This is a genomic window from Simiaoa sp. (assembly GCF_051972595.1).
Taxonomy (GTDB): Bacteria; Bacillota; Clostridia; order Lachnospirales; family Lachnospiraceae; genus Acetatifactor; species Acetatifactor hominis.
Genome location: NZ_JBOKRY010000005.1, coordinates 1 through 115,343, shown reverse-complemented (window position 1 = coordinate 115,343; position 115,343 = coordinate 1). Strand labels below are relative to the sequence as shown.

At 48.3% G+C, this 115,343-nt stretch carries 106 protein-coding genes, 3 tRNA genes, 1 other RNA gene and 2 pseudogenes (1 of these 112 running past the window's edge); 94 read left to right on the top strand and 18 right to left on the bottom strand.

The genetic code is table 11. The annotated features are described in order from the left end of the window. The 18 genes from ACTRDR_RS03355 to ACTRDR_RS03270 all read left to right on the top strand — a co-directional run. Nucleotides 1-1,280: the 3' portion of a cobyric acid synthase gene (locus tag ACTRDR_RS03355; protein WP_440526156.1), read on the top strand. Its footprint begins 244 nt before the window's first position; 1,280 of the gene's 1,524 nt are visible here — the last part of the coding sequence; the start codon falls outside the window, past its left edge; its stop codon occupies nt 1,278-1,280. Continuing rightward, nucleotides 1,249-2,337 carry a nicotinate-nucleotide--dimethylbenzimidazole phosphoribosyltransferase gene (gene cobT / locus ACTRDR_RS03350; RefSeq protein ID WP_440526155.1) on the top strand — a complete coding sequence of 363 codons (1,089 nt, stop codon included), beginning with the start codon at nt 1,249-1,251 and terminating at the stop codon, nt 2,335-2,337. Before ACTRDR_RS03355 ends, cobT begins: the two co-directional genes overlap by 32 nt. 97 nt (nt 2,338-2,434) lie before the next feature. Further along, nucleotides 2,435-3,004, top strand: coding sequence for a bifunctional adenosylcobinamide kinase/adenosylcobinamide-phosphate guanylyltransferase (locus ACTRDR_RS03345; RefSeq protein ID WP_176862155.1), 570 nt, complete (start codon nt 2,435-2,437; stop codon nt 3,002-3,004). Nucleotides 3,005-3,061: 57 nt separating this feature from the next. Further along, complete coding sequence (locus ACTRDR_RS03340; protein WP_440526154.1) at nt 3,062-3,835, top strand: adenosylcobinamide-GDP ribazoletransferase; 774 nt, start codon at nt 3,062-3,064, stop codon at nt 3,833-3,835. A 53-nt stretch (nt 3,836-3,888) separates the two neighbouring features. After that, entirely contained in the window at nt 3,889-4,284 is a 396-nt protein-coding gene (locus tag ACTRDR_RS03335; RefSeq protein ID WP_176862159.1) for a bifunctional adenosylcobinamide kinase/adenosylcobinamide-phosphate guanylyltransferase, read from the top strand. Then, on the top strand, nt 4,257-4,973 hold the full coding sequence (locus tag ACTRDR_RS03330; protein WP_440526153.1) for a histidine phosphatase family protein: 717 nt from the start codon (nt 4,257-4,259) through the stop codon (nt 4,971-4,973). Before ACTRDR_RS03335 ends, ACTRDR_RS03330 begins: the two co-directional genes overlap by 28 nt. Further along, nucleotides 4,970-5,953: an adenosylcobinamide-phosphate synthase CbiB gene (gene cbiB, locus ACTRDR_RS03325; protein ID WP_440526152.1), complete on the top strand. Its 984-nt coding sequence runs from the start codon at nt 4,970-4,972 to the stop codon at nt 5,951-5,953. Before ACTRDR_RS03330 ends, cbiB begins: the two co-directional genes overlap by 4 nt. A 159-nt stretch (nt 5,954-6,112) precedes the next feature. Continuing rightward, entirely contained in the window at nt 6,113-7,180 is a 1,068-nt protein-coding gene (locus ACTRDR_RS03320) for a pyridoxal phosphate-dependent aminotransferase (RefSeq protein ID WP_440526151.1), read from the top strand. Between the two features lie 63 nt (nt 7,181-7,243). Further along, nucleotides 7,244-7,909, top strand: coding sequence for a precorrin-8X methylmutase (locus ACTRDR_RS03315; RefSeq protein ID WP_440526150.1), 666 nt, complete (start codon nt 7,244-7,246; stop codon nt 7,907-7,909). 66 nt (nt 7,910-7,975) lie between these two features. Beyond that, nucleotides 7,976-9,160 (top strand): cobalt-precorrin-5B (C(1))-methyltransferase CbiD, encoded by a 1,185-nt coding sequence (gene cbiD / locus ACTRDR_RS03310; protein ID WP_440526149.1) that lies wholly within the window; start codon nt 7,976-7,978, stop codon nt 9,158-9,160. After that, entirely contained in the window at nt 9,118-9,921 is an 804-nt protein-coding gene (gene cobM / locus ACTRDR_RS03305; RefSeq protein WP_440526148.1) for a precorrin-4 C(11)-methyltransferase, read from the top strand. The genes cbiD and cobM overlap by 43 nt, the downstream gene beginning before the upstream one ends. Beyond that, on the top strand, nt 9,911-11,074 hold the full coding sequence (locus ACTRDR_RS03300; RefSeq protein ID WP_440526147.1) for a cobalt-precorrin 5A hydrolase: 1,164 nt from the start codon (nt 9,911-9,913) through the stop codon (nt 11,072-11,074). The genes cobM and ACTRDR_RS03300 overlap by 11 nt, the downstream gene beginning before the upstream one ends. A 48-nt stretch (nt 11,075-11,122) precedes the next feature. After that, on the top strand, nt 11,123-11,869 hold the full coding sequence (cobJ, locus tag ACTRDR_RS03295; RefSeq protein ID WP_440526146.1) for a precorrin-3B C(17)-methyltransferase: 747 nt from the start codon (nt 11,123-11,125) through the stop codon (nt 11,867-11,869). Nucleotides 11,870-11,909: 40 nt separating this feature from the next. Then, nucleotides 11,910-14,108 carry a precorrin-6A reductase gene (gene cobK / locus ACTRDR_RS03290; protein ID WP_440526145.1) on the top strand — a complete coding sequence of 733 codons (2,199 nt, stop codon included), beginning with the start codon at nt 11,910-11,912 and terminating at the stop codon, nt 14,106-14,108. Then, nucleotides 14,105-15,538: a cobyrinate a,c-diamide synthase gene (locus tag ACTRDR_RS03285; RefSeq protein WP_440526144.1), complete on the top strand. Its 1,434-nt coding sequence runs from the start codon at nt 14,105-14,107 to the stop codon at nt 15,536-15,538. The genes cobK and ACTRDR_RS03285 overlap by 4 nt, the downstream gene beginning before the upstream one ends. Before the next feature lie 33 nt (nt 15,539-15,571). Next, nucleotides 15,572-16,702, top strand: coding sequence for a DUF362 domain-containing protein (locus ACTRDR_RS03280; protein ID WP_440526143.1), 1,131 nt, complete (start codon nt 15,572-15,574; stop codon nt 16,700-16,702). A 53-nt stretch (nt 16,703-16,755) separates the two neighbouring features. Beyond that, nucleotides 16,756-18,156: a glycosyltransferase gene (locus ACTRDR_RS03275; protein WP_440526142.1), complete on the top strand. Its 1,401-nt coding sequence runs from the start codon at nt 16,756-16,758 to the stop codon at nt 18,154-18,156. Nucleotides 18,157-18,425: 269 nt separating this feature from the next. Beyond that, nucleotides 18,426-19,772 (top strand): citrate synthase, encoded by a 1,347-nt coding sequence (locus ACTRDR_RS03270; RefSeq protein WP_176862519.1) that lies wholly within the window; start codon nt 18,426-18,428, stop codon nt 19,770-19,772. Nucleotides 19,773-19,825: 53 nt separating this feature from the next. On the opposite strand, the gene ACTRDR_RS03265 is transcribed toward ACTRDR_RS03270, so the two are convergent. Continuing rightward, nucleotides 19,826-20,347 carry a TetR/AcrR family transcriptional regulator gene (locus ACTRDR_RS03265; protein WP_440526141.1) on the bottom strand — a complete coding sequence of 174 codons (522 nt, stop codon included), beginning with the start codon at nt 20,345-20,347 and terminating at the stop codon, nt 19,826-19,828. A 97-nt stretch (nt 20,348-20,444) separates the two neighbouring features. Between ACTRDR_RS03265 and ACTRDR_RS03260 the strand changes: the two are divergent. Then, a pseudogene (locus ACTRDR_RS03260) lies at nt 20,445-21,350 on the top strand (DUF2974 domain-containing protein); the annotation flags it as partial. A gap of 214 nt (nt 21,351-21,564) precedes the next feature. On the opposite strand, the gene ACTRDR_RS03255 reads toward ACTRDR_RS03260, so the two are convergent. Beyond that, nucleotides 21,565-22,188 carry a gamma-glutamyl-gamma-aminobutyrate hydrolase family protein gene (locus tag ACTRDR_RS03255; RefSeq protein ID WP_440526140.1) on the bottom strand — a complete coding sequence of 208 codons (624 nt, stop codon included), beginning with the start codon at nt 22,186-22,188 and terminating at the stop codon, nt 21,565-21,567. Between the two features lie 175 nt (nt 22,189-22,363). On the opposite strand from ACTRDR_RS03255, the gene ACTRDR_RS03250 reads away from it, so the two are divergent. The 10 genes from ACTRDR_RS03250 to ACTRDR_RS03205 all read left to right on the top strand — a co-directional run bounded on the left by ACTRDR_RS03250 (nt 22,364) and on the right by ACTRDR_RS03205 (nt 34,385). Further along, nucleotides 22,364-23,074 carry a F0F1 ATP synthase subunit A gene (locus ACTRDR_RS03250; RefSeq protein ID WP_440526139.1) on the top strand — a complete coding sequence of 237 codons (711 nt, stop codon included), beginning with the start codon at nt 22,364-22,366 and terminating at the stop codon, nt 23,072-23,074. Between the two features lie 46 nt (nt 23,075-23,120). Further along, a complete protein-coding gene (gene atpE, locus ACTRDR_RS03245) occupies nt 23,121-23,336 on the top strand; it encodes an ATP synthase F0 subunit C (protein WP_022154739.1) in 216 nt (71 codons plus the stop codon). Between the two features lie 206 nt (nt 23,337-23,542). Then, on the top strand, nt 23,543-24,031 hold the full coding sequence (locus ACTRDR_RS03240; RefSeq protein ID WP_440526138.1) for an ATP synthase F0 subunit B: 489 nt from the start codon (nt 23,543-23,545) through the stop codon (nt 24,029-24,031). Further along, on the top strand, nt 24,024-26,039 hold the full coding sequence (gene atpA, locus ACTRDR_RS03235; protein ID WP_440526137.1) for a F0F1 ATP synthase subunit alpha: 2,016 nt from the start codon (nt 24,024-24,026) through the stop codon (nt 26,037-26,039). The genes ACTRDR_RS03240 and atpA overlap by 8 nt, the downstream gene beginning before the upstream one ends. Nucleotides 26,040-26,075: 36 nt before the next feature. After that, nucleotides 26,076-27,005, top strand: a complete 930-nt coding sequence (atpG, locus tag ACTRDR_RS03230) for an ATP synthase F1 subunit gamma (protein WP_022154736.1) — start codon at nt 26,076-26,078, stop codon at nt 27,003-27,005. Next, on the top strand, nt 27,002-28,414 hold the full coding sequence (gene atpD, locus ACTRDR_RS03225; protein ID WP_440526136.1) for a F0F1 ATP synthase subunit beta: 1,413 nt from the start codon (nt 27,002-27,004) through the stop codon (nt 28,412-28,414). Before atpG ends, atpD begins: the two co-directional genes overlap by 4 nt. A 17-nt stretch (nt 28,415-28,431) precedes the next feature. Then, nucleotides 28,432-28,848 carry an ATP synthase F1 subunit epsilon gene (gene atpC, locus ACTRDR_RS03220; protein WP_022154734.1) on the top strand — a complete coding sequence of 139 codons (417 nt, stop codon included), beginning with the start codon at nt 28,432-28,434 and terminating at the stop codon, nt 28,846-28,848. A gap of 130 nt (nt 28,849-28,978) precedes the next feature. Beyond that, on the top strand, nt 28,979-30,841 hold the full coding sequence (locus ACTRDR_RS03215) for an LTA synthase family protein (RefSeq protein WP_440526135.1): 1,863 nt from the start codon (nt 28,979-28,981) through the stop codon (nt 30,839-30,841). Nucleotides 30,842-30,881: 40 nt separating this feature from the next. Next, complete coding sequence (locus ACTRDR_RS03210) at nt 30,882-33,509, top strand: YfhO family protein (RefSeq protein WP_440526134.1); 2,628 nt, start codon at nt 30,882-30,884, stop codon at nt 33,507-33,509. Between the two features lie 12 nt (nt 33,510-33,521). After that, on the top strand, nt 33,522-34,385 hold the full coding sequence (locus ACTRDR_RS03205; protein ID WP_440526133.1) for a YitT family protein: 864 nt from the start codon (nt 33,522-33,524) through the stop codon (nt 34,383-34,385). A gap of 32 nt (nt 34,386-34,417) precedes the next feature. Here the strand turns inward: ACTRDR_RS03205 and ACTRDR_RS03200 are convergent, their stop codons facing one another. Further along, nucleotides 34,418-35,311, bottom strand: coding sequence for an AraC family transcriptional regulator (locus ACTRDR_RS03200; protein WP_440526132.1), 894 nt, complete (start codon nt 35,309-35,311; stop codon nt 34,418-34,420). Between the two features lie 70 nt (nt 35,312-35,381). Next, the gene (locus tag ACTRDR_RS03195; protein WP_440526131.1) at nt 35,382-35,978 is read right to left on the bottom strand and encodes a hypothetical protein; all 597 of its coding nucleotides are present in this window, start codon (nt 35,976-35,978) and stop codon (nt 35,382-35,384) included. 106 nt (nt 35,979-36,084) lie between these two features. Here ACTRDR_RS03195 and ACTRDR_RS03190 point away from each other — a divergent pair, with 106 nt between their 5' ends. The 8 genes from ACTRDR_RS03190 to ACTRDR_RS03155 all read left to right on the top strand — a co-directional run bounded on the left by ACTRDR_RS03190 (nt 36,085) and on the right by ACTRDR_RS03155 (nt 43,708). Next, complete coding sequence (locus ACTRDR_RS03190; protein WP_440526130.1) at nt 36,085-37,362, top strand: hypothetical protein; 1,278 nt, start codon at nt 36,085-36,087, stop codon at nt 37,360-37,362. A gap of 235 nt (nt 37,363-37,597) precedes the next feature. Then, nucleotides 37,598-38,458, top strand: coding sequence for a 5-dehydro-4-deoxy-D-glucuronate isomerase (gene kduI, locus ACTRDR_RS03185; RefSeq protein ID WP_117465822.1), 861 nt, complete (start codon nt 37,598-37,600; stop codon nt 38,456-38,458). Nucleotides 38,459-38,514: 56 nt separating this feature from the next. Beyond that, on the top strand, nt 38,515-39,318 hold the full coding sequence (locus ACTRDR_RS03180; protein ID WP_022154728.1) for a gluconate 5-dehydrogenase: 804 nt from the start codon (nt 38,515-38,517) through the stop codon (nt 39,316-39,318). Nucleotides 39,319-39,418: 100 nt separating this feature from the next. Further along, entirely contained in the window at nt 39,419-40,057 is a 639-nt protein-coding gene (locus ACTRDR_RS03175; protein WP_176862545.1) for an RpiB/LacA/LacB family sugar-phosphate isomerase, read from the top strand. 96 nt (nt 40,058-40,153) lie between these two features. Then, the gene (locus ACTRDR_RS03170) at nt 40,154-41,119 is read left to right on the top strand and encodes a bifunctional 4-hydroxy-2-oxoglutarate aldolase/2-dehydro-3-deoxy-phosphogluconate aldolase (protein ID WP_440526129.1); all 966 of its coding nucleotides are present in this window, start codon (nt 40,154-40,156) and stop codon (nt 41,117-41,119) included. 240 nt (nt 41,120-41,359) lie between these two features. After that, on the top strand, nt 41,360-42,391 hold the full coding sequence (locus ACTRDR_RS03165; protein ID WP_022154725.1) for a sugar kinase: 1,032 nt from the start codon (nt 41,360-41,362) through the stop codon (nt 42,389-42,391). Between the two features lie 222 nt (nt 42,392-42,613). Then, nucleotides 42,614-42,751 (top strand): hypothetical protein, encoded by a 138-nt coding sequence (locus ACTRDR_RS03160; protein WP_440526128.1) that lies wholly within the window; start codon nt 42,614-42,616, stop codon nt 42,749-42,751. 156 nt (nt 42,752-42,907) lie between these two features. Then, a complete protein-coding gene (locus ACTRDR_RS03155; protein WP_440526127.1) occupies nt 42,908-43,708 on the top strand; it encodes a helix-turn-helix domain-containing protein in 801 nt (266 codons plus the stop codon). Nucleotides 43,709-43,765: 57 nt separating this feature from the next. On the opposite strand, the gene ACTRDR_RS03150 is transcribed toward ACTRDR_RS03155, so the two are convergent. The 3 genes from ACTRDR_RS03150 to ACTRDR_RS03140 form a co-directional block, all read right to left on the bottom strand. Further along, nucleotides 43,766-44,194, bottom strand: a complete 429-nt coding sequence (locus tag ACTRDR_RS03150) for an aspartate carbamoyltransferase regulatory subunit (protein ID WP_117465826.1) — start codon at nt 44,192-44,194, stop codon at nt 43,766-43,768. A gap of 91 nt (nt 44,195-44,285) precedes the next feature. Then, on the bottom strand, nt 44,286-45,197 hold the full coding sequence (pyrB, locus tag ACTRDR_RS03145; protein ID WP_440526126.1) for an aspartate carbamoyltransferase: 912 nt from the start codon (nt 45,195-45,197) through the stop codon (nt 44,286-44,288). A gap of 203 nt (nt 45,198-45,400) precedes the next feature. Then, nucleotides 45,401-45,940, bottom strand: coding sequence for a nitroreductase family protein (locus ACTRDR_RS03140; protein ID WP_022154718.1), 540 nt, complete (start codon nt 45,938-45,940; stop codon nt 45,401-45,403). A gap of 249 nt (nt 45,941-46,189) precedes the next feature. Here ACTRDR_RS03140 and ACTRDR_RS03135 point away from each other — a divergent pair, with 249 nt between their 5' ends. Next, on the top strand, nt 46,190-46,570 hold the full coding sequence (locus ACTRDR_RS03135; protein ID WP_440526125.1) for a PH domain-containing protein: 381 nt from the start codon (nt 46,190-46,192) through the stop codon (nt 46,568-46,570). A gap of 74 nt (nt 46,571-46,644) precedes the next feature. Then, nucleotides 46,645-48,018 carry an MATE family efflux transporter gene (locus ACTRDR_RS03130; protein WP_440526124.1) on the top strand — a complete coding sequence of 458 codons (1,374 nt, stop codon included), beginning with the start codon at nt 46,645-46,647 and terminating at the stop codon, nt 48,016-48,018. A 14-nt stretch (nt 48,019-48,032) separates the two neighbouring features. Here the strand turns inward: ACTRDR_RS03130 and ACTRDR_RS03125 are convergent, their stop codons facing one another. Further along, nucleotides 48,033-48,455 (bottom strand): putative ABC transporter permease, encoded by a 423-nt coding sequence (locus tag ACTRDR_RS03125; RefSeq protein WP_440526123.1) that lies wholly within the window; start codon nt 48,453-48,455, stop codon nt 48,033-48,035. Between the two features lie 47 nt (nt 48,456-48,502). Here ACTRDR_RS03125 and ACTRDR_RS03120 point away from each other — a divergent pair, with 47 nt between their 5' ends. The 5 genes from ACTRDR_RS03120 to folK are packed head-to-tail and all read left to right on the top strand — an operon-like array spanning nt 48,503 to nt 52,682. Beyond that, the gene (locus tag ACTRDR_RS03120) at nt 48,503-49,819 is read left to right on the top strand and encodes a bifunctional folylpolyglutamate synthase/dihydrofolate synthase (protein WP_440526122.1); all 1,317 of its coding nucleotides are present in this window, start codon (nt 48,503-48,505) and stop codon (nt 49,817-49,819) included. Nucleotides 49,820-49,821: 2 nt separating this feature from the next. Continuing rightward, nucleotides 49,822-50,379, top strand: coding sequence for a GTP cyclohydrolase I FolE (gene folE / locus ACTRDR_RS03115; RefSeq protein WP_440526121.1), 558 nt, complete (start codon nt 49,822-49,824; stop codon nt 50,377-50,379). Nucleotides 50,380-50,437: 58 nt separating this feature from the next. Beyond that, on the top strand, nt 50,438-50,920 hold the full coding sequence (locus ACTRDR_RS03110; protein ID WP_440526120.1) for an HD domain-containing protein: 483 nt from the start codon (nt 50,438-50,440) through the stop codon (nt 50,918-50,920). 52 nt (nt 50,921-50,972) lie between these two features. Continuing rightward, nucleotides 50,973-51,785: a dihydropteroate synthase gene (gene folP / locus ACTRDR_RS03105; RefSeq protein ID WP_440526119.1), complete on the top strand. Its 813-nt coding sequence runs from the start codon at nt 50,973-50,975 to the stop codon at nt 51,783-51,785. A gap of 39 nt (nt 51,786-51,824) precedes the next feature. After that, the gene (gene folK, locus ACTRDR_RS03100; RefSeq protein ID WP_440526118.1) at nt 51,825-52,682 is read left to right on the top strand and encodes a 2-amino-4-hydroxy-6-hydroxymethyldihydropteridine diphosphokinase; all 858 of its coding nucleotides are present in this window, start codon (nt 51,825-51,827) and stop codon (nt 52,680-52,682) included. Here folK and ACTRDR_RS03095 read toward each other — a convergent pair. Both ACTRDR_RS03095 and ACTRDR_RS03090 read right to left on the bottom strand, forming a co-directional pair. Further along, the gene (locus ACTRDR_RS03095; protein ID WP_440526117.1) at nt 52,660-53,157 is read right to left on the bottom strand and encodes a Gx transporter family protein; all 498 of its coding nucleotides are present in this window, start codon (nt 53,155-53,157) and stop codon (nt 52,660-52,662) included. The genes folK and ACTRDR_RS03095 overlap by 23 nt on opposite strands. A 278-nt stretch (nt 53,158-53,435) precedes the next feature. Further along, nucleotides 53,436-53,852 (bottom strand): NusG domain II-containing protein, encoded by a 417-nt coding sequence (locus ACTRDR_RS03090; protein ID WP_440526116.1) that lies wholly within the window; start codon nt 53,850-53,852, stop codon nt 53,436-53,438. A gap of 65 nt (nt 53,853-53,917) precedes the next feature. Between ACTRDR_RS03090 and ACTRDR_RS03085 the strand changes: the two genes are divergently transcribed. Beyond that, complete coding sequence (locus ACTRDR_RS03085) at nt 53,918-55,009, top strand: FAD:protein FMN transferase (RefSeq protein ID WP_440526115.1); 1,092 nt, start codon at nt 53,918-53,920, stop codon at nt 55,007-55,009. Between the two features lie 81 nt (nt 55,010-55,090). Continuing rightward, a complete protein-coding gene (locus ACTRDR_RS03080; protein WP_022154707.1) occupies nt 55,091-55,441 on the top strand; it encodes an ArsR/SmtB family transcription factor in 351 nt (116 codons plus the stop codon). Nucleotides 55,442-55,510: 69 nt separating this feature from the next. On the opposite strand, the gene ACTRDR_RS03075 is transcribed toward ACTRDR_RS03080, so the two are convergent. Then, nucleotides 55,511-56,536 (bottom strand): DUF5050 domain-containing protein, encoded by a 1,026-nt coding sequence (locus ACTRDR_RS03075; RefSeq protein WP_440526114.1) that lies wholly within the window; start codon nt 56,534-56,536, stop codon nt 55,511-55,513. 216 nt (nt 56,537-56,752) lie between these two features. Here ACTRDR_RS03075 and pheA point away from each other — a divergent pair, with 216 nt between their 5' ends. The 13 genes from pheA to ftsZ all read left to right on the top strand — a co-directional run bounded on the left by pheA (nt 56,753) and on the right by ftsZ (nt 72,461). After that, entirely contained in the window at nt 56,753-57,877 is a 1,125-nt protein-coding gene (gene pheA / locus ACTRDR_RS03070; protein ID WP_440526113.1) for a prephenate dehydratase, read from the top strand. 87 nt (nt 57,878-57,964) lie between these two features. Next, nucleotides 57,965-59,251: an ATP-binding protein gene (locus tag ACTRDR_RS03065; protein ID WP_440526112.1), complete on the top strand. Its 1,287-nt coding sequence runs from the start codon at nt 57,965-57,967 to the stop codon at nt 59,249-59,251. Nucleotides 59,252-59,259: 8 nt separating this feature from the next. Next, nucleotides 59,260-60,810 (top strand): Ppx/GppA phosphatase family protein, encoded by a 1,551-nt coding sequence (locus ACTRDR_RS03060; protein WP_440526111.1) that lies wholly within the window; start codon nt 59,260-59,262, stop codon nt 60,808-60,810. Between the two features lie 18 nt (nt 60,811-60,828). Further along, nucleotides 60,829-62,955, top strand: coding sequence for an RNA degradosome polyphosphate kinase (locus ACTRDR_RS03055; protein WP_440526110.1), 2,127 nt, complete (start codon nt 60,829-60,831; stop codon nt 62,953-62,955). Then, a complete protein-coding gene (locus ACTRDR_RS03050; RefSeq protein ID WP_440526109.1) occupies nt 62,948-63,652 on the top strand; it encodes a Maf family protein in 705 nt (234 codons plus the stop codon). Before ACTRDR_RS03055 ends, ACTRDR_RS03050 begins: the two co-directional genes overlap by 8 nt. A 107-nt stretch (nt 63,653-63,759) precedes the next feature. Continuing rightward, the gene (locus ACTRDR_RS03045; protein ID WP_440526108.1) at nt 63,760-64,413 is read left to right on the top strand and encodes an HAD family hydrolase; all 654 of its coding nucleotides are present in this window, start codon (nt 63,760-63,762) and stop codon (nt 64,411-64,413) included. Nucleotides 64,414-65,129: 716 nt separating this feature from the next. Continuing rightward, the gene (locus ACTRDR_RS03040; protein ID WP_022154582.1) at nt 65,130-65,393 is read left to right on the top strand and encodes a hypothetical protein; all 264 of its coding nucleotides are present in this window, start codon (nt 65,130-65,132) and stop codon (nt 65,391-65,393) included. Between the two features lie 120 nt (nt 65,394-65,513). Next, nucleotides 65,514-66,377 carry a WG repeat-containing protein gene (locus ACTRDR_RS03035; protein WP_118550555.1) on the top strand — a complete coding sequence of 288 codons (864 nt, stop codon included), beginning with the start codon at nt 65,514-65,516 and terminating at the stop codon, nt 66,375-66,377. Nucleotides 66,378-66,499: 122 nt separating this feature from the next. Then, complete coding sequence (gene murD / locus ACTRDR_RS03030; RefSeq protein WP_440526107.1) at nt 66,500-67,867, top strand: UDP-N-acetylmuramoyl-L-alanine--D-glutamate ligase; 1,368 nt, start codon at nt 66,500-66,502, stop codon at nt 67,865-67,867. Nucleotides 67,868-67,915: 48 nt separating this feature from the next. Next, a complete protein-coding gene (locus tag ACTRDR_RS03025) occupies nt 67,916-69,082 on the top strand; it encodes an FtsW/RodA/SpoVE family cell cycle protein (RefSeq protein WP_440526106.1) in 1,167 nt (388 codons plus the stop codon). Between the two features lie 82 nt (nt 69,083-69,164). After that, nucleotides 69,165-70,442 carry a UDP-N-acetylglucosamine 1-carboxyvinyltransferase gene (gene murA, locus ACTRDR_RS03020; protein ID WP_440526105.1) on the top strand — a complete coding sequence of 426 codons (1,278 nt, stop codon included), beginning with the start codon at nt 69,165-69,167 and terminating at the stop codon, nt 70,440-70,442. Then, nucleotides 70,435-71,169 carry a cell division protein FtsQ/DivIB gene (locus ACTRDR_RS03015; protein WP_440526104.1) on the top strand — a complete coding sequence of 245 codons (735 nt, stop codon included), beginning with the start codon at nt 70,435-70,437 and terminating at the stop codon, nt 71,167-71,169. Before murA ends, ACTRDR_RS03015 begins: the two co-directional genes overlap by 8 nt. Before the next feature lie 101 nt (nt 71,170-71,270). Further along, nucleotides 71,271-72,461 carry a cell division protein FtsZ gene (ftsZ, locus tag ACTRDR_RS03010; RefSeq protein ID WP_440526103.1) on the top strand — a complete coding sequence of 397 codons (1,191 nt, stop codon included), beginning with the start codon at nt 71,271-71,273 and terminating at the stop codon, nt 72,459-72,461. Nucleotides 72,462-72,560: 99 nt separating this feature from the next. Here the strand turns inward: ftsZ and ACTRDR_RS03005 are convergent, their stop codons facing one another. Next, nucleotides 72,561-73,598: a lysylphosphatidylglycerol synthase transmembrane domain-containing protein gene (locus tag ACTRDR_RS03005; protein ID WP_440526102.1), complete on the bottom strand. Its 1,038-nt coding sequence runs from the start codon at nt 73,596-73,598 to the stop codon at nt 72,561-72,563. Nucleotides 73,599-73,835: 237 nt separating this feature from the next. On the opposite strand from ACTRDR_RS03005, the gene ftsH reads away from it, so the two are divergent. From ftsH to ACTRDR_RS02970, 7 genes and pseudogenes are all read left to right on the top strand, one after another. Then, complete coding sequence (gene ftsH / locus ACTRDR_RS03000) at nt 73,836-75,659, top strand: ATP-dependent zinc metalloprotease FtsH (protein WP_440526101.1); 1,824 nt, start codon at nt 73,836-73,838, stop codon at nt 75,657-75,659. Between the two features lie 193 nt (nt 75,660-75,852). After that, complete coding sequence (locus tag ACTRDR_RS02995; RefSeq protein ID WP_440526100.1) at nt 75,853-78,126, top strand: extracellular solute-binding protein; 2,274 nt, start codon at nt 75,853-75,855, stop codon at nt 78,124-78,126. Between the two features lie 107 nt (nt 78,127-78,233). Then, nucleotides 78,234-78,704, top strand: coding sequence for a YaiI/YqxD family protein (locus ACTRDR_RS02990; protein ID WP_440526099.1), 471 nt, complete (start codon nt 78,234-78,236; stop codon nt 78,702-78,704). A gap of 68 nt (nt 78,705-78,772) precedes the next feature. Further along, on the top strand, nt 78,773-78,991 hold the full coding sequence (locus tag ACTRDR_RS02985) for an aspartate dehydrogenase (RefSeq protein WP_118550565.1): 219 nt from the start codon (nt 78,773-78,775) through the stop codon (nt 78,989-78,991). A 631-nt stretch (nt 78,992-79,622) separates the two neighbouring features. Beyond that, nucleotides 79,623-80,126, top strand: coding sequence for a hypothetical protein (locus tag ACTRDR_RS02980; RefSeq protein WP_118550566.1), 504 nt, complete (start codon nt 79,623-79,625; stop codon nt 80,124-80,126). A gap of 89 nt (nt 80,127-80,215) precedes the next feature. Beyond that, entirely contained in the window at nt 80,216-80,527 is a 312-nt protein-coding gene (locus ACTRDR_RS02975) for a TnpV protein (RefSeq protein WP_118550567.1), read from the top strand. Beyond that, a pseudogene (locus ACTRDR_RS02970) lies at nt 80,470-80,625 on the top strand (DUF4368 domain-containing protein); the annotation flags it as partial. The gene ACTRDR_RS02975 and the pseudogene ACTRDR_RS02970, both read left to right, overlap by 58 nt. 144 nt (nt 80,626-80,769) lie before the next feature. Here ACTRDR_RS02970 and ACTRDR_RS02965 read toward each other — a convergent pair. Genes ACTRDR_RS02965 through ACTRDR_RS02950 form a run of 4 tightly spaced genes read right to left on the bottom strand, consistent with a single transcriptional unit; the run spans nt 80,770 to nt 84,142 of the window. After that, a complete protein-coding gene (locus ACTRDR_RS02965; protein WP_118550569.1) occupies nt 80,770-81,993 on the bottom strand; it encodes an ABC transporter permease in 1,224 nt (407 codons plus the stop codon). Further along, nucleotides 81,990-82,868: an ABC transporter ATP-binding protein gene (locus tag ACTRDR_RS02960; protein ID WP_058351264.1), complete on the bottom strand. Its 879-nt coding sequence runs from the start codon at nt 82,866-82,868 to the stop codon at nt 81,990-81,992. Before ACTRDR_RS02960 ends, ACTRDR_RS02965 begins: the two co-directional genes overlap by 4 nt. Continuing rightward, a complete protein-coding gene (locus tag ACTRDR_RS02955; RefSeq protein WP_440526098.1) occupies nt 82,849-83,613 on the bottom strand; it encodes a hypothetical protein in 765 nt (254 codons plus the stop codon). The genes ACTRDR_RS02960 and ACTRDR_RS02955 overlap by 20 nt, the downstream gene beginning before the upstream one ends. A 4-nt stretch (nt 83,614-83,617) precedes the next feature. Then, nucleotides 83,618-84,142, bottom strand: a complete 525-nt coding sequence (locus ACTRDR_RS02950) for an RNA polymerase sigma factor (protein ID WP_058351262.1) — start codon at nt 84,140-84,142, stop codon at nt 83,618-83,620. Between the two features lie 590 nt (nt 84,143-84,732). Between ACTRDR_RS02950 and ACTRDR_RS02945 the strand changes: the two genes are divergently transcribed. Next, nucleotides 84,733-85,407 carry a hypothetical protein gene (locus ACTRDR_RS02945; protein WP_440526097.1) on the top strand — a complete coding sequence of 225 codons (675 nt, stop codon included), beginning with the start codon at nt 84,733-84,735 and terminating at the stop codon, nt 85,405-85,407. Nucleotides 85,408-85,626: 219 nt separating this feature from the next. On the opposite strand, the gene ACTRDR_RS02940 is transcribed toward ACTRDR_RS02945, so the two are convergent. Beyond that, nucleotides 85,627-85,710 (bottom strand) — tRNA-Leu (locus ACTRDR_RS02940). A 232-nt stretch (nt 85,711-85,942) separates the two neighbouring features. Here ACTRDR_RS02940 and ACTRDR_RS02935 point away from each other — a divergent pair. Then, nucleotides 85,943-86,332: a C-GCAxxG-C-C family protein gene (locus ACTRDR_RS02935; protein WP_440526096.1), complete on the top strand. Its 390-nt coding sequence runs from the start codon at nt 85,943-85,945 to the stop codon at nt 86,330-86,332. A 15-nt stretch (nt 86,333-86,347) separates the two neighbouring features. On the opposite strand, the gene ACTRDR_RS02930 is transcribed toward ACTRDR_RS02935, so the two are convergent. Continuing rightward, nucleotides 86,348-86,566 carry a LacI family DNA-binding transcriptional regulator gene (locus ACTRDR_RS02930; RefSeq protein WP_440526095.1) on the bottom strand — a complete coding sequence of 73 codons (219 nt, stop codon included), beginning with the start codon at nt 86,564-86,566 and terminating at the stop codon, nt 86,348-86,350. A gap of 84 nt (nt 86,567-86,650) precedes the next feature. Here ACTRDR_RS02930 and pgmB point away from each other — a divergent pair, with 84 nt between their 5' ends. The 26 genes from pgmB to ACTRDR_RS02800 all read left to right on the top strand — a co-directional run bounded on the left by pgmB (nt 86,651) and on the right by ACTRDR_RS02800 (nt 115,224). Further along, nucleotides 86,651-87,298, top strand: a complete 648-nt coding sequence (pgmB, locus tag ACTRDR_RS02925; protein WP_440526094.1) for a beta-phosphoglucomutase — start codon at nt 86,651-86,653, stop codon at nt 87,296-87,298. Nucleotides 87,299-87,389: 91 nt separating this feature from the next. Then, nucleotides 87,390-87,962, top strand: a complete 573-nt coding sequence (locus ACTRDR_RS02920) for a TetR/AcrR family transcriptional regulator C-terminal domain-containing protein (protein ID WP_022153223.1) — start codon at nt 87,390-87,392, stop codon at nt 87,960-87,962. Nucleotides 87,963-88,133: 171 nt separating this feature from the next. Then, nucleotides 88,134-89,279 (top strand): lactaldehyde reductase, encoded by a 1,146-nt coding sequence (fucO, locus tag ACTRDR_RS02915; RefSeq protein WP_440526093.1) that lies wholly within the window; start codon nt 88,134-88,136, stop codon nt 89,277-89,279. A 157-nt stretch (nt 89,280-89,436) separates the two neighbouring features. After that, complete coding sequence (locus ACTRDR_RS02910; RefSeq protein WP_440526092.1) at nt 89,437-91,248, top strand: bifunctional homocysteine S-methyltransferase/methylenetetrahydrofolate reductase; 1,812 nt, start codon at nt 89,437-89,439, stop codon at nt 91,246-91,248. A 140-nt stretch (nt 91,249-91,388) separates the two neighbouring features. After that, on the top strand, nt 91,389-92,159 hold the full coding sequence (fliD, locus tag ACTRDR_RS02905; RefSeq protein ID WP_440526091.1) for a flagellar filament capping protein FliD: 771 nt from the start codon (nt 91,389-91,391) through the stop codon (nt 92,157-92,159). Between the two features lie 85 nt (nt 92,160-92,244). Further along, nucleotides 92,245-92,328, top strand: a tRNA-Leu gene (locus tag ACTRDR_RS02900). 138 nt (nt 92,329-92,466) lie between these two features. Beyond that, nucleotides 92,467-92,550: transfer RNA gene (locus ACTRDR_RS02895), tRNA-Leu, on the top strand. A 290-nt stretch (nt 92,551-92,840) separates the two neighbouring features. Continuing rightward, on the top strand, nt 92,841-94,157 hold the full coding sequence (locus ACTRDR_RS02890) for an alcohol acetyltransferase (RefSeq protein WP_440526090.1): 1,317 nt from the start codon (nt 92,841-92,843) through the stop codon (nt 94,155-94,157). Between the two features lie 26 nt (nt 94,158-94,183). Then, nucleotides 94,184-94,888 (top strand): DUF6320 domain-containing protein, encoded by a 705-nt coding sequence (locus ACTRDR_RS02885; protein WP_440526089.1) that lies wholly within the window; start codon nt 94,184-94,186, stop codon nt 94,886-94,888. 79 nt (nt 94,889-94,967) lie between these two features. Continuing rightward, nucleotides 94,968-95,876, top strand: coding sequence for an alpha/beta hydrolase (locus ACTRDR_RS02880; protein ID WP_440526088.1), 909 nt, complete (start codon nt 94,968-94,970; stop codon nt 95,874-95,876). A gap of 69 nt (nt 95,877-95,945) precedes the next feature. Continuing rightward, nucleotides 95,946-96,950 (top strand): deoxyguanosinetriphosphate triphosphohydrolase, encoded by a 1,005-nt coding sequence (locus tag ACTRDR_RS02875; RefSeq protein ID WP_440526087.1) that lies wholly within the window; start codon nt 95,946-95,948, stop codon nt 96,948-96,950. A 27-nt stretch (nt 96,951-96,977) separates the two neighbouring features. Next, nucleotides 96,978-98,750, top strand: a complete 1,773-nt coding sequence (gene dnaG / locus ACTRDR_RS02870) for a DNA primase (protein ID WP_440526086.1) — start codon at nt 96,978-96,980, stop codon at nt 98,748-98,750. An 81-nt stretch (nt 98,751-98,831) separates the two neighbouring features. Continuing rightward, the gene (gene rpoD, locus ACTRDR_RS02865; RefSeq protein WP_178004070.1) at nt 98,832-99,944 is read left to right on the top strand and encodes an RNA polymerase sigma factor RpoD; all 1,113 of its coding nucleotides are present in this window, start codon (nt 98,832-98,834) and stop codon (nt 99,942-99,944) included. Next, nucleotides 99,944-100,729 carry a class I SAM-dependent methyltransferase gene (locus tag ACTRDR_RS02860; RefSeq protein ID WP_440526085.1) on the top strand — a complete coding sequence of 262 codons (786 nt, stop codon included), beginning with the start codon at nt 99,944-99,946 and terminating at the stop codon, nt 100,727-100,729. Before rpoD ends, ACTRDR_RS02860 begins: the two co-directional genes overlap by 1 nt. A 47-nt stretch (nt 100,730-100,776) precedes the next feature. Continuing rightward, nucleotides 100,777-102,432: a nucleoside kinase gene (locus tag ACTRDR_RS02855; protein WP_440526084.1), complete on the top strand. Its 1,656-nt coding sequence runs from the start codon at nt 100,777-100,779 to the stop codon at nt 102,430-102,432. Nucleotides 102,433-102,607: 175 nt separating this feature from the next. Then, nucleotides 102,608-104,215 carry a hypothetical protein gene (locus ACTRDR_RS02850; RefSeq protein ID WP_440526083.1) on the top strand — a complete coding sequence of 536 codons (1,608 nt, stop codon included), beginning with the start codon at nt 102,608-102,610 and terminating at the stop codon, nt 104,213-104,215. 44 nt (nt 104,216-104,259) lie between these two features. Further along, nucleotides 104,260-104,598, top strand: an RNA gene (rnpB, locus tag ACTRDR_RS02845) — RNase P RNA component class A. Nucleotides 104,599-104,708: 110 nt separating this feature from the next. Further along, nucleotides 104,709-105,449 (top strand): S1 family peptidase, encoded by a 741-nt coding sequence (locus tag ACTRDR_RS02840; RefSeq protein ID WP_440526082.1) that lies wholly within the window; start codon nt 104,709-104,711, stop codon nt 105,447-105,449. Between the two features lie 56 nt (nt 105,450-105,505). Next, nucleotides 105,506-106,747: a GTP-binding protein gene (locus ACTRDR_RS02835; protein ID WP_440526081.1), complete on the top strand. Its 1,242-nt coding sequence runs from the start codon at nt 105,506-105,508 to the stop codon at nt 106,745-106,747. 62 nt (nt 106,748-106,809) lie between these two features. After that, nucleotides 106,810-107,742 carry a TIGR03943 family putative permease subunit gene (locus ACTRDR_RS02830; RefSeq protein WP_176864347.1) on the top strand — a complete coding sequence of 311 codons (933 nt, stop codon included), beginning with the start codon at nt 106,810-106,812 and terminating at the stop codon, nt 107,740-107,742. Between the two features lie 14 nt (nt 107,743-107,756). Then, nucleotides 107,757-109,031, top strand: coding sequence for a hypothetical protein (locus tag ACTRDR_RS02825; RefSeq protein WP_440526080.1), 1,275 nt, complete (start codon nt 107,757-107,759; stop codon nt 109,029-109,031). Nucleotides 109,032-109,139: 108 nt separating this feature from the next. Next, nucleotides 109,140-109,916 carry a ZIP family metal transporter gene (locus ACTRDR_RS02820; protein WP_440526165.1) on the top strand — a complete coding sequence of 259 codons (777 nt, stop codon included), beginning with the start codon at nt 109,140-109,142 and terminating at the stop codon, nt 109,914-109,916. 58 nt (nt 109,917-109,974) lie between these two features. Continuing rightward, nucleotides 109,975-110,745, top strand: a complete 771-nt coding sequence (locus ACTRDR_RS02815) for a YlmH/Sll1252 family protein (protein WP_440526079.1) — start codon at nt 109,975-109,977, stop codon at nt 110,743-110,745. Between the two features lie 85 nt (nt 110,746-110,830). Then, nucleotides 110,831-111,784, top strand: a complete 954-nt coding sequence (locus ACTRDR_RS02810) for a putative ABC transporter permease (protein ID WP_440526078.1) — start codon at nt 110,831-110,833, stop codon at nt 111,782-111,784. Between the two features lie 272 nt (nt 111,785-112,056). Further along, a complete protein-coding gene (locus ACTRDR_RS02805) occupies nt 112,057-112,749 on the top strand; it encodes a response regulator transcription factor (RefSeq protein ID WP_440526077.1) in 693 nt (230 codons plus the stop codon). Nucleotides 112,750-112,797: 48 nt separating this feature from the next. Next, nucleotides 112,798-115,224 (top strand): sensor histidine kinase, encoded by a 2,427-nt coding sequence (locus ACTRDR_RS02800; protein WP_440526076.1) that lies wholly within the window; start codon nt 112,798-112,800, stop codon nt 115,222-115,224. The last annotated feature ends 119 nt before the right edge of the window (nt 115,225-115,343 follow it).

The window sequence follows — 115,343 nt, the reverse complement described above, 5'->3', positions numbered from 1 at the left end:
CCAGCCATACCGGATCCCAGGTCATCGTGAACGGGGAGGTACGGGGAAATCTGTCTGCCAGAGACTATTTTGCCCACAAGACGGAACTGATCCCGGATATCAAGGCAGCCTTCCGCAAACTGGAAACATATGCGGATATTATTGTCATCGAGGGCGCCGGAAGCCCGGCGGAGATCAATCTGAAGCAGAATGACATCGTAAATATGGGAATGGCGGCAATGGTGGATGCGCCGGTACTTTTAGTGGGAGACATTGACAGAGGCGGCGTGTTCGCACAGCTTTTGGGAACCCTGATGCTGCTGACCGAAGAGGAACGGGAGAGGATAAAGGGACTGATCATCAACAAATTCCGTGGAGACAGTACAATTTTAGAACCCGGCATTCAGATGCTAACAGAACGGGGGCAGGTGCCGGTGCTGGGAACCGTACCTTATATGGAACTCACGCTGGAAGATGAGGACAGTCTGACGGACCGTTTCGATGCAAAACATGTGGGGAAGATTGATCTGGCGGTGATCCACTATCCCAGAATTTCAAATTTTACGGATTTTGATGTGTTTGAGCAGATGCCGGAGGTCAGTGTCCGGTATGTGACGAATGTAAGAGAGCTGGGGACGCCGGATCTGATATTTCTCCCCGGCAGTAAAAATACCATGGGAGATCTGAAATGGATGCGGCAGAACGGACTGGAGGCAGCGGTAAAACGGGCTGCGGGAAAAGTTCCCATTTTCGGGATCTGCGGAGGCTATCAGATGTTAGGCTGTGAGATCGCGGATCCGGACAGTGTAGAGGAAGGCGGACAGATCCGCGGCATGGAACTGCTTCCGGTACGGACAGTGCTGCAGAAGGAGAAACATCGCTGCCAGACAGATGGAACTCTGGATGCTGTGGAGGGTATTTTCTCCGGACTTACGGGATGTAAGTTTGCCGGGTATGAGATCCATATGGGACAGACGGTGTATTGTGACGGGGATGGCAGCGATGCGAAGGGTACCGTGGACAAGGCAGCCAGACCGGCAAACAGTGCAGAAAATGTAGTCAGTGACTCCACCGGCAGAATCTACGGCTCCTATATCCACGGTCTGTTCGACATGGGAGAGATCGCCGGGCGTATGATACAGACCCTGGCCCGGGAAAAAGGCATCTCTCTGGAGGACGGCGTCTGGGAGGATTACCGCACCATTAAGGAAAGACAATACGATAAACTGGCAGATACCCTGCGGGAATATCTGCGTATGGAGGACATCTATGGAATGCTCAGAGAAGCCCGTATTTCATAACTACACCGGACAGGAATTGGCGCAGATCCGGATCACGCCGCCGGACGAAGCGGTGAGAAAGCTTGTGAAAAAGCACTGGGACACTCTGGCAAAGCCGCTGGATGGCATGGGCAGCTTTGAAATCATCACGGCACAGATCGGAGCCATCTTAGGGACGGAAGTGATCGATATCCGTAAAAAGGGTGTGCTGATCTTCTGTGCCGATAACGGCATTGTAGAGGAGGGTGTGACCCAGTCCGGGCAGGAGGTTACGCTGGCGGTGGCAAAGTCCATGGCCAGGAAGGGTTCCTCTGTCTGCAGGATGGCACAGAGCATTGGTGCCGAGACGATCCCTGTGGACATCGGGATAAATAGTGAGGAATCCATTCCCGGAGTATGGAATCGCAAAGTGTGCCCCGGGACAAGAAATTTCTTAAAAGAACCGGCTATGACGGAAGAAGAGACCGTCCGTGCCATTGTCACAGGAATCAGACTGGTACGGGAGTGTAAGGAAAAAGGATACGGCATCCTTGCCACCGGGGAAATGGGAATCGGCAACACCACCACCAGCAGTGCAGTGACGGCCGCCCTATTACAGTGTGGGGCAGAGGAAGTCACCGGCAGAGGCGCGGGACTGACAGATCAGGGACTGGCTCGGAAGCAACAGGTGGTGCGCACCGCCCTGGAAACCCATGATCTGTGGCATGCGGATGCCTTCACGGTATTGCAGACAGTCGGAGGGCTGGATATTGCCGGGCTGACCGGTATGTGCATCGGCGGAGCTTTGTGGCATGTGCCCATCGTACTGGATGGCGTGATCAGCATGGCAGCGGCCCTTGTGGCGGAGCGGCTGTTTCCCGGCGTGCGGGAATATCTGATTCCTTCCCATCAGGGGAAAGAACCGGCGGCAGTGAAGCTTGCAGATGCTTTGCAGCTGTCTCCGGTGATCCACGCGGGAATGGCACTGGGAGAAGGAACCGGAGCCGTTATGATGTTCACACTGCTGGATATGGCGATGAGCATTTATGGACAGAGCGCTACCTTCTCAGAAATCAAAGTAGAACAATATAAACGTTAACAGTTCAGCCATGAACATATCCGGGCGCAAAAATCATGCTTGCATGATTTTTTGAGGGCATGGCGCGGCTGAACATTCAGACGAACGGAGAAGCAACATGATGACACTGATCCTGGGCGGCAGTGGCAGCGGGAAATCCGCTTATGCGGAAGATTATCTGCTGCGGGCTGCCGGTGATAAGAAAAAATATTATATCGCCACCATGCAGATCCGGGATGCGGAGATGCAGGCAAAGGTGGACAGGCATCACAGGTTGCGACAGGGGAAAGGCTTCACTACCATCGAACAGCCTACGGAGTTGGAACAGGCGGTCTTACAAATGGAACCGGCAGGAGCAGTACTGTTGGAATGCATGTCAAATCTCACTGCCAACGAAATGTTTTCCGGGGAACAGCCTGTGGATCGTCAGACGGTGATCAAAAAGATTCTGCAAGGCATGGAAGACTTAAGAAAACAGGCGGATCCGTTAGTCATCGTAACCAACAATGTATTTGAGGATGGGATTATCTATGATGATCCTACGATGGAATACATCGAGGCACTGGGGCGGATCAACGAAAGACTTGCCGCGAAGGCGGACGAGGTCGTGGAAGTCACCGCGGGAATCTCGCAGCGGCTCAAGCCGTACTCTGCAGAAGAAAAAACGAGGAGACGGCAGGATGGGTAGGATAGTCAGTATAGATCAGCCAAGATAAACATAGATCAGCATAGAAAGGAAACAGACATGCGAATTATCAAGTCATTTTTCATAGCGTTTTCCATGTATTCCAAGATCCCCATGCCACAGTTTCAGTGGAAGGACGAGGACATGCGGTACGCCCTCTGCTTTTTTCCATGGGTGGGTGCAGTGATCGGTGCTTTGTGGTATCTGTGGAAATGGTTCTGTGACCGGTTCGCGGTGGGAACCCTGTGCTATGCTGTGGTGGGGACGGCAATACCGCTTTTGGTCACCGGGGGATTTCATGTGGACGGTTTTTTAGATACCTGTGATGCACTGCATTCCTACCAGTCAAGAGACCGGAAGCTGGAGATATTGAAGGACTCTCATATCGGGGCATTTGCAGTGATCATGCTTGCACTGTACGGACTGATTTTCCTGGGAGGATTCTCGGAGATCACGACACTGCGCATGCTTACTGTGACGGGAGCCGGATGCTTCCTGTCCAGAGTATTAAGCGGTATCGCAGTGGTGAGTTTCCCTTCGGCAAAGCAGGAGGGGACACTGTATCTGTTTGCGGATAAAGCCCACAAAAGGGTGGTAAAACTTGCTTTGTACGGACAGGGAATCCTTTGCATCCTATTTATGCTGTGGATATCTGTCGTGGCGGGAGGGCTCGCCGTGGCAGCAGCTCTGCTTAGCTTTGCGTATTATTACCGGCGTAGCAAAAAAGAGTTCGGCGGCATCACGGGGGACACCGCTGGATATTTTGTAACACTCTGTGAAGGGTGCGTGGTGGCTGCCGTGGCAATCGCCCAACATCTGGTGCCGGTAGTGTAAGATGTAGTGTCGGAGATTTTTACCCAGGAGTGTATTGGAAAAGGGAGACAGAAATGATATTGATCATTGGCGGATTCGCCCAGGGAAAATTGCATTATGTGAAGCAGCGTTATGTACACTGTGAGGATGGACGGGAAGTGACTGTTTTGGACGGAACACTGGCACTGCCCGCAGAGACAGGTGGTTTGCAGGTGATCGTCAATCATCTGCACCGCTCTATCCGGGAGCAGCTGCGACAGGGAACAGACCCGGAGGCAATGATAGAGAATTTTTGCAAGAAACATCCGGACTGCATTCTGATCTGTGACGAGATCGGTAACGGCATCGTCCCAATGGAAGCGGAGGAGAGAACTTACAGAGAGCGCACCGGAAGAGTATTGCAACAGCTGGCAACGCAGGCAGATGAGGTGGTGAGAGTGGTATGTGGAATCGGACAGAAGATCAAATAGAGATTCATTTGACCCTCATTCGGCACGGGGCGACGCTTTCCAATAAAGAGGGGCGATATCTTGGAAAAACGGACGAGGCTTTAAGCCAGGAGGGCATCGGCGCACTGGAAAAATCCGTGGCAGACAGGAACTACCCAACTGCCGACGTCCTGTTTTCCGGTCCCATGAAGCGGTGCCTTGAGACCGCACAGATCCTGTATCCGGGGCAGACTCCTATCATTATCCCGGAGTGGACAGAGATGGATTTCGGTGCGTTTGAGGGGCATAATTATCAGGAACTTTCAAAAGATCCGAACTATCAGAGATGGATCGACAGCGGAGGTACCCTGCCGTTTCCGGAGGGAGAGAGTAGGGAAGAGTTTATCCGCCGAAGTGTTGCCGGATACGAAAAAATGGTATACCACATGAAAATGATCAGGGAGAGAAGTGCTGCATCGGGGCAGGGGGATCGCAAGATACAAAGTGTATCCGCGGTGGTTCACGGCGGAACTATCATGGCGCTGCTTAGTCATTTCCTCGGTGGAGAATATTTTGACTATCAGGCAAAATGCGGACAGGGTTACAGTGGCAGGCTGGCATTTAAGGCAGGCGGAGGAGCCCCACAGTGGAAGAAATTCCGCCCGCTGTCGGAAGTTACAGTATCGGAAGTTACAGTATCTGAACTTACAAAAGGAGAAACAAACGGATGAAATATCATATCCTGGCATTTGGAGCGGGATTTTTAATGGATCAGATCTTTGGCGATCCCTATTTCCTGCCACATCCCATCCGGGGAATCGGCTGGCTGATTGCGAAGACAGAAAAGGTACTGCGCAGCGGCAACCCACAGGAAAATTCCCCGGAGAGAGAGGCGGCGGAGCGCAGACAGGGGAAACTTTTGGTGGTAATTGTTTTGCTGCTTACGGGAATGTTTACGGCATTGATCCTGGTGGGAGCATATGCACTTTATCCGAAGATCGGAATGGTGGTGGAAGCGGTCATGACCTATCAGATCCTGGCGGCGAGGTGCCTGCAGGTGGAGAGCGGAAAAGTATGGAAACAATTAAAGGCGGGGAATGTGGAGGCTGCCAGAGAGGCGGTATCCATGATCGTGGGAAGAGATACCCAGAATCTCACTAAAGAAGGAGTGGCGAAGGCTGCCATCGAGACTGTGGCTGAGAATACTTCCGACGGTGTGATCGCGCCGATGCTGTATACAGCACTGGGAGGGCCGGTGCTTGGTTTTTTATATAAGGCAGTCAATACCATGGACTCTATGGTCGGTTATAAAAATGACAGATATCTGCACTTTGGAAGGGCGGCGGCGAAGCTGGATGATGTGGTGAATTTTCTTCCGGCAAGGATCAGCGCACTTTTGATGATCGGGGCGGCATTTCTTGGCGGAAAAAGCTATAACGGCAGGCAGGCATGGCGTATCTGGCACAGAGACAGCAGAAAGCACGCCAGTCCCAATTCCGCCCAGACGGAATCTGTATGTGCCGGCGCATTAGGAATACAGTTGGCAGGAGATGCCAGTTATTTTGGCAAAGTCGTGAAGAAACCCTATATCGGGGATCCAAAACGGCAGGTGGAATATGAGGATATCCGGAGAGCCAATCGTCTGATGAACCGGACGGCATGGATCTGCGAGCTGCTGTGCCTGGGGATCCTGATGGTTGTGGCAGTATAAGGAGGGGCTTCTATCCGCGTACTTGTGACTGCGCATTGTGCGAAAGCACCGTACGGGAAAATATGGATGGTAAAGCACAAGTTATGAAATGCTAAATGATCTGCAGATGAAAGAGAACATGAAAAACGCTATGGTAATAGGAACCGGAAAGGGAGGAAAATGCAGCAGAACATACATGGTGGTGACATATACAGCAGACAGATACGGCTGGATTTTTCGGTAAACGGTAATCCCTTGGGAATGCCGGCGGAGGCAAGGCTTTCACTTTTAGCAGCTATCAATCATGTGGGGGAATATCCCGATGCCGCAGCAGGAGAACTGACAGAGACAGTAAGTCATATGCTGTCGGTGCAAAGCGGCAGAGAGATCCCGGGGGAGTATCTGGTATTCGGCAACGGTGCGTCAGAACTTTTTCTGGCTATTGTACATGCACTTAAGCCTGAAAATATTGTGATCCCGGTGCCGTCCTTTTACGGATATGAGTATGTGGCGAAGGCGGCAGACAGCCATATAAAATATGTATATCTGTCGGAGGAGGCCGCATTTTGCCCGGGGAAGGAATTGTTACAGGCGCTGACGGCAGACACAGACCTGCTGTTTCTTGCAAATCCCAACAACCCCACAGGGCAGCTGATGAGCAGGGAATATCTGCGAGAGCTTATGGAGCATTGCAGGCAGCAGGGAATCATTGTAGTACTGGATGAATGTTTTATAGAGTTCTGTGAGACGGATAGAGAGCAGCCCGTATCCCTGCTTGGGAAGATAGATCAGTATGCGAATCTTTTGCTGGTGCGGGCTTTTACAAAAAGTTTTGCCATGCCGGGTGTGCGGCTGGGGTATCTGGTGTGCAGTAACGAGGGGCTTCGGGAGGAAATCCGCAGACAGCTGCCGGAATGGAATCTGTCGGTGTTCGCCCACAGAGCGGGCATCGTCTGCGCGGGGCAGGCGGAGCAATATCTGCAGGAAACCGTGGAATATGTGAAAACCGAGCGGGCGTATCTTAGGGAAGACCTGGAGGCACTGGGTATCCGGGTAGTGTCCGGAAAAGCGGATTTTCTGTTACTCTACACCACACAGCCCATCTATGACAGATTGCTTGCAAAAGGCATCCTGATCCGCAACTGTGAAAATTTCCGGGGACTGGGAGAGGGCTATTACCGGATCGCGGTGAAGAAGCATGAAGAGAATGGAATGCTCTTAGACGAGCTTGAACAGTGCCTGTCGTAAAACACTGCAGGATGGTGGCCAGGCGAAAAAAGATTGTGAAATAGATTACGGGAGAATAAACCTATGGGAAAGTGGGAGCACAAGAACATCGAATATGTATTGCCGGAAGAGATCGAGAAGCGAAGCTTTGCAATCATTGCGGCGGAACTGGCAGAGCGGGGAATTGTCCTGCCCGCAGAGCAGGATATGATCACCAGACGGGTGATCCATACCAGTGCGGATTTTGATTATGCGCAGACGATGACCTATTCGGAAAATGCAGTGGAGATCGCCAAAAACCTGATAAAAAACGGTGCGGACATCGTGACGGACACGAATATGGCACTGGCGGGGATCAATAAAAAGGTGCTGGCTTCTTTTGGCGGGGAGGTACATTGCTACATGGCAGACGCTGAGGTGGCAGCAATGGCAAAAGAGAGGAAAATGACCCGGGCAGCGGTCAGTATGGAGCTGGCATCCAAACGGGAAAAGCCGGTGATCTTCGCAGTGGGAAATGCACCTACGGCACTGATACAGATTTACGAGATGATGCAGGAGAGCGACTGGCGTCCGGCATTCGTCATCGGGGTTCCTGTGGGCTTCGTGAATGTGGAAGCTGCTAAGGAACTGATCCTTCAGACGGAGGTGCCCTATATCATCAACCGCGGAAGAAAGGGCGGCAGCAACGTGGCAGCAGCCATATGCAATGCATTGTTGTATGAGCTGAGGGATCATAGCTGCAATAAGTAGAAGTAACGTAGGCAGCCGAAAGGTGTAAGGAACAGTAACAGGAAAAGTAACAGTGAGGTAACAGGCATGCGGTATGGATTTACCACAGGAAGCTGCGCGGCAGCAGCGGCGAAGGCAGCCGCTTATATGCTGTTGACCGGCAGGGAGAAAACCAAGATCACCATAGAAACACCCAAAGGCATCCCCTATACGGCACAGATCCTTAGGATCTGTCGTAAGGAGCGGGAGGTCAGCTGCGCCGTGGAAAAGGACGGCGGGGATGATCCCGACATTACCACCGGGGCACTGATCTGCGCGAAGGTCTCGTTTCCGCAGGAAGAAGGCAGGGAAGCAGGAGAAGCCGGAAAAGACCTAGGCGCTAAGGCAGGAACCGGGCGGGCGCCTGAGCAGGCACAGATCGTAATAGACGGCGGCTTCGGTGTCGGACGGGTCACGAAACCGGGACTGGATCAACCCGTGGGAAATGCCGCCATCAATCACGTTCCCAGAGAGATGATCGAACGGGAAGTATTACAGGTGTGTCAGGTGCTGGATTATTGTGGAAGCCTGTCAGTGGAGATTTCTGTGCCGGAGGGCGAACATCTGGCAGAGCGGACATTTAATCCGAGACTTGGCATCGTGGGCGGCATTTCAATCCTTGGTACCAGCGGTGTCGTGGAACCCATGAGTACCCAGGCTATTTTGGATACGATCCGCGTGGAACTGCGGCAGCAACGGGCACTGGGAAGAGAAGACGTGGTAATCTCTCCGGGTAATTACGGACTGGATTTTTTGAAAAATACCTATCACTATGATCTGGATAAAAGTGTAAAATGCAGTAACTTTATCGGCCTAACGATCGATATGGCGGTGGAAGAGGGCTTCAAACGTCTGCTTCTTGCGGGACATATCGGGAAGCTCATCAAAGTGGCGGGCGGTATTATGAATACCCATTCTAGAGAGGGCGACTGCCGGATGGAACTGTTGACCGCATTTGCCGTAAAATGCGGCGTGGCGGCAGTGGATGCTGCAAAGCTCCTGTCCTGTGTCACCACAGAGGAAGCTGTGAGGATCCTGGACGAGTGCGGCAGGAGACAGGAAGTCATGGATTATGCCATGGAGCGTATTTTATTTTATCTGGAGAAGCGGGCGCAGGGAAAGCTTGCGATCGAAAGTATCATGTATGCCAATGATTTCGGAGCATTGGCGAAAAGTAAGGAGGCAGAGGAATGGTTTACTTTGTTGGCGCAGGAAGCGGAGCAGCAGATCTGATCACGGTGCGGGGCATGCACATGCTGCAACAGGCGGATGTCATCATCTATGCGGGATCGCTGGTGAATCCGGAGTTGTTAGAATATGCCAGAGCTGGTTGTGAGATTCATAACAGCGCGCGCCTGACCTTAGAAGAAGTGATTAAGCTCATGCAGGAGGCACAGACGCAGGGAAAAATGCTGGTGCGTCTGCACACCGGAGAACCCAGCATCTATGGTGCGGTGCGGGAGCAGATGGATGCACTGGACGAGCTGGGAATCCCTTATGAGAGCTGTCCGGGAGTCAGTGCCTGCTTCGGTGCGGCGGCATCGTTAAATCTGGAATATACCCTGCCCGGTGTCTCCCAGACTCTGATCATCACCCGTATGGAAGGACGGACCGGAGTACCGCAGAAGGAGAGTATCGAAAGTCTGGCAGCCCATCAGGCTTCCATGGCGATCTATTTAAGCACGGGAATGCTGCGGGAGCTGAGCCGCAGACTGATCGTGGGCGGTTATGCGCCGGACACCCCCGCAGCCCTTGTCTACAAGGCAACCTGGCCGGAGGAAGAGGCTTATATCTGTACGGTGGAGACACTGGCACGGGTAGCGGAAGAACACGGCATCAAAAAGACAGCGCTGGTACTGGTGGGGGATGTTATCACTCATGGAAATTATCAGAAGTCGAGACTGTATGCGGCGGATTTCTCCACAGAGTTCCGTCAGGCAAAATGCGGTGCCGCACAGGCTAAGAAAACGCAGGAGGAACGGCGTGAAGATTAGTGTGATCAGCTTTACGAAAACAGGAAAACAGCTGGCGGAGCGGATCCGTGAGAGCATGAACGGGGAAAATGAGACGGTTATCCTATATACCAAATGCTCCCGAAAAAAGACAGTGCAGACAGCGAAAAACAGTGGGGACGTTACAACGCAGACATTCGGGGGAATTCCGAACAAAGACAGTAACGTACCGACAGATAATACCGGGGATACAATAGCGGTACAGGAGAGCGTGTCAGCCTGGACCGGTGAGCAGATGGCGGCTCACCATGCACTGGTCTTTATCGGTGCCAGTGGGATCGCGGTCCGTGCCATTGCCCCCTGGATCACGGATAAACTGCACGACAGTCCGGTACTGGTGGCAGACGAAATGGGAAAGTACGTGATCCCCTTGTTGTCCGGACATGTGGGTGGAGCCAACGAACTGGCGGTCCGCCTGGCGGGAGCATTGGGTGCCATCCCGGTGATCACCACAGCCACAGACTTACATGACAGTTTCGCAGTAGATATCTTTGCCAAAAGGAATGATCTGCGGATCTGCAACCGGGAGGGGATCGCCAGAGTGTCGGCAAAAGTACTGGCAGGCGAGGAAATTACCATGTCCGTACCAACAGGGTATCTGGCAGTGGATGAGACCATTCCGCCGGGGATCCGGCTGTGCGCGTATCCTCCTACGGAAAAAGTGGATGTCCTGATTGCGGGCGGCATGGAAGAAATATTTCGAAAAGAGTCAGCAGAACTGTTGCTGCAGCCGAAAAAATATATTCTGGGCGTGGGCTGCAAGAGGGATACGGACAGCACAAAGCTGGATTTATTTTTACAAAAAATACTGGAAGAACAGGGCATTGTCATAGAGCAGATCGCAGCATTAGCTTCTATTGACGTGAAAAAAGAGGAACGATGCCTGCTGGAATTCAGTGAAAAATACAGGATACCGTTTAGAACTTATACAGCACAGGAATTACAGGCGGTGCCGGGAGAATTTCACAGTTCCGAGTTCGTAAAGGCACAGGTGGGCGTGGACAATGTATGCGAGCGCGCCGCCCTGAAAGCAGCCGGGACAGGCGGATGGATACTCTTAGGCAAGCAGGCGCAGGACGGTATGACCGTGGCAATTGCAAAGAGAGCCATGCAAAACCTACAATGGATGGAATAATGAGAGGATCTGGGTGTGACTTGCCTATGATGGAGAGAGGAAAATCAGATGAGTAATAGAATCTATATCGTGGGAATAGGTCCCGGCAGGGAAGAAATGATGACAGGAGAAGCCGTTGCTGCGTTGGAACAGGCGGATGTGATCGTCGGCTATACGGTATATATCAAATTACTGGGAGAACGGTTCGCCGGGAAAAAACTGCTGACCACCCCCATGCGGCAGGAGACTGAGCGCTGCGAACTGTGTTTTAGGGAGGCGGAAGCCGGGAAGCGGGTGGCACTTATCTGCAGCGGCGATGCCGGTATCTACGGTCTGGCATCGCTGATGTATGAACTGGGAGAAGAATATCCCCAGACGGAACTGATCGTGATCCCCGGCATTACAGCGGCAAGCAGTGGGGCGGCGGTACTGGGAGCACCCTTAAACCATGATTTTTGTGTGATCAGTTTAAGTGACCTGCTGACTCCCTGGGAGAAGATCGAAAAGAGACTGCGGGCGGCAGCAACGGGAGATTTTGCCATGGCAATTTACAATCCTTCCAGTCACAGGCGAAAGGATTATCTGCAAAGGGCCTGTGATATTTTACTGGAAACCATAGAAGGGGAGCGCCCCTGTGGCTATGTGGAAAACATCGGCAGAGAAGGCACCCGGGCGGTGACCTGTACGCTGCGGGAATTAAGAGATCGGAAAGTCAATATGTTCACCACGGTATTTATTGGCAATTCGGAGACGGAGATCCTTAGGGACAAGCTGATCACAAAGCGCGGATATCATGTGGAGAATAACATACATTAAGTTCTCTTTGAGAGGAATCGGCTGCGGAATGGAGAGCAGGATGAAAAAAATAGTAATTTTTGCAGGAACCACAGAAGGACGGCGGCTGTCGGAAATCCTGGCAGATGCCGGAATCGCGCATACCGTATGCGTGGCAACGGAATATGGTGAGATCGTGATGCGGGAACAGACAAAAGGCATAGAGGCGGCAGAGACAAAGGGGCAACCCCTTGTATCTCTTCACCGTGGCAGAATGGACCGGCAGCAGATGGAAGAATTTCTGCGTAACGAGGGCTATGAGATCGTAGTGGATGCCACCCACCCTTATGCCAGGGTCGTTACAGAGAACATACGGGACGCTGTGAAAACACAGTCTCCCATTTACCTGCGTCTGGAACGGGAAATTTCGGAGACTCCGGAAGCAGAGGATCCTGCCGTAAGTATCCGGTATTTTGAAAGTAATGCTGACTGTGCCAAAGCGCTGGAGAATACAGAGGGTAATATTCTGCTGACCACAGGGAGCAAGGAACTGGCGACGTATTGTGCCTCCGGCAGACTGCATGACCGCCTGTATGTGCGGATCCTTCCGGGCAGAGAGAGCCTGGAACTGTGCATGGAGCAGGGAATCAAAGGCAGACAGATCCTGGCATTGCAGGGACCTTTTTCCACAGAGATGAACGTCGCTATCCTGAAGCAATACGATATCCGCCACCTGGTCACGAAAAACAGCGGACGCACCGGAGGGTACCAGGAAAAACTGGAAGCTGCGAAAATACTGGGAATTCCGGTGTATGTGATACAGCCTGCCAGGAAGGCTGTGGATACGTATTCTTTTGCGGGAATCTGTGAAAAACTGGAACAGCTCTGTGACTGTAAGCTCTCCGGACAGGGCAGCATGGAGATCTGCCTCGCCGGAATCGGCATGGGCAGCAAAGACGGTCAGACGCAAGAAGTGCAGCATGCGATCGAAACTGCAGATATTCTGCTGGGTGCGGAGCGCATGATCGAAAGATATTCTGCCAAAATAGAAAAAAGACCCTACTACATGACGGAGCAGATTCTGCCGTATCTGGAGCAATTACAGGAAAACGGGATCACAGCACAGAAGGATCCACTTCGGGTAACGGTTCTGTTTTCCGGAGATACCGGATTTTACAGCGGATGCAGGAAGTTGTATATGGCCTTGCAGGAAGCCGTTGCCACAGGAACGTTGAACGCAGGAGTGCGGATCCTGCCGGGAATTTCTTCCGTGGTCTCTCTGGCAGCCCGGGTGGGAGAAAGTTATGAAGATGCCGTCATTTTGAGCATGCACGGCAAGAAGCTGAACCGGCTTTCGGCAACGGTGGAGAGCCATGAGAAGGTATTTTTACTGACCTCAGGAAGTGAGGACATCCGTAAGATCGGACGTCTGCTTGCAGAAGCGGGGATGACAGACTGTGAGGTGATCGTGGGATATCAGATGTCCTATCCGGAGGAAAGCATCCGGATCCTGACACCCGGGCAGTGTGAGGAGATTACAGAGGAAGGGCTGTATACCTGCCTGATCCGCAATCCTCACTGGCAACCGGAACGCCTGACCCATGGAAGAGCCGACATCTGTTTCCTGCGGGATGCTTCGGAAAACGAGGGAAAACTCCGCAGAACGCCAATGACAAAAGAAGAAGTCCGGGAAGTCAGTATCTGCAAGCTGCATCTGACACAAAACGCCGTGGTCTATGACATCGGCAGCGGTACCGGATCCGTCGCCATAGAGATCGCCGGGGTGCCCGGACGGGTGCAGGTCTATGCCATTGAGAGAAAGCCGGAGGCGGTGGAACTGCTTCGGAAGAACAGAGCGTATTTTCATATGGATAATATACAGATCATCGAAGCCCCGGCACCGGAGGGACTGGAGGAATTACCTGTGCCGACTCATGCCTTTATCGGCGGCAGCGGCGGCAGATTGATGGATATTTTACGGGTCTTGTACCGGAAGAATCCCCATATGCGTATTGTGATCAATGCCATCAGCATGGAGACCATTGCAGAACTTAAGGAAGTGCTGGATACTTTTCCGGTGGAGGAAGAGGAGATCCTGCAGATGCAGGTAAGCCGGGTGAAGAAGCTTTTAAGCTATCATCTGCCCCAGGCGGAAAATCCGGTGTGGATCTGCTCGTTTACGTTCCGGGAGACAGGAAAGGATCCTATGGATAATTCGAAGAAAACAAAACCGGGCGCAGAGGAGACCGGCAACGGTAAGAATGGAGAAGTACAGAGATGACCGGAGCACAGAAAAAGAAGATACGCCGCATCATGATCGCCGCACCGAAGAGCGGCAGCGGCAAGACCACAATTACCTGTGGATTATTGCAGATTTTTAAAGAAGACGGAGAGGATATCTCTTCCTGCAAATGCGGCCCGGATTATATCGATCCCATGTTCCACAGACAGGTGCTTGGGATTCCTGCCAGGAATCTGGATACCTTTTTTACCGGAGAAGAGGGCACCCGTAAGCTGTTTTTGAAGGATCGCAGAGAAGGCGAGCTTGTGGTCATGGAAGGCGTCATGGGATTGTATGACGGGCTGGGCGGCATCCGTGAGGAAGGCTCCTCCTATCATCTGGCAAAGGTGACGCAGACCCCCATCATACTGGTGGTGGATGCAAAAGGCATGGGGAGATCGGTGATCCCTCTGATCGCCGGTTTTCTGGCTTACGATAAGGCACAGCTGATCCGGGGCGTGATCTTCAACCGGATGTCTGCGGCCTATTACGAGATACTGAAGCCCCTGGCAGAAGAGGAACTGGGCATTGCGGTACTGGGGTATTTCCCGGAAAATAAGGACCTGCAGATCGCCGGCAGACATTTAGGATTGTGCATGCCGGGAGAACTGGAAGGCTTGCAGGAACAGATCCGTATGGCGGCAGAGAGATTACGGGAGACCGCAGACATTTCAAAACTGTTGCAGATCGCAGAGGAAGCGGAGTTAGTGGAGAATTCCGGATCGGAAAGAAAATTAAGTGACGACACAGCAGAAAAACCGGACACCACGGAAAACGGCGAAGCAATACACCCACGGATCGCCGTAGCCCGGGATGAAGCCTTTTGTTTTTATTACGAAGAGAACCTGCGACTGCTGGAACAGGCGGGCGCGGAACCGGTGTACTTTTCCCCGCTGCATGACAACGCATTGCCGGAAAATATCCATGGATTGTTACTGGGGGGCGGATATCCGGAACTGTATGCCGGGCAGTTAAGTGAGAACGATGCCATGCGCACAGCGATCCGGGAGGCAGTTGCAGACGGTCTGCCCACAGTGGCAGAGTGCGGTGGTTTTCTATACCTGCATACGACCCTGACGGACCGGGAAGGACATTCCTATCCCATGGCGGGAGTCCTGCCCGGAAAATGTTTCGATACCGGACATCTGGTGCGTTTCGGATACATCGAACTGGAAGAGAACAGCGGACATTTTATGCCTCGTGGCAGCCGCATCCGTGCCCACGAATTCCACTATTATGACAGTGAGGACAACGGCGCAGACTGCATCGCTACCAAACCCGCCACCGGACGAAATTATCCCTGCATTCATGTGGGAGAGAATCACTGGTATGGCTTCCCCCACCTCTACTATCCCTCCTGCCCGGAATTCGCAAAGCGGTTTGTGGAGAATGCAAAAAAATTCTCAAAAAGCGGAAAAGATATGTTATAATCGTAGTATCTTTTTTGCACGGAGGATAAATCAATGGAAAAATCAAAGGTATATTTTACAGATTTCAGGACCCGTCTGGGAGAGGGTCTTCCCAGTAAGTTAAAGCGTCTGATGAAGGCGGCGGGGATTCAGAATATTGATATGGATCACAAATTTGTTGCAATCAAGCTGCACTTCGGAGAGCTGGGCAACCTGGGCTTCTTACGCCCGAATTATGCGAAAGCAGTAGCGGATGTGGTAAAGGAGCTGGGCGGTGTGCCTTTTTTGACCGATTGCAACACCCTGTATCCCGGCAGCCGTAAGAATGCCATCGAGCATATGTATTGTGCCTGGGAGAATGGCTTCACACCCCTGACAGTAGGGTGTCCTGTGATCATCGGCGATGGACTGAAGGGAACAGATGACATTGAGGTACCGGTAGAAGGCGGAGAATATGTGAAGAATGCGAAGATCGGTCGTGCCATCATGGATGCGGATGTGTTTATTTCCCTGAATCATTTCAAAGGACATGAGACGGCGGGCTTTGGCGGTGCTATTAAAAATATTGGTATGGGCTGCGGTTCCAGAGCGGGCAAAATGGAGCAGCATGCGCAGGGCAAGCCGGAGATCAACGAGAGTCTGTGCCGGGGCTGTAAGCGCTGCATGAAGGAATGTGCCAATGATGGACTGGTATATGATGAGACCACACATAAGATGCACATTGATCATGAAAAATGTCTGGGCTGCGGACGCTGCATCGGCGCCTGCAATTTTGATGCGATCCACAGCGGCTATGATGCGGCAACGAAGGATTTCAACTGCCGCATGGCAGAATATGCGAAGGCTGTCGTGGACGGCAGACCGAATTTCCATATTTCTCTGGTAGTGGATGTGTCTCCAAACTGTGACTGCCACTGCGAGAACGATGCTCCTATTCTGCCTAATATCGGTATGTTTGCATCCTTTGATCCACTGGCGCTGGATCAGGTCTGCGTGGATGCCTGCCTTGAGCAGACACCGCTGCCGAACAGCCAGCTGGCGGATGCTATGGCAAAAGAGGACTTTTGCGATCACCATGATCATTTTGAAAATACCACTCCCAATGCGGAGTACAAGACCTGCCTGGAGCATGCGGAGAAGATCGGCATCGGCAGCAGAGATTATGAACTGATCAAGATTTCGTAAGCTTGAAAAGCGAAGAAATTGTTTATGAAGTAATTTTTGGAGAGGATGAACTTATGCGGCCAATGGTAAGCATCATTGTTCCGATATACAATGCGGAGAACTATTTACGACGCTGTGTCGACAGCATTTTGAACCAGGAATACACGGATTTTGAACTGCTGCTGGTCAATGATGGCAGTACGGATGCTTCCGGCGACATATGTGAAGAATACGGAGACCAAGATCCCAGAGTCATTGTGATCCAAAAGGAGAACACCGGAGTCTCCGACAGCAGGAACCGGGCGCTTGGCCGTGCCCAGGGAAAATATTTACAGTTCCTCGACAGTGACGACTGGATCACACCGGATGCCACCAGACTATTCGTGCGGGCAGCGGAGGAGTACAGCTGTGATATGGTCATTTCCGACTTTTACCGCGTGGTAGGAGAGCGTCTGTCCACCAAGGGAGACATCGAAGAGGAGGGTGTGCTCACCAGAGAAGAGTTCGCAGCACATATGATGGAGAACCCGGCGGATTTTTACTACGGTGTGTTGTGGAACAAGCTGTACCGCAGGGATATTGTGGAAGAGCATAATTTGCGCATGGATACGGATATCAACTGGTGCGAGGATTTTATGTTCAATCTGGAATATATCCGCTATGCGAAAGTATTCTATGCCCTGCATGCACCCATCTATTATTATGTGAAGCGGAAAGGCTCTCTTGCCAGTCAGGGCATTAATATCTCGAAGACTGTGAAGATGAAGTTGAATGTATTTGAGTACTACAATAACTTCTACAAGCATGTTCTGGAAGAGGAAGATTATGAGAAGAATCGTCTGCAGGTGTACCGTTTCTTTATCGATGCTGCGGGGGATGGAACCGTTCCGCCTTCGATCCTGCCAGGTTCCAAGAAGCTGGGAGACGAGAGAGTCTTTGTCAATACGGAGATCTTACAGGCGGAAGGACCGGCAGGAGAGGATTACCGTAAGAGAAAATTATTGGAACATTATCTGGAGCCGGTGGCATTAAAAGGAGATCTGAAGGTCATGGATGTGCGTCTGCTTTTGTGCCTGTGTGAAAAGCATGAATGGGACAGCAGACGGGAACTGGCGGATTTCGCAGGAATCTCCCGGACGAATCTGACCAGCGGATTACAGCGTCTGACCATGAAGGGCTTCCTGAAAGTAGAAGAGGTGAAGGAACCCAAGCCATCTAAAAAAGATAAGACGACCGGAAAAAATAAAATGAAGACAGCGGAGATGACAGAAACGAAGCGGAAGGAACGGGGAGGCAGGATCGCCGCGACGATTCTTCCGGCAGCGGATGCCATTATGAAAGAACTAAAGATGGCACAGAGAGATTATGATGCTGCCAGATTCGCCGGCTTCACAGAGGAAGAGCTCATTAAATACGCTGACCTGTCCGAGAAGATCAAAGAGAATACAAAGAATATTTTATACTTTCTTAATTGACATGGTAGTTTCTGAAAAGTTATGATAGATAAGTATATATGATGTCGGGGTCAAAAGCCCCCGACTTTGATGCCTACGGATTGTTCCGTGCTACGCACTCTCACAATCCTACCCAATATTCGCATATCGTGGGATTATCATCCCACTTTTATGCTCATATCGGGGCGGGTTCTAAGGTCTTTCACCCACCTGTGAGCAAGCTCATGTGGGCTTAGACCTTTTGACCCTGGTATCATATATATAAATGTGAGGGAAAGGAAGGTATTTGGATGAAGAAGAACGAAGAGTATATGTTGGAACATGCCGGTCTGTGCAGAGCGGCAGATAGATTGGAACCGCAGATGTTCGACGAATACGGTGTGCAGAGGGGATTGCGTGATAAGAACGGTAACGGCGTAGTCGCAGGTCTTACCAATATTTCACGGATCGAATCCTTCAAAATGGAGGATGGCAAAAAGATACCCTGTGAGGGTAAGCTGTGGTATCGCGGTTATGACTGTATCGAACTGGTCAACGGATTCCGCGGGGATCATTTCGGATTTGAAGAGGTGGCTTATTTACTTTTGTTCGGTAAGCTGCCGAATCGCGACGAACTGAAGCATTTTAACGATATTCTGGCATCCAGCAGAACTTTGCCTACCAACTTCACCAGAGATGTCATCATGAAAGCTCCCAGCAGTGACATCATGAATTCCCTGACCAGGAGTGTTCTGACCCTGGCTTCCTATGATAAAAATTGCAGCGATACTTCCATTGAAAATGTATTAAGACAGTGTCTGGGACTGATCGCTGTGTTCCCTATGCTGGCAGTCTACGGCTACCATGCATATAATCACTATTCCAATGATGAGAGTATGTACATACATCGTCCGCAGAAGAAGCTTTCCACAGCAGAGAATCTGCTGATGATGCTTCGTCCCGACAAACAATATACCGAGCTGGAGGCCAAAGTACTGGATACCGCACTGGTGCTGCATATGGAGCACGGCGGCGGTAATAACTCCACCTTCACTACCAGAGTCGTAACCTCTTCCGGATCCGATACATATTCCGTAGTGGCAGCAGCGCTTTCTTCTCTGAAGGGACCCAAGCATGGTGGTGCCAATATCAAGGTCGTAGAGATGATGCGGGATATCGAAGCCCATGTGTCCGACTGGACCGATGAAGATGCGGTAAGAGCTTATCTGAACAAGATTCTGAACAAGGAAGCTTTTGACGGCAAGGGACTGATCTATGGTATGGGGCATGCTGTCTATTCCCTGTCTGATCCCAGAGCCCAGGTATTTAAGAGCTTCGTAGAAAAGCTGGCGGTAGCCAAGGGCAGGGATAAAGATTTCGCGTTGTATTCCATGATCGAACGGATGGCACCGGAAGTCATTTCCCAGAAGTCCAGGATCTATAAGGGCGTCAGCGCCAATGTGGATTTTTACAGCGGATTCGTATACAGCATGCTGGAGATCCCACTGGAATTATATACACCGATTTTTGCCATCGCAAGAATCGTGGGATGGAGCGCGCATCGTATTGAAGAATTGATCAATATGGATAAGATCATCCGTCCCGCTTATAAGAGCGTGATGCAGGAATTGGAATATGTTCCGTTGGATCAGAGATAAAATAAAAAGGGACTGCGTATTTTTGCGCAGTCCTTTGCTGACTGTTATCATGATCAGGAATAGATCTTACAGATAATGGATATGATCTCTTCAGCGGATTCCATGGAATTTTCCATGATCCAGGTGACGTAGATATTGTAGAGGGAACCGGAGAACGCACGAAGTGTGTAATAGAAATCCCGGCCTTTATCTTCCGTATAATAGGTATCGAGGATATAACTGTCCAGGGCCTGCAGCAGCAGATGCCCCAGTCCTGTGTTCACCAGGCAGGCAATGAATTCTCTGTAATGATCAAAGTATTCATAGCAGTGCAGCATATTGCGGTAGTCGTTGTAATTGCCTTTATCCGGCCAGCCAGAGACATCCTCACGGTAGGCATCTATCAGATCCTTCAGATAACTGCTGAAGATCTCGTCCATGGAGTTGTAATTGCGGTAATAAGTCATACGGGAGACTCCGGCCCGCTCGGTCAGCTCTGAGATGGTAATATTGGACAGAGATTTTGTCTGAAGCAGCTGTATCAAAGCCTGCACCATGCAATCTCTGGAAAATTGTTTGGAATGGTTCGTGGACATGGCAGATCACCTTCTTAATGTTTTCTACTGACAGTATAAAACGTAACACAATCCGGAAAAATACGCAAGGAAAGTTCCTCGCGGAAAGGAGCGGTATATGGCGGGAACGGTAATAGAATATTTAAAAAAATACGGAGATATTCCATTTCGAGAAAAGCCTCTGAATGATGTGGACAGTCTGGCCTTATGCCAGCTCTCTTATCTGAAGTTCGACGGAATGGTCAGTGACGTGCGTCACAACGGTCCCTCCGTGACGCTTGTGGAGATCGCCAAACGGCCGGATGTGGAGCAGCTGTTCGGAGATGTGCGTTTTGAAAAGGAGAACCGGGCACTGTTTGAAGGGCTGCTTAGCGGCAGACGCTTCCGGAATATGAAGCTGAATTGTTATATCAATCTGGTGGAAAAGGAGTGGGAGACCCAGTTCTCTGCGATTACCTTTATCCTGGATGATGGAACGCTGTTTTTGGCATTCCGCGGCACGGATGAGACTATTGTGGGATGGAAGGAAGACTTCAATATGGCATTCCTGAATCCGGTACCGGGGCAGGAATACAGTGTCAAATATGTAAATATGGTCACCGGATGGCTGCATCAGCCCTTTTATATCGGAGGACATTCCAAGGGTGGCAACCTGGCGGTGTACAGTGCCATGAAATGTGCGCCCTTTGTACAGAAGCGTATTCAGAAGATTTACAGTCTGGACGGACCGGGATTCCGGCCGGAGGTGCTGAAGGAATGTCATTATAATGCGATAGAAGACAAGGTGGTAAAGCTGCTTCCGCATTCTTCTATGATCGGGATGATCTTCGAGAGGGATATTCATTACCGCGTAGTGGAAAGTAAAAGCCACGGTCTGCTGCAGCATGATCCGTTCTCCTGGCTGGTGAAGGATGATCATTTCGTGGATGTGGGCGATATCTATGAGAGCCAGAGGATCATGAATGAGGCTTTAAATGAATGGATCCTGTCCCTGAATGAGGAGCAGGTCCGTACCTTTGTAGACACACTTTATCAGGTGATCTCCGCATCACAGGCGGACGATCTGATCACATTTACCGCAGATTGGAAAAAGAGTATGAATGCGGTAGTTACCGCATTGAAGGAAGTGGACGATCAGACAGCCGAGATGCTGCGTGGGATTATTCGTTCGCTGTTTGAGATAGCCAGGTGCAAGGTGAAGGAAGAACTGACAGCCACCAAAAAAACACGACACAGATTTAAAAATACGAAGCGAGCAGGGAAAGCAGAGGAAGTCCGGCCGGATCCGGCAGCCTCTCCGGATGCCATTGTAACCCAAGGATCGGCAGCTCGTCATGCTCCAAAGCTTCGGGGCAGCCATCGTCAGGGCAGACCTGGATGATCTTAAGGTGCTGACCTAAGCGGTCGATTCGTTGGTGGTGGGCACTGTTGACGCGCATTTTGACAGGAAAATACTTGAAAAGACGGGAATCTTCCGTCATAATGGAGGAATGGAAGGCATCACCGGAAGACATACTGTGTAGGTGATCTACGGGCATATCCTGCAGAATCGTGCCCCCGAAGGCAACATTGATGACCTGCATGCCCTTGCAGATCCCGATGACAGGGATTCCGGCGGCGATCGCTATGTCGAGAGCCTGGAATTGCAGGATGTCCAGTTCGGTGTCAACAGTGCGGGAACCTTTGTTTTTTTCACCGAAAAAAGCAGGAGTGATATCTCCGCCGCCCGGCAGGATCAGAGCGTCGCAGGAGATGACTTCCCCGGGGACTAAAGTCGTCACGGTTCTGGCGGGAAGCTTCCGAAAAAAGGTCTCGTAATTGCCCGTCTGATTCTTACGTCCCAAAATGACTAATTTTGTCATATGATTTTCTGATACCTCATTTTTTATAGTTAATATATGCCATAACTTTTGATTTTTGCATAGGACAAATTAGCAAAAATGTATCTTACGCATTTTTATAAATAGGAGTAAAATAGCAACGACCATGAGGGAGTGGAAACTCCTTCAGGGATGTTTACGGAAAGGAAGTGGTATTATGGAGGAATTGGCATCAGAACTGCTCAAAGAACTGAACTGTGATACGGCGTTTTCGATCAAGTTTCCGGCAGGTCTTCCCCTGATCGGCGGAGTACAGCTGGATATTGCGGAATCAGTAGTAATCACATGGGTAGTCATGGCAGTCATTCTGATCTTGTCGATTATCCTTACAAGCAACCTCAAAGTACACAATGTCAGCAGGCGACAGCTGGTGGCAGAGACAATCGTGACGAAGCTGGAAGGCATTGTTACGGGAATGATCGGAGAGGAAGGGAAGCGGTATGTACCGTATCTGGTAAGTGTACTGTTATACCTGGGCATATCCAATATCATCGGATTGTTCGGCATGAAGCCCCCTACCAAGGATCTGAACGTAACGGCGGCACTGGCACTGATGAGTATCATCCTGGTGGAAGCTGCAGGCATCCGCAAAAAAGGCGTGGGCGGATGGATCAAGAGCTTCACTGAGCCTATCGCGATCGTAACACCCATCAATATCCTGGAGGTGTTCATCAAGCCCCTGTCTTTGTGTATGCGATTGTTTGGTAACGTTTTGGGAGCATTCGTTATCATGGAGCTGTTGAAGCTTCTGGTTCCGGTAGCATTGCCGGTACCCTTCAGCTTTTACTTTGATATTTTTGATGGACTGATCCAGGCATATGTATTCGTATTCCTGACATCTATGTACATCAAGGAAGCCATTGAATAAGTAACTATTCACTAACAACACTTTTTTAAAACTAGGAGGATTCATTATGATAGCTATTGGAGCAGGTATTGCAGCACTGGCATGTATCGGAGCAGGTATCGGTATCGGTATCGCAACAAGTAAGGCAGCAGAGGCTGTGGCAAGACAGCCGGAAGCAGAGAGCAAGATCACCAAGATCTTACTGTTAGGTGGTGCGCTGGCAGAGGCAACCGCTATTTACGGATTCGTTATCGGTATCCTGATCATCTTATTCATGGCGTAACTATCCGAAGCCGGAAACGCCACAAACGATCGTCGAATGCTCGCATTCGTAAGAGCGTTTGCGACGATTTACGGCGACTAAAACTCCATAAGCAAAAGAAAAGCATCGAAGATGCGGTTTTGCGCATGGAGGTTTCGGATAGTTATAACAACCGAAGCCGGAAACGGTACAAACGTATAACGAAACGTAAGAAAGGATGAAAGCACATGCTGAGATTAGATATTAATATTGTATGGACCATCCTGAATCTGTTGATCATATTTGCCATTGTGAAGATCTTCCTGATCAAGCCCATCCACAAGATCCTGGATGCAAGACAGGCAGAGATCGATAAGCAATATGCCGATGCCAAGGCTGCACAGGACAGTGCCGAGGAACTTAAAACCAAGTATGAGGCATCCTTAAGCGGTGTCCAGGCAGAAAAGGAAGGCATCCTGAACGAAGCAAGAGGCAAAGCCAGCAACGAGTATGACCGTATCGTGGCAGATGCCCAGACCGAAGCAAAAAAGATTCTGGACAATGCCGACAAAAATGCCGCACTGGAAGAGCAGAAGCGTATTCAGCAGGCACAGGAGCAGATCGCAGGTCTGGTAGTGGAAGCTACCGCAAAGCTGGTGGCAGCTAAACAGAATGCAGATTCAGACAGAGAACTTTACAACCAATTTATAGCAAAGACAGGTGAAAAGATTGATTAGTACAGCTTTAGAATACGCAAAAAGATTGCGTGAACTGAATATCCCCGGAGACATTGTAGGTCAGACAGGCGATATCTTTAAAGCCGTACCGCAGGTGAAGCTGGATTTCGAATCTCCTGTCGTGGCACTGTCTGCCAAGCACAATGTAATAGAAAAAGTATTCCCCTTACAGATCAGAGATTTCCTGAAGGTCCTGTGTGATAACGGAGATATCTATCTGTGGGATGATATCTGCACTGCGTATAGAGAACTCTCTCCCGAGAAAAAGGGTGAGTTCGTTGTGACACTGTCCTATGTGACAGCACCAACAGAAGAGCAGTTACAGAATATCCGTGATTTTGTACAGAAGAAATATCACAGAGACGATATGGTCTTCGAGACGAAGGAAGACCCGGCTCTGGGCGGCGGTTTCATCATCCGTGCCGGTAACGAAGTCTATGACTGGAGTACCAATGGTCGTATGAAGCAGTTCGCAGACAAGCTTTCCCAGGTGGGTAAGACTGCCAGCGAGCAGGGGATCATCTCTATCCTGAAGGGTGAGATCGAAGATTTCCACCTGCAGGCACAGGAGCATGAGATCGGTTCCGTCAGCTGGGTAGGTGACGGTATCGCCAATGTCAATGGTATCGATCATGCTGAGTACGGTGAGATCGTTATCTTCGATTCCGGTGTCAAGGGAATGGTACAGGATGTCCGCAGAGATGAGATCGGATGTATCCTGTTCGGTCATGATACCGAAATCCGTGAGGGTACCAGAGTCGTTCGTACCGGTAAGAGAGCCGGTATCCCCGTAGGTGACGGATTCAAGGGCAGGATCGTGGATGCTCTGGGAGCACCCATCGACGGCGCGGGTCCCATTAAGGAAGAGGGGTATCGTCCCATCGAGCAGCCTGCTCCTTCCATCGTAGACAGACAGTCCGTAGGTGTACCTATGGAAACCGGTATTCTGGCAATCGATTCCATGTTCCCTATCGGTCGTGGACAGCGTGAGCTGATCATCGGTGACCGTCAGACCGGTAAGACTTCCATCGCCATCGACGCCATTCTGAACCAGAAGGGCAAGGATGTGGTATGTATCTATGTGGCTATCGGTCAGAAGGCATCCACCATTGCAAAGCTGGTAGGAACCCTGAAGAAGAACGATGCCATGGATTACACTATTATCGTATCCGCAACCGCCAGCGATCCTGCACCCCTGCAGTACATCGCACCGTATTCCGGTACGGCACTGGCTGAGTATTTCATGTATCAGGGCAAGGATGTCCTCATCGTATACGATGATCTGTCCAAGCATGCGGTAGCTTACCGTGCACTGTCCCTGTTACTGGAGCGTTCTCCCGGACGTGAGGCATATCCCGGAGACGTATTCTACTTACATTCCAGACTGCTGGAGCGTTCCGCAAGACTGAGCGCAGACAAGGGCGGCGGTTCCATTACCGCACTGCCTATTATCGAGACTCAGGCAGGCGATGTATCCGCATACATTCCGACCAACGTTATCTCCATCACGGACGGTCAGATTTTCCTGGAGAGTGATCTGTTCTTCTCCGGTATGAGACCCGCAGTCAATGTCGGTCTGTCTGTATCCCGTGTCGGCGGTGCCGCACAGACCAAGGCAATGAAGAAGGCAGCCGGAAGTATCCGTATCGACCTGGCACAGTTCCGTGAGATGGAAGTGTTCACACAGTTCGCATCCGATCTGGACAATGCCACCAAGGAGCAGTTACAGCACGGTCATGTATTGATGGAGCTGTTAAAGCAGCCTCTGTGCAGACCATTAAGCATGGCAGAACAGGTTATGACCCTGTGTGCAGCCAACGGCAGAGTAATGCTGGATGTGCCCGTAGATCAGGTGAAGGATTTCCAGATGCAGTTCTTAAGTTACATGAAGGAGCAGCACAGCGACATCGTTCGTCAGTTAGAGACTACCAAGGCACTGGATGACGAGCTGAACAAGCAGATCTGTGATGCAGCTGGGGAGTTTAAAAAGGAATTTTTGCAAAAATAATATTTGCAAACAGTGATAGTAATATAGGAGGTTAACATGGCAAATACGCGAGAAATACAAAGTCGTATGAAAAGCATTCAGGATACTATGAAGATCACCAATGCCATGTATATGATCTCTTCCACAAAGCTTCGGAAAGCCAAGAAGAATCTGGAAGAGACGGAGCCTTACTTCTATACTCTGCAGACTATGGTCAGCAGAATCGTCCGTCACTTACCGGAGATCGACAATAAGTACTTCGATGAGCGTAAGGACAAACCGGCCGGGGAGAAGACTACGGGACTGGTAGTAGTCACCGCAGATAAGGGACTGGCCGGAGCCTATAACCATAATGTACTGAAGATGGCGGAAGAGCAGATGCAGAAAGCCGGACAGACAGGAAAATATAAGCTGTTTGTCGTGGGTGAGCTGGGACGTCAGTATTTCGGACACAGAGGCATCGAGGTAGCAGAGCAGTTTCATTATACTGCACAGAACCCGACCCTGCATCGTGCCCGGATCATTACGGAGACGATCCTGGAGCAGTTCCAGGCAGAGCAGCTGGATGAGGTATATATTATTTATACCAATATGGTAAACAGCGTGACAACCGAACCGCAGATGATGCGTCTGTTACCTATCATAAAAGAACGGTTTATTACCAAAGACGGACAGGATCTGAGTATGTATCAGGAGCCGCTTGTCATGACACCGTCCCCGAAGGCGGTGCTTGATAACATTGTTCCCGATTTTGTCATGGGATATGTATACGGCGCATTGGTAGAATCGTTCTGCAGTGAACAGAACGCCAGAATGATGGCCATGGAGGCTGCAAATAAAAATGCATCCGCCATGATCCATGATCTGTCCATTCAGTACAACCGGGTACGGCAGGCTATGATCACACAGGAGATCACTGAGGTCATTGCCGGTGCCAAGGCTCAGAAAAAGAAGAAAAAGGCAAGAAAGGAGGTCCTGAGCAATTGAGTAACGTAAGTGAAAAAAATCATGGTAAGATCGTTCAGGTCATGGGACCTGTTGTAGACGTAGAGTTCGAGAACAATGACCTTCCTTTTATCAAGGATGCCCTGGAGGTATACAGCGAAGGTAAACGCCTGGTCATGGAAGTGGCACAGCATATCGGTAACAATACCGTCCGCTGTATTATGTTAGGTGCCAGTGAAGGACTCTGCAAGGATATGGATGTTGTTGCTACCGGTAAAGGAATCCAGGTTCCGGTAGGTAAAAAGACACTGGGAAGATTGTTCAACGTATTGGGAGAGACCATCGATGGTGGAGAATCCCTGGAGGGAGAGGAGCATTGGGTCATCCACAGAGATCCGCCTTCCTTCGAAGAGCAGAGCCCGGTCGTAGAGATGCTGGAGACCGGTATTAAAGTTATCGATCTGCTGGCACCCTATGCAAAGGGTGGTAAGATCGGTCTGTTCGGCGGTGCCGGTGTCGGCAAGACTGTGCTGATCCAGGAGCTGATCCGAAATATTGCTACGGAGCACGGTGGCTATTCTATTTTCACCGGTGTCGGCGAGCGTTCCCGTGAGGGTAATGATCTGTGGAGTGAGATGAAGGAGTCCGGAGTATTAGAGAAGACCGCGCTAGTCTTCGGTCAGATGAATGAGCCCCCCGGAGCACGTATGCGTGTCGCCGAGACAGGACTGACCATGGCAGAGTATTTCCGTGATGAAGAGCACCAGAACGTGCTGCTGTTCATTGATAACATCTTCCGTTTTGTGCAGGCAGGTAGTGAGGTATCCGCACTGTTAGGCCGTATGCCTTCCGCAGTAGGATATCAGCCTACACTGGCTACCGAGGTCGGTGAGTTACAGGAACGTATCGCTTCCACGAACAAGGGAAGTGTCACTTCCGTTCAGGCTGTTTACGTGCCTGCGGATGACCTGACTGACCCCGCACCCGCGACTACGTTCGCACATCTCGATGCCACCACTGTTCTGTCCCGTAAGATCGTGGAACAGGGTATTTATCCCGCAGTGGATCCTTTGGAATCCACTTCCCGTATTCTGGAAGAGGATGTGGTAGGTAAGGAGCATTACGAGACCGCACGCCAGGTGCAGGCAATGCTGCAGAAGTACAAGGAACTGCAGGATATCATTGCCATCCTGGGTATGGAGGAGCTGTCCGATGAGGATAAGGTCACCGTATACCGTGCCCGTAAGATCCAGCGTTTCCTGTCCCAGCCCTTCCATGTGGCAGAGAACTTCACCGGTGTACCCGGCAAGTATGTGCCTGTGAAGGAGACTATCCGCGGATTCCGTGCGATCATCGATGGTGAGATGGATGAGTATCCGGAAGCTGCATTCTTCAATGTAGGTACCATTGATGAGGCAGTGGAAAAGGCTAAGAAGCTCATGGCACAGTAAGGAAAGGCGGTGTGCATATGAACACCTTTAGTTTGAAGGTCATTGCCAGTGATAAAGTATTTTTCGATGGAAAATGCGGCATTATTATCGTACCTGCCCTGGACGGCGAGCAGGCCATTATGTCTCACCACGAGGATATGGTCATTGCCACGAGAGAGGGCGAGGTACGCTTCAAGGAAAAAGAGGAGGATGACTGGACCAAAGCCGTAGTCGGTGTGGGCTGTGTCTATATTTCTCATAACCGTGTGATCATGCTGGTGGATACGGCAGAACGCCCGGAAGATATCGACAGAGTCCGTGCGGAGGCAGCCCTGGAGCGTGCGCAGGAACAGCTGCGGCAGAAGCAGAGCATCCAGGAGTATCATGTATCCCAGGCATCCATGGCGAGAGCTATGCTGCGCCTGAAAGAAGCCGGAAAATACGAAGTTAAGTAGTAATACGTAAAATATAAGTAAAAAGTAACAAAATTAAGCCTGTAATGTTAGCAAATGTGTGCAATTCGGAAATTGTTATTTTTCTGTCATTGCGATAAAATCTCTTCAGAATCGTAAGGAGAGTTAAGCGATGGATTATTTACAGAAAAAATCAATACGAAGTGTCGCAGCTGCCATTGCAGGCTTTTTGCGTCACTGCGTTCGGAAAATAGGAATCACCAGGCAGAAGCTTCCTTCCTGCATAGCACTTGCGGTATGTCCGCTGGTGACATTTTATCTGTTTGAAATGTATACCCACAATCCTTTCACAACGATGCATTTCAAGACACAGATATTGAACATGGCGTTTTATGTAATGAGCGCGCTTCTGTTATTCGGAATCGTTAAATATGTCCGGGCTGCTCTGATGCTGCAGACAGCATTTTTCATGGCGGCAGGTCTTGCAAATTATTATGTGCTGAATTTCCGGTCTGCACCTATTATGCCCTGGGATATTTATTCTATCGGTACGGCAGCCAGTGTGGCAGGAAATTTTAACTATACTCTGAAGAGTAGTACGGTGCTGGTCATTATAGGATTCCTGATATTGCTGTTGATCGAGAGCCGTTTTTCTATGAAGGCTCCGGCGCGTGTAGCGAAAAGAGCGGCACTTATACTGCTTAGCATTGCATTGATCTACGGCTATACGGGTATGGTGCAGAGCGAGAATTTCGTGAGAAGTTTCGGACTGTATGACAAGCTGTTTACCCCTACCGTCATGAACAAAAGAGATGGTAATATCGTGGCGTTCCTGATGGAACTGGAGTATATGGATGTGGAGAAACCGTCAGGATATTCTGCGGAGGAGACCGGCAGTAAGTATACACAGGCAGGACAGGATTCCGCGGGGCTTGCGGCAGCCGTGGAAGATCCGGAGAGCGTGAATCGCCCGAATATCATTGTCATCATGGATGAGGCTTTTTCCGATCTGGCGGTGAGAGGCGATTTTACCACCAACGAGGACTATATGCCCTTTATTCACAGTTTACAGCAGGGTGCGGAGAATACCAGAACCGGTTATCTGAATGTTTCCGTGCTGGGTGGAAATACTGCCAATACGGAGTTTGAATTCCTCACCGGCAATACCATCGGATTCCTGCCCCAGGGCAGTGTGGCTTACCAGCAGTATGTGCAGAAGGAGACGCCGTCTCTGGCATCCTACCTGAAGGAGCTGGACTATCATACCGTGGCGATCCATCCGTATTATGCCAGCGGCTGGGACAGAGACAGGGTCTATCCGCTACTTGGTTTTGATGAGTTTTTATCCCAGGATGATTTCGCGAATCCGAAACGGATACGTAACTATATCTCCGATGAGAGCAGCTTTGCCAAGATCATCGAACTGTATGAGAATAAAGAAGAGGGAGAGCCTCTGTTTGTCTTTAATGTAACCATGCAGAATCACAGCGGTTACGAAGAGGAATTCCATAACTTTACCCCGGATATCACCGTGGACGGCATTGATTCCAAAGCGTTGTCTATGTATCTGTCTCTGGTAAAACAGACGGACCACGCCCTGCAGGGGCTGATCGATTATTTCTCTCAGGCGGATGAGGATACCATGATCGTATTCTTCGGGGACCATCAGCCTACGACTTATGTGAGCAATCCGATCTTAAGAAATAATAAAGTGAATCCGGAGACTTTAACAGACGAGGAAAATCTGTTAAAATATAAAGTGCCTTATGTGATCTGGAGCAATTTTGATATTAAGGAACAGACGGGCGGAGAGACCAGTGCCAATTATCTGGCAATGGATGTGCTGGAAAACTGTGATCTGCCACTGCCTGCCCTGCAGAGCAGTCTGACCGGGCTTCGGAAGGAATATCCGGTGATCAGTGCAGCAGGTGTGAGAGAGGCGGACGGCACTCTTACAACTGTGAAGGAATGTGGGGAAGCATTGAACGATTACCGGAGTCTGGAGTATTATCTGCTGTTTGATTACGAAAGGTAAAACATTAGAGATTGCACAAAGTTTGCAGGTTATGGAAAATATGAAGATTAAAATGAACGGCAACAAGACGACAGCAATAAGTACAGAACGCAGGACGCAGAGAGGAATCTCTGTGCTTGCGTTCTTTGTGCCTGCATTTATTATGCTGGTTCTTTTTATCATACGGGGCATATATCCTTTTGGTGACCGGAGTTTTCTGTTCTCCGACATGTACCATCAGTATATGCCTTTTTTAAGTGAATTCGTACATAAGATCAAAGCGGGAGAGGGACTGTCTTATTCTTACAACGTGGGGATCGGATCGAATTTCCTAGCATTATATGTCTATTATGTGGCAAGTCCTTTTAACTGGCTGGTATTTTTGCTGCCGGAGAGCCTGATCATGGAATTCATGAGTTATCTCGTGATCCTGCGGATCGGTCTTATGGGGCTTACGTTCAGTATTTATCTGAGGAAGACTTTTGGAAAGGCAGATCCGGCGGTGATCCTGTTTTCCACCTGTTATGCCCTGTCCGGCTATCTGGCAGCTTATAACTGGAATGTGATGTGGCTGGACTGCCTGATCCTGTTACCGCTGATCCTTCTGGGAGCGGAGCGGCTGGCCAGAGAGGGCAGATGGGTCATGTACACTGTGACCCTGGGGCTTTGCATCCTGACCAATTACTATATTTCCATTATGATCTGCATCTTCCTGGTGCTGTATTTCGGAATGCTGTTGATCACGGAATACCATACCATGACGGAAGGGCAGAGCCAAAAAGTGAAAACGGTATTCGGCAGGATCGGAAGATTTGCATTTGCATCTCTGCTGGCAGGAGGGCTGGCTGCGGCACTGCTGATTCCGGAGGTCTGCGCTATCTTGCGGACGGATTTTGGCAATTCGGATTTTCCCAGTAGGTTGGAGTCCTATTTTTCCGTGTTTGATATGCTGGCGAGACACTGCCTGTGCGTGACCACGGAGAGAGGACTGGAACACTGGCCGAACATCTACTGTGGTGTGGCGGTATTTTTATTGGTGCCCATGTATGCACTGAATGAAAAAATATCAGTGCGAAAACGGTTCTGCAATCTGGCACTGGCGGGATTTTTGCTGCTCAGTTTTGGAACCAATGTTCTGGATTTTTTGTGGCATGGTCTGAATTATCCGGATTCCCTGCCGGCGAGACAGTCTTTTCTCTATATTTTTCTGATTCTTGTCATGTGCTATGATGCTTTCCGGAATGTGGAGGGCACTTCTCCCAGGCAGATCATCTATGGGTATCTGGCGGCGGTGGTATTTTTACTTGCCTGTGAGAAATTTGTGGAGAGCGAGGATTTCGACACGGGTATTGAAGTGCTGACGCTGGTGTTCGTTACGATCTACGGGGTGATTCTGTATCTGTGCCGGACGAGGAAGAGTGAACTGACGAGGCAGGTGCTTGGCATTCTGGTGCTGGCGTGCATAGTGGCGGAGCTGAGCATTAATACATTTAATACGAGTCTGGGCACTACAGGGCGAAGCGCTTATCTGGGAGACCAGGAGGATTATAAGGCGTTGTATGCCCTGGCGCAGGAACAGGAAGGGGATGACTTCTTCCGTATCGAGAAGTTTACCCGCAAGACGAAAAATGACGGAACCCTGACCGGGTACCCTACGGCTTCGGTATTTTCCTCCACCATGAATTCCCGGGTCATGGATCTGTATAAGAAGCTTGGCATGCGTCACAGCAAGGTTTACTACGGATTCGACGGAGCAACGGCTTTCGTGTCGGCACTCCTGAATGTGGATTACATGTTCGGCGAATCGGATAAATACGAAAACGGTCTGTATGAGACTGTGAATAACAGTGGAGATGTTTATTTATATCATTGTAAATATACGCTGCCCTTTGGTTATGTGGCACCCACGGGCTGGAATGTTACGGACGAGATCAGTACCGGTGTGAGAGTGCAGAATCAGTTGATAGAGGATCTGGAAATCGCAGAGCCCTTACTGGACCGGGCGACCAGTGAGACTAGCGGAGACAATGTATGTATTACTGCGGACCGGGCAGGCTATTATTATGCAAGGATCAATGCCACAGGGACGAAAAAGGTGCAGGTGCTGGGAGGAACGCTGGAAACCCATACTTACGCGGATCTGAAGGATGGATCCCTTCTGTATCTGGGATATCTGCAGAAGGGAGAGCGGGTCACCCTGACCAACGGGGATGATGCGGATGAGACGCAGAAGGTATCTGCGGAAGCCTATGTACTGAATGAAGAAGTGCTGGCACAGGCAGTGGAGATACTGTCACAAGAACATCTGGAAAATGTAGCGGTGGACAGCACCCATATTTCCGGAACCTTAAGTCTGGAAGAAGCCGGCAGACTGATCCTGTCCGTGCCTTATGAGGAGGGCTGGACGGTGCAGATCGACGGAGAAAATGCAGAACCGGAGCAGTTTGGCGATGCCCTCATGGCATTTGATCTGGAAGCGGGAGAGCATACGATACAGATGCACTATGTACCGGAAGGTCGGAATATCGGTATTCTGGTGAGTGCGGGAAGTGTACTGATCCTGTTGGGATGCGTGCTGTGTCAGAGGCGCGGTGGCAAGAGGAAAGAGTGCGATGAAGATGAACCTTCGCAAATGACATCGGACGAAACTGAGGAAAATTCTGTGAAAGAAGAGACTGGGAAGATGTAAGAGGAGATTAGTATGACGAAGAAGAGCATCAGCGATACCCTGCGGCGTACCTGCCTGATCCTGGCGGGATCTTTTATCATGGCTGTGAACTTAAAAAGCTTTGTCCGCACCGGCGGACTGATCCCCGGTGGATTCAACGGTCTGACCCGTCTGATCCAGGAGATCAGTGTACTGTTGTGGCACTGGGAGCCTCCGTTTTCTGTGATCAATTTTATTCTGAATGCCATTCCGGCTGTGATCAGTTTCAAATTTATCGGGAAAAAATTTACCGGCTATTCCTGCCTGATGATCGTGGTGAGTGGTATCCTGACAGATATTGTGCCGTCATTTCCCGTGACGGAGGATATTCTGCTGATCTCCATCTTCGGAGGACTGATCAATGCATTAGCTATCAGTCTGTGCCTGTTTGCCAATGCCACCAGCGGAGGCACCGATTTTATCGCAATTTTCCTGTCGGAGAAATACGGCATTGACTCATGGAATTATATTTTCGCCGGAAATGTGGTGATCCTTGGGATCGCCGGAGCACTGTTCGGATGGGACAAGGCGTTGTACTCCATTATTTTCCAATACACCTCTACCCAGGTACTGCATATATTGTACAAGCGGTATCAGAAGCAGACACTGATCATCGTGACCAAACGACCGGAGGATGTCTACGAAGCCATTGCAGAGATCACGAATCACGATGCCACGCTGATCAAGGGAGAGGGCTGTTATTCCAAACAGGGATGTGATGTGCTGTATTCCGTGGTAGGACGGGATGAAGTGAATAAGGTTGTGAATACAGTGCGTAAGACCGATCCCCAGGCTTTTGTTAATATGATCCGCACGGAGAACCTGGCGGGAAGATTTTATCAGAGACCGAATGATTAAGAGTTGTAAAAAAGAGCCTGAGAGTCAGCAGCTTAACTGACACTCAGGCTTGCGTATTTTTTCGGGGAGACACCCACGGCTTTGGTGAAGGCTTTGAAGAAATTGCTGTAATCTGTGAAACCACTGCGTTCGAAGGCTTCCATGACATTACCGTTTTCGTTCAATACAGCTTTGGCGATACTGATGCGGCGGGCGGTGATGTATTTGTTGATCGTGGTGCCGGTGGCGGATTTGAAGATCCGGCAGATATAGGATTCACTTAAGTAAAACTGTCCGGCTAACTGTTCTACGGTAATGGGCTGGGAGATATTCTGGTTGATGAAGTTTAAAATATCGTCTACCTGATGGTTGTAGCGGTAGGAGCTGTCCTTGTATTCCGCGGCGTCCGCAGTATTTTCTCCGACACCGGTCTGCTCTGTGTTCCTGACGAACAGAGTGTTGAGCATGACCATCAGTTCCATGAAAGCGGCATATTCCGTAATGTCATGGGCGAAGCCCTCCGCAGAGGTGATTTTGTTGATATAATAGAGGAACCGCTTTTGCTGTTCCTTATTTAATGACAGCTTATGGGAAAAAGGGGCACTGCGGTGGGTGAAACAGAAGCTCAGATCCGTGTTCCTTGTGGAGATCTGTTTCATGAAGTCTGGTGCCACCGACAACACGATTCTCTCATGGACGGAATTGTCGATCTGGGTCAGCTTGTGACTTTCATACTGGTTGATGATAAAGAGATCCCCGGGGGCAATCGTATAGAAACAATTGTCGATGAGGAACTGCTTGCCGCCGCAGATGGAATAATAGATCTCATAGCAGTCATGGATATGCATGTCCATGGCTTTTTCTTCTTTGTATAAATGGGCAATGGCAAAAGTCCCGGAGGTCTTGCAATTCTCTATGGCTGTTTTACAGGAAGTAAGTTCTTCCATTCTTTCTTTCTCCTATGATGACAACGTTTAAAAAGAGCCTTGGCACAGGTAAAGCAGCATGCTATACTGATTAGGCAGACAGCTTCCGGCGTGCGAAGAACAGGCAGCAGGCGGCGAACAGGCAGACACACAGTCTGGACAGAACCTGGTGGCTGTAACATGCGTTAATCTGGGCAACCAGTGCATCGGACAGAATCAGAAAAGGATCATCAGCTCCTGTGGAGACATAGACACGGTTCCTGGGAAGGACCAGCGTCACATCCGCATTATGATTCAGGGCGATGCTCTCCGGTGCGAAGAAATGACAGGGATTGTATTCCTTCTGAATCATACCGGCACTGCTTACGGTGACGGTCTTAATCCCGATCAACTGCTCGCTGTGCGGGAAGTCGAGCCGAAGTCCGGTAAGATGTCCCTCCAGGGAAGCGTCTAAGAGGAAAGACACCTGCATGGTATCGGGATCAAACGTGGAAGAGATACATTTCTCCTGTGAAAAATTACCGTCGGTATCCGTGGTGTAATACAGGGAACAGCCGTCTCCTTCAAACTCTTCAAAGGTGATCCGCAGATGCAGATCCGATGCCGGATGCGGGAAACAGACAAAAATTACAGCTATAAGCAGGAGGATCAGACCACCTGCGAGATGTTTTTTAGATGGAAGATGCATGAAAAGCTCCTTACGTGCGTGGCACGGTTTTATTTAAGTTTTTTATGATTTTATCATACGGGAAAAAAAGTAAAACCGCAAGGTATTTATGAGGAAGGACAAGAGAATGGAACAAAATATGACAGAAAAAAGAAAAGGAACGGACAGGGAAGACCTGGTGGTGATCCTGTTCGGGATCCTGCTCGCCTGGCTGATCTATCAGATCGTATTAAAAGAACTTCCGGAGACGCTGTCGGACTATAACGGACATACTTATGTGTATCTGCCAATGTTTAACCATAGCACCTGGTTCCAGGGATGGAAGACGGTGCCTTACTGTCTGTGGCATCTGTGTGTGCTGGGACTGAATCATATCCTGCGAATTCCGTTGGAGGTATCGGCGGCATATGTGACCGGTGCGTTTCACTTATTTGCCTATTTTGTCCTCTACTGGATGATCCGCAGATATACGGAGCGGTTCTGTGAGAAGGCAGGAGCCTTTAAGGCTGCAATGCTCGCTTTCGGCCTGTCTGTGGCGCAGGGACTGTATTTTTACTGGCTGGATGCCGGCGGACGTTTCTTAGGTATCTATTCCATGAATCCGATTCATAATCCGACCCATATGAGTGTCAGGGGCTTCGGACTGTTGTGCTTCTGCCTGGTCTACGATATCTGGGGAGCACAGAAGGATCCGGCATACCGGGGCGTCTTTTTCCCGGTGGAGAAAAGCCTGAAAAAATATTACGGCGTGCTGGCAGGAGTTCTGTTCCTGACGGCCATGTCCAAACCGGTATTCGCGGAGATGTTCGTACCGGCAGTGGGTGTGATCATGCTGTACCGGCTGTTAAAGCTCTGCGTGCGTAAGGATGAACGGAAGACGGAATATTTCAGACACTGCGTGTATACTTTTCTGTGTGCACTGCCGGCACTGTTTTACATATTGTTACAGTTCCTGGCGTACTTTTTCTGGGGCGGAAGCTACGGGGCAGACGGCTCCTTCATGGTGACGAAGTGGATGGAAGTCTGGAGCATGTATTCCGAGAATATTATTCTGTCTGTGGCTTTGGGAATGGCATTTCCTCTTCTGGTGATCCTGTTTGACGCAGCATTTTTCGTGAAAGATGACCTGGGAATCCTGGCAATCACCGGATATGTCATCGGTTTTCTGGAAGCGGCACTTTTCGGAGAGGGTGGAAGCAAGTTAAGCCATGCGGACTTTTTATGGCCCATGATGTGTGGCATGATGTTAGTGTGGGTGGCTGCAATGCTGCATCTACTGGTACTGGAGAAGACCGAAGATGGGCGCAGGGGACAGCGGGTTGCGGTCAATGTATGCTTCTTAATATTCGGCTTTCATGTGCTGTGTGGACTGCTCTATATCCAAAACACATTGACGGTAGGATAAAAGTTCAAAATTTGCAATGTTTTATTTAAAATATGAAAAGACTTTGAGAATCTTTTCTAGTATACTGGGATCATGCAAAGAGAGAAAGCACTTGCATGATCCCTTCTTTTTTTAGAAAAAAGTAAAAAAAGGTTGGAAATGCTTACAATGATATGCTATAATGTAAGTGCTTTCATAAAAAGGTATCATTCAATGACGGCTCGCAGGCCGTCCGTTGAGGAAAGAGAGGCGTAAGGTGGAACTTAGAACAGCAGTATCACCAAGAGATGTGAAGCATTATACCACAGAGCGTCTGAGAGAAGAGTTTCTGATCCAGAATCTGTTCGTACCCGGCGAGATCAAGCTGGTATACAGCCACATCGACAGAATCATTACAGGAGCAGCAGTACCTGTAAGCCCTATCACTCTGACCGCCGGAGATGAGCTTCGTGCAGAGTATTTCTGCCAGAGAAGAGAACTGGGTGTGATCAATATCGGCGGAGCAGGTATGATTACCGTTGATGGCAAAGTGTACAAGGTAGGCTACAAGGAAGCTATGTACATTGGAATGGGCTCCAAAGAGATCATTTTTGCAAGCGAAGATGAGAAGCAGCCCGCTAAATTTTATCTGAATTCCGCTCCCGCACATAAGACTTATCCGACTGTGCTGATCAAGCCGGAAGGTACTCCCGAAGAGGGTGTAGTCATTGTAAAGGATGAGAATAAAGTAGAGCTGGGTACTCTGGAGGATGCCAACCACAGAGTTATCTGCAAATATATCCTTCCCGGACAGGTAGAGAGCTGTCAGCTGGAGATGGGTATGACAAAGTTAGAGCCCGGCAGTGTATGGAACACCATGCCTTGTCATACACATGACAGACGTATGGAAGTATATCTGTATTTCGATATGCCGGAGGATGCATTTGTTATGCACTATATGGGTGAGCCCGATGAGACCCGTCATATCGTAATGCGTAATGAAGAGGCAGTGATCTCCCCCAGCTGGTCCATCCATTCCGGATGCGGTTCCAGAGCATACACCTTTATCTGGGGTATGGTCGGCGAGAATCAGGACTTCGACGACATGGACGGTGTCGACAACAGAGATCTGAAATAAGATTTTTTGAAAATGTAACTAAAAAAGAGCTTTTATAAAGAAAAGGAGAAAAAACAATGTCTGAATTCACTAATTTCTCACTGGAAGGTAAGGTTGCACTGGTTACCGGCGCATCTTACGGTATTGGTTTCGCTATCGCTTCCGCATACGCTGAGTGCGGCGCTACCATCTGCTTCAACGATATCAAGCAGGAGCTGGTAGACAAGGGAATCGCTGCATACGCTGAGAAAGGCATCAAGGCTCACGGCTATGTATGTGACGTTACCAACGAAGAAGCAGTTAATGCTATGGTAGCTCAGATCGAGAAGGAAGTAGGCACCATCGATATCCTGGTTAACAACGCAGGCATCATCAAGAGAATCCCCATGACCGAGATGACTGCAGATCAGTTCCGTCAGGTAATCGACGTAGACCTGAATGCACCTTTCATCGTATCTAAAGCAGTTATCCCTGCAATGATCAAGAAGGGCCATGGTAAGATCATCAACATCTGTTCCATGATGTCCGAGCTGGGTCGTGAGACCGTATCTGCATACGCAGCAGCTAAGGGCGGCTTAAAGATGCTGACCAAGAACATCTGCTCCGAGTACGGCCAGTACAACATTCAGTGTAACGGCCTTGGACCCGGTTACATCGAGACTCCTCAGACGGCTCCTCTTCGTGAGATTCAGCCCGATGGCAGCAGACATCCTTTCGACCAGTTCATCTGCGCTAAGACCCCTGCTAACAGATGGTTAAAGCCAGAAGAGCTGACCGGTCCCGCTGTATTCCTTGCTTCTGAGGCATCCAATGCAGTCAACGGACACATCCTCTATGTAGATGGGGGTATCCTTGCTTACATCGGCAAACAGCCCCAGTAGAACCGGCGCAAAAGGAAAACAAAATAAATTACCCACACCAGGTCAGTCGCAGAAGAATTTCGGCGGCTGACTGTTGTGGCGTTTGGAAAAGGAGTATCTCATGAAGATAGCTTTGATCAATGAAAACAGTCAGGCTGCCAAGAATGAAATGATCTGTGCTACTCTTAAAAAAGTAGTAGAGCCCATGGGGCATGAAGTATTCAACTACGGTATGTGCGGCGCAGAGGATCCCAATTCCCTGACCTACGTACAGAACGGTATTCTGGCAGCAGTTCTTTTGAACTCCGGGGCAGCGGATTTCGTGATCACCGGATGCGGAACCGGCGAAGGTGCCATGCTTGCATGCAATTCCTTCCCCAAGGTTCTGTGCGGACATATTGAGTCCCCTCTGGATGCTTACCTGTTCTCTCAGGTAAACGACGGTAACTGTGTAGCACTTCCTTTTGCTGAGAACTTCGGCTGGGGCGGTGAACTGAATTTACAGTATACCTTTGAAAAACTGTTCTGTGCTCCCGGCGGTGGTGGATATCCCCCTGAGAGAGTGGTTCCCGAGCAGCGCAACAAGAAGATCCTGGATCAGGTAAAGGAAGTAACTCATACCGATATGGTTACTATCCTGAAGAATCTGGATCGTGAACTGGTAAAGGGTGCTTTATCCGGTGACAAGTTTAAGGAGTATTTCTTCGCAAACTGCAAGTGCGACAAGATCGCTGAGGCAGTGAAGGAAGTACTGGCATAAAAGTACTGGCTTAATTTTGCAGAAATATTTTCGGCAGGATCTCCTGCGAAGATTTTTCACATAACTATTAGTCTATAAGACAGAAAGGTGTTATTTATGAACGCAGTATTAGAGCAAATCAGCAAAATCGGTATCGTACCGGTTGTAAAAATTGACAACGCAGCAGATGCACTTCCTCTGGCAAAGGCACTTTGCGCAGGTGGACTTCCCTGTGCAGAGGTTACCTTCCGTACCAGCGCAGCAGCAGAAGCTATCAAGATCATGACCGACAACTTCCCCAGCATGTGTGTTGGTGCAGGTACCGTTCTGAACGCAGAGCAGGTTGACGCAGCAGTAGCAGCAGGCGCTAAGTTCATCGTAAGCCCCGGCTTAAATCCCAGAACCGTTAAGTATTGTGTAGAGAAGAACGTTCCTATCACTCCCGGTACGTCAAGCCCCAGCGACATCGAGCAGGCTATCGAGCTTGGCCTGGATGTAGTTAAGTTCTTCCCCGCTGAGCAGTCCGGCGGTCTGGCTAAGATCAAGGCTATGGCAGCTCCTTATGTAAACATGAAGTTCATGCCTACCGGCGGTGTAAACGCTAAGAACCTGACTTCTTACCTTGACTTCCCCAAGATCATCGCCTGCGGTGGTTCCTGGATGGTTCCCGGTGACCTGATCAACGCCGGTGAGTGGGACAAGATCGAGCAGCTGACCAGAGAAGCAGTACAGACCATGCTGGGCTTCGAACTGGCTCATGTAGGTGTTAATGCAGAGAACGAGGAAGAGGCTGTTAAGACTGCGAACCGTTTCGCATTCATCTTCGGTATGCCCGCTAAGGTTGGCAACAGCTCCGTATTCGCAGGCTCTGCTCTGGAAGTTATGAAGACTCCTTACCTGGGCAAGAACGGCCACATCGCTGTTAAGACCAACTACATCGAGAGAGCTGTCAACTACCTGAGCACTGTTCTGGGTGTTGAGTTCAATGAAGAGTCTGCTAAGAGAGATGCCAAGGGCAACCTGAAGGCTATCTACCTGAAGGAAGAGATCGGCGGCTTCGCAGTTCATCTGGTACAGAAATAAGAATAGGATTCCGAAAACCGGACGGCTCCGTCGACTGCATATTTCAGTCACGGACCCGCTTCCGCTTCGGCCCTCCCGTAGCGGTACGTAAGATGCCAAAGTACGGCATCTAAGTACCGACGGTCGGTTAGAGTCCGTGACTAAAACACGCAGTCGGCGAATCCTGTTTTTTGGATGGGATTAAGATTGCGAAGGTGTTTAAAACAAAGTTAATTATATGTGAGAAAGGAATATACCAAAATGGCAAAAGTAATTACCATGGGTGAGATCATGCTGAGACTGTCCACCCCCAACAACGAGAAATTTATCCAGGCAGACGAGTTCGATGTAAATTACGGCGGCGGTGAAGCTAACGTAGCAGTATCTCTGGCTAACTACGGTCATGACGCTGAGTTCGTTACTGCAGTTCCCGACAACGAGATCGGTGAGTGCGCAGTAGCAGCTCTGAGAAAGTACAACGTAGAGACCAAGCACATCGCAAGATGCGGTGAGAGACTGGGTATCTACTACCTGGAGAGCGGTTCTTCCATGAGACCTTCCAAGGTTGTATACGATAGAGCACATTCCTCTATCTCTACCGCAACCGAGGCTGATTTCAACTTCGATGAGATCTTCGAAGGCGCTGACTGGTTCCACTTCACCGGTATTACCCCCGCTGTATCCGACGCTGCTGCAGAGCTGACCGAGAAGGCTCTGATCGCTGCTAAGAAGCACGGCGTAAAGGTATCCGTAGACCTGAACTTCCGTAAGAAGCTGTGGAGCTCCGAGAAGGCTCAGAAGGTTATGACCAACCTGATGAAGTACGTTGATGTATGTATCGGTAACGAAGAAGATGCTGAACTGGTACTTGGCTTCAAGCCCGGCGATACCGATGTTACCAGCGGTGAGCTGGAGCTGGCTGGTTACAAGTCCATCTTCGAGCAGATGGTTGACAAGTTCAACTTCGAGTACTGCGTATCCTCTCTGCGTGTAAGTCATTCCGCTTCCGATAACGGCTGGTCTGCTTGCATCTACTCCAGAGATACCAAGGAGTTCTATCACTCCAAAGAGTACAGCATCCATCCCATCGTTGACCGTGTAGGCGGCGGCGACTCCTTCGCAGGCGGCGTGATCTGCGGTATGCTGGATGGCAAGAACTTCAAGGATGCACTTGAGTACGGCGTAGCTGCATCCGCTCTGAAGCACACCATCCCCGGCGACTTCAACCTGGTATCCAGAAAAGAAGTTGAGACCCTGGCTGGCGGCGACGCTTCCGGACGTGTACAGAGATAATCTTCTGTGAACAGAATGTTTGCCACTTGCTATACAGGTGGGATAGAAATAATATAGTTTGTAAATGTTCCCCGTCAGTGTCTGCTGATGGGGAATTTTTGTACTAAAAGAGGATGCCTATGAAAATCTTTGGTAGGTAGACTTAAAATAGATTATTAAAAAAGCATAAAGTATTAAGAATAAATAATACATGGTGCTGAATTTAAAACAGTAGGAGATTCTTTGGATAAGAGTGACCACTTTTTTGATGAAACCATGCAGGGATTGTTGGAAGCAGCGGAAATTGCAAAAGGAAATATTACGTTAACAGAGTGGGAAAATATGCCGGCTCCCACATTTTATGCCGCAGATAATATGTAGATAAGATTGTTGAAATACGTAGAAAGAAGTTATATACAATGAAAATCTACGATAGATAGACTGGTGTCTACGAAGGAAAAGTTGTCCTCATAGCGATAAAATTGTAAAATATAGTCATGAAAATCGTATTTTTATAGTTTTACGGGAGGAACAGCAATGGATCAGGAAAAGATCGGGGTATTCATTTCTACATTAAGAAAAGAGCAGGGAATGACGCAACAACAATTGGCGGATGCGATTGGTGTCAGTAACAAAACAATATCCAAATGGGAATGTGGCAAAGGAATGCCGGAGCTGGCATTGATTGTTCCGTTATGCCACATTCTGAAAATTAGTATTAATGAGTTCTTGTCAGGTGAACATTTGTTGGAAAACGGTTACACTGAAAAAGCTGAAGTCAATATGATGAATCTTTTACAGGAAACAGAAAATAGCAAAAAGAAAAGTCGAAGTTCATTATTGGCTTTTGGGATAACTGTGATAATTTTTTTATTCGTTGTTTTATATTCTGTAATTACCAATATGGGAATCGGTATGAATATGCTTTTTGTGGATATGCCTACATTCTTGAGTATGTTTTTGGCTACTGCTCTATTTTTGCTGGGGACAAATTTGGGACTTCCCTTTTTTGATTCCTTTCGGATTGTTTTTGGAAAAAAGAAATCAGTATCAATAAAACAATTGTTTCAGGCAAAATCAGCGATAAAGCTTGCGAAAATCACATTTTTGGGAATGGGATTCCTCGAAAGCTGTATTAGCTTTATGGCAATTCAACCTATGGGGGAAGGAACACTTCTTTTTACAGGATTAAGTATTTCCATTTCAATTGCGTTAAATGGAATTTTATATGGATTAATTGGTTTTCTGCTATTACTGCCAATTCAGGTAAGGTTAGAAATAATGTATATGCAGAAGCAGGAAGATAGTGAAAAGAAAACGGAGGATGATGCGGAATAGGTATTGTAAATATGCCCCACCAGCGGCTGCTGATAGGGCATTTGTTGTATAAGGTTCTTAGCTTTCGCTGTATTTCTCTTCGCAGTATTTGCAGCGGTAGATCTCTTTTTTCTCATCGGAGAGGACGAATACATGGGGCAGTCCCTGCTCGATGGAAGTGATGCATCTGGGGTTGCGGCATTTGATGACGTTTTTGATCTGTTTGGGAAGTACCAGTTCCTTCTTCTCTACGATCTCACCATTTTTGATGACGTTTACGGTGATGTTGTGGTCGATGAAGGCCAGTACATCCAGATCCAGCATATCGATATCACATTCTACTTTCAGAATGTCCTTTTTGCCCATTTTTCCGCTGCGGGCGTTTTTGATGATAGCAACGGTGCAGTCTAACTTATCCAGCTGAAGGTGCTCATAGATCGAGAGACTTTTTCCGGCTTTGATATGATCGAGGACGAAGCCCTCTTCGATTTTTCCTACATTTAACATAGTAATCTCCATTCTGCAGGCACAGAGTGCTGCGTATGTTAACTTTAATATACGAATTCATAAGATAATTTTACGGTCAGATGCCGGAAAATTATGCCAGACCCAGCAAAGTCAGGATCAGGGCCATACGGACGTAGACACCGAACTGTGCCTGTTTGAAATAGGCGGCTCTGGGATCGTCATCGATCTCCACGGAGATCTCATTGACTCTGGGAAGGGGATGCAGCACCAGCATGTCGGGTTTCGCCAGTTCCATTTTTTCCGGGGTCAGTACATAGAAATCTTTCAGGCGGACGTAATCCTCTTCGTTGAAGAAACGTTCCTTCTGTACACGGGTCATGTATAAGAGATCCAACTCCGGCATCACATCTTCGAGACGGATAACTTCCTGGAAAGGAATGCCTTTCTCACGGAGCATGTCGGTGACATAGTCGGGGATCTTCAGTTCTTCGGGAGAGATGAAGATGAATTTGATGCCTTCATAGCGCACCAGTGCGTTGATCAGGGAGTGTACGGTACGGCCGAATTTCAGGTCACCGCACAGACCGATGGTAAAATTATTCAGATCGCCGTGGAGGCTGCGGATGGTCTGCAGGTCGGTCAGGGTCTGGGTGGGATGTTGATGTCCACCGTCACCGGCATTGATCACGGGGATCAGGGATTTCTCTGCGGCTACCATGGGAGCGCCTTCCTTGGGATGGCGCATAGCGCAGATGTCCGCATAGCAGGAGATGATACGGATGGTATCGGATACACTTTCTCCCTTGGATGCGGAAGAGCAGGAAGCATCGGAGAAACCGATCACTCTGCCGCCTAAACGGGTCATGGCGGATTCAAAGCTTAAACGTGTGCGGGTGCTGGGCTCGTAGAAGCAGGTGGCGAGGATCTTGCCGTCGCATTTGTGGGCGTATTTGGCGGGATCCTTCTCAATGTCGTCTGCCAGAGCGAACAGCTTGTCCAGTTCCTCAACAGAGAAGTCAAGTGGGTTCATCAAGTGTCTCATTTTTTCATTTCCTCATTTCTGCGCTGCTATTTTCGACACAGTGACTGTACGGAATAGGAGAATCCGTGCTCGCTTGTGTATGCGACATCATAAGAATACAGCGCTTTTCTTATGATGCGGGTAGAAACAGGGCCCGCAGGAAGCGGACAGATCATACCCTGACCAGAAAAAAGTCGAAGAGGAAAAACTCTTCGACTTTAAAATTACTGTTGATAAGATAACAGATCCGTTACGGGTTTCCGTTTGGGAGCAACGGGTGCTTCTGCGGGATAACCGATGGGGATCAGTGCGATCAGATCCTGATTTTCAGGAATCTCAAGGAGATCAGCAGCTTCCTGCTGATCGAAAATACCCATGATCACGGTGCCAAGACCCTGCTCGTAAGCAGCCAGGCAAAAGGCTTCGCTGGCAACACCGGCATCGAACATCTGCCATGCATCGCCTCTGGCGGTAGTGAAGGAGCCGTCTCTCTCGAAACCGCTTCTGCCTTTTATCACGGTTACTGCAACGACCATGGGAGCGTTCTCCATGATCTTGCCATTACCCGGGAAGGAGGAAGTGCATGCTGCCAGTTTCGCTTTCTTTTCGCCTTCCACAGCGATATAACGAACGATTTGCGTATGCTTCCAGCTGGGAGCATAAGAAGCTGTCTCTACGATCTGAGCCAGAAGCTCATGAGATACCGGCTGATCCGTATACTGACGGATACTTCTGCGGCCTGTGATACATTCTTTTGCGGTCATTGTTTATCCTCCTGTATTTTTGCATTTGTAATATAATAGCATTTCTGAAGGGGAGAATCAAGCAGGAAAAAGTGAAAAAACATATAAAATTTGTATGGCTATGACAGAAAGGTTTTGCATTCCAGGATAGGATATCATATAATGAGGCAAGGAGAACTATACCGAGGAAGCGGATCGTGTAAAAGCCGGTTCCACTGTACGTTACAGATGGCTGTGGGACATCGGACCAAGCAATAAAAGGAGGGCACTATGTCAGTAGAATTTGTGGAAAAGAAGCGCTGGTTATTTTTAGGATTACCTTTTACCTTTACCAAGTATGTGATCAAAGAGGATATGATCACTGTGGATACGGGGGTGTTCACCAAGGTAGAGAATGATTGCTATATGTACAAGGTACAGGATGTGGAGCATACGGCAAGTATCTGGGAGAGAATGGTAGGACTTGGTACCATTGTCTGTTATACCGGTGATACTACTCATCCCAAACTGTTGATTGAGCATATCCGTAACTCCAAGCAGATCAAGGAATTTATTTTGAAGGAATCAGAGGAAGCCAGATTGAAGCGCAGAACCGTGAACATGCTGGATATCGGTTCCGGAGAGCTCGGGGATATTGACGATATACAGTAATATTGAGAAACAAGTATACATGTGTATAAGAGACGGGACCTTCCGGGGTCCTGTTTTTTCGGGAGAAGAGATTTATGGAACTTGATATGACGAAGGGCAGTCCTTCTAAGCTGATTACGAAATTTATCATTCCTATTATCATAGGTAATATTTTCCAACAGTTATACAGTATGGTGGATACCATTATCGTGGGTCGGTTCGTAGGTGTGGATGCATTGGCGGCAGTAGGAGCCACCGGGTCGGTAAGCTTCCTGATCCTGGGATTTACCCAGGGACTGACCACCGGATTTACTGTGCTGACGGCACAACGCTTCGGAGCCGGGGACCGGGAGGGTATGCGCAAAAGTATCGGAAGCGCAGCCATCCTGTCGGTGATCGTGACGATCGTGATGACGGCAGTCAGTATGGTCGGCATGGACAGCCTGCTTCGGGTGATGAATACTCCGGAAGATATTTTCGATATGACGAAGGAATACATTATGATCATCTGTGCGGGAATTGCCTGCAATGTATTGTATAACCTGTTGTCCAGTATTCTGCGTGCCATTGGCAACAGTGTAGTGCCGTTAGTATTGCTGGTGATCGCTTCGGTGACGAATATTGTCCTGGACTATGTACTGATCGTTTACGGTCATATGGGAGTGGGCGGCGCAGCTTATGCTACTATCATTTCGCAGGGATTATCCGGTGTACTGTGCCTGATTTATATTATTAGGAGCGTACCTTCACTGCATATCCGTCCGGAGCATTGCAGACTGGAAAGTCAGTGTGTGAAAAACCAGTTGACCGTGGGAATTCCCATGGCATTGCAGTTTTCCATTACTGCTATCGGCACCATTCTCGTACAGGCAGCACTGAATCTGCTGGGTTCTACCGTGGTGGCATCCTATTCTGTCTCCTGCAAGGTGGAGCAGCTGGTGACACAGCCCTTTGCCGCAATGGGTGTGACTATGGCAACTTACTGTGCACAGAACCGCGGTATCAATGATCTGGACCGTATACGGAAGGGCGTGAAAGCTGCCAATATCATGTCCGGTGTCTATGCGTTGATTGTCTACGGACTGGTATATATAGCGCTTCCTTATATTGTACCGCTGTTTATCTCCGAACAGGTTGAGATGGTATGCGGCTACGCCAGAACGTATATTACGATCTGTGGCATGTTCTTCATTCCGCTGGGAATGATATTTATCTTCCGAAATGCGCTGCAGGGCTGTGGCTTCGGCTTCATGCCCATGATGGGCGGTGTGGTGGAACTGTTGAGCCGTGGTATCGTGGCTTTTGCGGCAGCGCATCTGATGAGTTATGTGGGTGTGTGCTTTGCCAATGCCTCAGCATGGCTGACCGCAGGTATTTTCCTCTGGATCGCTTATCATTTCCTTATGAAGAAGATGGTGCGGGACAAAAAGGCTCATGAAGAACGGATGCTGGCGGAAGCAATGCAGTAATGCTGTAAAACGGCTCAGGGCAGGATCTTTTCAAAAAACAGTCCTGCCAGGAACCACCAGGGAGCATAGTCCAGCCGGATGATCCGGTGGATATGGAAACGGCTTTTGCCGTAATCCCAGGGGCAGAGACCATGCTTCCACAGTAGGCGCCCACTGAGATATTCCACGGTGAAGATCATTGCCATATAGAACAGACCGCGTCCGGGACGACTGATGTGCAGGTGCTCAAATAGCCGTTTGAAGGGTGCAAGCAGGCAGGCGGAGCCGTAGATAGGGAACATCCACAGAGAAGTATTACCGGTAAGGCGCAGATCCCTGCGCCGAAGAGAGTGCAGCGCCGTGAACAGGATCTCCATGCACCAGCCGCACAGTCCGCACAGGAGAAAGTTCCTGCCGAAGGTTTTAAAAGAGTTTGCGATGGATTTTGTCATTTTCATGGACATAGTATATGAAATTTTCAGCGTATGATACGGGAGAGATTGCTATGAACTATCAGGAAGCAATGGAATATATGGAAAAAGTGGGAACTTACGGCATCGTTCCGGGGCTGGACAGCATCCGGGAACTGTGCAGAAGACTGGGAAATCCGCAGGATGACTTGAAATTTGTGCATATTGCGGGAACCAACGGAAAAGGATCCACACTTGCTTATATTTCCAATATCTTACAGGCTGCCGGATACCGCGTCGGTAAATATATATCACCTGTTATTATTGAATATTGTGAAAAAATCCAGATCGGAAAGCAGAAGATCACGCATAAGGATCTGTGTGAAGGACTGGAGATCATCAAAAAGCATTGTGATGCTATGGTAAGTGATGGCTTCCATCATCCGACGCCTTTTGAGATCGAGACGGCACTTGCCTTTTGGTATTTCCGGGAAAAACAGTGTGATATCGTCGTACTGGAGACCGGTATGGGCGGCAGGGAGGATGCTACCAATCTGATCACTACCACGCAGGTGGCGGTACTGGCTTCCATCGGTATGGATCATATGAAATTCTTAGGTAACAGTCTGGAGGAGATCGCAGCACACAAGACCGGAATCTGTAAGCCGGGATGTCAGGTAGTCTCCATGCGGCAAAAAGAAGCGGCACAGAAGGTGGTGGAGCAGACGGCGGCAGAACTCGGCTGCATACTGACCATCGCAGATGCGGCAAATGCAAAACATGTGAAATACGGACTGAAAAAGCAGACCTTCGATTATGGAAATTATAAAAAGCTGGAGATCACCCTTGCGGGGAAATTCCAGGTAGCAAATGCTGTGCTGGCGCTGGAAGCGGTGCAGGCTCTGGAAAAATGCGGTTATGAGATCAAAGAGTCTGCCATTCGGAAAGGTCTGAGGGAGACTGTCTGGGTCGGACGGCTGCAAATACTGGAAAAACACCCGTTATTTATAGTAGACGGCGCACATAACGAGGATGCAGCCGCAAAACTTGCGGATTCCATAGAATTCTATTTTACAAATAAAAGAATTATCTATATAATGGGAATGTTAAAGGACAAGGAAGTGGACCGCGTGATCGCGCTGACAGAGAGGTATGCGGATCAGATCCTCACGGTGACACCTCCGGACAATCCCAGAGCCATGCATGCTTATGATCTGGCAACAGAGGTGGCAAAGGTCCACCCAGACGTGACGGCGGTGGACAGCCTGGAAGAGGCAGTGGAGCTTAGTCACCTGCTGGCAGGACGGGATGATGTGATATTGTGCTTCGGCTCTCTCTCTTATCTGGGAAGAATCCTGAAGCTCATGGAGAAGAGACAGGCAGCAGGGAATAAACGGAAAGCGAAGCGGTGAAAATGGTAGATCAGAAGAAAGTACAGGAAGCAATAAAGCTTTTACTGGAAGGAATCGGGGAAGATACCGATAGAGAAGGACTGAAGGAGACACCGGAGCGGATCGGCAGGATGTATGAAGAGATCTGCGGCGGTATGGATCAGGATGCCGGAGAACATCTGTCGAAGGTATTCTCCGTAGACAATAACGAGATGGTACTGGAGAAGGATATTACCTTCTATTCTATGTGTGAGCATCATCTGATGCCTTTTTACGGCAAAGCTCATGTTGCATATATCCCCAATGGCAAGGTTGTGGGTCTGAGTAAGCTTGCCAGGACTGTGGAGGTATATGCCAGAAGATTACAGATCCAGGAGCGCATGACGGCACAGATCGCCGATGATATCATGAAATATCTGGCACCCCAGGGAGTTATGGTAATGTTGGAAGCGGAGCATATGTGCATGACCATGCGCGGGATCAAAAAGCCCGGCAGCCAGACCGTTACCATGGTGACAAGGGGAGTCTTTGCGGAGAATAAGGAATTACAGGACCGATTTTTACAGCTGGTGAGCCGATAGACATTACGGATGCGTAAGGAAGCTGTTAAGAGACCGGGACAAAATGGTGGAGATTTTGATGGATAGAATTGATAAAATATTAAACCACGATTTGTTTTTATATCATTTGGAACGAAACAATGCGGCAGAAGCAGACAGACGCTTCTGCCGTCATAGTATGGTACATTTTCTGGATGTAGCCAGGATCGGTACGATCATAGCACTGGAGGAAGGGCTTAAGATCGACCGGGAATGGATCTATGCGGCGGCACTGCTTCACGATTGCGGGAAGCATGAGCAGTACGAGAATGGCACGCCGCATGAGCAGGCCAGTGCCCGGATCGCATCGGAGATTCTGAAGGCTTGTGGATTTAACGATGAAGAAACGGGTGTTATTGTAACGGCGATCTCCAGACACCGGGATCCCGAGGCGGCGAAGGAGAAGAATCTAAACGGTATTCTATACCGGGCGGATAAGGCAAGCCGTGCCTGCTTTGCCTGCGATGCGGAGAAGGATTGCAATTGGAAAGACGGCAAGAAGAACCTGACCATTAAGTATTGATTAGTGTCGGGAACATCATAAATAATATATAGGAAGCGTGGGGAGAAGACAAATGAAGATTGGCAACAGAGAGTTTCAGACCAAGGGACATACTTATGTAATGGGAATCCTGAATGTGACCCCGGATTCTTTTTCCGACGGAGGAAAGTGGAATGACAGAGACCGGGCATTGAAGCATGTGGAAGAAATGATCGCTGAGGGGATGGATATTGTGGATATCGGCGGAGAATCCACCAGACCGGGTTATACCCTGTTATCCGATGAGGAGGAGATTGCCAGGGTCGTACCCATGATCGAGGCGGTGAAGACAAATTTTGACATTCCCATTTCCCTGGACACCTACAAAAGCGGAGTGGCAGAGGCAGGAATCCGTGCGGGGGCGGACCTTATCAACGATATCTGGGGACTGAAATATGATAACCGTATGGCAGAGGTCATTGCGAAGAGCGGTCTGCCCTGTTGTCTGATGCATAACCGTAAGGAAGCGGATTATCGGGATTTCATGCAGGATGTGGCAGCGGATCTGGCGGACACGATTCATTTGGCAGAAGCAGCAGGCATCGCGGATGAGAAGATCATCTTAGACCCCGGTGTGGGCTTCGGCAAGACCTATGAGAACAATCTGGAGATCATCAACTGTCTGGAAGAACTGAATATGTTTGGTTATCCGTTGCTTTTAGGATGCAGCCGTAAATCCGTGATCGGACTGACACTGGATCTGCCGGTGACTGAGAGAGTAGAGGGGACGCTTGTGACCACCATGTTCGGCGTGCAGAAGGGATGCATGTTCGTCCGTGTGCATGATGTGAAGGAAAATGTCCGCACCATTAAAATGTGTGAAGCTATTTTAAACAGCAGCAACTGATATTTTGCGAAGAAGCGTTGGGAAAGGCAGAGGCGGCAAATGAAAAACAGCACTTATGAGGACCAGATCCGTATCGAAGAACTGGAAGTATATGCGCATCACGGCGTATATCCGGAAGAAAATGAAAAAGGACAGCATTTTTATGTGAATGCCACGTTGTATACAAATACCCGTCCGGCAGGACTGGCGGATGACTTAAGTCTCTCCACCAATTACGGAGAGGTCTGCCAGTTTATCACGGAGTTCATGCAGCAGCATACTTTTCAACTGATCGAAACGGTGGCGGAGCGGACTGCTTACGAAGTATTACAGCATTTTCCGCTTATACAGGGACTGGATCTGGAGATCCGCAAGCCTGAGGCTCCGATTCCGTTACCCTTTGGCAGTGTATCTGTGGCAATTCACAGGGAATGGCATGAAGCCTATATTGCCGTGGGTTCCAATATGGGAGACAGCAGAGAGCATATTGCGCAGGCTTTGGGACAGCTTCAGAAGAACAAAGACATCAGAGTGGAAAAGGTGTCGGAGCTGTTGGAGACACTGCCTTATGGCGTCGTAGAGCAGGATAATTTCGTAAATGGAATGTTTGAGATCCGAACGTTGCTTGCACCGGAAGAATTATTACAGGAGCTGCACCGTATTGAGCAGATGGAAGGAAGAGAACGTAAGCTTCACTGGGGTCCCCGGACACTGGATCTGGATATTATCTTCTATGATGATCTGGTGTATGCTTCCGAGGATCTGGTGATCCCACATATCGATATGGAGAATCGTTATTTTGTACTGAAGCCTTTAAGTGAGCTGGCACCGAATTTCCGTCATCCTATTACGCATAAGACCGTAACACAGATGCTGTCGGAGCTTCCTGTGGATCTTACGGAAGGAAACGAAGCGTAAAACGGGCACAGAGACCGATGAACAGACCGGTCACCAGACCGCTTAACAGTAAAAACGGCAGATAGACCAGCACAGCGGGAACAGAAGTCAGTAAAAACGCAACACCGATCTGCCCCAGATTATGAAAAACAGCTCCGGTCATACTTGCAAGGAACAGATAATGTCCATGCAACAGCCGTTGCACAAATACCATTGCCAGAAGGCACAGGAGACCGCCGGAGAGACTGTACAGGAGACTGATGGCCTGACCGAAGAACAGGGTCGCTAAAAGAATCCGCACCAAAAGCACGAAAAAAGCATCTTTTGCGGAATATTTCCATAGAACAACAAGCGTTATTATATTGGCAAGCCCCAGCTTAATGCCGGGGATCGGAACAATGGGGGGCAGAGCGCTTTCCACGGCATACAGCGCTAGCGCAATGGCAGAGAGCAGGGAAAGCGTCGTTAGTTTTTTGGTAGCTATGGGTGGTTTCATAATCATCTCCGTATCATCTCCATAATCTCCGTGTTTTTGTAATTCGTAAACGCAGTGCAGGCAAAAATGATATGATGTCGGGGTCAAAAGCCCCCGACTTTGATGCCTACGGATTGCTCCGTGCTATGCACTCCCACAATCCTACCCAATATTCGCATATCGTGGGATTATCATCCCACTTTTATGCTCATATCGGGGCGGGTCCTAAGGTCTTTCACCCACTTATGAGCAAGCTCAAGTGGGCTTAGACCTTTTGACCCTGGCATCATGATATTCTATCAATAGGTCACGCCGTCCGGGACGAGCGTCGTGTCATCCAAACAGGCAGCCTCTTCCCTGACCCGGATCACCAGCCGGTTAGGCAGACAGGTGATGGGAAGCAGTGAGGTGCTGATAAATCCCTGATGCACACAGATCTGATCCGGACAATTGGCAGAGATAATGGCGATGCTGCCCGGACGGACGCAGACGGTGTTCGAGGCGCCACCCTCTCCCGGAACTTCAAAGGTATATTCGTCAGTCACTGTGTCCAGACGGATGGTCTCAAGTAATTCACCGCTTTGATAAATGTCAGCATAGAGTGCCTGACCGTTTCCGGTGGAACTGTGGGAGACCGCATAGATCCGGATTCCGCAAAGGATGGCTATTACAAGCAGAACTGCTGCAAGGAGAACTGCTTTTTTTCGATCATTCATGGAAGCATTCATAGGAATAAGGAACTCCTTTCGATGAGAACAGTATAGCAAAAGGAATGTAAAAAATGAAGAAGTATTTGAAAATGCCGTGGGCGGTGCGCCTGGCAACGCTTTTTGCAATGATCCTGGCACTTTTTCTCGGAGGCTGCGGACAGCAGACCGAATGCGAAAATAGCATAGATACCGCCATGGGAACTGTGATCTCCCAGACTGTTTATGTCACCGGAAATTCCCCGACTGCAACGAACGGAAAAACAGATGAAAAGGTAACGGACGTTGTTTTGCAAAAACTAAACGACTTGGAACAACAGGAACTTTCCTGGCGGTTGGATAGTGCGGAAGTGGCGAAGATCAATGCAACTGCCGGAAAGGGACCGATACAGGTCTCCGCCGCGATGGCAGGCTGGCTGAAACGATGCCTGCAGATCTCGGAACAGACAGGTGGGGCTTTCGATGTGAGCATCGGTAAGCTCAGCCGACTGTGGGACATTGATACCTGGGCGGCAGCAGATGACCCGCAGGACTATGAACTTCCGGAGCGGGAGGAAATAGAACAGGCATGCGCTTTGGCAGGCTGGAAGCAGATGATATTGGAACAACGGACGAACAGTACAGTGGTGAGTATTCCGGCGGGAATGCAGATAGACCTCGGAGCAGTGGGAAAAGGGGTGGCACTGGATGAGATCCGGAAGACCCTGGAGGAATATCCGGAGGTAAGCGGAGCCGTGATCTCTGTGGGAGGCAGCATTTTAACCTATGGAAACAAGCCGGAGGGCGGCACCTGGCAGATTGCGGTGACAGATCCGCTGGAGCCTTCGCAAAGTGCAGGAGTGCTGACGCTGGCTGGCGGGTACTGTGTATCCACTTCTGGAGATTATGAGCGGTACGTGGAAGTGGATGGTGTCAGATATCATCATATACTGGATCCCCGGACCGGCTCCCCGGCGCGCAGCGATGTGGCGGGAGTTACCATCGTGACCAAGGACGGATTTTTAAGTGATGCGCTGTCTACCGCCTGCTTTGTATTGGGATCGGAGGAAGGACAGAAGCTCCTGGAAAAATACGATGCAGAAGCATTGTTCATCGACCATGCGGGGACGATTACCATGACAGAGGGGATGCAGCAATATTTCCATTTGTCGAATTCTCAGAAATAGTGTATAGTAAATATAGTCAACCGTAGATAACAGCAGGTGCGGCAGGCATCCGCTGATACAGCAATGATAATGGAGATTACGATGGAAGAGAAGAATAGTTATCTCTCCGCTGATCCGGAGACCATAAGACAGATCGATGAGAAGATGCCGCCGGAAGAGGAACTTCAGGATCTGGCAGAGTTTTTCAAAGTGTTTGGAGATGCAACGAGATTAAAAATTTTGTCGGTACTGTTGTGCTCTGAGATGTGTGTGTATGATATTGCCACGCTGCTGGGCATGTCTCAGTCTGCTATTTCTCATCAGCTGCGGGTATTGAAGCAGATGGATCTGGTGAAAAACCGCAGAGATGGCAAGACGATTTTTTATGCGTTGGCAGATGACCATATCATCACGATCCTGAATCAGGGTCTGAATCATATCGAAGAAGGCTGAAAATAATTTGCAACAGGAACGAAAAATAAGAGCCGCAGGCGAAATGTCTGCGGCTCTTGTTGCCTGTCATTATTTTTTCAATGCATCCAGTGCTGCCTGTCTGGCTGCATCAAATCCGCTGTAGCTCTGACTGCCCAAAGGGGAGTGATACCAGGTGGAAGTATCTCCGAACATCTGGAAATAAACATACTGGGAAGTCATATGGATGGCAGTATAATTGCCCTCTGCAATGACCCGGGAATCACTGCCATCATCCCGCATGCATTTCAGGCATGCCTCTTCGCCGTTCACCTGATAGTATACATAGCCGTATCCTACATTGAAGCAGTCGATCCGCTCTTCGGTCAGGACTTCCACCTCATTCCGGGACAAAGAGTAGCGGCAGAGTCTGTAATTATTTTCCACATCCATATAGTAGATATAGTCACCCTGTGCAATAGGGTACCACAGATTGCCGTCCCATAGAGTGGAGATGCTGTCCGTCGAGGTATTCAGCGCATAGAGATAATGATTTTCCTGAGTACCGTTGTAATAGATGGTACCGTTCACGGCACAGGCGGGATTGATCTCGTAATCTGCCAGATCCGTTTTGTCGGATTTGTCGATTCCCATGCGGTAAAATAAAGGTCCGTTATCACCCACGGTCATAATATAGAGGTTACTTCCCACCAGTTGGGCGGAAACGATGGGATCTCTGGTAAGCCCGGTCACATCCGTACCGTTTAACTTACAGCGGTTAAAGGAACGAACGGTGCGCAGGGCACCGATACCGGCATCCCCGGAAGCTCCGGTCTGGTAATAGTAGAGGTAGTTTCCTCCGGCTAAAATATTTTCCACGGAAGCGTTGCCGAGTTTTTTGATATTCTGCTCCGAAGGATCCATGGAGTACAGGGTGTTGTTGTCGTAAGCATTGGCAAAATACACCGTTCCGTCGTACTCACAGAAGTAACCGGAATTGTTCAGATTGCCCGCGGTATTGCCTACGGTCTCCGGGGGATTGTCGGGGATCCGGTCGCCCACGATGGCAAGTGCGCCGACGATGATCACGAACAGAAGAAAAGGAATTAAAATGAACAAGGCTTTTTTATCTTTCATGTGTTAACCTTCTTTCCAACAAGATGGAATGTAAAGTTTGTGTAATATATAATATTATACCGTGCTTCTTGCTTGCGAACAAGGTGAAATTGATATAGAATGTAACTATTCTGAATAGTTACATTTGGAGCCAGCGAATTCCGAATGTTTGAGAATTGCGGGAGCTTCTTTGCAGCGGAGCAATTCGCGGATATCAGTTAAGTTAAGGAGAACAGCATGGATTTATCACAGTTAAGACAACAGATCGACACCATCGACAGGCAGATCGTGGATCTCTATGAGAAGCGCATGGATGTCAGCAGACAGGTGGCGGAATATAAAATAGAGACAGGGAAAAAAGTATTTGACAAGCAGCGTGAGCAGGAGAAGATCGCCGGTGTCAAGGCACTGACCCACAACGATTTCAACAGCCACGGCGTAGAGGAACTGTTTGAACAGATCATGTCCATGAGCCGGAAACTTCAGTACCAGTTGTTAGCCGCCCACGGAAGTGAAGGAAGGCTTCCTTTTATCGGCGTGGAAGAACTGGAAACCGACTGTGCCAGAGTGGTCTACCAGGGAGCGGAGGGATCTTATTCCCAGGCTGCCATGCGCAGATTTTTCGGGGAAAATGTCAATGCCTTCCATGTGGAAACTTTCCGGGATGCCATGAGTGCCATTGATGAAGGCAGCGCGGATTTCGCGGTACTTCCCATTGAGAATTCCACCGCCGGAATCGTGAATGAGATCTATGATCTGCTGGTAGAATTCGAGAATTATATCGTAGGAGAGCAGGTCATTCCCATCGAGCATTGTCTGTTGGCACTGCCCGGGACGAAGATGGAAGAGATCAAAAGAGTCTATTCCCATCCCCAGTCCCTGATGCAGAGTGCCAGATATCTTGCGGACCATGACTGGCAGCAGATCAGTATGCAGAACAACGCTTTCGCAGCATTAAAAGTGGCGAAGGAAAAGGATAAAACCCAGGCGGCTATCGCCAGCGAATACGCGGGAGAAACCTACGGACTGGAAATTCTGAAAAAAGGGATCAATGATTCCGACAGTAATTCCACCCGTTTTATCATTGTGACGAATCAGAAGATTTTCCGTAAAAATGCCAACAAGATCAGTCTGTGTCTGGAGATTCCCCACGAGAGCGGATCTCTGTATCACATTCTGTCCCATTTTATTTACAATAATCTGAATATGACCAAGATCGAGAGCCGTCCCATTCCCGACCGGAACTGGGAGTATCGTTTCTTCATCGATTTTGAGGGGAACCTTGCGGACAGTGCAGTGAAGAACGCACTGCGGGGACTTCGGGAAGAAGCCCGCAGCATGAAGATCCTGGGCAATTACTAAGTATTATGAATGCAAGCATTCGACGACCATTCGATAATAGTTACATAGCTCTGAATAGTTAAAACATAAGACAAGAAGGTTAGACATATGAGAGAAAAAGAACTGATCGTATATCGTGATTTTGAGGATGGGGAACTGCTGTATGATATGGCATTTCTCATGTCTCATTACGATGATGAATATTACAATACGGAGGATATGGCGGCACTGTTTTACGAGTGCATCCATGATCTGATCGACCTGGCGGGTAATTACGGATTTCATGGGAATCTGTGGCATTGTTACCTGGCAAATCTTTTGGTGAACAACGAGAACAGTTACAGCTGCGGTTGTGAGATCCGCGGAGAGATCGCCGGCTCCATCAACGATGCGGCGCTGCATGATATCCGCATTTTCAAGGAATTCTATGATTTTGATTTTGCTCCCATGATGGAGACACTTAAGGTACCGGAATTTTCCTTAATAGAAGATTATGCCAGCAGCATGCAGGAGAGCAAGGTCTATAATAAACGGATCTGCGCCCGAATCTGTGAGCTGGCGGAGAAGTTTTGCGCAGACGGAACAGCTGAAGAGATGAAGGCTACCCTGACCCAGTTCTATAAAGAATACGGCGTCGGTAAATTCGGGCTGCACAAGTCTTTCCGCATCACCCATGATGAGGAAGGAGTACATATCGTTCCGATTTTGAATATTGCCCATGTGAAGCTGGATGATCTGGTAGGCTACGAGCTTCCCAAGAAAAAGCTGGTGGACAACACTGAGGCATTTGTGAATGGGAAAAAGGCCAATAACTGTCTGCTGTTTGGCGATGCCGGCACCGGTAAATCCTCAAGCATCAAAGCTATTGCCAATGAATATTATGACAGGGGACTGCGTATTATCGAGGTCTACAAGCACCAGTTCCAGGATCTGAATACGGTCATCAGTCAGATCAAGAACCGTAATTATAAATTCATTATTTACATGGATGACTTAAGCTTTGAAGAATTTGAGATCGAGTACAAATACCTCAAGGCAGTCATCGAGGGCGGACTGGAGAAAAAGCCGGAGAATGTTCTGATCTATGCGACATCCAACCGTCGTCATCTCATCCGTGAGAATTACAGCGACAAGGAAGAGACCCGTGAGGATATGCACACCAGTGATACCGTACAGGAGAAGCTGTCGCTGGTATATCGATTTGGTGTGACTATTTACTTCGGTGCTCCCAATAAAAAGGAATTCCAGAATATCGTAAAGACACTGGCGGAGCGTTATCATGTGGAGACGCCGGAAGAGGAGCTTTTACTGGAGGCTAATAAATGGGAACTGTCCCACGGCGGATTGTCCGGAAGAAGTGCCCAGCAGTTCATTGATTACCTGTTAGGAAAGTGAGGAACCCTATGAGTGTAAAAACTTTCGCTGCCATCGATGTGGGCAGTTTCGAACTCACCATGAAAATATTTGATTTTTCGGGGAAAAATACCATGCGGGAGATCGACTGTATCCGCCAGAGAATCGATCTGGGATCGGATACCTACGCCAATGGGAAGATCAGCAATGAAAAAATGGATGATCTGTGTCATACCCTGAAAGAATTCGCACAGATCATGGAATCTTATAAGGTGATCGCTTATAAGGCATACGGCACCAGTGCCATCCGTGAGACGGAGAATACCCTGATCCTGCAGGATCAGATTGAGCAGCGCACCGGCATCCGGGTAGAGATCTTAAGCAACTCCGAGCAGAGATTTTTGGATTACAAGTCGATTGCCTCCAAAGGGGAGACGTTCCGCAGGATCATCGAGGAGAAGACGGCGATTCTGGACATTGGAGGCGGAAGTATTCAGATATCCCTGTTTGACAAGGATACTCTGGTATCGACCCAGAACTTACGCCTTGGTGTATTGCGTTTACAGGAGCTGTTGAATCATCTGAATGCGGGCAGTGCCCAGATGGAGCAGCTGGTGGACGAACTGGCTACGGCACAGTTAGATGATTATAAAAAGCTGTATCTTAAGGATCGTGAGATCAAAAATATCATTATTGTGGATGATTATCTGTCACCCTGGGCAGTGCGGAAGGCACATGAGCGGGGAGACGGAAATGCCATGGTGGACAGTAAGGCATTTAACCAGCTGATGGAGGCACTTCGGACCAGAGGAACCACGGAGCTTGCAAAGCGGATGGATATTGCGGAGGAAAAAGTCCCTCTTGTGTATATCAGTGCGGTTCTGACCAAACGTATCTCCGAACTGATGGGAGCGGCGCTGATCTGGGCACCGGGTGTCACATTGTGCGATGGTATCGCTTATGAATATGCGGAGCAGAATAAATTACTCCGGGGAGAACATGATTTTGCGGAGGATATTATTGCCTGCGCTATGAATATCAGCAAACGCTACAACGGCAGTACCAGGAGAGCGGATACCCTGGAACATATCACCACAACGATTTTTGACAGTATGAAAAAGGTCCACGGCATGGGCCAGAGAGAGCGCTTGTATCTGCGCCTGGCTGCGATCTTGCATGACTGTGGAAAATATATCAGCATGATCAATATCGGAGAAGCGTCCTATGATATTATCATGGCGACGGAGATGATCGGACTTTCCCATATGGAGCGTGAGATCGTAGCTAATGTGGTGCGTTTTAATCACAGTAATTTCGTGTATTACGGGCAGGCACAGGATCGTCCCCAGGGACTGGATAAGGAGAGCTATTTGATTGTAGCGAAATTGACAGCTATATTGCGACTGGGCAACAGTCTGGACCGCAGCCACAAACAGAAAATGAAGGGTGTGAAGGCTACACTGCAGGATAACGAACTGATCCTGAAAATAGATACCCAGGAAGATATTACGCTGGAAAGAGGATTCTTCCAGACGAACACGGAATTTTTCAAAGAAGTATATAGCATCACACCGGTGATTCGGCAGAAGAAGAAATTTTAAGGGAGGCAGCAGGACAATATGGAAATCAATTTCAGTGATCCCAAGTATTATACCAACCGGGAACTCAGCTGGGTGCTTTTTGACCACAGAGTGTTGAATGAAGCCAGGGATAAAAACATCCCTCTGTTTGAACGGTTGAAATTTTTAAGCATTACAGCATCTAACCTGGATGAATTTTTCATGATCCGGGTGGCATCCTTAAAGGATATGGAGAATGCGGGCTATACCAAAAAGGATATCGCCGGCATGACTCCCACAGAGCAGCTAAAGGCGCTGCATGTGGCGATCCATGAACTGGTGGATCTGCAATATTCCACTTATAACCGTTCCTTACTCCCTCTTCTGGAAAAAAACGGTCTGCATATCATCAGAGAGCATGAACAGCTGACGGCGGAGGAAGCTGCGTATGTGGATCAGTATTTTCAGGAAAATGTGTATCCCGTACTGACCCCTATGGCAGTGGATTCTTCCAGACCGTTTCCTCTGATCCGCAACAAGTCTCTGAACATTGGAGCAATGGTGCGGAAGAAAAACAGCGACGAGGAACTGGAATTTGCCACTGTGCAGGTGCCCAGCGTCTTAAGCCGTGTGGTGCGGATCCCGTCCAAGGGCAAGAGCTGCAAGATCATCCTGTTAGAAGAAATCATCGAACGGAACATGGATAAACTGTTCCTGAATTATGATATTGTCTGTGCCCATCCGTTCCGGATCATGCGTAATGCGGACTTAAGCATTGACGAGGATGAGGCAGCAGATCTGTTAAAAGAGATCGAGAAGCAGTTAAAGAAGCGTCAGTGGGGCGAAGCCATCCGCCTGGAAGTGGAAAGCGGCATGGATAAACGGCTGCTGAAGATCATTAAAAAGGAACTTAACATTGAGACACAGAATATTTATGAGATCGACGGTCCCTTAGATCTGACGGTATTAATGAAGATCTACGGTCTGGATGGTTTTGACCATTTAAAGACGCCGAAGTATGAACCTCAGCAGTCGCCGGCACTTCCCGCAGGCTGCAATATTTTCGAGGAGATCCGCAAGGGGGATATTCTCCTGCATCATCCGTTCCAGAGCTTTACGCCGGTGGTGGATTTCATCCGTCAGGCGGCGAGAGACCCGGAAGTACTGGCCATCAAGCAGACGCTGTATCGTGTCAGCGGCAATTCTCCGATCATAGCGGCACTGGCACAGGCGGCGGAGAACGGCAAGCAGGTTACGGTTCTGGTGGAACTGAAAGCACGTTTCGATGAAGAGAATAATATTGTCTGGGCGAGAATGCTGGAAAAGGCAGGCTGTCACGTTATCTACGGACTGGTGGGATTAAAGACCCATTCCAAGATCACGCTTGTGGTCCGCAGAGAAGAGGACGGCATCCGCAGATATGTTCATCTGGGCACCGGTAACTACAACGATGCTACGGCGAAGCTGTATACGGATGTAGGAATGTTGACCTGTGCGGAACGCATCGGAGAGGATGCCACGGCAGTGTTCAACATGCTGTCCGGTTATTCGGAGCCGTTGTTCTGGAACAAACTGGCACTGGCACCGTTATGGCTGAAGGATAAGTTCCTGCACTTGATCGAGCGGGAGAAAAATTATGCGCTGGAAGGAAAGAAAGCCCATATCATTGCGAAGATGAACTCCCTCTGCGACAAGGATATTATCCGTGCCCTGTATGAGGCGAGTGCGGCAGGCGTGAAAATCGAACTGATCGTTCGAGGTATCTGCTGCCTGAAGGTGGGGATCCCGGGTGTCAGCGAGAATATCAGTGTCCGCTCCATCGTCGGTAATTTCCTGGAGCACAGCCGTATTTTCTATTTTGCAAATGATGATCATTATGAGATCTACTGTGGAAGTGCCGACTGGATGCCCCGTAATCTGGAGCGTCGTGTGGAGATCCTCTTCCCGGTGGATCGCCCGGAACTGAAGGAGGAATTGCTACATATTCTGAACAGTCAGCTGAAGGATAATGTGAAGGCTTCGATTTTACAGCCGGATGGTAACTATGAGAAGCAGGACAAGAGAGGAAAGCAGCTGTTTAACTCTCAGGATGCTTTCTGTCTGGAGGCCATTCAAAAAGCAAAGGAGGCTGCGGGAGAATCTGCCATCGAAAGCAGAACTTTTATCCCGGAGACACATCATGAATAAGAAGATCATATTAGCATCCGCCTCCCCCAGGAGGCGGGAGCTCTTGTCCCAGATAGGACTTGATTTTGAAGTTGTGGTCAGCGAGACCGAGGAAAAGATCACATCCACAGAGCCTGCGAAAGTGGTGGAAGAGTTGTCGGCGCAGAAGGCGGAAGCGGTGTGGGAGAAGCTTTTCTCTATGATGGCATCGCAGGGTTCGGTTACTGACGCCGAACGACTGGAAGAAGGATCCGGTGTCAGCCGGACGGATGAAGGTTCCGAAGGCTTTGATCCGGAACAGACAAGTGGAGAAACTACTATAACAGATAATGTTGTGCTGGGAGCCGATACCGTGGTCGCCTGCGACGGTAAGATCCTGGGTAAGCCTGCGGATATGGAAGGCGCGGTAGCCATGCTTACTATGCTGCAGGGCAGAGGACATGAGGTATACACAGGCGTGACGATCCTCTATGAGGAAAATGGTGAGAGGAAGACGCTGACTTTTCATGAGAAGACCACAGTGCATTTTTATCCCATGACCGATGCACAGATCCGGGAATATGTGGCTACCGGGGATCCGATGGACAAGGCTGGAGCATATGGCATTCAGGGGCTTTGTGCCCGGTATATCAGCGGCATCGTGGGTGATTACAATAATGTGGTAGGTCTTCCCGTGGGAAGAGTCTATCAGGAACTGCATGGATTGCAGACAGTATAGTAAATTTACGTTATTAGTGAACGAATATCCTGCAAAGCAGGATGCCTGGTGCGATAGCACGAATTCGTGAGATTATATAATAAGTATCGGAAGAATGGAGCATTCATATGATAAAAGCAGCAATTTTTGACCTGGACGGAACCTTATCCGATTCTATCATGAGTATGAAATACAGTGGAGACAAGACTATGGCGGAATTCGGCTATGGACCTTTCTCAGTACAGGATTATAAATATTTTGTGGGAGACGGTGCCGCCAATCTGGTAAAGCGGGCACTGATCAAGGGCGGTGATACGGAACTTACCCATTTTGAGGCAGCCTATGCCAGATACAAGGAGATCTTTCAGGCAAACTGTATGTATCAGGTGAAGCCTTATGAAGGAATCCCAAAACTACTGGAAGAGTTGAAGAAACGTGGTATGAAGATCGCAGTACTTTCCAATAAGCCCCACCATGCCACCGTGGATGTCATCGAGAGCCTGTTTGGCAAGGGCTATTTTGATGTAGTGCAGGGACAGGTGGACGGCGTGCCCATCAAGCCCGATCCCGCCGGAGTCTTCCGCATCTTAGACCAGTTCGGTCTCACCGCAGACGAAGTGCTCTACATGGGAGACACTGCCACAGATATGAAGACCGGCAAGGCGGCAGGCGCCTTCACCGTAGGTGTCCTCTGGGGATTCCGTGACCGTGCGGAGCTGGAAGAAGGCCACGCCGACGCCATTATCGCACAGCCGCTGGATCTGCTGAAGTATTGCAAATAATTGAGAGCATGGCTCGTAACGTAGGACTGCCATATCCCCACGAACGCCCGCGGTGAACGGAACATCCTTCCTCGATGTAAGGTCTCCGGGTGTGAATTTTCTACGAAAAGTGATAAACAGTTCTCATCATTACGGGGTCGCCTACACGCGCCCTCCATGGCGCGAATCGGCTGACGCGGACATCGTGTCCGCTTTCCCCCTGTCTTTCAACACTTTTCAAGAAAATATCAACACCCTTCGACAAACATCCTCGGAAGGACATTCCATCCGCCGTGGGCGTTCTGTTTACTGACTCCGCTAAAATCCATCAAATAACAGGAAATGGTGGAATTATTGTCTTGGGAGCAAATAATTTCCTCTATAATTACAGAAAAGATCTGATACAGAGGAATTGCTTCTTCTAAAGAACTTTTTTCTACTCAATTTCCACTATTTTCATTAGTTTAGGGTTGTTTTAAAGGAAAACAGTAGCCCCGGCTGGGTATAAGAATAAGCAGACGTCGGTACTTAGCGGTCGTATTGTGACCGCTTATGTACCGTTACGTTCTGCGACAGAGCGCGAGCGTGTCGCGTTTCTTATACCCTGCCAAGGGCTACGGGGATATTTCACTAACTCTCAATTTACATCCACATCGAATTACTAATTGACGTAACTACATATCCATATTATGATGAGAATAAATAAGACATTTTCGTAAGAATTTGGAGGTAATAGTATGCGTGAATATGATGATGCGGTACTGGAATGCTTCCTGGACAAACAGCTCCAGCTTTTTCCGGAAGCCGTGGCAGAGACTCTGGATGAAGCAGAAGATTTTCTGGAAGAGTGCATGGCAGTCGTGGTAGATTCCGTGGATGATGTCATCGAGTATTTCGATGAAGCCGGCATGGACGTGGACGGCGCTGTGGATGATGAGATTCTGGAAGCCGATGAAGTCTTCGATATCGGAGACGGCAGATACCTGATCGTAGAAGCGTAAACAATGACAGACGAAAGATCCCCGGGAACAGATAACGGTTCCCGGGGGTCTTTTTGTTATGATGCAACTTTGATGTTATGTTGTGCTATTCTGTGAAAAAACGGAAGGGACAACAATCCTATGAAAAAAAGATATCTGTGCATGGCGGCAATTATTTTTCTGATGAATACATTGACCGGATGCGCTTTGAAAAATGAAAATATGGAAGCCATTTACAAAGAATTTCTTGATAATGGAGACGTGGGAAGCCTGCAATGGTCATGGGTATTGGAACCGGGACAATACGAAGATATTCGTTTTGTGAATGACAACATGGTTGCTGTACAGAATGGGAGCGACAAATGGGGAGTGTGGGATCTGGAGAAGGAGATATTGGTCACATCCTGCAAGTACAACAATATTCCTAACGATGCTGCCAGATATTATTCGGAAGGGTATGCCGCAGTTCAAAAAGACGGAAAATGGGGTTTTGTTGACGAAGCAGGGCAATGTGTGATCCCGTGCCAATACGATGAAGTGGGGGATTTCAGCGAGGGACTCGCCGCGGTGAAGGATGCGGATCACAACGGAAAAGGAGAGCAGTGGGCATACATTGATACAAAAGGAGAAATCCAGATTGATTTTTACCCCTATGAAGCGACGGAAGGCAGAAGAGTACTGGCAGGGGAATTCCATGACGGCATGGCTTTTGTATCCAAGGGATTGTACTGTATTATGGATACGAAGGGAGAGATGATCTTCTCCGGGGACTCACGCTTTTTTATTAGTGTGACGGAATATAATAAGGAATACGACGCAATCCCCGGGTATGTATATATCGACGACCGGATGACAGTCAGAAAATACGGATTGATGGGACTTCACGGGGAAGAGCGGCTGGAACCGGTATTTGATTATGTTTACGGAATGAGAGGTCCCTATGTGATCGTGGAACAGAACATAGGCGGGGAACCCGGAATAGGTGTTATAAAATTACAGAAATAACGGAATGAACCGGAGCTCTCTGACATATATATGTTGGAGGGCTTCTATTTTTCTCTTCCCCATTCGCCGGGAATGCGTTATAATGAACTAATGGACTTTTACAGAAAGGTATGGTAAGGAAAATGTTAGAAGGACAAAAATGTCTGGTCATCGGCTCTGGCATCAGCGGGATCGGTGCAGTGGCTTTATTGGAAAAATACAATGCAGACGTAGTTCTGTATGACAGCAGTGATAAATTGACAGGGGAAGATCTGAAGGCAAAGCTTCCGGAAGGAAGTCAGGCGGTCTGCATCGCCGGAGAACTTCCTGAAAATGTGGAGTTAAGTATTCAGGCAGCAGTATTAAGTCCCGGAGTACCTACGGATATTCCTCTGGTGAACCGCATGAGAGACCGCGGCGTACAGATCTTAGGCGAGATTGAACTGGGATTCCTTGCGGAGCAGGGCAGAGTGATCGCCATTACCGGTACCAACGGCAAGACGACGACCACCACACTCACCGGTGAGATCATGAAGGCACACTTCGGTGAGGATAAGACTTTTGTGGTAGGTAACATCGGTAATCCCTATACCCTGGAAGCTGATAAGACTTCGAAGGACAGTGTTACTGTGGGAGAGATCAGTTCTTTCCAGTTAGAGACCATACATACATTCCATCCGGTGGTATCCGCAATCCTGAACATCACACCGGATCACCTGAACAGACATCACACCATGGAAGCCTATGTGGCGGCTAAGGAAACAGTGGCCTCCCATCAGACGAAGGCAGATATCTGTGTGCTGAATTATGACAATGATTATACCAGAGATTTCGCCGACAGATGTCCTGCCACTCCGGTCCTGTTCTCCTCCCATCACGAGCTGGAGAACGGTTATTTCCTGCGGGATGACAAGATCATCAAGAGCGTAAACGGCGAAGAGCACGAGCTGATGGATATTCATAAAGATATGAATCTGGTAGGATTGTGCAATGTGGAAAATGTTATGGCAGCCATTGCTATCGCAGAGGGCATGCAGGTACCCATGGAGACGATCCTTACTGTGATCCGCGGTTTCCACGCAGTGGAGCACAGAATCGAGTTCGTGGCCACCAAGGGTGGTGTGGATTATTACAACGATTCCAAGGGAACCAATCCCGATGCCGCTATTCAGGGCATCAAAGCCATGAGCAAACCGACGGTTCTCATCGGCGGCGGTTATGACAAGCAGAGCGAATATGACGAGTGGATCGACAGCTTTGACGGCAAGGTAAAATGCCTCGTCCTCATCGGACAGACCAGAGAGAAGATTGCAGAGTGTGCCAAGAAGCATGGGTTTGATAAAATCCGTTTTGCGGATACCTATGAGGAATGTCTGAAGCTGTGTACGGAACTGGCAGAACCTGGAGATGCGGTTCTTCTGTCTCCGGCATGTGCAAGCTGGGGTATGTTCCCGAACTATGAAGTCAGAGGACAGCTTTTCAAAGAGTATGTGCATGGTCTGGCAGAATAATAGTAATAGAAAGTAATAATGTATAGAAATAAAGGAGTAAAAGCAGGCATGGCAGAAGCTCGCAGAAAACGTAAAAGGAAACAACAATCTGAATACTTTTTTGATTACAGTCTGCTTTTCATTGTATTGTTTTTATTGGGATTTGGTCTGATCATGATCTATTCCGCCAGCTCCTATGAGGCATATGACACTTATGGGGATGCAGCCTATTATATGAAAAAACAGTTGATCGCCAATATCATCGGACTGGTATTCATGATCATCATTGCCAATATCCCGTATACGTTTTGGGAGAGGTTCGCAACACTGGGCTATGTGGTCTCCATGGTGCTGATCTTCCTGGTGCTGACACCGTTAGGTATCAGTTCCCACGGTGCAAGACGATGGATCGGTATTCCGCATACCGGCTTTAACTTACAGCCGGCAGAGGTGGCAAAGCTGTGTATGATCCTGTTCCTGGCAAGTCTGGTATGTAAGATGGGAAAAAGCGTCCGCACCATGAAGGGATTTTTCATTATGATGGCAGCACCTCTGCCGATCGCGGCATGCGTATATCTCATTACGGATAACTTGAGCTCTGCAATCATTATTATGGGTATTGCCATCCTGATGGTGTTTGTGGCAAGCCCGGATTACAAGAAATTTATCATCATGGGATTAAGTGTGATAGCCGCTGCTGCGCTGCTGGTATTTTTAGTAGTACAGATGGGTGATAAAATAGAAGGTTTCCGTCTGGCGAGAATCCAGGCGTGGCTGAATCCGGAGAGTCAGGCGCAGGACAAAGGCTTCCAGACATTACAGGCACTGTATGCCATCGGTAGCGGCGGCATCTGGGGCAAGGGACTGGGACAAAGCATGCAGAAGTTAAGCTTTCTGCCCGAGGCACAGAACGATATGATCTTCTCCATTATCTGTGAGGAACTGGGATTGTTCGGAGCGGTTGCCATTATTCTGATGTTCATTATGCTGCTGTGGCGGATGATGGTCATTGCCAACAATGCACCGGATCTGTTCGGCGCCATGCTGGTAGTAGGTGTTATGGGACACATTGCGATTCAGGCAATCCTGAACATTGCGGTTGTGACTAACTCCATTCCGAATACCGGAATCTCCCTGCCGTTTATCAGTTACGGTGGCTCTTCGGCACTGTTTCTTTTGTCGGAGATCGGTCTGGTCTTAAGTGTGGCGCGGAGGATCCAGCTAAAAGAGTTGTAGAAATGCATATTTAGAAGACATGGTACGAAACAGTGCCTTCCTACATAAAATAAGATTATCATAAAAATGGGGATGGTGCTGTATGAAGGGAATCCGCATACAGGGCGGCATGCCGCTACAGGGAAAGGTACGCATACAAGGGTCTAAAAATGCGACACTTCCGATCCTGGCGGCAACGCTTCTTACCAATGAAGTATCCTATATTCAGAACTGCCCGAGGATCGAGGATGTGCATCGGTTCGTACATCTGTTGCGGGAACTGGGATGTATGGTACACTGGCAGGAGAATGGGATCCGGGTACAGCCGGGAAGCAGAGATGACCTGCCCTGTGAGAGAGCAGAGGCAAGGAGAATGCGCGGAGAAGCCATTACCGGTATGCGCTCATCGCTGTGTCTGCTGGGAGCATTGCTCGGCAGGTGCGGTTATGTGACCATGGAACATCCGGGAGGATGTGTCATCGGTGACAGACCCATTGATCTGCATATTCATGCACTGGAACAGATGGGTGTCGAATTCAACGAAGAGGACGGACTTTTGTCCGCACGGGCAAAAAATCTGCACGGTGCCCGGATCACACTGAAATTCCCCAGTGTTGGCGCAACGGAGAATATTTTGCTGGCAGCGGTAAAAGCCACCGGAGACACTGTGATCACCGGTGCAGCTTTAGAGCCGGAAGTGATCGCGCTTTGTGAATTCCTGACGGCATGCGGGGCTTCGATCGAAGGAATCGGAAGTCCGGAACTTATCATCCATGGTGGCGAAGATATTCACGGAACTCGGTATACGGTTCCGACGGACCGGATCGTGGCAGGAACGTATCTGTTCGGCTGTATCGGCTGCGGCGGGAGTGTGTTGTTAAATCAGGCACCCTGGAGACAGATGGAAGCAGTGACTGTGGCTGCGGAGAGAATGGGGGCACAATGTACCGTCTCTGAAGAGGGACTGTTTGTACAGGCACCGGGAAGACCAAAGAGTATCGGGCATCTGCAGACCGGACCGTACCCGGGATTCCCTACGGATCTGCAGTCGGCGGCGATGGCGGTACTGACCATGGCAGAGGGAATCAGTTGTATTGAAGAGAATATTTTCGAGAACCGTTTTCGAATTGCAGAACCCTTAAAACGTATGGGGGCACAGATCGTCTTAAAAGACGGACAGCACGCGGTGATCACCGGAGTGGAACACCTTCATGGAGAGCAGCTGGACGCCTGTGAACTCCGCGGTGGGGCAGCACTGGTCTTAGCCGGCCTTGCGGCGGAGGGTGAGAGTTTCGTGACGGGACAGCACTTTATAGAACGCGGATATGAGAATATCTGCAGAGATTTCAGAGAATTAGGAGCACGGATCATCAGTGTATAGAGACCGAAGCAGAATTATCAGAAAAATAGTGATCATAGGCATCCTGCTGCTTGCACTGGGCGGGGGAGCCGTTGCATTGCACTCCGTGTATACGGTCCGTACCGTGTATGTGGAGGGCAATGTACATTATACGGAAGACGAGATCAAAGAGATCGTAATGGCGGGACCGTTAGGGGACAATTCCCTGTATCTTTCGTTAAAATACAGAGACAGAGGTATTCAGGACATTCCCTTTGTGGATGTGATGAACGTATCCATTCTGGCTCCCGACACCATCAAGATCACTGTATACGAAAAAGCACTGGCAGGATATGTGAAATATCTGGATACCTATATGTATTTTGACAAGGACGGCTATGTGGTGGAAAGCTCCGGGATCCGTACCCAGGGAATTCCCCAGATCACGGGACTGTCCTTCGATCATATCGTGCTGGGGGAGCAGCTGCCGGTGGAAGATCCGCAGGTATTTGCCAGGATCATGGATCTGACCAAGCTGTTAAATAAGTATTCACTGGCTGCGGACAAGATCTACCTTCACTCTTCCGGAGAGATTACAATCTACTTTGGACAGATCAAGGTAGCCATGGGCATTGACAGCAGTCATCTGGAGGACAAGCTGCAGCTTTTGCCGGGATTTTTGGAGAAACTGGAAGGAAAAAGCGGAACCCTGCAGATGGAAAATTATGAGGAAGGAAAGGGGAAATTTACATTCAAGCCGGATGCGTGAAACATTTGTGAAACATTTTGAAAAAATAGGTTGCTAAATTTGTAAAATGATTATATGATAGTCTATGTGAAGTTGAAAAAGGTTAAAAGGAGGAACTAACCTTGCTGGAAATTAAGACGAATGACGCGGATGTAGCTGCCAAGATCATCGTAGTCGGTGTAGGTGGCGCGGGTAACAACGCTGTAAATAGAATGGTAGATGAGAAAATTGACGGAGTGGATTTTATCGGTGTGAATACCGATAAGCAGGCATTACAGCTCTGCAAGGCTCCGAAGCTGCTGCAGATCGGTGAGAAGCTTACCAAGGGTCTTGGCGCGGGAGCCAAGCCTGAGATCGGTGAGAAGGCTGCCGAGGAGAGTGCGGAAGAGATTTCCGCAGCACTGAAGGGTGCAGACATGGTATTTGTTACCTGCGGTATGGGTGGCGGTACCGGAACCGGAGCTGCTCCGGTAGTGGCAAAGCTTGCAAAGGATATGGGCATCTTAACCGTTGGTGTAGTGACGAAGCCTTTCCGCTTTGAAGCAAAAGCCCGTATGGTGAATGCATTAAACGGTATCGAGCGTATCAAGGAACACGTGGATACCCTGATCGTAATACCCAATGATAAGCTGTTGGAGATCGTGGACAGACGTACCACCATGCCCGAAGCACTGAAGAAGGCGGATGAAGTACTTCAGCAGGCAGTACAGGGAATCACTGATCTGATCAACGTTCCCGCAGTCATCAATCTGGACTTCGCAGATGTACAGACTGTTATGAAGGACAAGGGTATCGCCCACATCGGTATCGGTGAAGGCAAGGGTGATGACAAGGCTATGGAAGCTGTCAAGATGGCAGTAGAGAGCCCTCTGTTAGAGACCACCATTTCCGGTGCTTCTCATGTCATTATCAATATCTCCGGAGACATTACGTTGGCAGACGCATCCGATGCGGCAAGCTATGTACAGGAGCTGGCAGGTGACGATGTGAATATTATCTTTGGTGCCATGTACGATGAGTCCAAGTCCGATAGCTGTACGATCACCGTGATCGCTACCGGTCTGGAAGATAAGGCAAACAGTGCGGTACAGAGCCGCTTAGGCGGAGGCGCTGCATTCAGACAGCCCGCTTCCCATATGACTCCGACTTCTCTGAAGGGACTGCAGCCCACCGCGCCTGCTACCCCCGCAGCACAGGGAGGACAGGCTACGAGACCCGTACAGCCCGTACCCGGCATTCATAAGCCTGCAGATATTAGAAGCTCCGTAGAAGAGAAATCTCTGAAGATTCCTGATTTCTTACAGAGAAAGTAATACTTAGTATTTGTTTTTATCATAACGGAACATAATAAGAGCCACGACACAGAATACTGTGTTGTGGCTTGTTTTGCGTGGAGATTTTAGGAAAGCGTATTAGTCTGCCGTTCTCTTTTTCCTGTGCAGGGAAACGATCCTCTCACCCAGTACGAAGAAGGCGCCGATGGCACAGGGTAAAAGCATGGTGTCGAAACGGTATAACACCACGGCGGACAAGGCTTTGGCTTCGGGCAGAAGCCGACGGAACAACAGGACGAAGACAGCTTCCACGGAGCCGATGCCGGCAGGTGTGGAAATGATGCCGGCGAGGGACTGGCTTAAGGCGGTCAGCGAAAAACATTGCAAAGCCGTGAAAGGCAGAGACTCTGTGGTGGAGCTGCGAAAGACCATCCAGGGGATGAGATACCAGGTAGTGAATTTTAACAGATTGCACAGGAATAGGCGAAGGAGTAGCAGAGGATCCTTTAACAGAGACCGGCTTTCCGCCTGCAGCTGGGCAAGCTTATGTCCGGCACCGGTGAGTTTTTCCTCCCAGGAGGGATGTTTTGCGCGGAGGTGATTGGCCAGCAGATTACAGGCAGTCTGCATCCAGGGAACGGTAGCCACTGCTAACAGAACTCCGGCAATCACACAGACGCCTGCAAATCCCAGCAGAATATAACCTTGATAATCGGCAAATGAAGCATGAATAAATCCGTAGGTTACCAAAAACAATAGCATACTAAAGAATGCCATAGAGACCTTGTGGACGATATATTGGAAAAAGTACATGCCGGTGGCATTGGGGACCGGGATGCCGGCTTTGTTCAGGTAATAGATTCCTGCGATGCCGGAACCGCTGCCCAGCGTGGCTGTCTTATAGAAAGAGCAGTAGAAAGCATTACAGAATCCCTTCCAGCGGGGATATTCCGGGTGTGTTTTATGCACGATCAGCCAGGTGATGTGCCCTTCACAGATATGGTAGAGGATCACGGTCAGAAACAGGGACAAGACCACCTGTGGGGAGACACCGGCAAGCTCCGTCAGCATATCCCCCATGGAATCACGGAAGCTGTAATACAGGATGCCTAATAACAGACAGACAAACAGAAGCTTTCCTGCGAATTTTAATCTCTTTTTGGTAGTATCCGACACGGATGTTTCCTCCTTTTTGAATCTTTTGGTAAGTAAAAATCTATTTTGATTGTCTCTCTTTTGCCTGAAAATGGAAAGAAACAGATTTTGAAAAACGTAGTCTTTTCACCGCATAAGTTTATCCTTTTTTTAGAATAAGGTAAGAGAATATCCATTGATTGTGTGGCAAAAAGTGGCTATGATTGATTTATTACAACAGATTTGGACAATAATACAAGAATGAGAAAGGGAAAATGTATGCAGGAAGTCAAACAACCAAACAAAAAACCGTTCATATTCTATTATATGATTGCATTGATCGTAATTATCCTGATCAACAGCCTTCTGGTACCGCAGATCGTACAGCGGGCAGTGAAGGAAGTGGATTACAACACTTTTATGCAGATGACTTATGATAAACAGATCGACGAGGTACAGGTCCAGGATAATCAGATCGTGTTTACCGCAAAAGATGACAAGACCATCTACAAGACCGGTCTGATGGATGATCCGGACAGAACGCAGAGACTGTATGACAGCGGGGCAAAATTCTCCAGTGAGATCGTGGAGGAAGCTTCACCACTCTTGAGTTTTCTAATCAGCTGGCTGCTGCCTTTGATCATCATTATTGGCTTCGGACAATTGATGTACCGTCAGATGACGAAAAAAGCCGGCGGTGACTCCATGATGTTTGGCATGGGCGGTATGGGCAAGAGCAATGCGAAGGTCTATGTGAAGTCTTCCAACGGTATCAAGTTCACCGATGTGGCAGGTGAGGATGAGGCGAAGGAAAATCTGACAGAGATCGTGGAATACCTGCATGACCCCGACAAATACAAAGAGATCGGTGCTTCCATGCCGAAGGGTATCCTCTTGGTAGGCCCTCCCGGAACCGGTAAGACAATGTTAGCCAAGGCGGTAGCCGGAGAAGCCAATGTTCCCTTTTTTTCCATGTCGGGTTCGGAATTCGTGGAGATGTTCGTAGGTATGGGTGCCTCCAAGGTCAGAGACTTGTTCAGACAGGCGAAGGAAAAGGCTCCCTGTATCGTATTTATCGATGAGATCGACGCCATCGGTAAAAAGCGTGACGGACAGGTGGGCGGTAACGATGAGAGAGAACAGACCCTGAACCAGTTGTTAACGGAGATGGATGGTTTTGAAGGCAACAACGGCGTTATCATCCTGGCAGCCACCAACCGTCCGGAGAGTCTGGATCCCGCACTGCTACGTCCCGGTCGTTTTGACAGACGTGTGCCGGTAGAACTTCCCGACCTGAAAGGAAGAGAAGAAATCCTGAAAGTGCATGCCCGTAAGATCAAAGTCGCAGATAATGTAGACTTCAATAAGATCGCACGTATGGCTTCCGGAGCCTCCGGTGCGGAGCTTGCCAATATCGTCAATGAGGCAGCTCTTCGTGCAGTCAGAGATGGACGTAAGTTCGCAACCCAGGCAGACTTAGAAGAGAGTATTGAAGTAGTCATTGCCGGTTATCAGAAAAAGAATGCCATCCTTACAGATAAGGAAAAGCGGATCGTGGCATACCATGAGATCGGACACGCACTGGTGGCAGCAAAGCAGACCAATTCCGCACCGGTGCAGAAGATCACCATTGTTCCCCGTACCTCTGGTGCACTGGGTTATACCATGCAGGTGGAAGAGGAAGGCAATCATTATCTGATGAGCAAGGAAGAGATGGAGAATAAGATCGCTACACTGACCGGCGGACGTGCTGCGGAAGAGATCGCCTTCGGGTCTGTGACCACCGGAGCTTCCAACGATATCGAACAGGCTACCAAGCTTGCCAGAGGCATGATTACCCGCTACGGTATGAGCAAAGATTTTGATATGGTAGCCATGGAGACCGTGACGAACCAGTATCTGGGTGGAGATTCCTCCCTGACCTGTTCCATGGAGACCCAGACTGCCATCGACAGAGAAGTGGTGGAGCTGGTGAAAAAACAGCATGAGAAGGCAGGACAGATCCTGTTGGAAAATCGTGCGAAACTGGATGAACTGTCCCAGTATTTATATGAAAAAGAGACCATTACCGGAGAAGAATTTATGAAGATATTGAATTCCTGAAAGGGTTCCCAGAGAAGACGGAATCGGCGTTTGTGCCGGTTCCGTTTTGCGTTAAGAAAATCTTAATCATATGGTAAAGGCATCTTAACCCGTGCCTGCTGTTATCTTAAGAAAGAAACCGCTATACTTTTCCTGTAAGAAAAAGCTGTGGAAGTGCAAATTTGTAGATTACGGGAAAGGACTGGATATTAAGATGCGAAACAGAAACTACTTTAATAACAATAACATGCAAAAAGGAATCGCACTGGCGACCTGTATGGCAATCGTCATGGGACTGCTCACCGGCTGCGGGAACAAGAATGATCTGCAGATCCAAACATCTCCGGAAGAAGCGCAGAAGGGACGTTATGTGGAGACGGAACTTTCGCTGCCGGAGGAATGGAAGGACAAGAGTATCAGTCAGATTTTCCGTTCGGATGACGAACTCCATTTTCTTGTGGCAGGAGGCGCAGAAGGTCAGGTCTCTTTAGAGGAATGGAAGCTGGGAGAAGGAGATACTCTGACGGAAGTGACGAAGGACTGGCTGAAGGCGCTTCCCGAGGGAGAGAGTCTGGAGAGCAGTGACAGTTTTACACTGTTGCAGGATGCGGAGGGGAATCAGTACCTGTACGGTAACTGTTACCGGGACGAGGAGAACTCTTCCGCACATCTGTGGAAGGAAGCGGACGGCAGTGCGCTGGATATTACACCACAGAAGTGGTTGGAGACTATGGATATGGATGGCTATCGGTTCTATGATACGCCGCAGTATGTGACACTGACAGAGGACGGATTGTTAGTGGGACTGTCTTATTTTTCCCTGGATGTTGTATTGGCACAGGACGGAAGCCTGGTGAGCAGCCAGGAGAGCGACAGCCTGACAGACAGTGGCAGTCTGTCGGATAATAAGTGGGTCAGTGCTGTGGGAGATACGTTGTATCTGGCACAGGCGGATGAACAGGGGAACGTGAACGGTCTGTTGCAGATGCAGCTGGACGGAAGCAATGGGGCAAAATCTAAGGGAGAGATTCCCTTTTCCCAGGACAGTTACAGTTCTGCTTATTTCAGCGTGCTGGAAGACGGTACAGTCTATGCGGCGGATGCAGACGGATTCTTCCGCTGTGACGTGGGCGATACCAACTGGCAGAAGCTGCTTCAGGGAGTCGATACCGGTTTTTCTCTGTCGAATCAATGGTGCAGGGATATTGTGGCACTGTCGGATGGCAGTGTATACGCGTGGTTTGGAAGTGAGAGCGGGGATAAAATAATGATTTATCGATATGATCCCGATGCGGTGATAGAGGTGACCGAAGAACTGACGCTGTATACCGTGGAGGAGAGCTTCTTTTTACAGCAGGCTGCGGTGCAGTATCATAAGCAGCATCCGGAGGTACTGATCCATGTGGATGCGGCAATCTCCATGACGGATAAATACAGCGGAAATGCGGATTATCAGCAGATCTATCAGGATCTGAACACTTCCCTGACCTCCGGCAACGGACCGGATCTCATGGTGATGGATCATCTGAAACTGGACACGTATGCCTCTAAGGGCTTGCTGTTTAATCTGCAGGAGATATTGCAGCCAATGGAAGAGGACGGAACCCTGCTTTCCAACATTACAACAGCCTATGAGGAGACGGATGGAGCCCGGTATGCGGTGCCGCTGCAATTCGGATTATTGTTAGCTGTCGGCAGGGATGTGCAGCCGGAGGAAATGAGCAGCATGGACGCTATTGCAAAGACGGTATCCGGAAAGACGGAGAACTATCTGGGAGACCGTACCTGCGGCGAACTGGTGGAAGAGTTCTGTCCGTTGATCGTGGATGATATTTTACAGAACCGTCAGGTGAATCGTGATATCTTACGTCCCTGGCTGGAAGATTTGAAGAAGATTGCAGATAACTGCGGCATCCTGCCTTCCAGAAAAGAAGGTCGTGCAGCGAATATCTGGGATCTGGGATCTGATGTGAAGCTGGTACTTCAGGAGACCGACGGCTTTAATGAGGCAATGATGCCATATGCTGTGGCGGAGCTTTTGAATGCCAATGTGGTCTCCATGGAAAACGCATTTTATCCGAAGATGGTCATTGGAATCAACAGCCGGAGTGAGCATGTGGAGACTGCAAAAGAGTTCCTGCGTTTTGCTCTGTCCGAAGAATTACAGAGTGTGGATACCTATGAGGGCTTCCCTGTCAATGCAAAAGCGTTGAAGACGCAGGCTGCAGCAGACCGCAGCATGGCGGAAGCCTATACCACCTATGATATCGACGGAAGCACCGTAGAGTTCGCCATCAAATCCTACTCTGAGGAGACAGCGAACCATCTGATGGAGCTGTGCCGTGCAGCCACACTGTGCCTCAAGGAAGACACTCAGATCGAGACCTCCCTGACAGAGAGTTTACAGGCATACCTGAACGGGCAGGCGAGTGTGGAGGAAGCTATGGATGCTGTGGAAGGAAGCCTGAAGATGTATCTGGCGGAGTAGTGCTCCGCCTGGCATCCAATAGTCGATTTCCACAGGAAAGTAACTTGTAAACATAGGATAAAGCCGCTATAATTTTAAGTATAAGAAAGGCGGTGGAGAATTTACTTATGGAGATTTATGTGGATGCGGATGCCTGTCCGGTGGTGGACATAGTGGAAAAAACAGCACGGAAGTATCAGATTCCGGTGACACTTCTGTGCGATACCAATCATATACTGACTTCCGGTTACAGCGAGGTAGTGGTCGTAGGAGCCGGGGCAGATGCAGTGGATTATAAGCTGATCAGTCTCTGTCGCAGGGGTGATATCGTGGTAACTCAGGACTATGGTGTGGCAGCCATGGCGCTGGGCAAGAGTGCCTACGCCATCCACCAGTCCGGTAAATGGTACACGGATGAGAACATCGACCAGATGCTCATGGAACGACATCTGAATAAAAAGGCAAGAAGAGCTTCTCATAAAAATCATTTAAAAGGTCCGAAGAAGCGAACAGAAGAGGATGACGAGAGATTTGCACAGTCCTTCGAGCAGCTGATAAAAGCGGTGCTGAAGGAAACCGTAAAGACTTATATTCCATAGGAAAGCAGTTTGTATAAGTATAAAGGATCTGAAGAGACGGACAAGGGAGTATAAGAGAGGGTCGTGTAATGGGATTATTTTCAAAGAGAACCAAAAAGAAGACTTACGACAGAAGCAATCAAAAACCTGTCATCAAAGCCAGTATCTGCAACGGTGAACAGGTGGCAGGATTCAAGGATATTCGCACGGGAAAATTTGAAGAGATCATGCTGATCCGCCAGGCGGAAGACCTTGAGACATTTAAGACGATGTATGGGATTGAGGGAGAGATTACGAAGGAATACTGAGGAGCCTCGATTCAAATAGATGGCTATGAATGAAGATCTGCTATGGGAAACGATACAAATGTTAATATTGGAAATTATGGAGAATATTTTGTTGCCGGTGAATTAGAGAGAAGAGGAATGTCTGATGCAATTGAAGAATAAAGACAAGAGGGATTGATTTCTCAGTCCCTCTTGTTGTATAATCTATTTAGAAAGGTGGTCGGAAGTGAAAATTCCGATTTGCCCTCAGTTGTTAGATTGAGAATAGCATCCTAAACTTTGCGAGGGTAGAGGATGCTATTTCTTTTTGTTATTATTATCACCATGTCTGTCAATGTAAGATAAAGCTGCAAAGACAACTAACAATAGAGTAAGTACTTCCATCGTATCCATGGGCATCCCTCCTTTGTGAACCAGAGGGTATTCAACAATCGGAAAATCGCATCCGCTTTCTGTTCGACTATACAAGCATATTATAACATAAATAGAACATATGTTCAATGACTATCTAAAGACATTTCAATCCTAATGCCGGATTTGTGTATTTTCCAAGGCAGTATTTAATGCTGTGACATCGTTTTGTTTGCAACCGAAACACAAAAATACATGACGTAATAGGTATAAATTGATTTTGTAAAGCGAGGAATAGACTATGAAAAGAAAAATTATTTTAGCACTGATGGCAATATGTATTTTATCTTTTGTTTCCTGCGGAAAACAGGAAACTACAGCTACAACAGAATCCATCCCCACTGCCGTTGAATCCGCACAAGTAGAAACTGCAGAAACGACCACGGAGACAATAGAAAGCACTGAGGTAGTAGAGGATAACACAAGTGAAATAGAGACGGAAGCTGAAGCAACAGAGACAGAAGTAACCAACATAGAAGAAGCAGAGCCGCTTTCAGAACAGGATCTTGCATTTAGTTTCCTCGGATATGATACTTACAATGAATATGTAGAAGCAGGAAATGACGGAGTTGCATATATACTTGCGGACAATGCAAACATGATCGTATCAGGAGAGTTTACAGATCATGATAATGTCGTAGAAAGTACAGTAAGAGGTATTAAGCTTGGAGATAGCATAGACAAAGTATTTGAATTATACGGAAATACAGAATATCATTCTACAGATATTAAAGATATGCCATAATACTTCGTGAAGAGTTCAGTTGCCTTGAATCTATCACGAACAGGGACACGATCAACTGGATTCTGAAAAATGAATACAGGAGGTCGATTATGGAACATTTACCGAAACGAATCACCGAGAACGGCATTGACTATATACTGGTCGGTGACTACTATATCCCTGACCTGCGGCTGCCGGAGGAATCCCGTCCTATCGGACGCTGGGGACGGATGCACCGGGATTATCTGAAAGAATGGCGTCCGGTCTTGTACAATGACCTGCTTTTGTCCGGCAGGTTCTGGACGTACCTTGCAGACTTAAACGAACAGGCACAGAACCGGCTGGAGGTAATCACCGAGCAGATGAAAGCCGCCAGTATGCTGCCATTCAGGAACTGGACGAAGCCATGCTGCACCGTCTGATCAGCCGGATTGTAGTCGGCGAAATGAAGAAAGTGGATGGACAGAAACAGCAGGAAGTGAAAATCATCTACAACTTTGTGGGTGAGATACCGGAATAAGCACCGCAAAACCATAACAAAGCAGCCCGTCTGAAAGGTATAAGATTATCTTTCAGACGGGCTTATTATATTTGTTTGATTTTCTTTTCCTTATCAATACCTCATAAATTGCTTAGAGTTTCAAGTTAGCTTTTCACTCGCTTTTTACTTTATTTCTGTTTTTCGATATACCTGATACAGAACAGGTAAAATAATAAGGAATAGAACGGAATAAATTGTTAAAATAATCGGAACTGATCCTATCACTTTCCCACCAATTTCATAAAGAGTAAAGGTTTTAATTGCCATATTTATCTGCAAGAGCTGGTCTGGCAAAAGTCCTAATACATCTGATAATACTGAAAATCCACCCAAAAAGGATTGAATGAATAACAGTACAAATGGAATTGTAACAGCTAAAACAGTTGTATGTGTCTTGGCAGATACCAGCATGGAAACAGCTAAAATGAATAATGCTCCCACATATCCACCAATTACGGTTAAGAGGTATGCCTGCAAATAGGTAATATTGTAAAAACTTTTCCAGAAAGCCCAGCTTGTCTGAATAACACAATTTGCACCGCCAATACCTGCAACACTAAATACTACTGCGGAATATATCAGAATTACCAACCAGTAAACTCCGGTAATAACAATCAACCCAGCCGCTATTTTAGAAAAAGTCCCCCTATTTCTGCCATACCTTGCGGAAAAGAAAACAGAATCCGCTTTCCACCCAAATTCGTTTGAAAAGATACCTGCTACAAAGAAACTCATAATCAAAACGGTCAGCATAATGATTGTGGGTGCATAGCCCAAAGCAGCAGTAAAACCGCCTGCATATTCATAATAAAAAGGAGTCTCCAGTTTTTGATATTGACTAACCAGAAATGCTTTTTCCTTTTCACTGAATTGGTCTTTTGCTTCATCAGAATTAAGCCATTTCTCCAGATTTAAGATGCGGTTATCATAAAGCTTTCCAACCTCATCCTCTGATAAGCTGTCTGCCCGATAGTAATTATGTTCTCGGAACTCGGAAAATCCAGAGTTAATTAAATCCCTAATATCAGAAAATCCCTGTTTTTTGGAATAGCCAATGTTGCTGGTTTTAATATCTGTCGGGCTGTCAGGATAGGTTTCGTTGATTAGCCGATTTTGCCGAATGACCTCTCGAAGCACATCTTCTGTGATCAGGCCTTCCCATTCCGCTTTTGTATCACGCAAGTACCTTGCTGCCGCAATTCCTGTGTGTGTATCCCCCTCCTCATCCACATAGCCCATGGAAGATATTGCAAAATAGCAAGTAACAGCGATGGCTGCCAGCAATACGATCAGACCGATTTTATTTGCAGTTTTTGAAAATATCTTTTTTATTTCAAATCGAATCATTCCATGTCACCACCCTTTTCTCCAAAATAATACAAAAAGACGTCTTCTAAATTAGGGCGCACAAGTCTTGCATGTTCAAGCGGCTGCCTGGCAGAAATAATTCGTAATTCAACAGTACCATTTTCTGATTTCATATTAGATACTTTATATTGTTTCATCAACTTTGCTGCTTTTTCATGGGAAGTCTGACAAGCCCATACTTTTTGCGGCATGGAAGATACGATTTCATCTAAATTCCCTTGCTGCAAAATCTTACCGTCTTTCATAAGCCAAATATCCTTTGCAATATACTCCACATCCGAAACAATGTGAGTAGATAATATAACAATACGGTTTTCTGACAGTTCACTGATTAGATTGCGAAAACGTATTCTTTCTGCGGGGTCAAGTCCGGCAGTTGGTTCATCCAAAATCAAAATTTTAGGGTCATTCAGTATCGCTTGTGCAATGCCAGCCCGACGTTTCATGCCTCCGGATAATTTCCGCATTTTTTTATTAGCAGCTTTGGAAAGTCCTACCTGTGCAAGTAGTTTGTTTACTTTTTTCTTTGCCACAATCGGGCGAATCCCTTTTAAGGCTGCAATGTATAAAAGATAATCCTTTACCGTAAATTCCGGATAAAATCCAAATTCCTGCGGCAAATATCCTAAAAGATTCCGGTACTCGCCGCCCATTCCCCCAATATCCTGCCCGTCACATAATATCTTTCCACTTGTAGGGGTCAGCAGTGAGCATATCATTTTCATTAAAGTGGTTTTTCCAGCACCATTGACACCTAAAAGACCATACACACCATTTGAAATCGTAAGATTCAGGTTGTTTACTGCTCGAAAATTTCCAAACTCTTTTGTCAGATTAACTAATTGTAGTTCCACTTAAATCCACCTCCCAGAATTTATTACAATCAAATATGGTTTTATAAATTGCACCAATCAGAAAAACAACAGCAGTTCCAAACAAAGCATACCAAACCGGAAGTGTAATGAGAACGTAAATGGTTTCGTTATTGATAATGAACCACCATATTCCGCTCCATAACAGGCAGAGAATAATAGAAGTTCCCTCATTTACACGACTATTGCTGCACAACGTACCAAAGCAAATGCAAGCAGTCACCACGGCTGGAAACAAAAACTGGATGACAATTTCTGATAGCGCGAGATTGACACTTCCTCTAAGTGTGATACAAAACAGGCTTATCATAAATAAATCGACAATTCCAAATAGAAAGATTCTGGCTGCATATATCTGTCGCAATGAATAAAGGCAGGTCGCTTCTATCTGCATACAGTCACAAGATTTGTTTTTCCAAAATTCCGGTATCATCAGAACAATAAAGAGTACCCCTATCATACCTAACATTCTTATCACATACCTATTGTCTAAAAGATCTGGCAAAAGGGTTGCAGCAGTCCATAACAAAAGCATTTGCAGCAGCCACCACCGCTTGCGTATAAGATGTAACTCTGTCCATAAAAATTCCCAATACGTTAGTTGCCTTTCCTGCTCAACGGAGCAATAACTTTCTATTGATTTTCTTACGGTTTCTTTTATGTGCTGTTCATCAGGAATAATATTCTGATTTTCCCGATACCTTTTGAGTTGTTCTTCAATATTCACAAAATCACTCCTCCCTTAGCAGTCTTTCTAAATGTGTTTTTGCCTGTTTTACCCGGTATTTTACTAATGGCAAACCTATTTGTAAGGTGCTGGATATTTCTGTAAGTTTCAGTTCCTGAAAGTAATACAAGATAATAACTTCCCTTAATTCAGCGGGTAATCTATCCAGAGCTGCCTTAATCGTCAGCCTGTTAAGAAGCTCGTCTGTTTCAGGGGGATGTAAACAATCTTGAATTTCTAAAGACTGTTCCTCTAACAAACTTTCTCGGATTTTTTTATAGGAATCCCTGCAAAGATTTCCAGCAATCGTATACAAATAATTTTTGGTTTTTCCCATATAACGGTAGTCAGATAATTTCTCGAAGAAGCGCAAAAAAGTTTCCTGTGTTAAATCTTCTGCGGTTGATGTATCAGGGCAATGATAGTTACAATAGTTCAATATTTCCTTATAGTATTTGCGAACAAATACATCAAAAGCATTTTCGTCTCCACGCTTCATTCTTTGTAGCAACAAAAAATCTATATCCACGAAATCCTCCTTTCCCGTTATTGAAAGTCAATGCGCATTTCTCTTTCTACCATGTATAACGAATGAACACTGTAAAAAGATAGTGTGGCTTCATTTTTTATAAAATTTTTTTCCAGATAGATTGCTTATCCCTATTTATTATATTGAATTGCCCTTATAGCTTCAAGATAGATAATTTGACACCAATTCATCACTTGACATTGTGGCAAAAATGTATTTTCGCATGATGACTTGAAGGACTCCGGAGCATACAGCTACTTCTTAAAACTCGATTCAACAAAAACGTATTTTTATGCATTTAGATTTAGGGTAGATCAAAATAATAATATAATTGCAGTTGTAATAGAACCTATTCCAATGCAGTATTGGTCAGAAGATTGAGCTTGATTGAAAACTTACATTTTTAAAGGATTGCTTTGTAAAATAAAAAATGCGGAAGATGGGACTTGAAGGTCTGGGCATCTCCGAAAGTACCGAAAAAAGGAGGCTTTCGACACATCGTTTTGCTTGTAACCCAGTTTGTAACCCAAATGCAAAAATATATGCTATAATGGGTAAGAATTTACTTTACAAAGCGAGGAATAAAGATTATGAAAAGAAAAATACTGGTAACAATCTTGAGCTTAATAATGGGATTATCAATCGTAGCTTGTGGCAAGCAGGGAACCCCAGCCACCACAGAATCCGTCCCTGCTACTGTTGAATCCACACAAGCAGAGTCAACAGAAGAAATTAAAGAGACAGAAACAGAAAATGAGAGCACAGAAAAAGTGGAACCAACAGAGACAGTAGAGGAAACAACAGAAAGTACAGAAGAAATGATAGAAGCAATAGACATAGAAAAAGGTGAACCACTATCAGAAAAAGACCTTACATTTAGTTTCCTTGGGTATGACACTTACAATGAATATGTTGAAGCAGGAAATACATACTCAGCACCTATGGCTTATGAGGGAGATACTGAAGACACAGAAGACGAAGATGATATAGATGTATCCATAGATAGTACAGTAAGAGGTATCAAAATTGGAGATAGTATAGACAAAGTATTTGAGTTATATGGTCCAGCAGATAAATATGACAAATACGGTAAAGGAGATTTTTCACACGATGGATTAGAAGATGTAGACAGATACATGTATTTCTTTACAGTAGATTCAACAAAAGATTATTTTTATAGTTTTAGTTTTATCACAGATCAATATAGTGATGTAATAGGATTAATAATAGAGCCTATTTCAATGAAATACTGGACAGAAGATTAAGCTTAAGAATTATTTGTTAAAAGATTAAATAAATTTTTAATTAAGCAATAACCGGAGAATGAACATTCGACAAAAGATATCACAGAATATGCCGAAGAATTTGCAAAAGTACTCGATTTTTAAGCAGTAAAAAGTTGTAACCCAACTGTAACCCAAAACTGGCTACAAACAAAAAAACAGGAAGCCTTGAATTATCAGGCTTCCCGCTTTATTAACGAATGCGGAAGATGGGACTTGAACCCACACGGTATTGCTACCACAAGATCCTTAGTCTTGCTCGTCTGCCAATTCCGACACTTCCGCATAGCGATACAAAATAATAATCATCTCGCATCACGCAAGAATGATAATAACATCTTCCCACGGCAATGTCAACATGATTTTAAAATTTGTAGGAATTTTTTATACACTTAAAACAGTTTGGAATAATGAGTATTATTTTCCTTTTACCATTTTTTAATTTCTGCTATAATAATCAATAAGAAATATGTCATAGACGGCTATCGGAAAATACAAACGAAAAGGAACAACAATTATGGAATCAAGAGTGGAACAGGCAGCAGAGAGAAAAATGTGTGGTTACAACTGTGCGCAGGCAGTGGCGTGCACGTACTGTGATCTGGCGGGAATTGACGAGGAGACAGTGAGGAATCTTACCCAGGGCTTCGCGGCAGGTATCGGTGGCAGTATGGAAGCCACCTGTGGAGCCGTCATCGGAGCGATCAATATCCTGGGACTGATCAACAAGAATCCCCAGCGGACAATGCAAGGATCACGGAAGATCATCAACCGCTTCAAGGGACAGAACGGGACAGTGATCTGTAAGGAATTAAAGGGTATTACCGACGGCGTCGTGAAGAGAGAATGCTTGGATTGCGTCAGGGATGCTGCGGCTTTTCTGGAAGCGGAATTAGCGGATATGTAATCAGCCCTATCGCGGCTATCCGGCAACGGAATCGAAGAATTTATCTTTGAAAATTCCGGTGAAGAACAGACCGTCCATATTCCAGTTCTGGAGAAAGGCAACCAGTTCTTTGATGGCATCGTTGATGCTTTGAATCGTTTCGGCAGAGACACGTTTGTTCCTGCCGTGGATTACATTAGATACCGTTGTTGCACTGACACCGGTGGCTTGTGCAATATCTCGAATAGTAACCATAATATCTCCTTTGCACGGTAGGTTTAACCTTAAACCATTAACTGAATTCAGTGTAACACGAAAAAGAAACGGGGGGCAAGAACTATGATAAAAGGAATTATATTTGATCTGGATGGTGTGCTGGTATCCACCGATGAGATGCACTATCTGGCATGGAAACGTCTGGCGGACGAATTGCAGATCACAGGATTTACGAGAGAGGACAATAGAAGACAGAGGGGAGTCAGCCGGATGGCATCGCTGGAGATCGTGCTGGAAAAAGCGGATCGTGTGTATACAGAGGAAGAAAAAGCAGAACTGGCGGAGCGGAAGAATAATTATTATCTGGAACTACTGGAGCATATGGATGAATCGGCGGTACTTAAGAACGTGAAAGAGGTACTGGCAGGATTAAAAGAAAGAGGCTTTCTGCTGGCAGTGGGATCTGCCAGTAAAAATGCACCGGTCATATTGGAGAAGACCGGGTTATTGCCATATTTGGATAAGATCGGCTGCGGACTGGATACGACAAAGTCCAAACCGGATCCGGAGGTGTTTCTTGTCGCAGCACGTAAACTGGAACTTTCTCCCGGACAATGCCTGGTGGTGGAAGACTCAGCAGCGGGAATTGAGGCAGCTGCAGCTGGCGGCATGAAGTCTCTGGGGGTAGGACCTTTTTACCGGTTACTTCATGCAGACTATGAAGCACCTATGCTGTGCGAGGTGCAGAACTGGGACGAGATTCTAAAATGAAAATGATTTGTGAAAGCTCCCTTTTTTCAGGGGAGCTTTTGTGCTATAATAAGTTCAATTACAGAAAGCCCCAAAAGGAATAAGAGACGAAATGAATACAAAAGAAACTTCAGCGGATAAAACAAAATACCGCCTGGCGGAAGCGGCGAAAAAGTGTATGGCGGCTTCCGGCACCGATGCCATGACTGTGACGCAGATCGTGCAGACCTGCGGCGTGACGAGACAGACATTTTATCGGAACTTCCAGGACAAATATGACCTGATCAACTGGTATTTTGATAAGCTCTTACTGGAATCTTTTGCACAGATGGGGGATGGGCTTACCGTATACGAAGGTTTGACCAGAAAGTTTGAATTTATTCAGAAGGAGAGGGTCTTTTTCGCGGGAGCATTCCGCTCGGACGACCACAATTCCCTGAGGGAACATGACTACGAACTGATTCTGGAGTTCTATACACAACTGATCAGGCGTAAGACCGGCAGACAGCCCGAAGAGAATATTTTATTCCCTCTGCGGCTCTATTGCAGAGGTTCTATTGATATGACCGTGGAATGGATCTTTGCTCCGAAGGAGAGAACCCCTGAGCAGATGGCGGCGCTGTTAGTAAGTGCATTTCCGGCACCGGTGACAGAATTATTCCAACAGTTAGGCGTATTACGTTAAGAAAAAATGACCAAAAACATTTGTAAAAAATAAACAAAAGTAACGGACAAAATATGAAATTTCTGTAAAAAGTGACAGTTGGGGCAAATTGTCACTTTCTTTATGCGATGTTTACAGTTAGAATAAAATTATCAATAAGATCGTTTTTATGTCGAAAGGAGATTATGTATCATGGCAAACAGAATTATGCTCAACCAGACATCTTATCACGGTGCAGGAGCAATCGCAGAAATCGTAACTGAAGCAAAGGCTCATGCTTTCCGGAAAGCATTCGTATGTTCCGATCCGGATCTGATCAAGTTCGGTGTGACCGGAAAGGTAACCGATCTGCTGGACAAGGAAGGTCTTGCTTATGAAATTTATTCCGATATTAAGGCGAACCCCACCATTGACAATGTGAAAAACGGTGTGGCTGCTTTCAAGGCATCCGGCGCAGATTATATCATCGCCATCGGCGGCGGTTCCTCCATGGATACCTCCAAAGCCATCGGCATCATCATTGCCAACCCTGAATTCGAAGATGTACGCAGCCTGGAAGGCGTAGCACCTACCAAGAAGCCCTGTGTACCCATCATCGCAGTGCCCACCACAGCAGGTACCGCAGCAGAGGTTACCATCAACTATGTTATAACCGATGTAGAGCGCAAGCGTAAGTTCGTATGCGTAGACCCTCATGATATGCCTATCATTGCTGTGGTAGATCCCGAGATGATGTCTTCTATGCCTAAGGGTCTGACCGCTTCCACCGGTATGGATGCACTGACCCATGCAATCGAAGGTTACACCACCAAGGCAGCCTGGGAGATGACCGATATGTTCCATCTGAAAGCCATCGAGATCATTTCCAAGTCCCTGCGCGGCGCGGTAGCTAATACTAAGGAAGGTCGTGAAGGCATGGCTCTGGGTCAGTACATTGCCGGTATGGGCTTCTCCAACGTAGGTCTTGGTATCGCTCATTCCATGGCGCATACCCTGGGTGCTGTCTATGATACCCCTCATGGTGTTGCCTGCGCAATGATGCTTCCTATCGTTATGGAATACAATGCTGACTGCACCGGTGAAAAGTATCGTGAGATCGCCCGTGCTATGGGTGTGGAAGGTGTAGATCAGATGGACCAGGCTACCTACCGTAAGGCTGCTGTTGACGCAGTTCGCAAGCTGTCCGAGGATGTAGGTATTCCTTCCAAGCTGGAAGCACTGAAGGAAGAGGATCTTCCTTTCCTGGCAGAGTCCGCACATGCAGATGCCTGCGCACCCGGTAACCCCAAGGATGCAAGTGTAGAGGATCTGACCGCATTATTCCGCAAGTTAATGTAATCATTAAATTTGCTACTGTTTTTCTGAAAAATAATATGGTATGCTGTAACTATTCAGAATAGTTACAGCATGCTGGATAACGAGCAGGCTTGCGAGAGCAGACCTGCTCGTTTTTAAAAGAAAAATGGATGAAAGCAACAGGACAAAGGAAACAATAATGGGCAATACAAAACATACCAAAGAGCAGATCCGTGAAAGGATCCAACGCAAAAAGCTCCTCTTTGACGGAGCCTTCGGGACCTATTATGGAGGAAAATATGACACGAAACAACTGCCGGAGCTGGCGAATCTGGAAGCCCCGGAACGGGTGAAGGAGATTCATACGGAGTACCTCGAAGCGGGAGCGCAGATTCTGCGTACCAACACCTTTGCAGCCAACAGCTTCTGCATGGATATGTCCAAAGAACAGATCGAGGAGACTCTGCGAAGCGGCGTACGCCTGGCGAGAGAGGTGGTGGCTGCGTGGAGAGAACGCACCGGTGAGACGAAAGAAGTCTATATCGCCGGAGATATCGGACAGATCCCTTGTGATGCGCTGGCACAGAAGGATACTTTATGCCGCGAATACGAAGAGATCTGTCGTATTTTTCTGGAAGAGGGTGTGGACTTTTTTGTCTTTGAAACATTTTCCGAGATGGAAGAGATCCTGCCTGCAATCAAAATGATCGGTGAACAGGCATTTATTACGGTACAATTCTCTGTGAACCAGTTCGGTTACAGCAATGCAGGCTTAAGTGCCAGAAAGCTGTTGCAGAGAGCGGGAGCGATCAAAGAGATCGATGCCGTGGGCTTTAACTGCGGTGTGGGACCTTCACATATGTACCGGATCCTGCAGACACTTTATAAGCCCGCAGATAAATTCCTCACAGCCCTTCCGAATGCCGGTTACCCGCAGATGGTCACCGGACGCATGATCTTCACCGGGGATAACAGAGAATATTTTGTGGACAGAATGCAGCAGATGATAGCTCTTGGTGTGGATATGGCAGGAGGGTGCTGCGGTACGACACCGGAATATATCGCAGATCTTGCCGGAAAGCTGGACTTTACCCAGTATCCGCAGGCACAGGAAAAGGCAGAACCGGAGAAAAAACAAGTTGGCACAGAGGATCATTCTTTTTACCATAAAAAGGAAGCAGAAGGCAGGAAGAAACTGATCGCCGTCGAACTGGCACCTCCTATGGGGATTGACGATGAAAAACTGATGGATGCCGCACATCTGCTGCAGAGAAGCGGTGTGGATGTACTGACTTTTCCGGATTCCCCCTCAGGACGTACCAGGGCGGATTCTATTCTCATGGCGGAAAAGGTAGCGCGGGAGACCGGTATGTGTGTCATGCCTCATATCTGTTGTCGTGATAAAAATGCTATCGCTATGCGCTCCCAGCTATTAGGAGCTTATATCAATAGTATCCACAATTTCCTTGTGATCACCGGCGATCCGATCCCCTCCCTGGTGCGTACCACGGTAAAGAGTGTGTTCAATTTTGACTCCGTAGGTCTCATGCAGATCCTTGCGGATATGAACGAAGAGCAATTTGCACAGGCACCGGTAAGCTACGGCGGTGCCATCAATCAGGGCAGACGGAATCTCGAGGTGGAGATCGGCAGAGTGAAGAAGAAAATGGCGGCAGGAGCCACATTTTTCCTGACCCAGCCAATATCCACGAAGGAGAGCGCGGACAGAGTGCGCCGGATCAAGGAGGAGACCGGAGCCAGGATACTCTGTGGCATCATGCCGTTTGTGAGCCTTAAGAATGCCACATTTATGAAAAATGAGATGGCGGGCATTGATGTGACGGACGAAGTGCTGGCGAGATACCGTGCGGATATGACCAGAGAAGAGGGAGAACAGGCCGGCGTACAGTTGGCGAAGGAAGTGATTGCCATGACGGAGGACTTCGCGGACGGCTATTATTTCTCTTTCCCCTTCAATCGGGTGACTATGCTGGAAAAAATACTGGATTAATGGGATGTTTTTCAAAAACCGATCAAAAAAAGCGTTAATAAATCTTGGAATCATCCGAAGTAAGTAGTATACTGTAATTAGTAGCAAAGAGCTTATGGCCAAAAGGCTGATTCAAAACAGTTAACACGGAGGTGACTGTGATGAGTATTAATATTCAGGCAAAAACGAATTATTCTTTTCTGTTTTCCGGACTGAGTTCCTCTGCATCCAATGCGCTAAGTGGCAACTGGCTGGCAGATTATGCAAGTATTAAGAACGGCAGCTACGGGAAGCTGATGAAGGCATACTATGCCAAGGACAGCGGCGATAGCAAGACCGCAGCTTCCCATATAACAAACAGGACGACTTCCACAGAGGCACAGAAGACGGCGCTGGCGAAGGTTGAGACCACGACAGATGCTCTGAAGGAATCCGCAGATGCATTGTTGGCTACCGGGAAAAAGGATCTGTTCGCGCAGAAAGACATCATCACTAAGGATGAGAACGGTGTAGAGACTTCTGCCAAGGGGTACGACACTGACGCAATCTACAGTGCGGTGAACAGCTTTGTGACAAATTACAATAGCGTGATGGCTGCTGTGGATGATGTGAGCGATACCACAGTAAATAACCGCGCGGAATCTCTTGGGAACACTACCATTGCCAACAGTAAACAGCTGGCGAAGATTGGTATCACCATGAAAAATGACGGCACCTTATCACTGGACAAGGATGCTTTTATGAAAGCGGATATGTCTGCTGTAAAGAATTTGTTCCAGGGAAATGGCTCCTACGGCTACCGTGTATCCGCACAGAGCTCCATGATCAATTTTGCAGCAGATCATGCATCTTCCAGAAGCAGTCTGTACACCGGAAGCGCAGGATATACCGGTCTTTATAATGCAGGTAACCTGTTCAGCTCTTATATGTAATATATTCACTATTTTATATATTTTTTAAATTATTTGAAAAATAATGTTGACATTTGGCGCAGAGTGGTGTAAGATACACTTGTTCGCAGAAATGGCGGAATTGGCAGACGCGCACGGTTCAGGTCCGTGTGGTAGTGATACCATGAGGGTTCAAGTCCCTCTTTCTGCATTGCAAAGCGGTGATCATAAGATTACCGCTTTTGTTTTTCCCAACATTCTTATTCCCGGACTTTTGGGATTATTTTTCAAATTATTTGAAAAATAGTGTTGACATTTATAACAAAATACTGTAAGATACATCTTGTTCGCAGAAATGGCGGAATTGGCAGACGCGCACGGTTCAGGTCCGTGTGGTAGTGATACCATGAGGGTTCAAGTCCCTCTTTCTGCATCACATGGCGGTGACCGAAAGGTTGCCGCCTTTGTTGTATTCGGAATCTTATGATGCCAGGGTCAAAAGGTCTAAGCCCACATGAGCTTGCTCATAGGTGGGTGAAAGACCTTAGGACCCGCCCCGATATGAGCATAAAAGTGGGATGATAATCCCACGATATGCGAATATTGGGTAGAATTGTGAGAGTGCGTAGCACGAAGCAATTCGTAGGCATCAAAGTCGGGGGCTTTTGACCCCGACATCATCCTATAAGAATATTATAAGAAATCAGGGAAGAGGTGAAAAGTATGGCAACCAGTAAAAGGGACAGGCTAAAAACAGACAGAGCGTCGAAAGTGCGCAAGGACTGGTACAAGCTGGATCTGTCCGCTATCGTATATCCTACTTTGCAGCGAAGAGATTTTTCTTCGGTGTACCGGTTGTCCGTTCTGCTTAAGGAAGAAATCGATCCCGAGATGCTGCAGCGTGCGGTGAATCTGACCATGCCCCGTTTCCCCACGTATAAGGCAGCCATCCGGAAAGGGGTATTCTGGAGATACTTGGAGCCGAATGACCGCCCGGGACCTTTTGTGCAGGAGGATGTAAAAAATCCCTGCCAGCCCATGTATTTTAAAGCCAACAATCGTTATCTGGTAAGGATCTATTATTATCGTAACCGGATCGCACTGGAGGCGCATCATAGTCTTGGAGACGGTACCGGAGGCATGTGTGTGTTACAGACTCTGACGGCCACCTATCTGCGCCTGAAAGGGCATGCGGAGATCGAAAACGGTGGTTTTGTGCTGGATATTTTAGGAACACCGGATCCGGGAGAACTGGAAGACGCCTACATGAAATATGCCAACGCCAAGGTATGTCCACCCAGACCGGGAGAGAAGACTTACCGCGTCCGGGGGACGAAGGAACCTTTTTACACCCTGAATATCATAGACGGTATTATGTCGGTGGCGGAGGTCATGAAAGTGGCGAAAAGCTATAATGCCACTATTACGGAATATCTAAATGCTGTGTTACTCTATGCCTTGATGCAGAAGCAGGAGAGCGAGTGGCACTTGAAACTTCGCCCGGTGAAGATTGCCATGCCGGTGAATCTGCGGCGCTTTTTCCCGTCGAAAACCCTGCGGAACTTTATCACCATGATTTATCCGGGGGTCGATCCGAGACTGGGAGAGTATACTTTTGAGGAGATCGTGACGCAGGTGCATAACTATATGCGCTATTATCTGAATGAAAAGCTGTTGCGGGGCGACATCACCACCAACGCGGAGACCCAGAGGAATCCTTTCATCCGCATTGTGCCGCTGTTTATCAAGGATCTGGTGGTCCGGCAGTTCTATACGAAGATCCAGGATAAGAACTCTTCGGCGGGTCTGACCAACATGGGGGCATTAAAAGTGCCGGAGACTATGAAGCCCTATATTGAGCGGTTTGATATTTATATGGGACAGCCTTTTTCTACGAGAACGAACTGTGCCATTGCAAGCTTTGAAGATATCCTGACCATCAATTTTGCCAGCAGTATTGCCGAGACGGACGTGGAACGATTGTTTTTCCGCAAGCTGGTACAGGATGGCATTCATGTGAAAATTGAGAGTAACCGGTAATTCTTCCGGTTAGAAAGGAAATGCTTATGTCATATTGTGTAAATTGCGGCGTGGAACTGGACGCTTCGGCGACAAAGTGCCCGCTGTGCGATACCCCGGTCTATAACCCCAAAGCACCGGAACCTGCGACGCAGCCGTCTCCATTTCCAAAGGAAAAAGGGCAGGTGGAAGTGGTAAAAAGAAAAGACTTAGGGGTGCTGCTGACGGTTATCGTACTGGCGACTGCAGCCACCTGTGGCCTGCTGAACGCTTTTGTGTTCCAAAGCAACCTGTGGTCCTTAGCTGTGATCGGAGTATTTCTGGTGCTGTGGGTGATCATGATCCCGGTGGTCATTTATACGAGACAGCCAATCTATCTGTCGATTCTGTTAGACGGCGTGGCAGTGGTCGTATATCTGTATCTGCTGACTTATCTGACGGGACATAACGGCTGGTTCTATGGACTGGGCCTTCCGATTGTACTGTTGGTGACAGCGGTGGTGGAAGCGGTGACCTTATGTATCCGGAGACTTCCGATGTCTTTCCTTACGGGAGCGTTGTATCTGATCTCGGGAATCGCCGTCTTGTGTGTGGGACTGGAACTGCTGATCGATCGTTACTTAAGACAGGAGATCATGCTTGGCTGGTCAGCTATTGTACTGACGGTCTGCGTGATCGTGGATATTACCATTGCAACTCTTTTATCCCGAAGAAGACTGCGTAATGCGGTACGTCGGAGATTGCATTTTTAATAACTGTTCAGAGCCATGAACTGCGATTTTGCGAATTGAGGTGCTGAATCGTTATCAAATATTTTAACAGGAGGAATTTATGGCACTGGTAGGAAAAAACAGTGAGAAGAACAATCAGAATTTAATGCAGCTGATCCGCAGAGTCCACGGTTTTGTGGAGAATCCGGATCTGGAGAAACACAGACAGTCCCAGGATCACATTGGTGAACTGTTAGGGAACAGCAGAGAAATGCAGTACCGTCCGGTGGAGATCGAAGGTATGGAAGCGGAGTGGGTCAGTGTGAACCGCGCCCATATGAAAAAATATGTGATCCTGCACTGTCACGGTGGCGGATATTCCACGGGCAGCAGTGTCTATGCCAGAACCCTGACTTCCAAACTGGCAGCGGGGACCTCCATGGATGTATTGTGTTTTGACTATCGCCTGGCGCCGGAACATCCTTATCCGGCAGCTACGGAGGATGCCATGAAAGCCTGGAATTATCTGATGCTTTTGGGATACGGAGCCAGAGATGTGATCGTTACCGGGGATTCCGCCGGAGGCAACCTGGCACTTTCTCTGGTGTTAAAAATAAAAGAGCAGGAGCGTCTGCTTCCGAGGGGAATCGTGTTGATGTCCCCATGGACGGATCTCACCGGCGAAGGCAAGACTTTTCAGACCAAAGCGGAACTGGATCCGGTACTGGATAAGGAGTATATTGACCGCATGACAAAGGCCTATGCACCGGCCATGGATCTGACGGATCCTTATATTTCCCCACTGTACGGAGATTTTCACGGATTCCCGCCCGTATATATCCAGGTGGGAGAGAATGAGATCCTGTTAGACGATTCCCTGCGGTTATATAAGAACCTCATCAAAGCCGGAGTATCCGCCCACATCGACCGTTTTCCGGGAATGTGGCATGTATTCCAGATGTCACCCTTCAAAAAAGCCAACGAAGCGATGGATAAAAACGCGGAATTCATCTATTCCGTGTGCAGATAAAAAATCTTTTGATATAAAAAGGATTTTTCGGACAGGCACAGAATATTAGAAGTAGGGGCAGGAGGAACTATGACGATCAGAGAAAGCTTGGAACAGTGGGAAAAGGATTATTTAAGTCCGTATGCATCATTGAGTGTGAACTCCAAAGGGCGTCTGCGACCGGAGGAACAGTGTGATATCCGTCCGGTATTCCAGAGAGACAGAGACCGTATTATCCATTGCAAGGCATTCCGCAGGTTGAAGGATAAGACACAGGTATTCTTAACGCCCGAAGGCGATCATTACCGCACGAGACTGACGCATACGCTGGAGGTATCCCAGACGGCCAGAACCATAGCCAAGGCACTGAAACTGAATGAGGACCTGGTGGAAGCCATTGCACTGGGACATGATCTGGGGCACACGCCATTCGGACATGCCGGGGAACGTGCGTTAAACAGAGTATGCCCGTTTGGATTTGAACATGCCGAGCAGAGTGTCCGCACGGTGGATATCCTGGAGAAGGACGGCAAGGGACTGAATCTGACCTACGAGGTGCGTGACGGTATAAGAAACCACCAGACCATCGGCAAACCCCACACCCTGGAAGGCAAGATCGTCAGACTTTCCGATAAAATTGCCTACATTCATCACGATATGGACGATGCTATCCGCGGAGGAATCCTCACGGAAGCGGATGTACCTAAGGAGATCTGTGAAGTGATCGGCAGCAGTCCAACCGAGAGACTGGATCATTTTATTCATGATATCGTGACTAACAGCATGGACAAAAATGATATTCTGATGTCGGAGCCTGTGGCGGATGCCATGACGAAGATCAGACAGTTCATGTTTGAGAGAGTTTATAAGAATCCGGTGGCAAAGAGCGAAGAAGGAAAAGCAGAAATGCTGATGGAGACCTTGTACCAGCATTTCTTGAAAAATTTAGATGATCTGCCGGAAGAGTATCTGAACCTCCTCTCCGTGGGAGAACCCAGAGAAAAGGTCGTCTGCGATTATGTGGGAGCTATGACAGACCGTTTTGCCATTGCGGTATATGAAGATATCTACATACCCAAGTCCTGGCAGCGATAGGCACAAGACAAAATAGGAGTTAAAAACGTGTATTACCCCGAAGAACTGGTAGAAGAAGTCAGAGCCAGGAATGACATCGTGGATGTGATCTCCGGCTATGTCTCATTGAAAAAAAAGGGAAGCAACTATTGGGGCTGCTGTCCTTTTCATAACGAAAAAACACCTTCTTTTTCGGTGTCGTCCAATAAGCAGATGTATTATTGCTTCGGATGCCATGCCAGTGGAAATGTATATACGTTTCTCATGAAGTATGAAAACGATACTTTTCCGGAGGCAATCAAGATCCTGGCAGACCGCGCCGGGGTAAAGCTCCCCGAGGTAGAGGAGACGCCGGAACAGAAGAAAAAGGCAGGCAAGCGCATGCGCCTGCTGGAAGTTAACAAAGAAGCGGCGAAATATTTTTACTATATGTTACGTGATCCCCGTGGTGAAGTGGGAATGCGGTATCTGACAGAGCGAAAACTCACCGATGAGACCATGCACCATTTCGGACTGGGCTATGCCGGGAAAAACGGCGAGCAGGTGGTACAGTATCTGCGGAAAAAAGGATTTACGGACGAAGAGATCAAGGATTCCGGACTGGCAATGTTTTCCGAACAGCGGGGACTGCGCAGTCAGTTCTGGAATCGTGTCATGTTCCCCATACAGGACATTAACCACAGAGTCATCGGCTTCGGCGGCAGAGTCATGGGAGATGGGGAACCGAAATACCTGAACTCCCCGGAGACCATGATCTTCGATAAGAGGCGGAACCTCTACGGACTGAATTTCGCAAGAACCGCCAGGACAGGCAATATCATCCTGTGCGAGGGTTATATGGATGTGATCGCCATGCACCAGGCGGGCTTCACTCAGGCAGTGGCATCCCTGGGAACGGCATTTACGGTGGAGCAGGCAAATCTCCTGCACCGCTATGCGGAAAATATCCTGTTAGCCTACGACAGCGACGGTGCCGGGACCAAGGCAGCGCTTCGGGGTATCGGCATCTTAAGAGAAGCGGGACTTACCGGTAAGGTCATCAACATGCGGCCCTACAAGGACCCGGATGAATTTATTAAAAATCTGGGCAAAGAAGCTTTTCAGGAGCGCATCGATCAGGCGGAGAACAGTTTTTATTTCGAGATCCGTATCTTAAGCGAACAATACGATCAGAGCGACCCGGAACAGAGGACGAAGTTCCACAGAGAGATCGCACAGAAGCTGTGTGAGTTCTCGGAAGACCTGGAACGGGAGAATTACCTGCAGGCGATCGCCGAGAAATACATGATCCGCCCGGATGACCTTCGGAAGATGGTCGTAGGCTATGCATCCCAGACAGGATTAGCCAAGCCGATTCAGCGTCCCAGAAGCGGTGTGCAGAATAAAAGCGATCCGGCGGAGAACGGAAGGCGGTCCCAAAGGCTTCTGATCACCTGGATCAGCGATGATCCTTCCCTGTATACCATTGTACGGAAATATATTTCACCGGAGGATTTTACCGAGGAATTGTACCGGAAGGTGGCAGAGAGAATGTTCGCGGAGTTAGACAGTGGACAGTTCCAGCCGGCGGGAATCATCAGTATGTTTGAGGATGAAGAGGAACAGAGGCAGGCGGCGGAGCTTTTCCACACCACACTTCCCGAATTATCCACAAGACAGGAGAGAGAAAGAGCTTTTCACGATATACTACTGGCCGTCAAACGCAACAGTTACCAGTATTGCATGACCAATCTGGGAAACGATGTCAATGCAGTCATGCAGGCAGTGAAGGGCAAAAAAGCACTGGAAGAATTACAAAGGACCCATATTTCCCTGGAATAATGGGATTTATGTTTCCAGATAGTTATAAAAAATACGAAATATGGCTATAAATAATGGCAATGAAAGGATGGAACCACGAAAATGGATGAAAACACACAGGCAAAATTTGCGGAGAAGATAAAAGAGCTCCTGAATATGGCAAAAAAGAAAAAGAATGTGCTGGAGTATCAGGAAATCAGTGACTTCTTCGCGGACATGCCTCTGGAAGAGGAACAGATGGAGAAAGTTCTGGAGTATCTGGACCAGAACAACGTAGATGTACTGCGGATTACCGATGACGATGATGTGGATGACGAAGAGATCATTCTGACCGATGAGGACGAAGTGGATGTGGAGAACATTGATCTGTCCGTACCGGAAGGCGTCAGCATTGAGGATCCTGTCCGTATGTATCTGAAGGAGATCGGTAAGGTTCCTCTGTTAAGTGCTGAGGAAGAGATCGAACTGGCACAGAGAATGGAAGAGGGCGACCAGGAGGCGAAAAAGCGCCTGGCAGAGGCCAATTTACGTCTGGTGGTAAGCATTGCCAAGAGATATGTGGGTCGTGGAATGCTGTTCCTTGATCTGATCCAGGAAGGTAACTTAGGTCTGATCAAGGCAGTAGAGAAATTCGATTATCGTAAGGGATATAAATTCTCCACCTATGCGACATGGTGGATCCGTCAGGCTATCACCAGAGCCATTGCTGATCAGGCTAGAACCATCCGTATCCCCGTGCATATGGTAGAGACCATCAACAAATTGATCCGCGTGAGCAGACAGCTGCTGCAGGAGCTGGGAAGAGAACCGACTCCCGAAGAGATCGCAGCAGAGATGAACATGCCGGTAGACAGAGTGCGTGAGATCTTAAAGATCAGCCAGGAGCCGGTATCCTTAGAGACTCCTATCGGTGAAGAGGAAGACAGCCACTTAGGTGACTTTATTCAGGACGACAATGTGCCCGTTCCTTCCGATGCAGCAGCATTTACTCTGTTAAAAGAGCAGCTGGTGGAGGTGCTCGGTACTCTGACAGAGAGAGAGCAGAAGGTACTCAGACTTCGTTTCGGTCTGGATGACGGACGTGCCCGCACCCTGGAAGAAGTGGGTAAGGAATTCAACGTTACCCGTGAGCGTATTCGTCAGATCGAAGCAAAAGCACTTAGAAAATTACGTCATCCCAGCCGCAGCCGCAAGCTGAAGGATTATCTGGATTAATGGCGGAAGTTATATTATCCAATCGAATGCAGGCATTAACAGACATGGTCACTCCCGGCACTGTGATAACAGATGTGGGGTGTGACCATGGTTTTGTATCTGTCTATCTGGTGCAGAAGGGCATTTGCCCGAGAGTGATCGCCATGGATGTAAGGTCCGGACCGTTAGAACATGCCAGAGAGCATATCAGGGAGTACGGACTGGAGGACAGGATAGAGACAAGACTTTCTGACGGTCTGCACAGCCTGAAGACCGGAGAGGCTGCCGGGATGATCTGCGCCGGCATGGGTGGACCTCTCATGGAGAAGATTCTTACCGAAGGAAGAGAACAGGCGAAAGAGTTTCGGGAACTGATCTTACAGCCTCAGTCGGAGATCCCACATTTTCGGGCATTCCTGATGGAAGAGGGATATCTTCTGTTGGATGAGAATATCATCTACGAAGAAGGAAAATATTATTTTATGATGAAGGTGCGCTGGCTGGGCGAGATGTCGGAGAATGCGGTGAGAGCACAGGTGCGAGAGTCCTGGAAAGCGGATGACGCTGCATCCGGGCTGACCGGGCAGTTTGGTCCGATACTGCTGTCCCGTAAGAGTCCGCTGCTTTTGAATTATGTAGAATGGCAGCTTGCGGAACATAGAAAAATCGCGAAGCGGATGGAGAGAGAAGCGGATGCAGCGAATCCCAAAACGATGCGGCGCAGACAGGAGATCGCGGAGGAGACCGCGCTGCTTACCCGGGCACTGGAGTGGTATGATAATGGTAAGGAACCGGATTGCATTTAGATAATAAGACCTGCAAAAAGAGATTACAAAAGGACAGGGTGAGAAAAATGATCACAGTGAAGGTAAACGGTGAAGAGAGACAATATCCTCAGGGGGCTACCTACGAAGATGTAGCCAATGATTACCAGAAGGAGTACGATAATCTGATCGCACTGGCAGCAAGAGACGGCAAGATCAGAGAACTGTTCAAAAAGCTGACGAGGGATTGTGAGATCACCTTTTTTACATTGAAAGACAACGTGGGGAATAAGACCTATGTGCGCTCTGCCACCATGCTTTTTTTGAAAGCCGTATTTGATGTCTATGGCAGAGAGGCGGCGCAGAACTGCAGAGTAGAGTTCGCAGTGGGCAACGGATCCTATATCTCCCCCAGGGGACAGATCGCTTCGACTGCGGACAACGCTGCGAAGATCCAAGACAGGATGCGGGAACTGGTGGCGGCAAAGACACCTTTTTTAAAAAGATCTTATGCACTGGATAATGCCATGGAACTGTTTCACACAGAGGGCATGAAGGATAAGGAAAAGCTGTTCCGTTACCGCAGAGGCTCTTTTGTGAACATCTATGAGATGGATGGCTATTATGATTATTATTACGGTTATATGCTGCCCAATGCAGGCTATGTAAAATGGTTTGATGTCATCGCGTATGACGAGGGCTTTATGCTGTTACTGCCGGATAAGCTGGATCCCACGAATGTAAAACCTTTTGTGGAGCGGAAAATGCTGTTCCGGACACTGAAGGAATCGGAAGAGTGGTGCAAAAAAATCGGCATCGAGACCGTAGGAGACTTAAATGACCAGATCTGTCGTGGCTCTCTAAGCGAGCTGATCCTGGTACAGGAAGCGGAGCAGGAGCGCAAGATCGGCGAGATTGCCAAGGATATCGCAGGCAGGGGTGGTGTGAAGTTCGTTATGATCGCGGGACCTTCCTCTTCCGGCAAGACCAGCTTCTCCCACAGACTGTCCATTCAGTTAAAGACGCTGGGCAAGACGCCCCATCCCATCGGACTGGACGATTATTTTGTAAACAGAGAATTTACCCCCAGGGATGAAAACGGAGACTATAATTTTGAATGTCTGGAAGCAATCGATGTAAAGCAGTTCAATGACGACATGTGCAGACTGTTGGCCGGCGAGCGTGTGGAACTGCCTTCCTTTAACTTCAAGACCGGAAAAAGGGAGTATAAGGGCAATTTCAAACAGCTGGGACCCGATGATATTCTGGTCATCGAAGGTATCCACGGCCTGAATGAGAAGACATCCTATGCGCTTCCCGAGGAGAGTAAATACAAGATCTATATCAGTGCGTTGACCAATATTAACATTGATGAGCATAACCGGATCCCGACTACGGACGGAAGACTTCTCCGCCGTATGGTCAGAGATGCAAGGACCAGAGGTGCGGATGCGAGACGCACCATCGATATGTGGGCTTCTGTACGCCGGGGCGAAGAGCAGAACATCTTCCCGTTCCAGGAGGATGCGGATGCGATGTTCAATTCCGTGCTGATCTATGAACTGGCGGTATTAAAGCAGTTCGCAGAACCGCTGCTGTTCCAGATCGACAAGGGAGAACCGGAATATTACGAAGCCAAGAGACTGTTAAAGTTTTTAGAGTATTTCCTGGGTGTGACCAGCGAAAGCCTCCCGAACAATTCTCTGTGCAGAGAGTTCGTAGGCGGAAGCTGCTTCAACGTGTAAACTATTCAGAGTAGCGCAATTCTGCTGACAGGCGTCGAATGCTTGCATTCGTAAGACTGTGCGGCAGAATTGATGCGACGAAGTAACCACATGAGCAAAAAGTAAGCATCGTCAGATGCGATTTTGCGAATGTGGTTCTGAATAGTTTACAAACTAGTATAAGGGATAGTGGCCAATGACAAAGAAGAGGGCGGGCAATGTTATCAACAGCATAGCGGTATGGGTCGTGCGTCTGACAGGGGCAGGGATTTTTCTGTTCTTGTCCTGGTATGCGCTTCGCTACACGCAGTACATGGATCCGGCGGTGGGAGAATTCCCGGTGAACATCAGGGATTCCATGGGGCAGAACTTTTTTTGTGTGATTGTAGTTCTTCTCATATACGCGGGCTTTCGCATGGCAGGACGGCGGTTAAGTAACCGACCAAAGTTTTTACTGTGGTCATCCATAGGTCTATTAACAATGGTGACTTTATGGATGTGCATCGCCGGTCACTGGTGGATCAGTGCCATCGTACGTCCCCCGGAGGGAGATCAGCTGTATGCCTATGTAGCAGCACTGTCTTTTGCAGAGGGAAATTACAGCTCCATACTTCCGGACGGCTACTGCGGAATCTATCCGCATCAGCTGGGATTTACGGCAATTCTGGAACTTTTTTTCAAAATCACCGGAACCACGGAATTCTATCAATGGCAGAAGCTCAATGTTCTCTGCCTTGGCGGAATTGTTATCCTGGGATATCTGACTGTGAGAGAGCTGGGTGGAGAGTGGGCAGAACAGATCTTGTATTGCCTGCTGATGGCAGCCTGCTTTCCCTTGATCTTTTATACCAGCTGGGTATACGGAGAACTCTTAAGCATTTTCTGTTCCCTGGCAGTGGGATGGATGCTTTTATGTTATGGGAACCGCAGGAAAAAAGGATGGCTGATCAGTATACTGCCGATGGCGGTTTTGGGAATGCTGGTAAGGAAAAATTTCCTGATCCTGTTACTTGCCCTTGCTCTGGTACTTGCAGTGTGGGGCGTGGTGCAGAGAGATCGATGGGCATGTCTTTTTGCGGGACTTGTGGTGATCCTTCCGTTGTTGTCTTATCAGGGAATCTATAAAATGTACGAGGTCCGTTCTGGCTACGAACGCAGTGCAGGCCTGCCGGTGACCTCATGGATTTCCATGGGACTTCAGGAGAATCAGGGCAGATATGGCTGGTATTATGATTACCCGCTGACACTGTATAAGGAAGTGGGACAGGATGCCGGCAGTGTGGAGGCGCAGACGAGGGAAGATATCCGTGAAAGATTACATACTTTTGCGGGATCCCCGGGGTATACCTGGAACTTTTTCCGGGAAAAAATATTATCACAGTGGAATGAACCGTTGTATCAGTCCCTGTTTTTTACCACGAATTTCAGGGAGGAGTACCGACCGGATCCGGACAGCACTGCGGGGAAGATCACGGTGGGAGGAGAACTTTTTTATCCGATATTTCTTATCTGTGACAAGATGCAATTTTTACTGTATTTTGGAATGCTTCTCTATTTCTGCTTCGCAGTGAAAAAGGATGGAAATATGTTGCAGCATATGCTGGCAGTGACGTTGATCGGAGGCTTTTTATTCAGTATCCTGTGGGAAGCCAAGGCACGCTATATTTTTCCTTATTATGTGGTTATGTATCCGATGGCAGTCACCGGATATTGTCAGATGATCCGGAGTCTTAGAAACGTTTTGGGCAACAGAAAGCAGACAGGAGAGCGGAAAAAAGGGACAGAGTTACGCCGGGTGGCATAAACTGCTTGCTTTTTTGCCGGGGAAAAGATATAATCGAACAAGTGTAAGTAAAATAGATGATCGCGGCTGCTTTATGCAGGTGAGGAAAGTCCGGGCTTCACAGGGCAGGATGCCAGATAACGTCTGGTGGAGGTGACTCCAAGGCTAGTGCAACAGAAATATACCGCCGGCTTTATGCCGGTAAGGGTGGAAAGGCAGTGTAAGAGACTACCGTCCGGCTGGTAACAGACGGAGCCATGTAAACCCCATCCGAAGCAAGACCAAATAGAGAGCGATAGACCGGCCCGGTCTGCTTTCAGGTAGGTCGCTTGATGCGGCTGGTGACAGTCGTACTAGATAGATGATCGTCATATACAGAACTCGGCTTATTTTTTGCTTACATTTCTCGAGGAATGGCGGACTGCGTAATGCGGTCCGCTGTTTGGTTATAGGAAACGGTAACATGCGTAGAGGAAAATCATAAATGAGAAAATTTCTTATTAGCAGGATCGGTATGAGCCTTATTGTGAGCTGCGCACTGCTGCTTACGGGCTGTGGGGCAAAGCAGCAGGATACTGCGACTGCCGAAGAAACAGAAAGTGCTTCTTATACGGAGGAAGGAATTCTGCCGGATATCACTAAGTTCGAGATCCCGGAGGAGATCCCGCAGAAGCTGACGGAGACGGATCTGCGGGTATTTCAGTCTCTGGTGGGTGTCCGGGCAGGTGATCTGCAAGGCAGTGGTGTGATCTATGATGAGAATGAGGAGTCTATGCTGATCGTGACGGCAGGGCATGTGCTGGAGCATGATACCGGTGAGCTTCTGGTGACTTTTCCCGATGAAACGGTCGTCGCAGCTTCCGGCATCGTGAAAGCTAAGAACTGTGATCTGGCATTTCTATGGGTGGATAAGGCAGACCTTACGGAAAGTACGTGGGAATCCTGCCTTGTGGCAGATACGGACCGGAACGCCTTTGATGCGCTGGAAGTCTATGAGGATGTATGGATGTATGGCGGCACTTCGGGGCAGCCGGTCTATGCTTTTGTGGTGGAGCCCTGGATTTATGTGGAGGATTTTACACAGTACATGCTTCTGCTGCAGGGACTGATGGAGCCCGGAATGTCGGGCGGAGGTGCCTTCACGGAGGACGGAGTATTCTTAGGGATCCTGTGCGGCGCGGATGAAGAAGGAAAAGTGGCTGTGGTTCCTTACAGTATCATTGAGAGCGAGCGGGCAGGACTTGACAATCCGTGAAATATGATAGAAAATAAAAAGGATGGGTTTTTAAGCCCAGATTGGAGGAAAACACAATGACGAAAATAGATGTAGTATCCGGTTTCCTGGGTGCCGGTAAGACCACCCTGATCAAAAAGTTATTAAAGGAAGCATTGGACGGCAGTAAGACCGTTCTGATCGAGAATGAATTCGGTGAGATCGGTATCGACGGCGGATTTTTAAAAGAAGCCGGTATCGAGATCAAGGAGATGAATTCCGGTTGTATCTGTTGCTCTCTGGTAGGCGACTTCGGTACTTCCCTGAAGGAAGTTATCAGCACCTACGCTCCCGAGCGTATTCTGATCGAGCCCTCCGGTGTCGGCAAGCTGTCCGATGTCCTGAAGGCTGTGGAGAATGTGGCAGGTGACCTGGATGTGGAGATCAACAGTGCAGTAGCAGTGGTAGATGCATCCAAGTGCAAGATGTATATGAAGAACTTCGGCGAATTCTTCAGCAACCAGATCGAATACGCCGGAACCATTATCTTAAGCAGAACCGATAAGGTAGACCAGGCGAAGCTGAATGCCTGCGTGGAGATGATCCGTGAGCATAATGACAAGGCAACCATCATCACCACACCGTTAGCGCAGCTGGACGGCAAGGAAGTACTAGGGACCATCGAAGGTGCTGACAAGCTGGAAGATATGATGAAGGAAATGCTAGAGCACATCCATGACGATCACGATGAGGATGAGTGCTGCGGTCACGATCATGACCACGAACATCATCATCACGACCATGATCACGATGACCATGATCACGAGTGTTGCTGCGGACATCATCACGATGATGACGATGAGGACGAACACGAGCATCACCATCATCACGACCATGATGAGGACGAGCACGAACATCACCACCATCATGACCATGATGAGGACGAGCATGAGCATCACCATCATCACGATCATGACGAAGACCATGACCATGAGCATCATCATGAACATGACGAGAACTGCACCTGCGGTTGTCATGACCATGACCACCATCATCACCATCATGCAGACGAAGTGTTCACCAGCTGGGGTATTGAGACACCCAACACTTACAGCGCAGAGGACATCGAGAAGATCCTTACCGCTCTGGACAGCGGAGAGTACGGTGCTATCCTGCGTGCCAAGGGTATGGTACCCGCTCCTGACGGAACCTGGGTATATTACGATTATGTTCCCGAAGAACATGACATCAGAAGCGGTAAGCCGGAAGTCACGGGTAAGATATGTGTCATCGGTTCCAAACTGGACGAGGACAAGCTGGCAGAATTGTTCCGCAAGTAAGTTGGCAGGACATATTTTGCATGTAGCAGGAACAGTAGGATAAATAGAGAAAGGTATGAATTATGACAAAACCGGTTTATATCATAAATGGGTTTCTGGAGAGCGGTAAGACGGAATTTATCACATTTACGTTAGGACAGCCGTATTTCCAGATCAAGGGCAGGACCCTGCTCATCCTCTGCGAAGAGGGCGAGAATGAGTACGATCCCGCACTGCTTAAAAAAAGCCGTACGGATGTGGTGCTGATCGAAGAGGAAGAGGAGTTCAATCCGAATCATCTGATCGAACTGGAGAAGCAGTATAAGCCCGCCCGCATCATTATCGAGTATAACGGCATGTGGAACTTCAAGAACATGAAGCTTCCCTGGTACTGGAAAGTGGAACAGCAGATCACGACCATCGACGGCTCCACCTTCCCCATGTACTATACCAACATGAAGTCTTTGTTGGCAGAGATGATCCGTAAGTCCGAAATGATCATTTTCAACCGCTGCGACGGCATCAAGGATCTGAACGTATACAAGCGTAACATCAAGGCAGTCAATCCTGCCGCAGATGTGATCTTTGAGGACTCCAACGGTGAGATCGACGAGATCTTCGAGGAGGATCTGCCCTACGATCTGAACCAGGATCCCATCGTACTGGACAACCAGGGCTACGGCATCTGGTATCTGGATTCCATGGATCATCTGGAGCGTTACGCGGGTAAAAATATCCAGTTTCTTGCCATGGTATTAAAGCCCGAGGAATACCCCGACGGTTATTTCGTACCGGGACGCATGGCAATGACCTGCTGTGCCGAGGATATGGCATTCTTAGGTTATGCCTGTGAGTATGCGGGCACGAAAGACCTGAAGCAGAAGGAATGGGTCAAGGTGACAGCGAAGGTTGCCAAAGAATACTTCGCAGACTATAAGGGAGAGGGCCCCGTACTTCATGCCATCAGCGTGGAGAAGGCAAAGGCTCCCAAGGATCCCGTGATCAGTTTTAATTAGAAAGGATCAGCTCTATGAAAAAGAATCCCATAAAGAGCGACCTGCGGGAGACAACAGCAGGAAAAGTGACATTTCTTTTCCTGCTGTTTTTGTATACCGGGGTCATGTTATATCTGTTCTGGATGGAATGCTACCAGGTGCCGGGATTCCAGTCGGATATGCCGGACTATGTGAATAAGGTGGCAGGCATTGCGGGAAATTATGAATTCCCGTATCCGATCCTGTTTTGGACTGCCAGATTATCCGCATGGCTGATCGGAGCGAAGGCAGCAATGGCGGTCACCACGGCGCTTTTTAACCTGGCAGCAGTGATCATCACGAAGTATTATATGAACCGTGAGATCCATAAAAGCAGTCATTATGAAACTTTGTCACATAAAAAGCAGGTCATGACCGATATTGCGGTGACACTGCTTGTGTTTGCTCTGTTTCTGCTGTCGAATCTGTATTCTCCCAAGAATACGGCATTTTTTGGTTTTGATTATGCATACCGCTGCATGGGCATTTATACACCGAATCCTTTCTGGAATGCCACTTACCTGGCGACCAGACCCTTTGCGATTATCTGCTTTTTTGAGACGGTAAAGGTATTGTCGGAATATCAGAGGGATTTTCAGTGGAAGAACTGTACATTGTTTGCAGTCAGCCTCCTGCTGACGACCATGACCAAACCGAGCTTCACTATGGTGGTGGTGCCTCTGATCGGTCTGATCCTGCTGGTGCAGCTGATCGTAAGCCGTGGGAAAAGTTTTCGCAATGCGTTTCGTCTGTGCGTGACCATGATACCTACGGGGATAGCCCTGCTGTATCAGTTCTCCGGGATCTTTACCGGGACGAATGCTATGGGAGAGGAGACCGGGATCGCCATCGGTTTCGCTAAAGTATGGAGTAATTATTCCAAAAGTATCCCGTTGAGTATTATTATGGGGATGGCATTGCCCATAGGCGTTCTTTGCTTAAATCTGCTGTTTGATCTGAAAAGTATAAAGCAGAACTGGTATTACTGGTTTGCATGGTTAAATTATCTTGCAGCAACTTTGATGTTCTTAGTCTTCTATGAAAAGGGCTTCCGCATGATGCATGCGAACTTTTCCTGGGGATATATGCACGGCATGTTTTTCGTATTCCTGATGACACTGATCGTTATGGTGAAAAATATCCGGGAATGGTGGAAGAGCTGGAAGGTGATCTTCGTGATCGGAGAGATCGCGGTATTTTTCTACCATCTGGTGTGTGGTGTGAATTTCCTGATGTATGCTGTCATGGGGAATGATCTGGCCGGGTTTTAGATGTCGGGGTGTAAGGCAGAGTATGCAGAAAACTAATTGTGACAGACAAGATACGAAAAATGCAAAAGTTACATAAGATAATATGAGAAAGGAGAGTGTTTCATGAGTATGAGTATAGTAGCCGGTCTTCTGATTCCTTTTTTGGGGACGACTGCAGGGGCAGCCTGCGTCTTTTTCCTGAAAAAGCAGATTGGCGGCAATATACAGAGAATATTTACCGGATTCGCTGCCGGTGTCATGGTAGCGGCTTCGGTGTGGTCTTTACTGATACCTGCCATGGATATGTGTGAAGAGATGGGAAAGCTTGCATTTCTTCCCGCAATGACCGGCTTTTTGATCGGTATTGTTTTTTTGTTGTTCATCGATAGTCTGGTGCCTCATCTGCATGTGGGCAGTGAGGCTCCGGAGGGACATAAGAGCAGCCTGAACCGTACGGCTATGCTGATGTTGGCTGTGACCATTCATAATTTCCCCGAGGGTGCGGCGTGTGGTGCTATTTTTGCCGGCGTGCTGAGTGGTGACGGAACGGTTACCATGGCAGGCGCCCTGACGCTGGCTATCGGTATTGCCATTCAGAATTTCCCGGAGGGAGCTATTATCTCCCTGCCCCTTCGCAGTGAGGGCAACAAGCGGAGCAAATCCTTCGCACTGGGCGTGTTGTCCGGAGCGGTGGAACCGGTGGGCGCAATACTTGCCATTGCACTGGCAAGTATTGTGACACCGATCCTTCCGTATATGCTGGCATTTGCTGCAGGCGCCATGATCTATGTGGTCGTGGAGGAGCTCATTCCGGAAGCCAGTGAGGGAGAACATTCCAACCTGGGAACCATTGCCTTTGCGATTGGTTTTGCATTGATGATGATGTTGGATGTGGCACTGGGATAATGTGAACAGGGTAACATTTGCAAAAGCAAAGTAAGAACAGTAGGAAGGGCGTACGGGAATGTCCGTGGAAAATGAAAAAGAAATACAACAGCTGAAAAACCGGATCCGTGAACTGGCAGACAAATCCTACAACCAGAACCAGTACACCTTTACCGGATTCTTAGGACTGGCGGAGCAGGATGCCCTATGGCAGGTGGAACGGGAAGTGAAGTTCGCAGGGATCACCTTATACGGCGGCAGGGAAGAGGCAGAGCGGAAGATACTTCGCTTTGGCAGTGAGGCGGAGCTGGGCTATGAACAGCCCTTTCCCATCTGCTGTATCCGGATCAGACCTCTATCCGCGAAATTTGCAGACAAGCTGTCCCACAGGGATTATCTGGGGGCACTGATGAACCTGGGTATTGAACGCAGCACCATCGGCGATATTCTGCCGGGAGAGGGCGAAGCTTTTTTGTTCTGTCTGGATACCATTGCGGAATTTATCTGTGATAATCTGGAGCAGATCCGACATACGCATGTGAGGTGTGAGGTGGTGGATGCGGCGGCAGAAGTTGCGCAGGAAGATACGTTAAAACAGGTCATTCAGGTGGCAAGCCCACGTGTTGATGCTGTCATTGCCAAGGTATATAATAAATCCCGAAGTGACTGTCTGGAACTGTTCCGGGCGGGAAAGGTATATGTGAACGGCAGGCTTTGTGAAAATAATTCCAAGCCCCTGGAGGCGGGGGATGTGGTAAATGCCAGAGGCTACGGTAAATTCCGCATAAGCGGTGAGCCCCATGCCACGAGGAAGGGGAAGCTTGCCATAGAGGCGGAGGTATATCCGTAGGGAAGTATTTCCGTAGCGGTTCGGTCATGAGATGACAGTTACCTTGCTTGTAAGGAAAAACCGAAGAACAAAAGGAGGTTAAACAGTGTATCATTATACTGCGATTCAATGGTTATTTTTCTTTTATTTTTACTGCTTTTTCGGTTGGTGTTTTGAATCCACATATGTATCCATAAAGAGCAGGAAATTAGTTAATAGGGGGTTCATGCGTGGACCTTTCCTGCCGTTGTACGGCAGCGGTGCCATCATGATGTTAGTGGTGTCCATGCCATTCCAGGACAATCTGGTGCTGGTCTACATCGCCGGATGTATTGGAGCCACGGTGTTAGAGTATGTCACAGGCGTGACCATGGAGGCATTATTTAAAGTCAGATACTGGGATTATTCCAAGAATAAGTTCAATTTCCAGGGACATATCTGCCTGGGGTCCTCGCTGGCATGGGGTGGTCTGACGATCCTGATGACGGAGTTTATCCATAAGCCCATTGAACATCTGGTGTTGTCCATTCCGGACAGCATCCTCACTCCGGTGACACTGGTGCTGACGGCGCTGATCGGTGCGGATTTCGCGTTGTCCTTCAAGGCAGCCCTGGATCTGCGGGACATACTGGAGAAAATGGAGAAGGCCAAGGAAGATATGCTTCGTATCCAGAAACGGCTGGATGTTATTATTGCTGTGACCAGTGAGGATCTGGAGAACCGTAAGGAAGACTTCAGTGAGAGCCTGGCGCAGAAGAAGGAAGACTTTACCGCAAGTATTACCACTAGAGTGGAGGATCTGAAGTCCAACATTGAGGGCAAGCTGGAGAGCTTCCGCACTTCCGCACAGAAATCTCCCAACCAGTATCTGGAAAGCGTGAAGAACGAGGTCGCCGAGTTGCGGCAGAAGTACACCAGAAGCGTGGCAGACAGAGAGAATGTCAGCAGCCTACGCGATTTCTTCCAGCGTGACATGATCCGTTCCAACCCTACCATGAGTTCTGAGAAATTCAAGGAAGCCCTGGAAGAATTAAAACAGCATTCCAGCAAGAAAAATTAATACAGAATAATACAGAATACGTAACAACGAAGTCTGGAGCCGATCACTTTCTCTACCGGGAAGTGAACGGCTTTTCTGTTGTAAAATACATTCTGCAACTGCCATCCTTAAACAAATCTTAAAGGTTTTTCCTGTTTTTTATTAATCGTTAATCTGTTACAATTAATTCATCAACGGGACATCTGCGGACAAAGCAGATGCCCGTCAGCGTAAGGGCTCCTTGCGCAGGAAGTGTCCGGGCTGCAGCCACCGGCACAGAAATGAGGGAGAGTATGTACAATATATTGATCTGTGATGATGAGAAGGATATCGTAAACGCGTTAAAGATATACTTGAATGACAGCAATTATCATTTTTTAGAGGCTTTTGACGGTGAGGAAGCCGTACATATGGTAGAGACGAATGAGGTGCATCTGGTACTGATGGATATTATGATGCCGAAGCTGGACGGCATACAGGCAATGATCAGGATCCGGGAGAAGAGTAATGTTCCGGTGATCCTGCTGACAGCCAAGGGTGAGGATTCCGACAAGGTGCTGGGACTTACGGTAGGAGCGGATGACTATATCACGAAGCCGTTTAATCCCATCGAAGTCTCCGCCAGGGTGAAATCCCAGCTGCGGCGTTATATGCAGCTGGGGGGCGGAAGTGTGCGGCCGGATGTGATCAAAGTCGGAGGAATTGAACTGGATGACAAGGAGAAACGGGTGACGCTGGATGGTGAGCCGGTAGCACTGACTCCTACGGAATATGATATTTTAAAGCTGTTGATGCAGAATCCGGGGCAGGTATTTTCTCCGAGAGAGATTTATGTGAAGATCTGGAATGATCTGCCGCTTGGCAGCGAGAATACAGTGGCAGTGCATATCCGGCATTTGCGGGAAAAGTTAGAGATCAACCCGGCGGAACCCAGATATCTGAAGGTGGTCTGGGGACAGGGTTACAAGTGTGAGAAGCAGGGATAAGAGCAGGCAGGAGAGCGGAGCAGCTTGGGGAAATAAGGAGACAGGAATATGGATAACATGGAAGAAAACAGCAGGAACACAGAACAGGACAGAGTGGATGATCCGGTGGAAAATACAGTGAGTACGACGGTAGAACCGGCATTATCAGAGAATAAAAGAGAACGGAAAAAAAGAGAAAAAGCCGAGAAAAAAAAGAAAGCATCGGCACAAGGAAACAGCCTGATGGGCAGCACACTGGCCAAAGTCGTGGCATTTGTTCTGATGATCGCTGCCGCAATTGTGGGGGTGTTGGGACTCTATGGTACCTGCATGCTTGCAGATAGTGGAGCGTATTCCTCCGGTAAAATGATGTTTATCCATGATCAGCTGTTGTACCGGCAGGTCAATCAGGATCTGTATCGGATACGCGACTGGTATGAAAATGAGAGCTTGCAGACCATGGAAGCTTATTGTAGGCAGCGGAACATCTGGGTAAAGGTGGAGAGCTACGATCTGGATACGGATGAATTCCTGGGAGAATGGAAGAACGAGGATTATGTAGACAAGACAAATGATCTGACTTACCGGCTGGAGTCCCAGGTGCAGCATAGGAATGATAACACCTATATCAACACAGAAACTTCCTCTGCCTCTGATGGCTATGAAAGTTATGGAAGCTCTGAAAGCTCTGATATCATGGAACTTGCGCCATCTGTCGATACCGGGGCTGACGTGGAAAGCATAACGGCAGCGGAGCAGGAAGCCCTAACCTCCGGCAATCTGGAGAAATATCTGGATCTGGGGGACAGCGTATCCTTAGGTGGAGAGACCTATGTGCCGGTTGAACGGGCGGAACAATATGCCAAATGGATGATCAAGGATGCCTTAAGTGAGACAGAACGGCTGCAGGAAGAGGCTGCTGAGGAAGCATTAGCAGAGCGTAACAAGCGTATTGTGGTTATCCTGACAGTGAATTCCAGCCTGCCGAAGGAAGATGAATATGCCCTGATCTATCATCAGGCGGAGCAGCTTTATGATAACCGGAATGTGATCCCGGTGGTATGCTGTGTGGGAACGGTACTGGCATTATTATGCTTTATTTTCCTGCTGTGCAGTGCCGGACATAAGAATGGCAGGGAGGGTATTACTCCCAGTGCGATCCATGAGATCCACCTGGATGTGTATACAGTGGTCGTTGCCATTGGAGCTTTTACCGGTCTGTACCTGGCAATGGAATGGATGGGTGTGAACCTGTCAAATATGATCAATCTGATCGTGCTGGTGGTACTGTTTGCAGCAGAGGTGATATGGTGTACCCTGTACTTCATGGAACTGGCTATCCGCCTGAAAATGGGAAAATGGTGGCAGAATACGATCCTGTACAGAGTGTTCCGGTTCTTCGGAAGATTCTGCAAGGGAGTTTTCCGTGGTATTGTGAAATTGCTCCGTGGGATTCCTATGGTATGGCGGACAGTACTTCTGTGTCTTATGATTTGCCTTGCAGAGTTTTTAGGACTGATGATGTTTTATCACGATACAGGTGTATTACTCTTTTTCTGGGCCATAGAGAAATTTATTCTGTGCGGTGCGATTACTTTTGTGGCATTGATGTGCAAAGAGCTGCAGGAGGGCAGTGAAGCATTGGCGGACGGAGATCTGAATTATAAGCTGGATACCTCCCATATGGTATTGTCCTTCAAGGAGCACGGAGAGAACCTGAACCGCATCGGCGAGGGGATTTCCGCAGCCGTGGAGCAGAGGATGAAGAGTGAACATCTGAAGACGGAGCTGATCACGAATGTGTCCCATGACATCAAGACCCCATTGACTTCCATTATCAATTATGCGGATCTCATCGGAAAAGAAGTGTCCGGCGATGCGAAGGATACCGGAGACGGTGCCGGTACAGAGACTGCACAGGAGAGAGAACAGCATATATCGGAGTATGCCGAGGTGCTGCTGCGTCAGTCTAGGAAGCTGAAAAAGCTGCTGGATGATCTGTTGGAGGCATCCAAAGCTACCACCGGCAATCTGGAGGTCCATCCGGAGGTCTGTGATGTGTCGGTACTGCTGTCACAGGCGGTGGGGGAATACGAGCAGCGCTTTGCTGAAAAAAAGCTGGAGACCATCGTAAAACAGCCGGAGGAGACTGTGAAGGTCATGGCGGACGGCAGACATCTGTGGAGGGTGTTCGACAATCTGTTAAACAATATTTACAAATATGCCCAGGAGGGCAGCCGTGTTTACCTGAATGTAGAGCATGACAGCCAGAATATCAGAATTATTTTCCGGAATATGTCGGCATATCCGCTGGAGATGTCACCAGAGGAACTGGAAGAGCGGTTCACCAGGGGGGACAGATCCCGCCATATGGAGGGCAACGGACTGGGACTGTCCATTGCCAAGAGCCTGACGGAGCTGCAGAAGGGCGATATGGAGATCGTCACGGACGGTGACCTGTTCAAGGTGGTGATCACACTGCCTGAGACGATGTAAACTGTTTTTACGAATACGAGCACTCGACGAAACTCTGAGAAAATTAATCTGACTCTGAATAATTACAAATTTTCTAAAAATAGTATTGACAAAACAGAAAAGAAAGATTATTCTTAGAC

Bases quoted from the DNA above. Each gene is read 5' to 3' on its own strand.
- ACTRDR_RS02910 (WP_440526092.1), top strand. From the start codon at position 89,437: ATGGGCAATACAAAACATACCAAAGAGCAGATCCGTGAAAGGATCCAA.
- ACTRDR_RS02885 (WP_440526089.1), top strand. From the start codon at position 94,184: ATGTCATATTGTGTAAATTGCGGCGTGGAACTGGACGCTTCGGCGACA.
- atpG (WP_022154736.1), top strand. From the start codon at position 26,076: ATGGCAAATACGCGAGAAATACAAAGTCGTATGAAAAGCATTCAGGAT.
- ACTRDR_RS02830 (WP_176864347.1), top strand. From the start codon at position 106,810: ATGACAAAACCGGTTTATATCATAAATGGGTTTCTGGAGAGCGGTAAG.
- ACTRDR_RS03135 (WP_440526125.1), top strand. From the start codon at position 46,190: ATGTCAGTAGAATTTGTGGAAAAGAAGCGCTGGTTATTTTTAGGATTA.
- pgmB (WP_440526094.1), top strand. From the start codon at position 86,651: ATGATAAAAGGAATTATATTTGATCTGGATGGTGTGCTGGTATCCACC.
- ACTRDR_RS02835 (WP_440526081.1), top strand. From the start codon at position 105,506: ATGACGAAAATAGATGTAGTATCCGGTTTCCTGGGTGCCGGTAAGACC.
- ACTRDR_RS03345 (WP_176862155.1), top strand. From the start codon at position 2,435: ATGATGACACTGATCCTGGGCGGCAGTGGCAGCGGGAAATCCGCTTAT.
- ACTRDR_RS03200 (WP_440526132.1), bottom strand. From the start codon at position 35,311: ATGGAAGAACTTACTTCCTGTAAAACAGCCATAGAGAATTGCAAGACC.
- ACTRDR_RS03270 (WP_176862519.1), top strand. From the start codon at position 18,426: ATGAAGAAGAACGAAGAGTATATGTTGGAACATGCCGGTCTGTGCAGA.
- ACTRDR_RS03170 (WP_440526129.1), top strand. From the start codon at position 40,154: ATGAACGCAGTATTAGAGCAAATCAGCAAAATCGGTATCGTACCGGTT.
- ACTRDR_RS02850 (WP_440526083.1), top strand. From the start codon at position 102,608: ATGACAAAGAAGAGGGCGGGCAATGTTATCAACAGCATAGCGGTATGG.
- ACTRDR_RS03110 (WP_440526120.1), top strand. From the start codon at position 50,438: ATGGATAGAATTGATAAAATATTAAACCACGATTTGTTTTTATATCAT.
- ACTRDR_RS03255 (WP_440526140.1), bottom strand. From the start codon at position 22,188: ATGACAAAATTAGTCATTTTGGGACGTAAGAATCAGACGGGCAATTAC.
- atpC (WP_022154734.1), top strand. From the start codon at position 28,432: ATGAACACCTTTAGTTTGAAGGTCATTGCCAGTGATAAAGTATTTTTC.
- ACTRDR_RS02935 (WP_440526096.1), top strand. From the start codon at position 85,943: ATGGAATCAAGAGTGGAACAGGCAGCAGAGAGAAAAATGTGTGGTTAC.
- ACTRDR_RS02875 (WP_440526087.1), top strand. From the start codon at position 95,946: ATGACGATCAGAGAAAGCTTGGAACAGTGGGAAAAGGATTATTTAAGT.
- atpE (WP_022154739.1), top strand. From the start codon at position 23,121: ATGATAGCTATTGGAGCAGGTATTGCAGCACTGGCATGTATCGGAGCA.
- murD (WP_440526107.1), top strand. From the start codon at position 66,500: ATGTTAGAAGGACAAAAATGTCTGGTCATCGGCTCTGGCATCAGCGGG.
- ACTRDR_RS02840 (WP_440526082.1), top strand. From the start codon at position 104,709: ATGAGCCTTATTGTGAGCTGCGCACTGCTGCTTACGGGCTGTGGGGCA.
- ACTRDR_RS03065 (WP_440526112.1), top strand. From the start codon at position 57,965: ATGAGAGAAAAAGAACTGATCGTATATCGTGATTTTGAGGATGGGGAA.
- ACTRDR_RS03165 (WP_022154725.1), top strand. From the start codon at position 41,360: ATGGCAAAAGTAATTACCATGGGTGAGATCATGCTGAGACTGTCCACC.
- ACTRDR_RS02860 (WP_440526085.1), top strand. From the start codon at position 99,944: ATGGCGGAAGTTATATTATCCAATCGAATGCAGGCATTAACAGACATG.
- ACTRDR_RS02890 (WP_440526090.1), top strand. From the start codon at position 92,841: ATGGCAACCAGTAAAAGGGACAGGCTAAAAACAGACAGAGCGTCGAAA.
- ACTRDR_RS02805 (WP_440526077.1), top strand. From the start codon at position 112,057: ATGTACAATATATTGATCTGTGATGATGAGAAGGATATCGTAAACGCG.
- ACTRDR_RS03090 (WP_440526116.1), bottom strand. From the start codon at position 53,852: ATGAATGATCGAAAAAAAGCAGTTCTCCTTGCAGCAGTTCTGCTTGTA.
- ACTRDR_RS02815 (WP_440526079.1), top strand. From the start codon at position 109,975: ATGTCCGTGGAAAATGAAAAAGAAATACAACAGCTGAAAAACCGGATC.
- ACTRDR_RS03180 (WP_022154728.1), top strand. From the start codon at position 38,515: ATGTCTGAATTCACTAATTTCTCACTGGAAGGTAAGGTTGCACTGGTT.
- ACTRDR_RS03155 (WP_440526127.1), top strand. From the start codon at position 42,908: ATGGATCAGGAAAAGATCGGGGTATTCATTTCTACATTAAGAAAAGAG.
- ACTRDR_RS03330 (WP_440526153.1), top strand. From the start codon at position 4,257: ATGTGGAATCGGACAGAAGATCAAATAGAGATTCATTTGACCCTCATT.
- ACTRDR_RS03340 (WP_440526154.1), top strand. From the start codon at position 3,062: ATGCGAATTATCAAGTCATTTTTCATAGCGTTTTCCATGTATTCCAAG.
- pheA (WP_440526113.1), top strand. From the start codon at position 56,753: ATGGATTTATCACAGTTAAGACAACAGATCGACACCATCGACAGGCAG.
- ACTRDR_RS02855 (WP_440526084.1), top strand. From the start codon at position 100,777: ATGATCACAGTGAAGGTAAACGGTGAAGAGAGACAATATCCTCAGGGG.
- ACTRDR_RS03080 (WP_022154707.1), top strand. From the start codon at position 55,091: ATGGAAGAGAAGAATAGTTATCTCTCCGCTGATCCGGAGACCATAAGA.
- ACTRDR_RS02995 (WP_440526100.1), top strand. From the start codon at position 75,853: ATGCGAAACAGAAACTACTTTAATAACAATAACATGCAAAAAGGAATC.
- ACTRDR_RS03210 (WP_440526134.1), top strand. From the start codon at position 30,882: ATGAAGATTAAAATGAACGGCAACAAGACGACAGCAATAAGTACAGAA.
- ACTRDR_RS03175 (WP_176862545.1), top strand. From the start codon at position 39,419: ATGAAGATAGCTTTGATCAATGAAAACAGTCAGGCTGCCAAGAATGAA.
- ACTRDR_RS03125 (WP_440526123.1), bottom strand. From the start codon at position 48,455: ATGAAAATGACAAAATCCATCGCAAACTCTTTTAAAACCTTCGGCAGG.
- ACTRDR_RS03130 (WP_440526124.1), top strand. From the start codon at position 46,645: ATGGAACTTGATATGACGAAGGGCAGTCCTTCTAAGCTGATTACGAAA.
- ACTRDR_RS02980 (WP_118550566.1), top strand. From the start codon at position 79,623: ATGAAAAGAAAAATTATTTTAGCACTGATGGCAATATGTATTTTATCT.
- ACTRDR_RS03045 (WP_440526108.1), top strand. From the start codon at position 63,760: ATGATAAAAGCAGCAATTTTTGACCTGGACGGAACCTTATCCGATTCT.
- rpoD (WP_178004070.1), top strand. From the start codon at position 98,832: ATGGATGAAAACACACAGGCAAAATTTGCGGAGAAGATAAAAGAGCTC.
- ACTRDR_RS02825 (WP_440526080.1), top strand. From the start codon at position 107,757: ATGAAAAAGAATCCCATAAAGAGCGACCTGCGGGAGACAACAGCAGGA.
- ACTRDR_RS03140 (WP_022154718.1), bottom strand. From the start codon at position 45,940: ATGACCGCAAAAGAATGTATCACAGGCCGCAGAAGTATCCGTCAGTAT.
- ACTRDR_RS03275 (WP_440526142.1), top strand. From the start codon at position 16,756: ATGCGGCCAATGGTAAGCATCATTGTTCCGATATACAATGCGGAGAAC.
- cobJ (WP_440526146.1), top strand. From the start codon at position 11,123: ATGAGTAATAGAATCTATATCGTGGGAATAGGTCCCGGCAGGGAAGAA.
- ACTRDR_RS02820 (WP_440526165.1), top strand. From the start codon at position 109,140: ATGAGTATAGTAGCCGGTCTTCTGATTCCTTTTTTGGGGACGACTGCA.
- ACTRDR_RS02965 (WP_118550569.1), bottom strand. From the start codon at position 81,993: ATGATTCGATTTGAAATAAAAAAGATATTTTCAAAAACTGCAAATAAA.
- ACTRDR_RS02930 (WP_440526095.1), bottom strand. From the start codon at position 86,566: ATGGTTACTATTCGAGATATTGCACAAGCCACCGGTGTCAGTGCAACA.
- folP (WP_440526119.1), top strand. From the start codon at position 50,973: ATGAAGATTGGCAACAGAGAGTTTCAGACCAAGGGACATACTTATGTA.
- ACTRDR_RS03335 (WP_176862159.1), top strand. From the start codon at position 3,889: ATGATATTGATCATTGGCGGATTCGCCCAGGGAAAATTGCATTATGTG.
- ACTRDR_RS03280 (WP_440526143.1), top strand. From the start codon at position 15,572: ATGGAAAAATCAAAGGTATATTTTACAGATTTCAGGACCCGTCTGGGA.
- ACTRDR_RS03205 (WP_440526133.1), top strand. From the start codon at position 33,522: ATGACGAAGAAGAGCATCAGCGATACCCTGCGGCGTACCTGCCTGATC.
- ACTRDR_RS02990 (WP_440526099.1), top strand. From the start codon at position 78,234: ATGGAGATTTATGTGGATGCGGATGCCTGTCCGGTGGTGGACATAGTG.
- ACTRDR_RS03250 (WP_440526139.1), top strand. From the start codon at position 22,364: ATGGAGGAATTGGCATCAGAACTGCTCAAAGAACTGAACTGTGATACG.
- cobT (WP_440526155.1), top strand. From the start codon at position 1,249: ATGGAATGCTCAGAGAAGCCCGTATTTCATAACTACACCGGACAGGAA.
- ACTRDR_RS02945 (WP_440526097.1), top strand. From the start codon at position 84,733: ATGAAAAGAAAAATACTGGTAACAATCTTGAGCTTAATAATGGGATTA.
- ACTRDR_RS03055 (WP_440526110.1), top strand. From the start codon at position 60,829: ATGGAAATCAATTTCAGTGATCCCAAGTATTATACCAACCGGGAACTC.
- ACTRDR_RS02880 (WP_440526088.1), top strand. From the start codon at position 94,968: ATGGCACTGGTAGGAAAAAACAGTGAGAAGAACAATCAGAATTTAATG.
- ACTRDR_RS03120 (WP_440526122.1), top strand. From the start codon at position 48,503: ATGAACTATCAGGAAGCAATGGAATATATGGAAAAAGTGGGAACTTAC.
- ACTRDR_RS03265 (WP_440526141.1), bottom strand. From the start codon at position 20,347: ATGTCCACGAACCATTCCAAACAATTTTCCAGAGATTGCATGGTGCAG.
- ACTRDR_RS03195 (WP_440526131.1), bottom strand. From the start codon at position 35,978: ATGCATCTTCCATCTAAAAAACATCTCGCAGGTGGTCTGATCCTCCTG.
- ACTRDR_RS03025 (WP_440526106.1), top strand. From the start codon at position 67,916: ATGGCAGAAGCTCGCAGAAAACGTAAAAGGAAACAACAATCTGAATAC.
- ACTRDR_RS02920 (WP_022153223.1), top strand. From the start codon at position 87,390: ATGAATACAAAAGAAACTTCAGCGGATAAAACAAAATACCGCCTGGCG.
- folE (WP_440526121.1), top strand. From the start codon at position 49,822: ATGGTAGATCAGAAGAAAGTACAGGAAGCAATAAAGCTTTTACTGGAA.
- ACTRDR_RS03085 (WP_440526115.1), top strand. From the start codon at position 53,918: ATGAAGAAGTATTTGAAAATGCCGTGGGCGGTGCGCCTGGCAACGCTT.
- folK (WP_440526118.1), top strand. From the start codon at position 51,825: ATGAAAAACAGCACTTATGAGGACCAGATCCGTATCGAAGAACTGGAA.
- ACTRDR_RS03060 (WP_440526111.1), top strand. From the start codon at position 59,260: ATGAGTGTAAAAACTTTCGCTGCCATCGATGTGGGCAGTTTCGAACTC.
- ACTRDR_RS03285 (WP_440526144.1), top strand. From the start codon at position 14,105: ATGACCGGAGCACAGAAAAAGAAGATACGCCGCATCATGATCGCCGCA.
- ACTRDR_RS03315 (WP_440526150.1), top strand. From the start codon at position 7,244: ATGGGAAAGTGGGAGCACAAGAACATCGAATATGTATTGCCGGAAGAG.
- fucO (WP_440526093.1), top strand. From the start codon at position 88,134: ATGGCAAACAGAATTATGCTCAACCAGACATCTTATCACGGTGCAGGA.
- ACTRDR_RS03190 (WP_440526130.1), top strand. From the start codon at position 36,085: ATGGAACAAAATATGACAGAAAAAAGAAAAGGAACGGACAGGGAAGAC.
- ACTRDR_RS03075 (WP_440526114.1), bottom strand. From the start codon at position 56,536: ATGAAAGATAAAAAAGCCTTGTTCATTTTAATTCCTTTTCTTCTGTTC.
- cobM (WP_440526148.1), top strand. From the start codon at position 9,118: ATGGTTTACTTTGTTGGCGCAGGAAGCGGAGCAGCAGATCTGATCACG.
- ACTRDR_RS02985 (WP_118550565.1), top strand. From the start codon at position 78,773: ATGGGATTATTTTCAAAGAGAACCAAAAAGAAGACTTACGACAGAAGC.
- ACTRDR_RS03040 (WP_022154582.1), top strand. From the start codon at position 65,130: ATGCGTGAATATGATGATGCGGTACTGGAATGCTTCCTGGACAAACAG.
- ftsH (WP_440526101.1), top strand. From the start codon at position 73,836: ATGCAGGAAGTCAAACAACCAAACAAAAAACCGTTCATATTCTATTAT.
- cobK (WP_440526145.1), top strand. From the start codon at position 11,910: ATGAAAAAAATAGTAATTTTTGCAGGAACCACAGAAGGACGGCGGCTG.
- ACTRDR_RS02975 (WP_118550567.1), top strand. From the start codon at position 80,216: ATGGAACATTTACCGAAACGAATCACCGAGAACGGCATTGACTATATA.
- ACTRDR_RS03095 (WP_440526117.1), bottom strand. From the start codon at position 53,157: ATGAAACCACCCATAGCTACCAAAAAACTAACGACGCTTTCCCTGCTC.
- ACTRDR_RS03320 (WP_440526151.1), top strand. From the start codon at position 6,113: ATGCAGCAGAACATACATGGTGGTGACATATACAGCAGACAGATACGG.
- cbiD (WP_440526149.1), top strand. From the start codon at position 7,976: ATGCGGTATGGATTTACCACAGGAAGCTGCGCGGCAGCAGCGGCGAAG.
- ACTRDR_RS03150 (WP_117465826.1), bottom strand. From the start codon at position 44,194: ATGTTAAATGTAGGAAAAATCGAAGAGGGCTTCGTCCTCGATCATATC.
- ACTRDR_RS03240 (WP_440526138.1), top strand. From the start codon at position 23,543: ATGCTGAGATTAGATATTAATATTGTATGGACCATCCTGAATCTGTTG.
- ACTRDR_RS03050 (WP_440526109.1), top strand. From the start codon at position 62,948: ATGAATAAGAAGATCATATTAGCATCCGCCTCCCCCAGGAGGCGGGAG.
- cbiB (WP_440526152.1), top strand. From the start codon at position 4,970: ATGAAATATCATATCCTGGCATTTGGAGCGGGATTTTTAATGGATCAG.
- pyrB (WP_440526126.1), bottom strand. From the start codon at position 45,197: ATGAGACACTTGATGAACCCACTTGACTTCTCTGTTGAGGAACTGGAC.
- fliD (WP_440526091.1), top strand. From the start codon at position 91,389: ATGAGTATTAATATTCAGGCAAAAACGAATTATTCTTTTCTGTTTTCC.
- ACTRDR_RS03035 (WP_118550555.1), top strand. From the start codon at position 65,514: ATGAAAAAAAGATATCTGTGCATGGCGGCAATTATTTTTCTGATGAAT.
- murA (WP_440526105.1), top strand. From the start codon at position 69,165: ATGAAGGGAATCCGCATACAGGGCGGCATGCCGCTACAGGGAAAGGTA.
- ACTRDR_RS03215 (WP_440526135.1), top strand. From the start codon at position 28,979: ATGGATTATTTACAGAAAAAATCAATACGAAGTGTCGCAGCTGCCATT.
- ACTRDR_RS02800 (WP_440526076.1), top strand. From the start codon at position 112,798: ATGGATAACATGGAAGAAAACAGCAGGAACACAGAACAGGACAGAGTG.